We start from the raw sequence: 86,692 nt of genomic DNA on the forward strand, positions 1-86,692 counted from the left end.
TGATGAAGAGCTGGATCGGCGAGCGCGCCAGCCGTTTGAAATCGATACTCTCGGCCAGCACTGCGCGCAGCGGATTGTAACCGGTCGGATTGAGATCGTAGGGCGACAGCACCCGCGACATCAGGTCGGTGAAGATGTAGAAGGGCGAGGTATCGAGCGTCCAGCGTCCCATCAGCCTGTCGAACGGTGAGCGCTGCAATGGGCTGAAGGCAGCAGCCTTCGAGACACGGCGCCAATATCGTTCCAGCGCCTCGCGCGCGCCCTCTGCTCCACCAGCCGTCCATCCATCAGCCAGCACCGCCGCATTCATTGCGCCAGCCGATGTGCCGGAGATCGCGGCGATGGTGAGCCACTTCTCCTCCAGCAGGCGGTCGAGCACGCCCCAGGAGAAAGCGCCGTGCGAGCCGCCGCCTTGAAGTGCGAGATCGATCAGTACGGCGTCGCGTTCCATGGCGGACACTCACGCAACTGAGGCTCAAATTCGACGTGATTGGAACACGTCGAAGACGATACAGTTTAGAGAGTTTAAGCCGGACAATGCAACCGGAACGTGACGGCGCGCTAGTGCTCGAACACCAGCCGCGCGCCAACCGTGCCTTCGAGTGCACGAATCTGCGCCAGCAGCGCGCCTGAGTCCTGGCCACCGAGGTCGGCATCGAGCACGACGTAGCCGAGGTCGCCGGCGGTCTCCAGATATTGCGCGGCAATGTTGATGTCGCGCTGGAGGAAAACCTCGTTCAGCCGGCGCAGCATGCCCGGCACGTTGCGATGGACATGGCTGAAACGGGCGCCGGACGGGCGCAGATGCAGCTGCACCTCCGGGAAATTCACCGCGCCCATGGTCGAGCCGGTGATGAAAAAGTCGACCAGCTTGCGCGCGACCTCGCCGCCGATGCGCTCCTGCGCCTCCTCGGTCGAGCCTCCGATATGCGGAGTGAGGATGACGTTATTGAGGCCCTGCACCGGGCTCTTGAAGCGCTCCGAGTTCGACGACGGCTCGACCGGGAACACATCGATGGCCGCGCCCGCAATGTGGCCATCGCGCAAGGCGCCCGCGAGCGCGTCGAGATCGACCACCGTGCCGCGGCTGTTGTTGATCAGGAACGAGCCCGGCTTCATCGCCCGCAGCTCCTTCTCGCCGATCATGCCCGCGGTCTCCGGCGTCTCCGGCACGTGCAGGCTGACCACGTCGCTCTGCGCCAGCAGCTCTTCCAGCTTCTCCACCGGCTCGGTGTTGCCGTGGCGAAGCTTGTCGGTGCGGTCGTAATAGATCACCCGCATGCCCATGGCTTCGGCGAGCGTCGAGAGCTGCGAGCCGATATTGCCATAGCCGATGATGCCGAGCGTGCGGCCGCGGACTTCGCGGCTACCGGCCGCGGACTTGTCCCAGCCGCCCTCATGCGCCGACACCGAGCGCGGGAAGATCTGCCGCAGCAGCATCACGATCTCGCCGATCACGAGCTCGGCGACGCTACGCGTGTTGGAGAACGGCGCGTTGAACACGGGAATGCCGCGCTTGCGCGCCGCCAGGAGATCGACCTGGTTGGTGCCGACGCTGAAGCAGCCGACCGCGAGCAGCCCGTCGGCGGCTTCCAGCACCTCGTCGGTGATCTGGGTGCGGGAGCGGATGCCGAGCAGCGACACTCCCTTGAGCGCCTGGCGCAGGGCATCGCCATCCAGCGCCTTGGTCAGACGCTCGACATTGGTGAAGCCTGCGCCCTTGAACAGATCCACGGCGCTATCGTTGACACCTTCAAGCAGCAGCGCCTTCGCGCTCCGCTCAGGGCTTTGGCCTGGGGCTGGCATGGAATCTCCTGAAATGACGGCTTTGCCGCAGCTCTTAGACCGCGGACGAGGCCGAGCACAATAGGGTTTGGATACGGGGATATCCTGACCTGGCGGTAGTCAGATTTGGCGGTAGTCAGATCACGTAGAACCCGTGCGTGCCGTCGCGGCGGAGCTGCTCGACGAGGCCATATTCCCAGTCGAGATAGGCCTGCATTGCCTTCTCCGCAACATCAGTGCCCTCATAGGGGCGACGGTAGCGATGCGCGGGGTCTGGCTTCGGCAGGACGAGGGGCGGGCCGACCTCGAGTGGGCCGCCATAGCCGCCTTCGAGGACGTAGACCTCCCAGCCCATCTGCGCGAGCCAGGACGCCGTCATATCGGCGCGCACGCCCCTGTCGTCGGTCAAGAGGAGGCGCGCGCCACGCACCGGCGCTGCCATGTCGGTTTCCTGCACGAGCTGGCCGCCGGGATAGTGGCGAAAACCCGGGAGATGACCGGCGGCATATTCCTCGGCATCGCGCACGTCGAAGCGATAGAGCGTGCGACCGGTCGCTGCGACCAGCGCCGCCATCTCGTTCTCGCCGATATGACGGACGCCGGCGCGATAGGCGACATCGCGCGCATTGGCCGGGCCCCCTTCAAATGAGCCAATCGCGCCCCGCCGGTCAGCACCGCGATTGAGCGTGTGCCGCGCCAGCGTCCAGCCGATCGTGCCGTTGCGCAGCGCCCGCACCTTGTTGGGCACGCCGGCATTGATCAGCGACTGGGTGCCGATGATCGAGCGGGTGCGGCCGGCGCAATTGACGATGATGGTGGTGTCTGGATCGGGCGCGGCCTGGCCGGCGCGCAACACCAGCTCCGCACCGGGCACGCTCACCGAGCCCGGAATGTTCATGGTCGCATATTCGTCGAAGCGACGAACGTCGAGAATGGCAATGTTGGCCTTGTCCGCGATCAGTTTTGCCACCTCGTCGGCGCTGAACGAGGGTGTGTGGCGGCGCGCCTCAACCAGCTCGCCGAACGCCTTTGAATAGGAATTGACGTCCTCGAACAGCTCGTAGCCCGCCGCGCGCCAGGCTTTCAGCCCGCCATCGAGCGCGCGGACATTGCTGTAGCCGAGCGCGGCAAGACGTTCGGCGCCATCAGCGACCAGCCCCTCGCCATCATCATAGAGCACGATCCGCGCGTCCTTGCGCGGCAGCCTCACCGCGGCCTCAACCGCGATCCGGTCCACGGCCATGTTCGCCGCGAACAGCGGATGGCCGGTGGCGAAGGCCGACTCAAACCGGAGATCGAGCAGTGCGATCTCCTCACGCAGCAGCAGCGCGCGACGGACATCGGCGGGAGTGACGGTCGAAAGCTTCATGGCGTGGACCCTGAAAGGAAGACCAGAAGCTTTTGAACCATTGCCGTGATGTTGGCTAGTCAGATCAGAAAATCGGGCAATCGCCAGTTTGCCACACGTATCGCACTAGTCACATTCGTATGTGGCGGCGACGCCCGAAAAGTCGAGTTGCGTGAGTGCATCCCGGTCAATCCAAAAATGAAGCACACAGCCGATGTTGGAGTGCCAATCGAAGAAGGCAGCATCACCCTGCACTTGGAGCAACAGCATATCTTCCAGATGGACCTCCGTCGCATCTTGCGGACCGCTGCCGTATCCCAGCATCTGATGGAGCGCTGTTCCAAAATGACGGCGCTGCCCCTCTTCCACGGTCGGCGCTTTCCAATGATTCTGTCGCTCGAGGTTCGCGACATACTCGAAAGGAGCGTCGTCGCAAGCGTCATCGCCCTGGGTCGCCATACAACGGATCGTGTGGTTGATGGCGTAGCCCAGATCCTCCGCAATTTGCCCCGCATATGTGCGTACCTGCCTGTCTATCCTCTCGTAGGCCTGCACGACGTCGAGCCACCACGACCTGAAGGCCGTCTTCGTATCCGCATCGACCTCGTCCATTGGGGTCAGTGCCCGGCAACGTTCAAGCCATCCGATCGCGCCGACGCGTAGACGCTTGAGCTCTGTAGCCACCTCGTCGGTAATCGGCTTGTAGTAAGATCCAGGTGTCAGATCACGCTGGACACGCGACAAGATTGAGCGAACCACATAGTTGATCAGAAGCCAGTTGAAGGGCCAATCCTCGTCTTTCTCATAGTCGCGCGCCCTTCTAGACTGAAGGAGATCCGGCGCCCGCGGCTCACCCGGGCCTAACACCCTGCACAATTCCTCGATCATGAATTCGCCCCCAGCGGCATCCTGATCGGAATAGACGTCGCGAAACGGCAGGAACGAAAGCGGGTACTTGAATTCGACTTTGGAATGAAAATCGAGCGCCGGATCGAGCCATCTGACTTGAGCGTCTCCGTCAGTCCCTGCCAGCGGCATGAGATTGGGTGGTGGCGAGCGGCCAGGATGCGCGCCACCGCCGGTCGGACTATAGAGGACACGGCAAGGAGGATTCCCTTCACCGACGAATACCGAGCTGCAAAAGAAGAAGAGCGTGCCTCGCTTCGGAAGTGGCGACCAACCTGAACCAGGCACTTCAGCCAAGTCAATCTGAGCGACAAAGGTGAGAGCTACCGTCTCTGGCGTCTCATTCGCCGTGACTTCCGCCACAGGCCACTCGAACTGCGGCGGAAGCTTGGGAAGTCCGCCAAAGAAACTTCTCGCCGGATGTGCAAGCGGCACGGGCAAATCGTTCCGTCTGACGAGCACTGCCGGCAGCGCTGCCTCTTCAAGTTCATCTCGTTCGGATCGTGCCATTAAGCCACCACGACTTACGCGTGCAGAAGTCGGATCGAACCATGTCGCGAAGCCTTGGACAAGCGTTTCTTGTCCAAGACGTGGGACGACCTTGGCGACACCGGAGCGACCGATCATCGCGCGCTCGATGAGCCGTCAGCAGGGAGCGTTGCGATCACTCGCCCGGAACGAGCCGCCCGTGCAGCGGCTGCGCCGAACGCTGCAACTTGCGGCGCGAGGCGTACAAGAGCACGCCGGTGATCGCGAACAGCGGCATCAGCGCTGCGGCTATCATGAACGCAAGCTTGCCCGGCCAGCCCAGGATCGCGCCGCGATGGATGTCGAGCACGCTCGCAATGGCCTTTTCGCCCAGGGTTTTGTCGGCATAGCGCTCAGCAGAGATGAGCTGGCCGGTAACTGCATCGATGCGGAATTCGTTACGCTCGCTTTCGAGCGTGGCGTCCTTTGGCCACGACCGGATCCGCATCACTGTGCCAGGACCTGCAGGAAGCGTGAGTTGCACCCTGGCAAAGCCGCCGCTCTCCTCACGCAGGAGAGTCGACCACGCACGATCGAACCAGACCGGCTGAGCCGGCTCGGAACGACCGGATAGGCGCGGCTGCTTCAGCTGCATCTTCACGGCCGCCACATGAGGCCGAGCCAGCAACCAGACGACGCTGTCCTTGTACCAGTCGAACGAGTACCACAGCCCGGTGATCGCCATCACCAGATAGACCAGCAGCACCCAGGTGCCGACGACGGCATGCAGCGAACGATGCAGGCCGCGGCCGCTGAGGGTGAGGTTCGGCTTCAGCCACATCTTCACGCTGCTCGCCCGACGCGGCCAGCGCAGCACGAGGCCCGAGACCAGCATCGCGATGAGGCCGAGCGCGGCGATGCCGGTGATCTGGCGACCCCAGCCCCTGGCATCGCCAGATATCAGCAACCAGCGGTGCAGCCGACGCACCATCGCAAAAAAATCCTCGCCGCGCGGGACGCCGAGCACCCTGCCGTCATAAGGATCTACATAGAGCGATGACGGCCGCCCGCCCTGCTCGTCGCGTGCGAAGCGGATATGAACGGCCGCCGAAGGATTGCTCGACAACGTGATGCCCGCGACCTTGCCGGCGTCAGGTACGGCCTTCAGACGCGACACCAGCTCATCCGGCAACAGAGCCGGTGTCGTCCGCGGGACGACCTGCATGATGCCGGCATTCAGGTGGTCGACGATCTCGTCCTCGAAGCTCATGGTCACGCCGGTCAGCGCGATCAAGGAGAGCAGCAGTGCGAGCACGAGGCCGGCAATGGAGTGAAGCTGGAGCAGTGCCGCCCTGATCTTGCGCCCGACCTGATGTTGTATCGCCATGGCTAGAACTTCACCGTTGCCGACAGCGAGATGCGGCGGCCATCGCCCATCGCGACGTTCAACGCGTTTCCGGTGGTGGAGGTGTAGTAGACCTTGTCGAACAGGTTCTTGACGTTGAACTGATAAGTCACGGGCACGTTGTCGACCTTGGCGTCGTAGGTCACGAAGATGTCTGCGACGGTGTAGGCGGGCAGGAAGAACGTGTTGGCGGCGTCGCCCGGCCGGTCGCCGACATAGTGTGCGCCGCCACCGAGCCGCAGGCGTCCGGGCAACCGGTCGCCGAAATCGTAGACGAGATAGAGCGACGCCGTGTTCATCGCGGCGTTCAGCAATTTTGCGTTGCCGACGACGGGATCGTTGATCAGGCGCGCATCGGTATAGCCGTAGCTGCCGATCATGCTCCATTCGTCAGTCAGCCGGCCGGTGACGTCCAGTTCGACACCGCGCGACCGCGCCGCACCGGAGGCGCGCCCTGTCGACTTGCCGTTGCCGAGGTCATCCAGCACCAGCACATTCTTTTTCTGGATATCGTAGACCGCCAAAGTGCCCGACAGCCGCTTGTTGACGTCGAACTTCAAACCGGTCTCCCACTGCGTTCCCTCCTCAGGCGCAATGGTGGAGTCAACGACGAAGCCGCTGGTGAAAGCCGCGATGGTCGAGGTCGGCTTCAGCGATTGCGTGTAGCTCACATAATAGGAGAGCTGCTCATTCAGCTTGACGATGAGCCCGCCGAGCGGCAGGACCTTGTCGCCCGAAAGGTTCGTGTTGGTGATGAAGACAGGCCGGCCTTTTCCGGCGAGTTGCTCATATTGCATCCAGCGCACGCCGCCAACCATGGACAGCCAGTTGGTGAGATGGAACGTGTCCTGGGCGAAGAAGCCGCGCGTGCCGAGCTTGTCGGTCTGCTCGCTGTCGGTTGGCGAGATTGTCGTGCCCGGCGTGACGAGCCCGTAGACCGGGTTGTAGAAATTGAAGCTCGGCGTCGCCTGACGGATCAAATCGTGGCGATCGATCGTACGATACAGCGCCTCGCCGCCGAACAGGATCTCGTTGCGGAAGCCGCCGGCCCAGACATCACCCTGCATATAGGACGTGCCGTAACTGGCGTTGCTCAGTGAGTTCTGGGTGCCGTCATTGCTGCGGGTCTCGACGCCGGTCTTGGCGTTGACGCCGATGACGCGGAGCTGGTTGGCGCTGTACGTCTCGGTGTTATAGCTGTAGGCCGCCGTGACCTTCCAGGTGTCGTCGAGCTTCTGCTCGACCGAGCCCTGCACCAGATCGGGCGTGCCCCACATGTTGTTGAATGGCTCGTCGAGCCGCCGCGTCTTCGAGATCGCCAGCGGGGCGCCGTTGACGAAGGCAGTGCCGCGGTCGAATGGCGTGATGAATTCCCGGTGCTCATAGGTGAGCTGGACCGTCGTGGCCTCGCCGTACCAGGCGAGCGACGGGTTCACCAGCATCTCCCGGTGACGGCCGAAATTGCGCCAGTAGTCCTCGCTGACGCCGTAACCGATGAAGCGATAAGCGAGCCCGCCATCGCCGATTGGGCCGGTGACATCGAGTGTGCCGTCGGCACCGTTGCGATTGTTCGCGTAGGTCGAGCCCAGCAGCGAGACCGCGCCGTGCTGGTACAGTTCCGGACGCTTGCTGATGGTGTTGACGATGCCGCCGGGATCCATAATGCCATAGAGCAGCGAGGCCGGCCCCTTCAGCACCTCGACACTGTCGACCGCAGCGTTCAGGCTGCGTCCCTGCACCAGCGGCATGCCGTTGCGCATGATCGAGCCGTCGCGGTTGTCGCCGAAGCCGCGGCGGATCACCGCGTCCTGGGTGCCGGCGAGCGTATTGGTCTGGGTGATGCCGCTGATGTTGACCAGCGCATCGTCGATGTTGCGCGGCAGCTGGTCCTTCAGGACCTGCGCAGGCACGACATTGACGGACTGCGAGGTATCGAGCGGCGATGCGCCCGAGCGCAACGTGGTCGCGCTTGGCATCGCGCGATAGCCGAGCTTTGCGGCCTGTTGTGCGGCGGCGTCCGCCGCGGCGCGTTCGGAGAACATCAGAGATGCGGATGGAACGGCCGTTGGGCTACGGCGCAGGACCGCCTGTGTCCGCCGTTGAGACTGCTGCGACGCGCGCGACGGTTTCGGCCGCTGCGTCGGTGCTTCCACATTCACCGGCGGCAGCGCCGTTTGCGCCTTCGCGACGGTCGTGCTGGAGTTGTATTCGGCGAGCAACACGGCCGCACCGATGAGAAGACTTGCACGGCTCTTGCCGGCGCGATTTCGATGACCTCTGACGCGAGGGCCATCCACAGGGGCACGCACTTTCAATTCACTTCCAAGTCACGGCATTGACGCTGGCGCATCTAGCAGCGACTGCGAATGAAGAGAACTATAGGTGGACTTGAATAGCTCTAGTGTTGAAACGTTCTAACAACAGGAACGATCGCATGATAATGCAGGCAATCATCGCCGAATTGACCACACGGAGCGCGCAGAAATGAACTGGCTTCATCTCGTTTCCTATTTTTGGGGCGGCGCATTTCTGGCGAACGCCACTCCACATCTTGTCAGCGGCCTGCGCGGCGAACCGTTCCAGACGCCGTTTGCGACGCCGCGGGGAGAAGGTCTGTCTTCGTCGACGGTCAACGTGCTCTGGGGTTTCTTCAATGTGACCGTCGGATATCTCCTCGTCTGCCGAGTCGGGGAGTTCGCCCTGCTTGATACGGCCGATGTCGTCGCGCTCGGGCTCGGCGCGCTGATCCTCGGCCTTTTCCTCGCGCGGCGGTTCGGCCAATTCCACGGCGGCAACACGCCCACGGGGTCATGAGCGTGCCAGGCGCGGGCACATTTCGCTCACTGCGGAACTACAATTACCGTGTTTGGGCTGCGGGAGCGCTGGTGTCCAACACCGGGACGTGGATGCAGCGCGCCGCGCAGGACTGGCTCGTTCTCACCGAGCTGACACGACACAATGCGCAGGCCGTCGGCATCGTAATGGCGCTCCAGTTCGGACCGCAGCTCCTGCTGATGCCGTGGACCGGATTTGCCGCCGATCATTTCAATCAACGGCGGCTTCTGGTCGCGACCCAGGCGACGATGGGACTGCTGGCGCTGGTGCTTGGCCTTCTCACGGTCACCGGCCTTGTGCAGCTCTGGCACGTCTATGTGTTCGCCTTCCTGTTCGGCTGCGCCGCGGCCTTCGACGCTCCGGTGCGCCAGACTTTCGTGGCCGAGCTGGTCGGCGACGGGGAACTCTCCAACGCGATCGCGCTGAACTCGACGTCCTTCAATGCCGCGCGGATGGTCGGGCCCGCGATCGCGGGAATCGTCATCGCCTCGATCGGCACCGGCTGGGCCTTCCTGCTCAACGCTGCATCCTTCGTGGCGGTGCTCTGCTCGCTCGCACTGCTGCGCACGTCGGAGCTTCGCCCGAATGCACGAGCGCACCGAGCACCGGGCGGCATGACGGAAGGTTTTCGCTACGTGTGGTCGCGCAGGGATCCCAGGGCGATCATGATCATGCTGTTCCTGATCGGGACGTTCGGACTGAACTTCCCGATCTTCATCTCGACCATGGCGGTCAGCGTCTTCCACACCGACGCGCGCGGCTTTGGCCTGTTATCGTCGACGATGGCGGTCGGCACGATCTCGGGCGCGCTGCTGGCTGCCGGGCGAGCGCAGCCGAAATTCATCTCGCTGCTAATGGGAGCCGCAACGTTTGGCGCCGGATGCACGCTGGCCGCGCTTGCGCCGAGCTATTGGCTGTTCGGAGGCACGCTGGTTTTGATCGGCGTTGCCGCGCTCACGGTCACCAACACCTCGAACGCCATGATGCAGCTCTCCACAGAACCGCGGATGAGGGGGCGCGTCATGGCATTGCGGCTCGGCGTCGCGCTGGGCGGCACGCCGATCGGCGCACCGATTGTCGGATGGGTGGCGGATCATCTCGGCCCGCGCTGGGCGCTCGGCGTGGGAGCGGCGGCAGGTTTTGCCGCCGCGCTCGTCGCGGTGCGCGCCATGTCAGCGCGCGCCGCGGACGATCACAGCGATCAAACGCGCGCTTAGGCGATCGCCGGGTTGGTCAGCTCGTCGAGCTTCGCCTTGAGCGCGGCGCCGTCGGACAATGCGCGAAGCGGCGGGCGCACGCGGAGCCAGCCGGCATCGCCGGTCTGCGCAGCGAGGATGGCCTTCAGCGTCGTCAGGAAGGACGGCGACTTCACCACGATATCGACAGCGGCCTGCATGCGCGCCTCGACGTCCTTGTCATCGATCATCGCCTTGACCAGCTCCGGCGCGATATTGGCCATGCCGCAGATGGTGCCGGCACCGCCACCGGCGATCGCGCGCGCGATATCGGTTTCGTTGCCGACGGTGATGGCAAGCTCGGGTGCCGCTGCACGGAACGCCTGGAATTGCTTGAAGTCGCCGCTGGAGTCCTTCAGGCCCGCAACCGTTTTGCCGTAACGCTTGCGCAAATTCGCGGCGACACTGGTCGGGATCGCGACGCCTGAGATCTGCGGGATGTGATAGAGGTAGGCGCGCAGGCGATCATCGGCGACGCCGTCAATGACAGCGGCGAAGGCATCCTCGATGCCCTCAGGCGTGGCGCTGCGATCGAAATAAGGCGGCAGGATCAGAACGTGTCGCAGGCCGAGGCCGAGCACGGCGCGCGCCAGCGCTATGCTGTCGCTGATGGCGGGAAAGCCGCCGCCGATGCCGATGCGCTCCGCCGGCACGCCCGCCTTGAGGACGGCTTCGATGGTCGCGATGCGTTCGTTGACATTGAAAGAGGTGCCCTCGCCTGTGGTGCCGAACAACACGACGCCGTCGACGCCCTTGCCGAACAGCTGCTTGGCGTGAGCGGCGAGCTTGGTGGAATCCACGCTGCCGTCCGGCGCCAGCGGCGTCGCCGACGCCACCCAGAATCCGCGAATTGCCTCCGTCATAGCACCACCCATCGTTACGGCTCCGGAACAAACCCCTGATCGATAACGATCTTCGGGGGCGACCGGACCTTGTTTTTGCTTTACTTTTTATCTTGTACCTTACATACAAGACAGGCGCAAACGCTTTCCGCCGGCTCAACGCGCATGAGGCGCAGCCAAATTTAGAGGAGGTCTCGCATGAACATGGTGACCCCTGTCGGATATCCCGAGCCACTGCTCGCCGCCTTGCGCGATAAGCTCGGCGCTGCGGCCGTGCTCACCGGCAGCGACGTGCCCGCGCGCAATTGCAACGACTGGAGCGCGAGCCTGCCGCAAACGCCGCTGGCGGTGATCCGACCGCTTGATGCGCAGGGTGTTGCCGATGCGATTGCGGCCTGCCGACAGGCGCGCCTGCCCTTCGTGCCGCAGGGCGGCTTGACCGGGCTCTGCCGCGGCGCCGCGCCCGAAGCGGGCTGGATCGCGATCTCGCTGGAGCGCATGACCGGCATCGAGGAGATCGATCGCGCCTCGATGACGATGACGGTGAAGTCAGGAACGCCGCTGGAGACGATCCAGAAGGCCGCCGACGAGGCCGGCTTGTTCTTTCCGCTTGACCTCGGCTCGCGCGGCTCCTGCGCCATCGGCGGCAATCTCTCGACCAATGCCGGCGGCAACCGCGTCATCCGCTACGGCATGACGCGCGAGTTGGTGCTCGGCCTCGAAGTTGTGCTGCCCGACGGCACCATCATCACCAGCCTCAACAAGCTGATGAAGAACAACGCCGGCTACGATCTGAAGCACCTCTTCATCGGCTCGGAAGGCACGCTCGGCATCATCACCCGCGTGGTGCTGAGACTGTTCCCGAAACCGCGCTCGACCATGGCCGCGCTCTGCGCATTGAAGGACTATGCCGCTGTGATCGCGCTGCTCGATGCCGCCCGCAGCGGGCTCGGCCCGTTGCTGTCGGCCTTCGAAGTGATGTGGCCGGATTATTGGGACGTGATCACGAATCGCGCAGGCGTCAAGCCGCCGGTCGCCGCAGGTCAGGGTCTCTATGTGCTGGTCGAGGCGCAGGGCACCGACGAGAGCGTCGATGCGCCGCGTTTCCAGGCCTGGCTCGAGGAGCTGATGGAGCGGGGCCTGCTAGTCGACGCGGCCGTGGCGCAATCGCTGGCGCAGACGCAAGCGTTCTGGCGCGTGCGCGACATCTGCGCCGAGTTCGGCCAGGTGCTGGGGCCGCACATCTCCTACGACATCGGTCTTGCGGTGGCGCGGATGGACGCGTTCGCCACGCGCTGCAAGGCGGCGCTGGCTTCCGGCATCAAGGGCTGCGAAAGCGTCTATTACGGCCATGTCGGCGACGGCAATCTGCACCTCGTCTCCTGGGTCACGGGCCTTCCCGTCGAGCAGCAGCCCAAGGAGGAGATGGACACCATCATCTATGGCCTCGTGCGTGACATGGGCGGCAGCGTGTCCGCCGAGCACGGCATCGGCACGCTGAAGAAGAAGTGGCTGGGACATGCCCGTAGCGAGGCGGAGATCGCGCTGATGCGGACGCTGAAGGCCGCGCTCGATCCTGATCATCTGCTCAACCCCGGCAAGGTGATCTGAGGGGACAATGCGATCGCTCAAGCTCGATGCGCCGAAATCGCTGTCGCAGCGGGTGATGCTGCGGCTGCGGCAGGCCATTATCGACGGCGAGTTCGCGCTCGGTGCCGCCATCTCGGAGGAGATGGTGGCGAACTCATTCGGCGTCAGCCGCACGCCGGTGCGGGAGGCGATGGGCCAGTTGCAGGCTCAGGGGCTGGTGGTGATCCGGCCGCAGGTCGGCAGCTTCGTGTTCACGCCCAGCGCCGAGGACATCACCGCGCTCTGCACCTTCCGCATCGCGCTCGAGCCCAAAGCCGCCGAACTCGCCTTTCGCCACGACCGCGACGGCGCCATCGCGACCCTGAGCGAGGCGATCGCGGCGATGGAGCCGGCGGTTGAGGCCAAGGACAACATCGCCTATGGCCGCGCCGACGCCGCCTTTCACGAAGGCCTGTTCGCGCATTGCGGCAATCGCTATCTCGCCGAATCCTACCAACTCGTCTCGGGGCGCGTGGCGGCGCTCCGCACCAACCTGACCTCACCGATCGACGTGCGCACCCGCTCGTCGTTCGACGAGCATCGCAAGCTGCTCGATCTGTTCGCGCGCGGGGAGTTTGCGGCGTTCGAAGCGGCGATGACCACGCACATCACCAATTCGGGCGTAGTCTACGCCAAAGCCTTGAAGGTGGAGACGCCGGCGGCGAATTGAGCGGCTATTCCCCGCCCCGTGGTCCCGGCCTGTCGAGAAAATCCAGCGCCGTGTTGATCTGTTCGAGCTGGTGCTCAATTTTGTCGCGGTCCTCGACCGACGGCGCCTTCTCGAGCTGTTCGACAAGCTTCTGCTTCCGCGACAGCAAATTCTCTATGACTGTACTCACAGCTCCCCCATCGCCCGAGGCGAATATCGAGGCAATCCGGATCGTGGGCACGGGCGCGCGCAAGCCGGGCTCGCCACGGCCCCTAAGTCAGAATGTGGGCGGACCCGGATCGTTCCTGCAAATGAACCACTGCGCGGGTGGTGAGCCGGCCACGACGGCCGAGGTCCAGCCGGCGCTCGCGAAGGGCTAATGCGCCCGAACGAGGACGGAACCGGCATCTTTCACGCTCCCGTCGGTTGTATTCGCGCGTCCGGAGTCCTATGCGTAGGCCCCATGGACACCCAGATCATCACCGCCGACAAGCCCCTGATGGCACAGGCGCGCCCGCGCAAGCCGGCGCCGTTCCTCCCCATGAGCCGCGCCGAGATGGACGCGCTCGGCTGGGACGAATGCGACATCGTGCTGGTGACCGGGGACGCCTATGTCGACCATCCGAGCTTCGGCATGGCCATCATCGGCCGGCTGCTGGAGGCGCAAGGATTCCGCGTCGGCATCATCGCCCAGCCGGACTGGCACTCGGCCGAGCCGTTCAAGGCACTCGGCAAGCCAAAGGTGTTCTTCGGCGTTACCGGCGGCAACATGGACTCCATGGTGAATCGCTACACCGCGGACCGCCGCATCCGCAGCGACGACGCCTACACCGCCGGCGGCGAAGGCGGCAAGCGGCCGGACCGCTGCACCATCGTCTACGCCCAGCGTTGCCGCGAGGCGTTCAAGGACGTGCCGATCGTGCTCGGCGGCATCGAGGCCTCGCTGCGCCGGATCGCGCATTACGATTACTGGTCGGACAAGGTGCGCCGCTCGGTGCTGGCCGACGCCAAGGCTGACCTGCTGCTCTACGGCAATGCCGAGCGCGCCGTCGTCGAAGTGGCGCACCGTCTCGCCGCCGGCGATGCGCCGCGCGAGCTCGATGATATCAGGGGCGTCGCGCTGTTCCGCCGGGTGCCCGAAGACTATGCCGAGCTGCACGCCGACGATCTCGATTCCGCCGACGAAGGCGCCACGCGCCAGAAGGGCGCAACCGTGATCCGCCTGCCGGCGCTGGAGCAGGTCGAGCAGGACAAGGAAGCCTACGCCCGCGCCTCACGCGTGCTGCACCGGGAGAGCAATCCCGGCAATGCGCGGCCTCTGGTGCAGCGTCACGGCGACCGCGATCTCTGGCTCAACCCGCCGCCGATCCCGCTGACCTCAGAGGAGATGGACGCGGTCTACGATCTGCCCTACGCCCGCGCGCCGCATCCGTCATACGGCGAGGCGAAGATCCCGGCCTGGGACATGATCAAGTTCTCGGTGACGATCATGCGCGGCTGCTTCGGCGGCTGCACCTTCTGCTCGATCACCGAGCATGAGGGCCGCATCATCCAGAACCGCTCGGAAGGATCGATCCTGCGCGAGATCGAAAAGATCCGCGACAAGACGCCGGGCTTCACCGGCGTGATCTCCGACATCGGCGGCCCCACCGCCAACATGTACCGGATGGCCTGCAAGGACCCGAAGGTCGAGGCCGCGTGCCGGCGGCCGTCCTGCGTCTTCCCCGAGATCTGCCCGAACCTCAACACCTCGCATGACGATCTCATCCGCCTCTATCGCAAGGTGCGCGAGACCAAGGGCATCAAGAAGGTGATGGTTGCCTCGGGCGTGCGCTACGACCTCGCGGTCGAGAGCCCCGAATACATCAAGGAGCTCGTCACCCATCACGTCGGCGGCTATCTCAAGATCGCCCCTGAGCATACCGAGCGCGGCCCGCTCGACAAGATGATGAAGCCCGGCATCGGCGCCTACGACAAGTTCAAGCGGATGTTCGACGAAGCCGCAGAGCAGGCCGGCAAGAAATATTACCTGATCCCCTATTTCATCGCGGCGCATCCGGGCACGACCGACGAGGACATGATGAACCTCGCGCTGTGGCTGAAGAAGAACCGCTATCGCGCCGATCAAGTGCAGACCTTCCTGCCATCGCCGATGGCGACGGCCACCGCGATGTACCACACCGGCGTCAATCCCTTGCGCGGCGTGCGCCACGGCGGCAGCGACAGGGTCGAGGCGATCAAGGGCCTGCGCCAGCGCCGCCTGCACAAGGCGTTCCTGCGCTATCACGACCCTGATAACTGGCCGGTGCTGCGCGAGGCCCTGATCGAGATGGGCCGCCGCGACCTGATCGGCTCGCAGCCCCACCAGCTCGTCCCCGCGCACCAGCCGCCCGGCACCGGCAAGGCCGCCGGCACCAGGCGCCCCCTTCGCCCAGGCGGCAAGACGCAGAAGTTCACGACCAAGGGCATACGGCTGATGAAGTAGCGGGCGACGCTCGCCTGCTAGAGATCGAGCACCACCGCCCCCGACACGGCATCGGTGACGCCGCGCCCCTGGCCCTGGTCCTCGAGCACCGACCTGAAACTGTCGAGCGTCTTGATCATCGCCGATCGCGCCGCAACCATTGCGTCCTGACTGGACCATTGGCCGATCAGGCAAAAGGTCTGCTCGCCGGTCTTGATGATGACGCCATGTTCAAGGCCCGGCCATTTCGCCTTGCCGTTCCGGTGCGCGTCGAGGAAGGCGGCCTCCTCACCCTGCTTCACCTTGAACTTCACCACATTGTAAACCTGCATGGTGCGTCTCCTGAAAATGGATTGATGAAAGGCGAGCGCCGGACGGGTCGGGCTCGGACCGATAGTTTTGCACCCTGGAAGCAAAAAGTCGAAAACAACCCCATGCACAGTAGCCCGCGAGTGCGAAATCAAGGGCTTGAACTGCTACGAGGCCGAGTCGAGCGGTCATCGCGCTTGAGCGGGCGTTCGCGCGAAAAATTTCCGTAAAACCGAAAATCGCTTGAGGCGTCGGGCAAAACAGGTGTAGGATGGAATCATCGCGGCCTGTGGCAAGTGCCCGCTCCCGTCACAGCTCGACACGCATCTGCTCGCCAGATCCAATCGGCAAATGGGTGATGAGCCGCATGCCGCACGACACCATCTGAGAGACCTTCGACATGACGGCGAGTGAACTCAACCCGATCCGGTCAGAGCGCGACAAATTTTGGACAGCACCTCAGACCTCCGGGATTTGCGGATTGACGATCGGCGCGTGGTCGGGGTTGTGGATATGGATGTCCGGAAGAGGCTTCGCCGACGCCTTGCCAAACTGAGAGGCAATGTGACTAACGAGGCCCTGGCACACGGATTTATCTGCCGTCTCATTGTTCACACCGACCTCGAACGTCCCGCCGATGACGACGTGATCGGCACGCGGGAACATGTATCCATCCTGACCATACAAATATTGCAACGCGGGCTGCGGGGGCAACATCGCCAACTGGCCCTTGATCGGGACCATCTTCGGATCGCTCATCAACGTCATCGAGCCGAGCCCGGTGCAATTGACGACGATCGTTTCCGGCACCGACGCGATGATATCCGACCTGTTGACGAATTTCTTGTTCACGAACGTCGTGCCGCGCGCCCGCAGATCTGCTTCGAGCTTCGCAAGAAAGATCGGCGGTTCGATCAGCAAGGTCTGGTAGACGAAGCCAGGCTTGGTATGGCCCTCGAACGGCTCCCTTGGAAGCGATTCCCTCGGCTTGATGAGACCGGGCGCCAGCTGGATCACGACATCCAGATTATGCGACGGCGTGGCCGAATAGTTCGGCCGCTCGCTGACGCCAAAGCCCTGGCCGATGCTCGCCTTGAAGGTCGTGTATGCGAACCTGATGATGTCCGTGAGTTCCTGTTGCTTGCCCGCGAATTCCACCACCGACACGGCCCACTGGCCGCCGGCCTTGGATGACGTAGTCTGCAGCGGCGCGCGGTCCGAATAGATCGTGACCGTCAGACCGAGATCGGCAAGCAGCGTGGCGGCGGTCAAGCCCATCACCCCTGCACCCAGGACGGCCACTTTCCTATTGGGCGAGCCAACCAGATGGCTCCTGACGATATCCCGCACCTTGGAGGCGCAGCCCCAGCTCAACGTAATACCGGCACCGCCATGCCCGTAGTTGTGGACGAAGAATTTACTCGAGATCGTCTCGGCGTCGAGACGGTAGGATCCGTTGCGATACGGCCGTACGCCGGCGATACATGCGCCGGGCTGGTCGGCATCGAAGGTGAAATCGGGCGTCGGCAAATTGGGCGTTGCTGGCATGTCCGGTCCTCGCGAAACCCATGAACGTCTGCACCAAGCGGACTTGGTGTCAGATTGCAACTTTAGCCCAATCGCATTTTTCGGCCATGTGAAGTGGTTCACAACCTTCGGTCGCAGCCTGCTCTAACGTTGCAGACTAAAGCACGATGAGATTGGTTTGAATCGTCATCGCGCTTTAGCTCCTTGTTTGAGCATGATCTGTTCGGAAAACCGCTTCACACCTTTGCGGATCATGCTCTGACGGGATCTGCTCAACCGGCCGGGAGCGCTGGAGCCACCTCGCTCTTCTCGCTTTCAGGAGGCAAGCAAGGTCCGACGCGACATCAAGACTGACTATCTTCGGTGAGGAGACGCCATGTCCAAAATCCCTGGATTTTGTTCGGTTCTGCTTTTGGGACTGTCAGTTGCAGCGAGCGCTCTTGCGCAGCCTGCGGGAACCGACGACGCCGATATGAAGAAAGAGAAGCTCTTTCCAGTCGGCAACGGAACAGGACTCACGCATTTTCGAGTCGTCATGCCCGGGGTCCTGTATCGCGGCGGCACCGAAGGTTCTCGCGCTGGTGTCGACGGTCCACGCCGACCGCTGCAAAATCAATCTCTTCAGGCACTTTGCAAAGCCGGCTTCTCGCAGGCGGTGTACGCGTATCGAACCGGATGGAACGGAACCGAGAATGTCAGCTGCGCTGCTAATTCGCTCCAATATGACTATCACCAGTGGGACAACCGCGCGGCCTTGAGAACGGTGTTCGTCAAGCTCCATGACATCATCACTCAAGGCAAGGGGGCGATGTACGTCCATTGCTGGTATGGCCTGCACGCTTCCGGTTTTATCTCGGCCGCGGCCCTCGCTCAATTTTGCGCTCCAGCGGGATGGGATTCCCACAAAGCGGCCGACTATTGGGATAGCGTGATCCCGCCCAAGATCCGTTATCCAAAAGAGCACGACCAAGTCGCGAATTTCGTACGGTTCACCGATCCAGAGCTGCAAATTTCCGAGCAGGACGCGGCTCGCGTCTGTCCGCAATACCATTGAGGCAAGCGCTCTGCGCTGAACCGCAGCCAGTCGCCGCGGTCGGCGCGGCGGATGGAAGTAGCGAATGCAAACCAATCGGAGAACTCGCGCCAGCGGGTTTTCCTCCACGTGCCAAACGAGACTGGGAGGACACGCGATGAGACCAGTGCGTTTCACTCAGCTTCTACTGCTGCCGCTGCAGCTCCTGGGTTCGGCATACGCCCATGCCGGCTTGTCGGTCGACCCTGCGCGCGGCGAACAGACCATGCAGATTCCGGTGCCCGGCAGAAATGCCGAGATTTGCGTCGTCCCCAAGCACCTCGCCGCAGGGAGATATTTCGACAAGGACATCGAGATCGAGAGTCGGCTTTGCAATATCGACGAGCATCAGAATTCCGCTGTTTGTCCGAAACTCAACAGCACCAATCCGGGTCTTGACCTCTATTCACTCCCCCAAGGAGGCACTCCCCAACAGGTCGAGGCCGCTCGTTGCAACACTGCCGGCGCCCACAAGATAGCCAAATACAAGCTGAGCTCCAGCTGCAGCTACACGCCATCCATCCTCGGCTACTACCATCTGTCGCGCATGCTCGGTGGCATCGCTGACGTACCTCCGGCAGTTCTGCGCACGTTTGACCTGCAAAATCATATTGCCCTCGGTCGCGCGGCTCTGGCGGAGACCGCCTCGAACAGTCTTATTCATCAGACTTGGGCAAGCCTGATGGCGCAATTGACGGCAGGCGCGAATGGCAAGAGGCGGGATTCTCTGTTAACCACCGACTTCACCCAATCGTATGGCGCCCTTAGCGAAAATCCAAAGCACGAAAGCTTCTATAAGGAGTTCTTCAACGGCGGAGCCAACAACGTAGCCCGCGCGTCGAACTTCCGCGACAAGAACCCGATCGTGCAAATGCTGGCCCATAACGCGGACATCAGTACGTTGGTGGGACGAAGTTTCACAACCGAAAACGTTCAGAAGATGGTACAGCTCAAGGATGCCGCGGACTTGATCGTGATCGACACGCTGATGAACCAGCAGGATCGCTTCGGCAACATCCACTATCTTATGACCTATTACTACATCGACGCTGCCGATCTGGACGCGGATGGCAGCCCGAAGCTGAAGTCGAGCAAGAACTTGACGCCCGAAGAGGCTGCGAAACTGGGAGCCGTTCAACTCAAGAAGATGCTCCTGAAAGACAATGACTGCGGGGTCGCAAAGGAGAATGTTGCAAATCAAGTCGGCCTGTCCGGTCGTATTGCGCACATCGATCCAAGGACCTACCTCCTTCTTCAGCAACTTGACGCTGTTGCCGATTCCCCTGAAATGAAGGATTTCTTCGTCCGAGAACTGGTTTTTACTGCCGACGATTACGCCAACATCCGAAAGAATCTGAAGGACCTTGCGACCAAGCTGCATCAAGCATGTCTAAAAGGCGGCCTGAAGCTCGACTTGAATCTGCAGGCCCACTTCTCGAACCAAACAGTCAAAGTCACGAGTTGCGAGCCGTGAGAGCGATCACTCCGATGCCGCGGCAGCTGTATCCTGATCTGCTTGTCGTCAAGAGACGCATGAGCGAAGCCATTCCTGGATCGGCTGGGAATGCCCCAGGACTGCTCGGCCCGAAGTGAGTGAAACAGCATTCAACCGATGGCGGAGCACTTTGCTGCGGGCGAGTACGATAGCCGCGCCATTTCATTGCGTCTCGCAGACTCAGTCAAAGTAGGCTTTATCGCCGAACTTGGTTTCGGTAGCTCGGACATAGTCCAGCACAAGCCCTAAGTTCCTTCTGAGCCGCTGAACATTGATAGCCGCGCTGTTCTGGGAATAGAGACCGAGGTCGGTGACGAATACTTCAGGATCGGAATATCCGAGATAGCCGGTCGCGGGGGTGTCAAGGAATCGTTTCAGATCAGCCAGTTTCTGGATGACGCCGCGATCGAAGCGGCTGAACCAGGTCAGATTATGCGCGTTCCAACTGTCGCTGAGATCTGCACCGCCGTTATCAGTCATGTAGAAATGAGCGCGGCCTTGATCGTCTTTCCGGATCGCCACGTTGCCGCCGCTGTACCGGTCCCACTGCTGGGTGATGGCGTCGATCGTCATGATGACCGAATATTCCCGCGCGAGCTCGAGTTCGTCGCCGTCATAGCCGGTTTTCAAAGTCAGGCTCTTGCCTGCCATCGGTTTCTCATTCGCGGCCTGCAGGAACCGAATGATTGGATGACCGGCGTTCGGCGCGCCATTCGACGCGGCGTGGGTATTGGCGATCGCGTCGAACGCGACGCCCGTCTCATCCTTCTTGGCCTTGACACATCCCTTCAAGGGCGGCCCGGATTGTATGGCCTTCAATATCCGGGCCTTGTTGGCCAACCGTGCAGACCCGTGAATGCTGTACTTTCCGATAAGAGATCTGAACGCTTGGCTCGCGATCGGACCAAGCTCGTAGCGCGCGGCGGGGCGATATATCCGGTCGTATCCAAGGATGGTACTGAGATTGAAAGCCGCTATCTCGACGTCGGGATTGGCTGAGCTGTTCCGTGGGACGAAGGATCCGCGCGACTTATAGCCCTTCGGATCCGACGTATCGATCTTCTCGATCTTCATATTGATCGAGGTCGAACCGGACAACTCCTTGAATGTATAGCTGGAGCTATCCTCAAGGTTCATTCCCTTCCACTTCTTCATCCAATCCTTGCTGTCAGCTGAAAGCGATTGGCCCTGCGACTGGAGCGCTTCCGGCACTGGAAAACTCTGGATCTCGTAACCGGGCGGCGCGGCGCGCAAGGGAGCCGGCACAAATGCCGCAGCCAAAGCCGCCAGAAAAAACGTTCCTGTCACCAGAACGGATGTTCGCTCCTTCGGCAACCGATCCATTGTTTCCTCTCGAAATTGTTTCCTCTCGGAATTTTTCACCGCGACGGTCGATCGACCAGCGACCTTCAGACACGACGTCAGAACGGCTCCCGCACTTTCGTAACCTCGGGTGTTTCGCGATCCTTCGCAAACTTGACTTGAAGAATGAGATCGAAAACATCGCCTTTCCAAGGATCCGGATAATCGCCCGCCGATGCCTTCAGCGCATGCATCATTGGCGGAACATTTCCGTGATGCCAACAGACGACGACGAGCGCGCCATCAAAAGCATCGCTCTTGCGAAGGTGGTGAGCCAGCGCGCCGTAATCCTGATCGGCGTAGGTTTCATCGATTGTCAGGTGACATTGCCTGGCAAGAGGCTCCAGCGTCTGAATTGGACGCCGACTGTGCTTCGAAGCAGCGGTCGCAAATAGCCACTTCGGCTTTCCGAACGTCGCTGGAATGTATTGAGCCAGCCGTTGCGCGCGAGCTTTGCCGGCGGGAGTGAGGTCGGGATCAAGCGGATCGTCCGACTTTTCGCCGTGTCGCATTACCAAAATCACCTTAGCGGTCATGATAGAAATGCTCCCTATTGCCGTCTGCGGTCAAGCAACAGAATTTCTACACTGACGTTCCGCGATTTCGTTTCTTGCCTTTTCAGCTTGCGTGGCCGCTGATGACTGCCAAGCGCAGCCCAAGCTCGATGACCGGCACTGTTTTCCAGCAGGTCTTGTGTAGCAGGACTTCGCTCGACCAAATGTAAGCTAAATCACAGTGCCGATCGGGAGGTCGATCGTACACTCAAGCATACCGGGCGCTCATTTCCCGTCGCGGACTTCGGCTGCAATGAAATGGTTAGGCCGAATGCCACTTTATGGCGTATTCCCCGATTGGCCTGCTTCTCTGCGGTGGAATTGGATTGCACGACAGCTTAGACGAACCAAGAGGGTCAACAATGTCGAAAAGGCCATCCATTCAACATGAATACCATCCCAAACGCGATCGCCTGGAAATCACCATCAAGCATTACTCGCTCGAGAGGAAATCAGAGCGGGAGGATTTGGTGGAGCACCTTCTTAAAAGGCTTAAGAGGGGTGCAGGTCTCGCAAAGAAGCTCAAGCGCGCAAAAAATCCATGGAAGGAAACCAGAATACCTGAGGTAGGAGATTGATCGTGCGTAGATCGCTCATTTGCGATTGCCCGCGGCCTCATCTCTCCACCGGCACCCCCGCCCCGCGATGATACCGGCTGGAAAAGAACACCAGTGGCGTGGTGTCGCGATGGTCGCAGGCCGAGACTTCGGCGATGATCAGGGTGTGGTCGCTGACGTCGACGAGGCGGGTGACCTCGCAGGCGAACCAGGCGATGCATCCCTGCAGGCGCGGCAGGCCATCGACGATGTCGTAATCCGGAGCAGCGCCGGTGTTCGGCTGGCTGGCGAAATGCCGCGACAGGTCGCGGCCGTGGTCGGGCAGGACGTTGACGCAATAGCGGCCGGTGGCGGAGATCGCGCGGTGCATGCGGCCCGGCATGACGGAGACCAGCACGGTCGGCGGCGACAGGCTGACGGTGACAAAACTGTTCGCGGTCATGCCGCAAACGCTGCCGTGCTCGTCGAGCGCGGTCAGCACCGCGACGCCGGTCGCGAAGCGTGATGCGGCTTCGCGGAACGATGCGGGATTGGCGCGCTGCATCTTACTCTTCGCTCACGCGATCGCCCTGACGGGCTCTGACGGCGCCGACATGCGTTCGATCCAGGCCCGGATGCGCTGCGGCGTCGAGATGCGGTCCCACTGCCGGTCCGGATAGTTGAAATTCTCGGTGAACTCGTTGGCGAGCGCCGGGTTCTGGCTCATCGCGCCGATCAGCATGCCGAGCGCTTCCGTCGGCGGTTGCAGCATCACATTGGTCCAGCGCGAGGCCGCCAGCACGCGGTCCTGCCGCTTCAAATCGATCTTCTCGCAGAGGCGCGCATCGAGCGCGTCGGCGTTGACGATCTCCTCGCCGAGCACGAAGGCCGCGTAGGAGGCGACATTGGCGCCCTGCCCCATCATGGGGTCGACGATGGCGTGGACGTCGCCGAGCGCGATCGCGCATTTGCCGTCGTCGAACTCGACCATCGTGTTGCGCACGGTCGGGACCACGCCGCCTTGCAAGAGATCCTGCGGCTGCGCCAGATCGAACCTGAGGGTGTCGATGCGATCGTAGGTGGTGGGATGATGCTTCTCCAGCTTGCCCAGGAGCACCTGCAGGAAGTGCTTTGGATTGTCCTCGTAGCTGAGCGTCGCCAGCTCCTCCATGTCGCCGCCGGGCACGTTCTCCATCAACAGCGCGTTGGCGATGCCGCCGAAGGTGACGGTCGGGATCACGATCATCTCGCCATGGCCCGGCGACACCGAGAGCGTGACGTTCATGGGATCGGGCTGCCGCACGCCGGTGTAGAGCCCGACGCAGAGGCGCCGCTGCGGCTGCTGATAGGGCGAGTGCTCGGGACGATAGGTGAAGAGCTGGCCGAGCGGCCCCTTGCCTGTGGAGACGACGAGCAGGTCGAAGCGCGCGACCAGCGGAGCGATGTCGCGCTCCTCGATCCTGTTGTACTCGATCTTGCCGCCGCGCTTCATGAAGTCCTGCATCAGGGCAGGAAGATAGAGCCTGTAATCGACGGCGCGGCTCGCTTTCGAGAAGTCGCCGCGGAAGCTGAGCGGCTGCGGGAAGTTGAAGACGTGGTCGTGGTAGTAATAATGGTCCTTCGGGTCGGTCCAGTGATTGACGCCGAGATAGTCCTCGCGTGCGATCGTGACGTGGTGATGGGCGACGGTGTTGAGCAGCCTGAGGTCGCGATACTCCTCCGGCGGGCGGTCCGTGATTATCGTCGCATCCACGCCGTGCTTTTGCAGATACAGCGCGAGATGCAGGCCGGCGATGCCGGCGCCGACGATTCCGATATGGCGTCCCATGTTGATCCCTCCCCTGTGATTGCTTGTTTTGAGGAAGCCTAGCGATCCGCCGTATTGCCCGCTACGGAATAGATGGGATATAATTTATTCCAGACTGGAATGAATTATGGACCGGATCGATTGCCTGCGCGCCTTCGTTCGCACCCTCGAGGGGGGCAGCTTCTCGGCCGCGGCCAAGGAGCTCGGCATCGGTCAGCCCGCGATCAGCAAGCGCATCGCGATGCTGGAGAGCGAGTTCGGCACGCAGCTGTTTTCGCGCACGACACGTACGCTGAAGCCGACCGCCGAGGCGCACCGCATCTACGATCTCGCACGTCAGATTCTCGACAGCTTCGACATGGCGCGATCGAGTGTCGAGCACGCAGCGCCCCGCCCCACCGGGAGCTTGCGGATCGGCGTGCCGTCGTCGTTCGGGCGGCGCTACATGATGCCTGTCATCGCCGAATATGTGCGGAATTATCCGGAGGTGCGGGTCGATATCCGCTTCAGCGAGCGGCTCGTGAACCTGGTGGAAGAGGGCATCGAGCTGGCGTTGCGGATCGGAAATCTGGAGGCCAGTACATTGATCGCGCGCCGGCTCGGCACCGTGCAGCGCTATCTGGTCGCGACGCCGACCTATCTGCATGGCCGGCCGCTGCCGCGAACGCCCGACGATCTCAGCTCGCACCAGTGCATCGTCTATTCCAGGATGTCACCGGCGCAGCAATGGGCGTTCGAATCCGAGCACGGCCGTCACGTCGCATCGATCAACGGCCCCATTCACGTCGACGACGCCGATGCGATGCAGGAGGCGACGATGCACCATCTTGGCATCGCCATTTTGCCCGAATGGAATGCCGCGGAGGGTCTTCGCAGCGGCGAGCTCGAGCATGTGCTGCCGGACTACAGCATCGCCGCGCTGCCATTGCACGCGGTCTATCCCGAGACGCAGTGGATGTCGCTGCGTGCACGCAGCTTCCTGGATCTCCTGGTCGAGCGCGCCGGGCACTTTGTGCTACCGTCACCGCATACCCAACCCGCTAGCGGTTGACGCCGCTTCTTCCGGCATTAAATGACGCTCATGAAAAAGATCGGATTCCTGTCCTTCGGACATTGGACACCCTCGCCGCAATCGCAGACGCGCTCGGCGGCAGACACGCTGCTGCAATCGATCGAGCTTGCCGTTGCTGCCGAACAGCTCGGCGCCGATGGCGCCTATTATCGCGTGCACCATTTCGCGCGGCAGCTTGCCTCGCCCTTCCCGCTGCTCGCGGCCGTCGGCGCCAGGACCAGCACGATCGAGATCGGCACGGCCGTGATCGACATGCGCTACGAGAACCCGCTCTACATGGTGGAGGACGCAGGAAGCGCCGATCTGATCGCCGGCGGGCGGCTGCAGCTCGGCATCAGCCGCGGCTCGCCCGAGCAGGTGATCGACGGCTGGCGCTACTTCGGTTATCGCCCGGCCGAGGGCCAGAGCGATGCCGACATGGGCCGCCGCCACGCGGAAGTCTTTCTCGACCTGCTGCGCGGCCAAGGGTTCGCCGAGCCCAATCCGCAGCCGATGTTTCCGAACCCGCCGGGGCTGTTGCGCCTGGAGCCGCATTCGGCCGGCCTGCGCGAACGGATCTGGTGGGGCGCCGGCTCGAACGCCACCGCGGTGTGGGCCGCAAAGCTCGGCATGAATCTGCAGAGCTCGACTCTGAAGAACGACGAAACAGGCGAAGCCTTTCACGTGCAGCAGGCCGCGCAGATCCGCGCCTATCGCGCGGCATGGAAAGAGGCCGGCCACACCAGAGAGCCCCGTGTCTCCGTCAGCCGCAGCATCTTCGCGCTGATGGACGATCGCGACCGCGCCTATTTCGGCCGCGAGCGCGGCGGCGAGGACCAGATCGGCTTCATCGACCCACAGACGCGGGCGATCTTCGGCCGCTCCTACGCCGCCGAGCCTGACGCGCTGATCGAGCAACTCAGACAGGACGAGGCAATCGCCGCGGCCGACACGCTGCTGCTGACGATTCCGAATCAGCTCGGCGTCGACTATTGCGCGCATGCGCTCGAGGCGATCCTGAAGCATGTGGCGCCGGCGCTGGGGTGGCGATGAGGAGCCGCCGCGTAGGGCTCGAAGATCGAATGGATGATCTTCCGCGTCGATTTGATCGGGCAGCCCTTTTTGCTCAGCTCGGTCAGCCGCCATCCAGGCTGTGACTGATGCGCGTGACGACGCCGTCCCATTGCCGCTTCTCGGCCGCGGGATAATTGATCAGCACGCAATGCACGTAACGGCTCTTGAAGTTGCAGCGGTCGTACCAGATCTTGTCGCGCTTGATGCTGGAGACGACGAAGAAGTCCGGTGCGATCCGCTTGTAGACGATCCCCGACGGTGGCTGCTTCGTGGCGAGGAATGCGGCGGGCGAAATTCCGGGCTGGCGGGGAACGGCCTGCACGGTGAGGTCGGCGGCACCGTCGGATGTGCGAAATTGCTGGCCAAATCCGTCGGGCTTGCCGGCCTGCTCGGTAAAGATCGAGGTGGGAATCTCGACCGACGTTCCGGACTGGGGAATGCGATAGGTGGTCCAGTCGTCGGCCCGGGCGGCGGACGATGTGATCGCCAGCGCAACGACGATGGCAGCAGAAGTGTTCATGTCGACCTCTTCAGTTGCGCGTTGCCAGTTGCAGTTCCATCAAGGCAATCCTTTGCAGGTTCAGGATGTCGCGTTCGCCCGCGCCTGCGGTGCGCAGGATGGATTCGGCGAGCGCATTGACGTGCGAGGAATGCACGGGCTCCGGCAGGGTCGCGACCGCAGCTTCCAGGGCGATGGTCATGAGATCGATCACCTCCGGGGAAAATTCTGCGTTGGCAAAGTTCTTCATCTCGCGAAGCCGGCCGCTGGTGCGAGCCGCCGATCTAACGTCGGGAAAAACTGGAGGTTCCTGCGGCACCTGATCCAGTCCATCAAGCCGAGTTGACGCGCGTGAGGCCTTCGCGCCAATCACCAGGGCAATTGCGCCATCCTTCGACATTGCCGCAGGCGCGCTTCGCGCCACGATCTTCTCACATGAGATCGCGAAGCCCGCTCACCCCGCCTTCACGCTCGCATCGATCAGCAGCTTCGCGGCCGCGAGCGCCGACTGCGCGGGGCCGTCTTCGGATTGCTGGCCGGTGACGTAGATGCCTTCGATCAGGAGGAGAAGCGCATCACCCAGCACGTTCGGCTGGCGCGCGCCCATTTGGGCGGCGAGCTCGCGCAGGCGCTTGCGGAACACCTTCTTGTGCGCTTCGGCGACTTGCCGGGCCGGATTGTCCCGCGAGGGATACTCCACCGCGGCGTTGCTGAGGCCGCAGCCGCGATAGCCCCTGGCGACCGCGCGGGAGGCAAGCTGACCGATATAAGCGAGCACATGATCGCGCGCATTGCCGTAGGCCTTGCCGCCGGGCCGCTCGAAATTCTCCCAGAAGTTCAGATCGTAGTCGCGCAAATAGGCGGCGGCGAGATCGTCCTTGGAGGCGAAGCTGCGATAGAGGCTCGGCTTGGTGACGCCGGCGCGGTCCACGACCTCGTCGACGCCGACGGCGCGGATGCCCTCGCGGTAGAACAGCTCGCTGGCGGAGGCGCGGATGCGGTCGGCGGCGCGGAGCGGCGCCTCGGTGGGCTTTTCGGCTTTTTTCGTCATCTGGCTCCGAAGCCTCCAAGACAGGCTTGACAATGTTACTGACCGGTACGTACTAATACCGCAGCCCAATACGTACCGGTAAGTAACATGCCCTCATCCCCCGTTCAACCTGCCTCCCTTCAATCCTCCGCCATCTCCCGGCGGCCGTTCGGCCCAAACTACGCCTTCGTCGTCATTGCCGTGATCTTCCTGGCGCTGCTGGCCTCGGCCGGCCTGCGCGCGACGCCGGGCGTGCTGATGCTGCCGCTGCAGAAAGCCTTCGGCTGGGACGTCAGCGTGATCTCGTCGTCGGCCGCCGTCGGCATCTTCCTCTACGGCCTCGCCGGTCCCTTCGCCGCGGCCGTGATGCAGCGCTTCGGCATCCGCCGAACCGTGCTCGGCGCGCTCATGCTGATGTCGGTCTCGACGGCCATCAGCTATTTCATGACCGCGCCATGGCAACTGTTCATGAGCTGGGGACTGCTCTCCGGCATCGGCTCGGGCGCGGTCGCCAACGTGCTCGGCGCGACCATCGTCAATCGCTGGTTCACCACCAATCGCGGCCTCGTCATGGGACTTTTGACGGCGAGCACCGCGACCGGCACGCTGATCTTCATGCCGGGCCTGGCATCGCTGGTCGAATATGGCGGCTGGAAGCCCGTCGTGCTGACGGTGGCCGCATGCTGCGCGGCCCTGATCCCGCTGGTGTATTTTCTGGTGCCGGAGCGCCCCTCTGCGATCGGCCTGCGCTCCTATGGCAGCACGCATGAGGATCAACCCGCCGCGCCGGTGCAAGGCAATCCGTTCGTCGCGGCAATCGGCAACCTCATCCGCGCCGCGAAGACGCAGACCTTCTGGTTCCTGTTCGCGACCTTCTTCATCTGCGGCTTCACCACCAACGGCCTTGTCGGCACCCATCTGATCGCGTTCTGCGGCGATCACGGCATCTTCGAGGTGCAGGCCGCAAGCCTTCTGGCGCTGATGGGCTTCTTCGACCTGTTCGGCACCACGCTGTCGGGCTGGCTCACCGATCGCTTCGATCCGCGCAAGCTCTTGTTCTTCTATTACGGCCTGCGCGGGCTGTCGCTGATCTACCTGCCCTACTCGGATTTCTCCTTCGTCAGCCTCTCCGTGTTCGCCGTGTTCTACGGCCTCGACTGGATCGCGACCGTGCCGCCGACCGTGCGCATCGCCAACGAAGCCTTCGGCGACAAGAACGCGCCGCTGATCTTCGGCTGGGTGGTCGCCGGCCATCAACTCGGCGCGGCCTGCGCCGCGTTCTTCGCCGGCTTCATGCGCTCGTCGCAGGGCGATTATCTGCAGGCCTTCATGATCGCCGGCGCAACCGGCATCGTCGCGGCCGTGCTGTCGCTGATGATCGGCCGGCGGCCGGTGCAGCCGCAGCTGGCTGCGGCTTAGGCGACGGCAATCACCATTACGGCTGGTCGGCGCCAGGCGTCGACCAGCGATTTGAATATTGATTTTGTTAAGGAAATTTGAAATACATTGCCACGATGCGAGCCGCGCGCTGGCTCGCGCAGGAGCTGAGAGTTCGCGTTGCGTCCGGCTCCATCTCAATCAACCCTGACAATCTGTGGCGGTCCCGGCAGATGAGCGATTCCCTTCTTGCAACGGTTGGCGACCATTTCTTCATTGGCTTGAAGCCGACCAGCGTCCTCGATGACCGCGACCGCGCGCTGCTGCGCGATCTCCGGCCCGCCGGCGTCATCCTCTACAAGAGCAATTTCCGCCACGACCTGCCTTACCGGGACTGGCTCTCGGTCCACCGGGATCTGATCGATGCGATCCGCGATGCCTCGCAGCGCGACAAGCAGTTCATCGCGATCGATCACGAAGGCGGACGCGTCTGCCGCACGCCAGCCCCGATCACGCGCTTTTCCTACGCGGCGCGATGGGCCGGCACCGCGGAGCAGGTCGGCGACGCCATGGGCGCCGAGCTTGCGTCGCTCGGCTGCAACCTCAATTTCGCGCCGGTGCTGGACATTCACAGCAACCCCGCCAACCCCGTGATCGGCGAGCGCGCCCTCGGCCGCACGGCCGACGATGTCATCAAGGCGATGCTGCCGTTCGCCAGGGCGATGGAGCGCCAGGGCGTGCGGGCCTGTGGCAAGCATTTTCCCGGCCATGGCGACACGCAGGTGGATTCGCATCACGAATTGCCGGTGCTCGATCTCGATCTCGAGCAGATCAAGGCGCGCGAGCTCAAGCCGTTTGCCGCGGCGATCGCCGGCGGCATCGGGATGATGATGACGTCGCACATCCTGTACCGGAAGCTCGATCCCAACGATCCCGTGACGCTGTCGCGCACGATCACGCACGGGCTGTTGCGCGAGGCGATGAAGTTCGACGGCGTGATCGTGTCCGACGACGTCGGCATGCGCGCGATGGCGGGCCGGCTCGACGCGCCGGACTCCGGCGCCCGCTTCATGGCCGCCGGCAACGACATGCTGATGATCTGCTCGCACCTCACCGACACCGAACGCGCCCGCTTCCTCGCCCAATCGATCATCAACGGCGTCGACGCCGGCAAGCTCGATCCGGCGGTGCTGGCGGCTTCGAGCCAGCGCGTCCGCGCGATGCTCGACAGCACCGCGCAAAATCAGGTGTCGGAGTTGTCAGACGAGGTGCTCGCCCGCCATCGCGGAGCCGGCACTCAATTCGAGGCGGCGACCGTCGAAGTCGTCTAGCGCCCGCGCCCCCAGTCCATCCGCCAACCAACCGTTCATCGACGCCAGCGCCGTTGATCTCGATATGCTACGCGTGCTAATGTTACTGATGGTAGCACATGGATCCTGCCGATAGCAACTTCAGGTTGCTTCGTGCTAGGGAGATCCCGCCCCGGGCACGTCAGGCCTGGCGTCGGCGATCAGCTCAGGTGGTGGGTTTGAACGTGAAACGCGCAGCAAAACTCCTCATCGGCGCGCTGGTCGTGCTGCCGGCAGGCTATGCGGCCTATCATTTCAGAGATGATATCAAGAGCCTCAAGCTCCCGTTCGCGCTGCCCTTCATGCAGGCGGCGGAAGCCGAGCAAGGTCCCGCCGGGATGCCTCCACCGCGGCCGCCGGTCGCCGTGAAGGTCGCCGCCGCGAAGGCGGAGGACGTGCCGATCTACCTGACCGGCATCGGCACCATCCAGGCTTCCAACACCGTCAACGTGCAGAGCCGAGTCGACGGCGAGATCGTCCAGATCCTTTTCCAGGAAGGACAGGACGTCAAGCAGGGCGACATCCTCGCGGTGATCGATCCGCGCCCGTTCCAGGCCCAGTTCGATCAGCAGATCGCGGTCAGGCAGAAGGACCAGGCGCTGCTCGATGGCGCCCAGATCGACATGGAGCGCTATGACGCGCTGATCAAGACCGCCGCGATCTCGCGGCAGATCGTGGACCAGCAGCATGCACTGGTCGAGCAATACAAGGCGCAGATCCGCAACGACGACGCCCAGATCGAATATGCGCGCACGCAGCTCGGCTTCACCAACATCCGCGCGCCGATCGGCGGTCGGCTCGGCATCCGCCTGGTCGACCAGGGCAATTACGTGCGCGCGGTGTCGCCGACGACCATCGTCACCGTGACGCAATTGCAGCCGATCTCGGTGATCTACACGCTCGCGGCGGTCGCGGTCGGCCAGACCCGGCTCAGCCTCGGCCAGGCCGAGGCGCCAGTGGTCGCGCTCACCGCCGACAATTCGACCGAGCTCGACAAGGGCACGATCACGCTGGTCGACAACCAGGTCGACCAGGCCAGCGGCACGATCAAGCTGAAGGCGAGCTTTCCCAACAAGGCGCTGAAACTCTGGCCGGGCAATTTTGCCAACGGGCGGATCACGGTGGACACGCGCAAGAACGCGATCACCGCGCCGGCCATCGCCGTGCGGCACGGGCCGCGCGGGGATTTCGTCTGGGTCGCGAAGGCGGACGATACGGCCGCGTTCCGCCCCGTCACGGTCGGGCAGATTTTTGACGGACGCGCGCTGATCGACAAGGGCCTCGCCAAGGGCGAGCGCGTCGTCACCGACGGCTATTACCGGCTCGAGAATGGCGCCCGCATCACCATCGAGGGCCAGACGCCGACCGCCAAGGCGCAGTCCACCACTCAGCCGCGCTCCGAGTCCCGCGTTGACTGAGGCCCGCCATGTCCGCGCCCTTCATCCTCCGGCCGATCGCAACGACGCTGATGATCGTCGCGGTCGTGCTGCTGGGCATGCTCGGCTATCGTGAACTCCCGATCGCACCGCTGCCGAATGTCGACTTTCCCACCATCCAGGTGGTGACGCGCTATCCGGGCGCTTCGGCAACCGTCGTCGCAACCTCGATCACCGCGCCGCTGGAGCATTATTTCGGCACGATTTCGGGGCTGACCGACATGAGCTCGACCAGCTCGTACGGCAACAGCCAGATCACGCTGCAGTTCGACCTCTCGCGCAAGATCGATGCGGCCGCGCAGGACGTGCAGGCGCGGATCAATGCGGCCGCAGGGTGGATACCGGTCGAGCAGCTGCCGAGCCCGCCGACCTATCGCATGGTCAATCCGGCCGATACGCCGGTGCTGATCCTGGCGCTGACCTCGAAGACGATGCCGCTGCACGAGGCCAACGATCACGCTGCGACCATTCTGGTGCCGAAACTGTCGCAGATCCCTGGCGTCGGCGCCGTCAGCATCGAGGGCGGGCAGACCCGGGCGGTGCGGCTGCAAATGAACCCGACGCGGCTGGCCGGGCTCGGCCTCTCGCTCGACGACGTCCGCCGCGGCATCGCCGCCACCACCGCCGACAATCCGAAGGGCTCGCTCGATGGTCCGAGGCAGGCATTTCACGTCGACACCAATGACCAGCTATTCACCGCGGAGGCCTATCAGGACGCGGTGATCGCCTATCGCAATGGCGCGCCGGTGCTGCTGCGCGATGTCGGCACCGCCATCGACAGCGTCGAGGATTCCGAGCAGGCGGCCTGGTTCCAAGGCGAGCGCGCCGTGCTGCTGGACATCCAGCGGCAGCCCGGCGCCAACACCATCGAGGTCGTGGACGCCATCAAGAGCATTTTGCCGAAGCTGCAGGACTCTCTCCCCGCGGCGCTGAAGATTTCCGTGGTCAGCGACCGCACCACGACGATCCGCGCCGCGATCCACGACGTGCAGTTCACACTGGTGCTGACGGTGGCGCTGGTGGTGCTGGTGATCTTCATCTTCCTGCGCAAGCTGTGGGCGACGGTGATTCCGAGCGTCACGCTGCCGGTGTCGCTGATCGCGACCTTCGGCGTCATGGCGCTGTGCGGCTTCAGCCTCGACAATCTTTCGCTGATGGCGCTGACGATTGCTTCAGGCTTCGTCGTCGACGACGCCATCGTGATGATCGAGAACATCGCACGCTATGTCGAGGACGGCGAGGATCCGCTTCAAGCAGCCCTGAAGGGCGCGCGGCAGATCGGCTTCACCATCGTGTCGCTGACGGTGTCGCTGATCGCCGTGTTCATCCCGCTGCTGCTGATGGGTGGCGTGGTCGGCCGGCTGTTCCGGGAATTCGCCATCACGCTGTCCTTTGCCGTCGTCATCTCAGGCCTCGTTTCGCTGACACTGACGCCGATGATGTGCGCGCAGCTGTTGCGGCACGAGGATCCCAATGCGCCGCACGGCTTGCTGTACCGTATCAGCGAGCGCGGCTTCGACGCCTCCGCAGGCTTCTATCTGTGGGGGCTCGACTGGGTGCTGAAGCATCGCAACCTCACGCTGGTCTTCACCGTGCTCACGCTGATCGCCACCGGAATGCTTTATGTCGCGATCCCGAAGGGATTCCTGCCCCTGCAGGACACGGGTCTCTTGATCGGCACCACGGACGCGGCCCAGGATATCTCCTTTGCGGCGATGGCCGAGCGGCAGCAGCAGCTGGCGGCCGTGATCGCGCGCGATGGCGATGTCGTCACCGTCGGCAGTTTCGTCGGCATCGGCTCGGTCAACACCACCTTGAACAGCGGCCGGCTCTATATCGACATCGGCAGCCCCGACGCGCGGAAATCGTCGGCGGCAGCGGTGATGGCGCGGCTGCAACATGCGGTCGAGGGCGTTCATGGCATCACGCTGCATCTGCAGCCGGCGCAGGATCTGCAGATCGAAACGCGTGTCTCGCGCACGCAATACCAATATGCGCTGCAGGATCTCGACGAGGACGAGCTTCGGCTCTGGAGCCGCCGGCTGGTCGATGGCTTACGCAAGCGGCCGGAGCTCGCCGACGTCGCCGACGACCGCCAGGACGAAGGCCTGCAGATGTCCGTCACCATCGACCGCCCGCTGGCGGCGAGCTACGGCGTCAGCCTGAACACGATCGACCAGACGCTGTATGACGCATTCGGCCAGCGCCAGATCGCGACGGTATTCGGACCGCTGACGCAGTACCACGTGATCATCGAGGTCGACCCGGCGCTGCGCAACGATCCTGATATCCTCGGCAAGATCTATCTGACTGCGGCCGCGGCCCAGGCCAGCACGATCGATCAGCAGACCGGCGGCTTCAGCGCCGCCTTCAGCAAGGCGTCCGCGCCGGTGCCGCTGTCGGCCTTCGCGCGGATCGAGCGGCAGCACGCCCCGCTGCTGATCTCGCATCAGGGCCTGTTTCCGGCCACGACGATTTCGTTCAATCTGGCCGACGGCGTGTCGCTGAGCCAGGCGACGGCGGCACTGCGCCGGACCGAACGAGAGATCGGACTGCCGGACGCGGTCACGACCAAGCTGATCGGAACCGCCGCCGAGTTCGCCAATTCGCTCAGCGACGAGAAATGGCTGCTGCTGGCCGCGATCGTGACCGTCTATCTGATCCTCGGCATGCTCTATGAGAGCTACATCCACCCGATCACGATCCTGTCGACCTTGCCGTCGGCCGGCATCGGCGCGTTGCTGGCCTTGATGCTGTACCGGCAGGATCTCAACCTGATCTCGCTGATCGGCATCATCCTCCTGATCGGCATCGTCAAGAAGAACGCCATCATGATGGTGGACTTCGCGCTCGCAGCCGAGCGTGAGGACGGCGCATCCTCGTTCGACGCCATCAGGCAGGCCTGCATCCTGCGCTTCCGCCCGATCATGATGACGACGATGGCGGCGCTGTTCGGCGCGCTGCCGCTCGCGATCGGCTCGGGCACCGGCTCCGAATTGCGCCAGCCGCTCGGCATTTCCATCGTGGGCGGACTGATCGTCTCCCAGGTGCTCACGCTCTATACGACCCCGGTGGTCTATCTGGCGTTCGCTTCGCTGCGCACCCGGTTCGGATGGCGATCCGCACCCGCCGGTGATTCGGCGGCGCTGCCGCAGGCGGAGCGGCCGACGCCGTGAGCATCACCGCACAATTCGTGCTGCGGCCGGTGGCGACGACGCTGCTGATGATCGGCGTGTTTCTGCTCGGTTGCGTCGCTTATTTCCGCCTGCCGATCGCTTCGGTGCCGGCGGTCGAGCGGCCCACGATCGGGATCTACGCACCGTTTCCCGGAGCAAGCCCGGCAACGGTTGCGAACGCGCTGTCGCAGCCGCTCGAGACAACGCTCGCGCTGATCCCCGGAGTCAACGAAATCACCTCGTTCAGCGCCATGGGCGGCACCAGCATCACCGTGCAGTTCGAACTCTCGGTCGATCTCGACGCCGCCGCCGGCGCAGTCCAGGCCGCCATCAACGCGGCGGGCCCGAACCTGCCGAAGGGCCCGTGGCCGCCGACCTATTGGAAGGCGAACCCCGCAGGCGCCGCGGTCGTGGCGCTCGCATTGACGAGCGACGTGTTCACATCAGGCGAGGTCTACAGCCTCGCCGACGGCGTGATCTCGCCAAAGCTGTCGCAACTGCCGGGCGTGGCCCGGATCGTCGTCAGCGGCGCCGAGCGAAGCGCGGTCCGCATCCAGGTGTCGCCGACCCGGCTCGCGGCCATGAACCTGTCGCTGGAGGCGGCGCGCGTCGCCGTCCTCAACGCATCGCAGAACCTGCCGAAGGGCGCGGTCTCGGTCGACGGCCAGCGCCTGACCATCGAGGCCAACGACCAGTTGCTTCAGGCCTCCGACTATCGGGACATCGTGCTGGCCTGGCGCAACGGCGCCCCTGTTCGGCTCGGCGACGTCGCAGCCGTGACCGACAGCGTCATCAACAACCGCCTCGCTGGTTGGTATGGCACCGAGCGCGGCATCGTCCTGTTCGTCTACAAGCAGTCGGACGCCAACATCGTCGAGACCGTCGATGCGATCAAGGCCGAGCTGCCGGAAATCCAGCTCTGGCTGCCGCCCGGGATCAAGCTGCACACGGTCTATGACCGCACCACGCTGATCCGGGCCGCCGTGAACGACGTCAAGCTCACGCTCGTGGTCGCCTCGGCGCTGGTCGTGCTGGTCATCGCGCTATTCCTGAGGCGCTTCTGGGCGACCGTGATCCCGAGCGTGACCATTCCGGTCTCGCTCGCCGCGACCTTGTTCGTGATGAGCCTGTGCGGATTCAGCCTGGACAATCTGTCGCTGATGGCCCTGACCATCGCCGCCGGCTTCGTCGTCGACGACGCCATCGTCATGATCGAGAACATCATCCGCCGCATGTCCGAGGGCGAGCCGGCGCTGCAGGCCGCCATCAACGGTACCAGGCAGATGGTGTTCACGGTCGTCGCCATCACCGTCGCCTTGATCGCGGCGCTGATCCCGATCCTGTTCATGCCTGACGTGGTCGGGCGCTATTTCCGCGAGTTCGGCGTGACGCTGGTGGCCGCCATCGTGTCCTCGGCGGTGATCTCGCTGACACTGACACCGATGATGTGCGGTCATCTGCTCGATCGTGGCCGGCAGCGGCTGCACAATCCCGATGCGATCCCAGCGCGACGCACCTTCTATGCGCGCAGCCTCGACTGGACGCTACGTCATCGTATTCTCACCGTCCTTGTCATCACCGCCCTGACCGGGGCCAGCGTCTGGCTCTATCTGAAACTGCCGAAAGGTTTCATGCCGACCCAGGACACCGGCGTGATGTTCGTGCGGACCGTGGCCCCTTCCAACATCTCGTTCCTGTCCATGGAGGACCGACAGCGCGCCGTCGGCGAGGCGATCCTGCAGGATCCCGCGATATCAGGCCTGACGTCCTTCATCGGCGAGGGCAACGGCAACGCGCTCAGCATCGGGCAGATGCTGGTCGCGCTCAAGCCGCCCGATGTGCGCAAGCTGTCGATCCAGCAGGTGATCGCCCGGTTGCGCGAGCGCATGAACCAAATCGACGGCGTCAGGGTCTTCTTCGTGCCGCTGCAGGATCTCAATCTCGGCGTTCAGGCCAGCGGCTCGCGTTATCAATATACGCTGTGGGGCATCGACGAAAACGAGGTGATACGCGCCGCAGAAAACATGATCCGCCGTGTCCGCGGCATTCCTCAAATCATCGACATCATCCCGAGCTGGGAAACCGGCGGCTTGCAGGCCGGGCTGACGATCGACCGCATTCGCGCCGCGATGCTCGGCGTCACGCCGGTTGCGATCGACAACACGCTCAATGACGCCTTCGGCCAGCGACAGGTCAATCTGTTGTTTTTCCCGACCAATTATTCGCGCGTGATCTTCGAGGTCGAGCCGCAGGCGGCAACCGGCCCCGATTCCATCAGCCAGATCTATGTGCCGAGTGCCAGCGGCAAAGCGGTGCCGCTGACGGCCCTGACCCGGCCGCAGCGCGCGCACGCCGCGATGTGGGCCCGTCACAGCGCCCAGTTTCCGGCCGCGACGATCTTTTTCGACATCAAGCCCGGTACGTCGATCGGCGACGCCATCGCCTCGATCCGCAAGGAGGAGGCCACAGCCAAGCTGCCCGACGACATCAAGGCGGAGTTCCGCGGCGAGGCCAAGGAGGCGGACAAATCGATCGTCAAGCAGGCGGCGCTGTTCGCGGCGGCCCTGGTCGCGATCTACCTCGCGCTCGGCATGCTCTACGAGAGCTACGTCCATCCGCTGACGATTCTGTCGACCTTGCCGCCGACCGCCTTCGGGGCGCTGGTCGCGCTGTGGGCGACCGGAACACAGTTCACGCTGGTGACCACCATTGCCTGCATCCTGCTGGTCGGCATGGTGATGAAGAACGCCATCATGATGGTCGACTACGCGCTCGATGCCGAGCGGCACCGCGGCCTCGATGCCAGGCAGGCCATCCTGCTCGCCGCACGGCTGCGGGCCCGGCCCATCACCATGACGATGCTGGCCGCTTTCCTCAGCGCTGCCCCGATCGCCCTCGGCACCGGCCCCGGCTTCGAGATCCGCCAGCCGCTCGGCATCACCATCATGGGCGGGCTCGTCGTCGCGCAGCTCTTCACGCTGTACTCGACGCCGGCGATGTACCTGATCCTGGACGGGTTGAGGCGGCGGAAGAAAGCGACGGCAGGTCAGATGCTCGCTGCCGGCAGCGCGCCTCTTCCCGATCTCAACGGCTAAGACGGGCCACGCTTTGCGCCCATCGTTCGACCTCGCCGGTATCGGCCCGCAGCTCTGTTCCGAGACCGCCGGCGAAGCTGCGCCACGCCTGCAGATTGCCCTGGGGCACGCCGATCACCACGACGATGTTCCGCTCGATGGCCGAGGCAATCAGCTCGAGCAGCCCTCCTCCATCGCACTCGGCCTTGCCGAACTTGTTGAGGACGAGGACGTCAGGCAACGTTTCAAGGCTTTTTGCGATGTTCACCGCGACCTCAGCGAGAGCTCCCTCATCGAGCCGACAACCGGCAGCGCCAGCGCCGCGATCTTCGAAGATCGGCGTCCGGCGTCCGGTTGCGAGGTCCTCAAGCACCACATCGCAGCGCCGCTCCGGCGTGGCGTCAACGACGTGCTGCAGCACACCGGCAAGCATGAGGCCGCGCCCTCGACAGGCGGCCACGAGCGCCTCGAACACCGATGCAGGATAGCTGTTCTGGGGATAGACGAACGCGGTCAGCGGTGAAGCAGGCCGCGGCACCGGATCGGACTTGGGACTATCGGACTTGGGACTATCGAACTTGGGAATATCGAACTTGGGAACAGAGAGAGAAGCAGGCATCGTGAATTGATCCCAGCGTAGGGGTTACTCGATCAGGATCGGCGCAGCGATGTTGATGCGGTCGTCCTTCGTCATGTCGATGCCAAGCGCAAGCGACCATTTTCCGCTGGCCGCGGTCATCATGCTGACGCGCCATTTGTCGGCGGCAACCCGTGTCGCCGATGCAGTCGCGGGCGGGATGCCCTTATCGGGATTGGCCAGCGTCACCGAAAGCGCATCGACATTCAGCGGCCGTTCTTCGCCATCATAGAGCTGAACCAGCACTTCAACCGGTCCGCTGTGGCCAGGCGTAACAGTTATGTCGGCCATCACGCGGGTGCCGCAGAGATGCGTAAAGAACGGTTCGTTGGTGGCTGAGGTCGCATTCGCCTTCAGCGCCGGAGGTGCTGCCGGTGACGCGGCTTCGGTCGAGGCGATCTGGAGCCGAGGGCCTTTGGCGCCGACGCTACCGACGTCAAAGGTCGCTTCGATCGTGCCTGCACGCTGGAAGTTCAGTGACACCGGGATGCGCTGGCCCTCCTCGAGCGGCGCCGTCAGTCCGACGAACATGATGTGGTTGCCACCCGGCGCAAGGGTGACGATGCCATCCGGCGGAATCGCCAGCCCCTCCTCGAGCGGGCGCATCGTCATGATGCCGTCCTGCATCGTCATCTGATGGACTTCGACTTTGGCAGCGGCCGGACTGGAGGCTGAGAGCAGCCGGTCCGGCGAAGTGCCGCGATTCTCGATGGTGAGATAACCGCCTGCGACCTTTGCCCCCTTCGGGGTGGCCCGGCTCCAGGCCTGGCTGACGACGATGTCGGAATGATCGGCCAGCGTAGGTGCAGATCCGACGAATGTGAGGGCGGCCGCGAGGATCACGGCAACGGTTCCGAATTTCTCGAGCATGACGATCTCCAACCCTCGCAGAGGCGCAATGCGTCCGCATTGTTGCCATGGCTGTTGAGCTGGCCTCACCGTAGACCATGGCAGGCAACAGCTCTTTGTCGGGACACAAACTACCGGGTCATTTGCGGGCCTCCTTGATCTCCGACAAAGAGCGCCCGTCGTGCCGAAGTTTATTCGACGTGAGGCAGTCAGCGCTGACCGGATAGGCCGCAAGCCCCGCGCAAGCTCCCCTTGCTGAAATGGACGGACCGTTGCCGCCCCTGAGGTGGATGCTCACCATGAACGGGATCAGCAGCGATGAGCACAGCCGCCGCCTTCTGCGAAGCGGGCCTTGCGCATTTCCAGGCAGGGCGCCATCTCGACGCGAAAGCCTGCTACCAAAAGGCCCTCGGAATCGATGCGGAGCACACCGACGCCCAGCATCTCATGGGGCTGCTGCATCTTGAGGCCCGGCAATACAACGACGCCCTGGAATGGATCGTCCGCGCGATCCGGCGCGCACCCAAGCCGGAATATCTCGCGAGCTTCGCAACCGTGCTGCAGCAGCATGGACGCTGTGACGAGGCGCTCAATGTCCTGGACAAGGCGATCCAACTTCGGCGGGATGATTCCGGCTTGTGGTGCCAGCGCGGCGATATCCTGATTCAGCTGGCGCGGCTCGATCAAGCCCTGCCGAGCTTTCAGCAGGCGCTCAAGCTCAATCCCCATCATCACGACGCGCTCTACAAGAGCGGGATTCTCCTGCATAAGCTCGGACGCATCGAGGAGGCACTTGCGCGCCTTGATGAGAGCGACAGGCGGTTCCCTGACCATGCTCCCACGCTGCGGACGCGCGCGTGGGTTCTCTACGGCCTGAAGCGGTACGAGGAATCCGCAACCGAAGGCGCGCGGGCGCACCGGCTCGACCCTGGCAATGCCGACATCTGCAACAATCTCGGTCTTGCGCTGAGGCGGCTTCGCCGCAACGAAGAGGCGCTGGCCTGGTTCGAAAAGGCCATCGCTCTTCAGCCGCGCTTTGCCGATGCCTTCGACAACAGACTGGTCGCGCTTTTTCACCTCCATCGTTTTGACGAGCTGTTCGCATTGTCCGATCGCATGGCGTCGCTCGGGCTGAGCAACGAGGTGACCGCGTGGAATGTGTCCCTGGCCCAGCTTCTGACCGGCAATTTCGAAGCCGGTTGGCTTGGGCACCAGACGCGGTCGAAACTGCCGTCGTCAAAATATCCCCGGTTTCCGCAACCGATGTGGCTTGGTGGCGAGAGCGTTGAAGGCAGGACGATCCTGATCGCTGCGGACGAGGGGTTGGGCGACACGATTCACTTCGCCCGCTACATCCCCCTGCTTGCCGCGCGCGGTGCGCGCGTTCTCCTGGCCGTCCAGGACCCGCTGCATCGGCTGATGTCTGATCTCGACGGCGCATCCGTCTGTGTGCCGATGTCGGCGATGGGCACGCTGCCTGATTTCGATCTGCACTGCCCGATCTCCAGTCTTCCGCTCGCCTTCAAGACCCGTCTCGACACGATCCCGTCCGGACCATATCTGCCCTCCCCTCCCGACAGCCGCGTTCGGGCCTGGGACAGCAGACTTGGTCCTCGCACGCGACTCCGGGTGGGCCTGGTCTGGTCCGGCGATCCCTCGCACGTGAATGATGAGACGCGCTCGATTCCATTGCGAACGCTGACGCGCATCCTCGATGTCGACGCCACCTTCGTCAGCCTGCAAAAGGCGCCGCGCCCGAGCGATGCGGCGGTGCTGCGCGAAAGGAACGACATTGTCGATCTGACCGCCGACCTCACCGACTTCGCCGAGACCGCCGCCTTGATCCGCTGTCTTGATCTCGTGATCACCGTCGACACCAGCGTGGCCCATCTCGCCGGCGCCCTTGGGCGTCCGACCTGGATCCTGTTGCCATGGACGCCCGACTACCGCTGGCTGCTCGATCGCGCCGACAGCCCCTGGTATCCGAGCGTGCGGCTGTTCCGTCAGATCGAGACGCGTGACTATGAAAGCGTGCTTGATCGCGTCAGGGACGAATTGCGGGTCCTCGCCGCCGCATTCGGAGCTTGAGGCCGGCATAAGCAGCCAGCATCGCCGGCCGGCGAACGCTTGTGGTTCCCTACGCCTGCTCGCTTGGACGTACAGAATTCGTTAACGCACCAGCCCTAGCCTTTAAGCACTCTTTTAAGCTCTTGGGCGAAATCGCGACATGCTGCCGGACCGTCGATGACAGAAGACCATGCGACCTTGCCGGACGAGGTTCGCGTACGACTCTACGATCAGGCCCTGAACGCCGCGCGCATCGGAGCGTGGGAGTGCGTGCTCGAGACCGAGCGCCTGAGCTGGACCCAGGGCGTCTACGACATCTTCGGCTATCCCGAGAGCAACCCGTTGCGGCGCGCTGACATCGTTGACCTCTACATCGATGAATCCAGGCGCCACATGGAGCTTGCCCGAGCCGAGGTGATCCGGAGCGGCTCGCCTGTGACTCTCGATGCCGAGATCAGAACCTGGCGCGGCGAAAAGCGCTGGATGCGGCTCTCGATCAATGCGGTGCGAGAGGGCGGACGGCCGGTGCGGATCTTCGGCAGCAAACAGGACGTCACCTCCGACCGGCTGGCGATCGAGACCCTGCGGCAGCAAGCCGAAACCGATCCGCTGACCGGGCTCGCCAATCGTTCCGTTTTCCAGGCCCGCTATCGCGAGGTGGTCAATGACAGCCTGAATCATGGATCCGCTTCAGCGCTGGTGCTGATCGACCTCGATGGCTTCAAGCAGCTCAACGATAAATTCGGCCATCTGGCCGGAGACGCATGCCTGTGCGAGGTCGCGCAGCGTTTGCGGCGGGCCTTCCACAATGCCGGCCTGGTCGGCCGGCTCGGCGGCGACGAATTCGCGATCGTCCTGCGCGCGCCGACCGACCCTGCGCGGATCGCACGCGTGCTGCAGAAGACCGTCATGATGCTGAGCCGCCCGCTGTTCTGGAACGGCCTTCGCCTCGAAGTCGGCGCCTCGATCGGTGCAGCCCTGATCGGCCGCCCGCACCGCCGGCCGATCGCCGAATTGTTCGCCGAAGCCGACATCGCGCTCTATGACGCCAAGGCCGCCGGCCGCAACCGGGTCCATCTGGTCGGGGATGAGAAGCGGGGCCTGGCGGCTTAGCGCAGGCAGGTAGCTTAGGGACGCGCCCCTGCCGAACCCGTGGCGGCCGGCGCCTGCTCGATCACATGATTGGCCTGCAACAGGCCCAAGAGCCGCTCGGCGACGAGTTTGTGTCCTTCCGGCGTCCAGTGTCCGCCTATGCCCAGGCCCGGATAAGCCCCGGCCCCGTCGAAGGTCACGAACGGGACGTGCACGGCTTCCAGATGATGGACGAGGTCAGCGTCCGTGGTCTGCATGCCGACGAGGAATTTGGCCCCGTGCGATTCGACATAGTCGCGGATCATGTCGACCAGCCGATCCGTCGGATCGGGCACGGTGATCTTCGGATGCCGAAACTTCAGATAGACGGCATTCGCAAGCCGGACCAGCCAGGAATTGCGAACCCACCAATCCTCCTTGATGGCCTGCAGGCGGGACTTGGGGACCGGCTGCCCCCGCAATGCGAGCGAGCCGTCCGCCGTCGTCACGAAATAGGGCTTTTGGTAGCCCTCGTAGACGATGTTCGTGCTGTTGTCGTCGCGATCGTTGCCTGTGCAGACGATCAGGACGACGACTGCCGGCTTGACCTTCGGCCATAGCTTCTGCAGCAGCAGATATTCCTGGTCCGTGCCGAAGCCGGACACGCCTGCGGCAAGAATCTTGTCGTTCGCGATGCGTGGCTTCAGCAACTCGGTGAACCGCTCGTCCGCCTCGGCATCCAGGCCCCACACGAAGGAATCGCCGAGGAACATGATGGTCGGCTTGCCGTCGAGCACGAACTCGTCGTCGCGCAGGCCGAGGCTGTTGTGCTTGACGTGGACCGTGCGGGCGTTGGTCACGTCCGCGCTCAGGCCGGGGACCGGCATCCAACCGAGTTCGGCATCGTATCGGTAGCTCAGCGAGCGCTCGCTGACGCCGTCCCGCAACTCGCGGAAATCGGCCACGCGAAGAGCGATTTCGAGCAGGGCCAGGGTCACGATCGTCACGATCGCGACGGCGCCGAGCGACCGCAGACCATTCCGGACCTTCACTCCCATCATACGACGCTCCACCTCGTGGCTCGCTTCAGTCAAGCTCGAACCTGTTCTTGTGATCAAGCCGCAGCAAGGGCGACTGGTCGTCCTGCCTCGGGAAGCAGTTGCACGCACCCTCCGGTCAACGCCGATTGTTTCCTGCTGGCCGCTTCTTACTTGGTGAGCGCGCTGTCTAACAGACCCTGCCGGGCGGGGGACATTGTCCTTTCGCAGGCGACGGCGGCGGGAATCCGACTCACGACGCCAGAAGCAAGGCTGGAATTCCCAGGAGCGGACGTGCGGCAGCACAATAGCACCGCAATAACGTGCGCTCGGCCGTGGGCGCGAAAATCAATGCAATGGCGCAAAAAGCCATTCTGAACATTCTAGCGTCCTGGCCGGGGCAAAGCCTTCCGAATGATGTGGTTTTGAGATTCAGATCCGTCCTATCGACGAGATCTCCGCGATGATCTGCCGTAGCCGGGTAGCGCAAGCTCAGTGACTCGGCACCGCCTGGGGTCATGGACGTTCTAGCGGGGTCGAACACGATGGTTGATCCGTTATTGGATCATTTGATAACCTGGAATTATTTCAGCTTAGGCCGCTTCGGATTTCCATGCTGCCTGCGTATGTTGTTCATTCGAAGTCGTTGCCCGAGCGCGCCGGACATATTCGGCGCGAGCTCGACCGTGTTGGAATCCCATTCGAATGGATTTTGGACTTTGAGGTCGACGAGATCACACCCGCGGTCGACGCGCTCTATTTTGCGAAGGGAGCTCCGCTCTCGATCCGGCAGAAATCCTGCGCGCTAAAACACATTGTCGCAATGCAGCGGATATGTGCGCAGCAGCACGATCTCGCTGTGATCTTCGAAGATGATGCGCAGCTTGTCCCCGATTTCATCGCGCGCCTTCGGAGGGTGTTGGCGGAGGCCGAACGCTGGCCCCGGCCGCACATTCTTCACCTTGGTGCGGCCACCAATTTCTACACGCCCGCCGCACAGTTAAAACCAGACCAGAGCGTCTATGCCGGCAATCGCGTCCGCAACATGGAGGCTTACGTCCTGGGCGCGCCAGAGGCTGCCGCGCGTCTCGATTGGATCGCCCGGCACCCAATGCACGAGCCGATCGACATTGCCTTCAATCGCGGCGACCCCGCGATGGGTATTACGATTCTCTGGCCCGAACCGCCGCTGGCCGAGCAGGGCAGCCTCAACGGTGCCTTCAGAAGCTCGCTCGCGTGCAAGAATCACAGCCAGGCCCGGCTGCGGATCCAGTTCACGCTTCAGAAATTCTCGAGGCGTCACCTCAAGCGCTGGCTGCACCGATGGATTTCGTGACGACGCCATCGGTGGCGTGCTTCGCGGGGGAGACGGGCAGCCGCGCGCCCAGGATCAACGCGCCGACCAGGCCGACACCGAGGCAGTAGAGCGTGCCCTGCGTCACGGTTGAAAGATGGCTGTTGAACAGAGACCCCAGGACGTTCTGGACGACGATCGCCAATCCCATCGCCCGGAGTGGACCGCTTCCCCAGAACAGCGCGAGATGCGCCACCCACATTGCGATGAGGAGGGCGCCTCCGACGAGGCCGGTTTGCAACGTGGTGTGCAGAAACTGATTGTGCGGGTCCGGAATGTCGCCAAACGTCTTCGACTGGTCGAGGTTCCGGTACAGCCCCGCGATGCTGCCGGTGCCGTGGCCGAGAACGGGCGCGCTCGCAATGAGTTGTCTCGACTGCTTCCAGAAATAGAGCCGCGCCACGGTCGAGAAATTATCGTGGTCCTCGTGCAAAGGCTCTGCGCCGGCGAGGAATTGCTTGAACCGGAGTTGGGCGGAGGGAGAGAACGAAAGCGCGATCACGATGACGAGCGCCGCCGGAACGGCGAACAGTAGGCCGCGTCGCCACCCCTGGGTTTCCAGCAGCAGCAACGCGAGCAGCGCGGTGGCCATCAGGATGCCGGTCTTGGAGACGAAGATGATCATGACGTTGGTGAAGAACAACGCGGCAAGTGACAAGGCCAGGATGGCGCGCGTGCGATTTTCACCCCAAAGCAGCAGGCCCGCATAGGCGAGACCAAAGGCGCACAGCGCGAATTCGCCGCTCTGCACGGCGTTGTCCTTGACCGGTACGCCCTGCATCTTGAACCACCCCCATGGTCCGCTTGGCCAGATCACCGAAGCCCATGACAGTATCAGCAGGATCGTGCAGGCGGCGAGAAACCCGAAGGCGATCTGAATGCCATCCTTGCGGCTGAAGGCGGTCGCCATCACGATCGGAATGAGCAGCAGCTTGACGTAAGGGCCAACCCATTTGAATGCGACGGGGAGGGGTTCGCTCGACCAGGTCACGCCAATGAGGATCAACGCGAACAGCGCGGCCGGAAGCCATGCGGCCGGGCTACGTGCCGTTGCGGTGAAGCGCTGGAGGTCGAGGGTTGCGATCGCGAGCACCATGAAGGTCGATGCGGCGATCGCCTCGCCGGAGGTGGAGAGCGGCAGAAAGAAGGCCGTCGCAACGGCCACGACTTGCCGCGCAATCAAGAGATTGCGCGAAACCTTCTCCTTCGTCATAGGCCCAGCAGCTTTCTCGCGTTCGCCTTCAACACTTCGAATTACGGAATTACGGAATTACGGTGACAGTGCACTTAATTCGCGATCCGCCGCGGCGGTCGTTGGCAACGACATCCGGGAGAGCGAATTCGCGGTGAGCCGCGATAACAAACCCCGCCCCATGAAATCCCCTGATCTCAAATTGAAACCATGCAATCGCAGCGCGTGGGGAAGATCAATTGCTGCGACAGCGTTACGCGGTTGAGACACGGCTTATTTCGCTGCCTGTGGCGTCGGGGTGACAAGCCGAACCCGCGCCTGCTCAGAGATACGGCATCAATCCAGTATGTAGTCGGAAGCGAAAATTGCGAAATGGCGCGCCCGGAACGATTCGAACGTCCGACCCTCAGATTCGTAGTCTGATGCTCTATCCAGCTGAGCTACGGGCGCGTTTTTCGCAGGACGTGCGAGCCTAAGCCCGCACGCAGCCTCCGGACAGCGCCGGAAGGGGTGCGAAAGAGCGCTCTGACTAACCGCTCTTGCCGGCGTTGGCAAGGTCCGGGATGGGGAGATTTTTGCAGGGGGATGACAGCCTCCCCACCGTCATTCCGGGGCTCGCGACGCGAGAACCCGGAATCTCGCGCCAAGACCTCTGGATTCCGGGTTCGGCGCGCAGCGCCGCCCCGGAATCACGAGCGACTAGGGCCGCTGGCCGACCTACGCCCGCTGCCGCTCGTTGCGGATGGAGAGGAGTTCCACGGGGCGGTCGGGGATGACGATCCTGAAGGTGGCGCCGATGGTGCCTTCGACCAGATGGATGTCGCCGCCATGGGCGCGGACCAGCTCGGCGGCGATGGCGAGGCCCAGCCCACTGCCGCCGGGGCGGCCGGAGGTCTGGAACGCCTCGAACAGATGCTCCCGGGTCTTCTGGGGCACGCCGGGGCCGGTGTCTGAGACCTCCAGGATGGCGACTGCGCCCTCGCGTTTGCCCGTGATCCGGATCTGCTGCGGGCCGCCGTCGCCGGAGGCATGGCTCTCCAGCGCCTGCGCGGCGTTGCGCACGAGGTTGAGCAGCACGCGGAACAGCTGGTCGGGATCGGCATCGACCGAAAGGCCGCGCTCGATCGCGGAGACCCAGGCGATCGAAACGTCATTGGCAAGGCCCGCGGTCTCTCGCACCTCGAGCACGACAGGCTCGATCAGCATCATGCGGCGGTCGGGCGCGGCCTCCTGGGCGCGGCCGTAGGAGAGCGTCGACTGGCAGAAGGCGATGGCGCGCTCGAGCGAACGCACCAGCTTCGGCGCGAAGCGCTGCACCCTGGGATCTGGCACGCTGGCGAGCTGATCCGACAGCAGCTGTGCCGAGGCCAAGAGATTGCGCAGATCATGGTTGATCTTGGAGACGGCAAGGCCGAGCGCGGCGAGCCGGCTCTTCTGATGCAGCATCGACATCAGGTCGCGCTGCATGTCGGACAATTCGCGCTCGGCGACGCCGATCTCGTCGCTGCGCTGGCTCGGCACGATGATCCGCGCCGAGCTTTCCGGATTCTCGTGGAAACCGACCAGGCTCGCGGTCAGCCGCCGCATCGGCCGCACGAAGAGATAATGCAGGGCGAGATAGACGAGGCCCGCGGTCAACACGCCGATGATCAGCGCGACCACCACGACGTTGCGGGAGAAGCGGTACATCGACTGCCGCAGCGGCTGCTCGTCGGTGACGATCTCGACGAACTGAGCGTTGCCGACACCGGGACCAACGATGCGGATCGGCTGGTTGCCGGTCTCCAACATCATCTGGAACGAACCGGTGATCGCCTCCCACACGGTCATGTCGCGCAAATCGACGTCATGCTCGATCGCCGAGGGCAGATTGTCGCTGGCAAGCAGCCGGCGCTGCTGGCCCATCTTGATCGCGACGGCGCGCGCATTGATGCTTTTGAGGATTTCCCGCGACAGCGAATCCGGCACCATGCCGAGCGGCGCCGCGTCGAGCACCAGCGCCGCGGTATTGGCGGCGGCGACGCGATCGTTGAGGCGATTGACCCAGAAGTTGGCGATCGCGGGCACATAAAGCAGCACGGCCGCGATCATCACCAGCGGGACGGTCAGCAGCAGCAGCTTGCCTGACAGGCCGAGCCCTCCCGGGCCACGGGACCGCGTCGCCGGAGAATCCGGCTGGTCCTCTGGCCGATCCAGATCCGGATCAAGATTTTGATCCAGGCCTTGTGTCGGCTGCTGAAGGTCCGTCGCTGCCACGAAATTCGCCCCTGCTGGCCTTCTGAGAGAGCTTCGCTGATGGAAGATGCGACCGCCCCTGGGGGCGGTCAAATTACAGATCGCTAATCTGCCGAGGTGGGATGTAGGCGCTGATATCGCCATCCGCCACCTCAAGGGTTAAAAACCCCAAGGAAACAGCGATATTCACCGGAACTGTGCGGTCCTGCGGCGTTGACGAAAACAAGACGCTACCTTATAAGCCGCGCAAATTGTCCGCGATGACCCGGTGCGACACCGGGAGCGGCTCTTCTGGGGCCGGAAACGGCCCGTTTTGAGCCGCATCTTCCGGACTTTATCATCAATTCTACAGGCAAATTGCCCGGTCAGCGGAGAAAAACCCGTGAAGCGGACTTATCAACCCAGCAAACTGGTGCGCAAGCGCCGTCACGGTTTCCGTGCTCGTCTCGCCACTGCCGGCGGCCGCAAGGTTCTTGCCGCCCGCCGCGCCCGCGGCCGCAAGCGTCTGAGCGCCTGAGCCGGACCCCCTTTTCCGGGATTTCATTATGGATCGGCTGAGGCAGCGAGCGGATTTCCTCGCCGTTGCCAATGGCGCGCGGGTGAACAGTCCCGCGTTCGTCCTGCAAAGCCTTGACCGCCGAAGTCTTGGTCGCGACGACCTCGGTCCTGTCCGGATCGGCTTCACCGTTACCAAAAAGAACGGCAACGCCCCCGAACGCAATCGCATCCGGCGCCGGCTTCGCGAATTGGTGAAGCGGCTCGATCCGGTATCGATGCAACCCCATCATGATTACGTGCTGGTCGGCCGCAGAGACGCGCTCTCGCGCGACTTCACGACCATGCTCGACGATCTGCGCATAGCGTTCACGAAGCCCGCGCGGCATACGGCCAAGGAATCTCACAGGGGACGCGGGGCCAAGCCCAGCCCCGCCGCCAGCCGCAAACCGGATTGATGACGAGACCATAGTGATGACTGACAATCGCAATACCATCCTCGCCGTCATTCTGTCCGGCCTGGTGCTGATCGCCTGGCAGTACTTCTACAACGTGCCGGCGATGGAGAAGCAGCGCGCCCAGCAGCAGGCGCAGACCGAGCTGCAGAAGGCCAATCCGCAGCCGACGGCCTCCGCGACGCCGGGCGCCACGCCGCAGGCGGGCAGCACGACGCCGACCACCGCGCCGGGCGCGAACCAGCAGGCCCAGCCGACCGTCAGCCGCGACGCCGCCATTGCGGCCTCGCCGCGCGTCAAGATCGACACCCCGCGCCTCGCCGGCAGCATCTCGCTGAAGGGCGGCCGCATCGACGACCTCGCGCTGCTGCAATTCCGCGAGACCGTCGACCCGAAATCGCCGCCGATCATCCTCTATTCGCCCTCCGGCACCGCAGAGCCCTATTACGCCGAGTTCGGCTGGGTGGCGGCGACGGGCGTGACGTCGAAGATGCCTGATGCCCAGACCGTCTGGCAGCAGGACGGCAGCGGCAGCCTGACGCCGGCCACGCCCGTGGTGCTGAAATGGGACAATGGCGAAGGTCTCACCTTCCGCCGCACCATCTCGGTCGACGACCACTATCTCTTCACCATCAAGGACGACGTGAGCAATGTCGGCAACGCGCCTGTCACGCTGTATCCGTTCGCGCTGATCTCGCGCCACGGCACGCCGCAGGTCTCCGGCTATTACATCCTGCATGAAGGTCTAATCGGCTATCTCGATGGCTTGCAGGAATATGCCTACAAGAAGATCGACGAAGCCAAGTCGGTGAGCTTCAAGGCCACCAATGGCTGGCTCGGTATGACCGACAAATACTGGGCTTCGGCGCTGCTGCCCGACACCAGTGCGCAGCTACAGGCGCGGTTCTCCTCGAACCTCAACGGCAACGTCCACACCTACCAGACCGACTATCTGCTCGACCCCGTCACCGTCGCGATCGGCGGCACTGCGACCGCGAATGCGCGGCTGTTCGCCGGCGCCAAGGAAGCCGGCGTGGTCGGCGTGTTCCCGTTCGCCGGGCTCGGCGGCTACAACAAGGCACTCGGCCTCAACCATTTCGATCTGTTGATCGATTGGGGCTGGTTCTACTTCATCACCAAGCCGATGTTCCTCGGCCTCGACTTCTTCTACCGGTTCTTCGGCAATTTCGGCATCTCGATCCTGCTCGTGACCGTGATCGTGAAGCTGTTGTTCTTCCCGCTGGCGAACAAGTCCTACGCCTCGATGGCGAAGATGAAGTCGATCCAGCCGCAGCTTCAGGCGCTGAAGGAGCGCTATCCCGACGACAAGGTGAAGCAGCAGCAGGAGATGATGGAGATCTACCGCAAGGAGAAGATCAATCCGGTCGCCGGCTGTCTTCCCGTGGTGATCCAGATCCCGGTGTTCTTCTCGCTGTACAAGGTGCTGTTCGTCACCATCGAAATGCGGCACGCGCCGTTCTTCGGCTGGATCAAGGATCTCTCGTCGCCGGATCCGACCAATATCTTCACGCTGTTCGGCCTGATCCCGTTCGATCCGACCACCCTTCCCCTGTTCGGACACTATCTGCATCTCGGCATCTGGCCGCTCATCATGGGCATCACGATGTGGTTCCAGATGAAGCTGAACCCGACGCCGCCGGATCCGACGCAGCAGATCATCTTCAACTGGATGCCGCTGATCTTCACCTTCATGCTGGCGGGCTTCCCCGCGGGTCTCGTGATCTACTGGGCCTGGAACAACACGCTTTCGGTGCTCCAGCAGAGCTTCATCATGCGCCGCAACGGCGTGAAGGTGGAGTTGTTCGACAACATCAGAAACGTGTTCAAAAAAAAAGTGACGACTGAGGCGACGTAGCCTTCCCCCTCTGTCATTCCGGGGCGATGCGAGGCATCGAACCCGGAATCTCGAGATGCCCCGGTGCGCAAAATTGCGCACCTGTGGTCTGGTCCTTCCGACCATCCCGGAATGACGGTGCAACAAAGAGCTTCGCATGACCGACGACAAAGATGCGAAGCTGATCGAGGCCGGGCGAAAGCTGTTCGCGCGCGACTGGCAGTTCATCTGGGCGTCGCCCTCGATCCAGACGCTGCCGCCGATGGCGGGGCTGGAGATCGCCTTTGCCGGGCGCTCCAATGTCGGCAAGTCGAGCCTGATCAACGCGCTCACGGGGCGCAACGCGCTGGCGCGCACCTCGCATACGCCGGGCCGCACCCAGGAGCTGATCTTCTTCGAGGTCCCCGGGAAGAGCGACCTGCGGCTCGTCGATATGCCCGGCTATGGCTACGCCAAGGCGCCGAAGAGCCAGGTCGCATCCTGGACCGAGCTGATCCACACGTTCCTGCTGGGGCGGGCCTCGCTCGCGCGCGTCTATGTGCTGATCGACGCGCGGCACGGCTTGAAGGATGTCGATCTCGAAGTGCTCAAGACGCTGGACCGCTCCGCCGTCAGTTACCAGGTCGTGCTGACCAAAGCCGACCAGGTGAAGGCCTCTGAGCTGCAATCGCGCATCGCCGAGACGGAAGCCGCCCTTGCCAAGCATCCGGCCGCGTTCCCGAACGTGATCGCGACCTCGTCGCGCAACGCCTCGGGCATGGCTGAATTGCGTGCTGCCATGGCGAAACTGCTGGAAGAGCGGACCAAGTGATGCCCCGCCTGCTGATTGCCCTTGCCGGCCTGATGGGCGCCGCCGGCGTCGCGCTGGCCGCGGCCGCCGCCCACGGCAGCGACGCCAGCCGGCTTGCCTCTGCCAGCGCCATGCTGCTGTTTCATGCAACTGCCATATTGGCAGCGGTCGCCTTGCTCGCGCGCGGCCTTCTGCACGGCGGAATTGGCCTGATCGCAGCATTCGGTTTCGTGATCGGCGCGGTGTTGTTCGCGGGCGACCTCACCTTGCGGCAATATGCCGGCCATTCACTGTTTCCGATGGCCGCACCGACGGGTGGAACGACAATGATTTTGAGCTGGCTGGCGGTGACGCTGGCGGCCGTGATGGCGGGAAAAGAGTGACCTCTTCTTCCTTCTCCCCTTGTGGGAGAGGGGAAGAACGCCACTTTGCGCCTCGCCCGCCAATCAGATAGAACGCAGGCCGCGTTAGTCCCGCCAGCGAGATCCGCCTCATGACCGAAATCTCCCCGCTCGACCAGGCCCGCATCCTGTCCGAAGCGCTGCCGCATATGCAGCAGTACGACGAGGAAACCATCGTCATCAAATATGGCGGCCACGCCATGGGCGACGAGGAGACCGCGAAGAATTTTGCCCGCGACATCGTGCTGCTCGAACAGACCGCGATCAATCCTGTCGTGGTGCATGGCGGCGGGCCGCAGATCGCGACCATGCTCAAGCGCCTCGGCATCGTCTCGGAATTCGCAGCCGGCCTGCGCATCACTGACGCTGCCACCATCGAGATCGTCGAGATGGTGCTCGCGGGCTCCGTCAACAAGCAGATCGTCGGCTACATCAACGAAGCCGGCGGCAAGGCCGTGGGCCTCTCAGGCAAGGACGGCAACATGGTGAAGGCGTCGAAGACGACGCGCACCATCATCGATCCGGGCTCGAACATCGAGAAGGCGATCGATCTCGGCTTCGTCGGCGACCCTGAAAAGGTCGACCTGACTCTGCTCAACCAGTTGATCGGTTACGAGCTGATCCCGGTGCTGGCGCCGCTGGCGACCTCCAAGGAAGGCCAGACACTGAACGTCAACGCCGACACCTTTGCGGGCGCTGTCGCCGGCGCGCTAAAAGCAAAACGCCTGCTGCTGCTCACCGACGTGCCCGGCGTGCTCGACAAGTCGAAGAAGCTGATTCCGCAGCTCTCGGTGAAGGACGCGCGAAAACTGATCGCCGACGGCACCATTTCCGGCGGCATGATCCCGAAGGTCGAGACCTGCATCTACGCGCTCGAGCAAGGCGTCGAGGGCGTCGTCATCATCGACGGCAAGATGCAGCATGCCGTGCTGCTCGAACTCTTTACCAACCAGGGCACGGGAACGCTGATCCACAAGTGAGGAAAGAACTGGAGCAGTCATTCCGGGGCGCCCGAAGGGCGAACCCGGAATCTCGAGATTCCGGGTTCGATGCTTCGCATCGCCCCGGAATGACGGGACTGACGCTGCGCCACCGCTCCCCCTTCACCCGCTTCCTGATGACATTGCCGGCCGCCGCCGTCTCGTTGTTCTTCTCCTCCGCGCCTGCTTTCGCCGATCTGAAGATCTGCAACCGCATGTCCTATGTCGTCGAGGCCGCGATCGGCATCGACGACAAGGCGGCGACGGCGACGCGCGGCTGGTTCAGGATCGATCCCGCCACCTGCCGTGTGGTGGTGCAGGGCACGCTCACTGCCGACCGCATCCTGCTCAACGCCCGCGCGCTCGGCGTTTACGGCGCCTCGCCGATCCCGCAGAACGGCAATGACATGCTGTGCGTGGCGCAGGACAATTTCGTCATCGCCGCTGCGCGGCAATGCCGCAGCGGCCAGACGCAGGCGGCGTTCACGCAAGTGACGCCAACGCAGGCCGACGACGGCAATCTCGTCGCCTATCTCGCTGAGGATTCCGAATATGACGACGAGCAGGCGCGGCTTGCCGGCATCCAGCGCCTCCTGGTGATCGCAGGCTACGACATCGGTGCCATCGACGGCGTCGACGGGCCGAAGACGCAAGCCGCCCTCGCTGCGTTTCTGAAGAGCCGCGGGCTGTCGTCCGAATTGGTCTCCTCGCCAAACTTCTTCAAGACCATGGTCGATGCGGCGCAGACGCCGTCCACCAGCGGCCTCACCTGGTGCAACGACACCCCGCACAAGGTGATGGCTGCAATCGCGACCGACGACGGCAAGTCCGTGACCAGCCGCGGCTGGTATCGCATCGATCCCAAGACCTGCCTGCACCCTGACGTGACCGGCCAGCCCAAGCAGATCTTCAGCTTCGCGGAAGCCGTGGATAGCGACAACCGTGCTATCAAGCTGAAGGACAAGCCACTGAACTGGGGCGGCGACAAGCAGCTCTGCACCCGCGAGACCAAGTTCGAAACCAACGAGCAGACCGATTGCGGCGCGCGCGGGTTTGCGGCGACGGGGTTTGGCGTGGTGGACATGAGCAGTGGCGGCAGGACGCTGCGGTTTGCGGTGCCGTGATGGTGGCGACCACAAACACCGGTGTCGGCCCGGCGACGGCGGAGAGTGGAGCAGCGCTTGCACTTACCGGATAGAGAGTTGAAATGACCCAACCCCGCGACTTCAGCCATGTCGACACCTGGGTGTTCGACCTCGACAACACGCTCTACCCGCATCACGTCAATCTGTGGCAGCAGGTCGACGCGCGGATCGGCGAGTTCGTCTGCAACTGGCTGAATGTCGGCCCGGAGGAAGCGCGCAATATCCAGAAGGATTATTACCGACGCTTCGGCACCACCATGCGCGGCATGATGACCCTGCATGGCGTGCGCGCCGACGATTATCTGGCTTACGTGCACAAGATCGACCATTCGCCGCTGGAGCCGAACCCACAGCTGGGCGCGGCGATCGCAAAGCTGCCGGGACGGAAACTGATCCTGACCAACGGGTCGGTCGACCATGTCGATGCGGTGCTGGCGCGGCTCGGCCTTGCCACGCATTTCGACGGCGTGTTCGACATCATCGCCGCCGAGTTCGAGCCGAAACCGGCAGCACAGACCTATCGGAAATTCCTCGATCTGCACGCGGTCGATCCGACCAAATCGGCCATGTTCGAGGACCTCGCCCGCAACCTCACCGTCCCGCATCAGCTCGGCATGACCACGGTGCTGGTGGTGCCTGACGGCACCAAGGACGTGGTGCGCGAGGATTGGGAACTGGAGGGCCGCGATGCGGATCATGTCGATCACGTCACGGATGACCTGGCGGGTTTTTTGGGCAAGCTGTCCCATACCAAGTAGCCGTCATACCCCGCGAAGGCGGGGTATCCAGTAATCACCGCCATCCCGATTTATCACGACTGCCCGGCGTACTGGATCACCCGCTTTCGCGGGTGATGACAGCGAACCAAGCTTGACTCCACCTCTCCAAATCCCGAAAAAGCCTCCCAATCCATCAAAATCCCCGTCTGCCTCTGAGGAAATCCCGATGTCCCTGTCCGCCCTGGAATCCACCATCAACAGCGCTTTCGAGGCGCGCGACGGCATCTCGACCTCGACCAAGGGTGAAGTCCGCGAGGCCGTGAACCAGGCACTGGAGACCTTGGACAAGGGCGAGGCGCGCGTTGCCGAACGCGGGGCCGACGGCAAGTGGAAGGTCAACCAGTGGCTGAAGAAGGCCGTGCTGCTCTCCTTCCGCCTCAACGACATGGACGTCATTCCCGGCGGCCCGGGCCAGGCCAACTGGTGGGACAAAGTGCCCTCGAAGTTCGAAGGCTGGGGCCCGAACCGTTTTCGCGATGCCGGCTTTCGCGCGGTGCCGGGCGCCGTGGTGCGCCGCTCGGCCTTCATCGCCAAGAACGTCGTACTGATGCCCTCCTTCGTCAATCTCGGTGCTTACGTCGATGAGAGCACCATGGTCGACACCTGGGCCACCGTCGGCTCCTGCGCGCAGATCGGCAAGCGCGTGCACATCTCCGGCGGCGCCGGCATCGGCGGCGTGCTCGAGCCGCTGCAGGCCGAGCCTGTGATCATCGAGGACGATTGCTTCATCGGCGCGCGCAGCGAGGTCGCCGAGGGCGTGATCGTGCGCAAGGGCGCGGTGCTGTCGATGGGCGTGTTCCTGGGCGCCTCGACCAAGATCGTCGATCGCGAGACCGGCGAGATCTTCATGGGCGAGGTGCCTGAGTATTCCGTCGTGGTGCCCGGCGCGCTGCCCGGCAAGCCGATGAAGAACGGCCAGATCGGCCCGAGCACGGCCTGCGCCGTGATCGTCAAGCGCGTCGACGAGCGTACGCGCTCGAAGACCAGCATCAACGAGCTGCTGCGGGATTGATCGACGCACACCGCCTCTCCATTTTCGTCCCGGCGAAGGCCGGGACAACGCCGAGGAGCGATCGAACCCCCTCCCCCTCCATCGCGACCAATTTCCGGGCGGCTCCTCCCGCCCGGAGCCTCTCGCATGGACTGGACCTGGTACCTCTTCCGCTTCGACGGCCGCACTGGCCGCGCCGGCTTCTGGTGCAGCCTGATCTTTGTCTTTTGCGGCATGATCCTGCTGCTCTTCCTCTGCGCGGGCATCATGGTCGCCTTCAGCGGCAAGATTGCATCGTTCAGCCTGGATGCCGACGACATTTTCAAGATCGTCGATCCCACAGCCTATCGATGGTCGCTGCTGGACCATCTGCCGCTGCTGCTGCTCAAGCTGGTCGCGACCGGACTGTTGCTCTGGATCTATCTCGCGATCGTGGTGAAGCGCCTGCACGACCGCGACAAGAGCGCGTGGTGGCTGCTCGCGTATTTCGTGCTGCCGGGCCTCTACAAGCAGTTCGAGGAGCGACTTCCGGACAGCTACTGGGTGCTGCCGCTCGCATTGGCGAGCGCCCTCCTCACGCTCTGCGTCTTTGTCGAGACCGGCTTTCTGCGCGGCACCATCGGGCCCAACAGGTTCGGTCCGGACCCGGAGGCTGAGGCCGCTGACGATTCCGCCTCCCCTGCGAAAAGCTAGGACCAGAGCCGCGAGCTCGAATTCGTGCCTCCCAGCGCTAGCCCACCCGGCGGCATGCATGTTAAGCGGGGCTCATGACCGATGCTCTCTCCATTGCCCGCGACCTCATCCGCTGCCCCTCGGTAACCCCTGAAGACGCCGGCGCGCTTGGCGTGCTTGAGAAGGCACTGAACGCAGCCGGCTTCACCTGCCACCGCGTGACGTTCAGCGAGGACGGCACCGCCGACGTCGACAATCTCTATGCGCGGATCGGCACTGAAGGCCCGCACATTACCTTCGCCGGCCACACCGACGTGGTGCCGCCCGGCGACGAGAGCGCCTGGAGCGTCGGCGCGTTCTCCGGCGAGGTGAAGGACGGTTTCCTGCACGGTCGCGGCGCGGTCGACATGAAGGGCGGCATCGCCTGCTCGGTCGCAGCGGTGCTGGAGCATCTCGCCGCCAACAGCGGCAAGGCGCGCTCCGACGGAAAAGGTTCGATCTCGTTCCTGATCACCGGCGACGAGGAAGACGTCTCCATCAACGGCACCATCAAGCTGCTCAAATGGGCGGCGGAGCGCGGGGAGAAGTTCGATCATTGCGTGCTCGGCGAGCCCTCCAATGTCGAGACGCTCGGCGATACCATCAAGGTCGGCCGCCGCGGCTCGCAATCCGGCACGCTCGTCGTCGACGGCGTGCAGGGCCACGTCGCCTATCCGCATCGCGCCTCCAATCCGGTGCCCGATATTTCGCGGCTGATCGTCGCCATCAGCGACGAGCCGCTCGATCATGGCAGCGCGCAATTCCAGGCCTCCAATCTCGAATTCGTCTCGGTCGACGTCGGCAACAAGGCCTTCAACGTCATCCCCGGCGAGGCCCGCGCCAAGTTCAACATCCGCTACAACGACAACCACACGCAGGCATCCTTGCGCGAGCTGGTCGAGACGCGGCTGACAAAGGCCTGCGGCAACCGCATCAAGGCCCGCATCGTCTGGGAGCCGTCGAACTCGAATGTGTTCGTGACCAAGCCGGGCCCGTTCACCGATCTCGCCGTCTCGGCAATCGAAGAGGTGACGGGCCGCAAGCCGGAGCTGTCGACCTCAGGCGGCACCTCGGACGCGCGCTTCATCTCGAGCTATTGCCCAGTGATCGAATTCGGCCTGGTCGGGCAGACCATGCACCAGGTCAACGAGCGCGTGCCGGTGGTGGATCTGGAGAAGCTGACGAAGGTCTATCGCGGGATTTTGACGCGGTATTTCGCCTAGCCTAATAATCCACCTTCATCAGATACAGCCCCTCCGGCGGCGCGACGATGCCGCAGGCGGCACGGTTGCGGGCCTCTAGCGCTGCGGAAAGATCGTCGGCGGTCCAGCGGCCTTCGCCGACCCAGACCAGCGAACCGACCATCGAACGCACCTGGCTGTGCAGGAACGAGCGCGCCGAGGTGACGATGATGATCTCACGGCCGTCGCGCGTGACGTCGAGCTGGTCGAGCGTTTTCTCCGGCGATTTGGCCTGGCACTCGGTATCGCGAAACGTCGTGAAATCGTGCTTGCCGAGCAGGCGCTGGGCTGCCGCATGCATGGCGTCGGCGTCGAGCCGGCGCGGCACGCGCCAGGCATGGCCGACATCGAGCGCGAGATTGGCGCGGGTGTTGATGACGCGGTAGCGATAGTGGCGCTTGATGGCCGAGAAGCGTGCCTCGAACGTATCAGCCACGATCTCGGCCTCGAGCACCGCGATCGGATGCGGGCGCAGATGCGCATTCAACCCGTCGCGAAAACGGCCCGGCGGAAACTGTTTCTCGACATCGACATGCGCGACCTGGCCGCGCGCGTGCACACCGGCATCGGTGCGGCCGGCCCCATGCACGCGCAAATCGGCGCCGGTCATCGCCTTCACCGCCGCTTCCAGCGCGCCCTGCACCGAGGGCAGCGTATCCTGGATCTGCCACCCAAAGAACGGCGCGCCGTCATATTCGATGGTGAGCTTGTAGCGGGGCATCAGGCGAGCCGCATCGGCGGCTCGACCTTCACGCCGCGCAAGAAGTCCGCCGCTGGCATCCGCGCCTTGCCTTCGCGCTGCAGCTCGAGGATGCGAATTGCGCCCTCGCCGCAGGCAATGGTGAGTTGATCGTCGAGCACCGCACCCGGCGCGCCGGAGCCTTTGGCAAGCTCGCAACGCAGGATTTTCACGCGCGCGTTCTCGCTGACGTCGGCAAGCTCGGCCCAGGCACCGGGAAACGGCGACAGGCCGTGGATGTGGCGTAACACCGCGTGTGCGGGCTTGCTCCAGTCGATCCGCGCCTCGGCCTTGTCGATCTTGGCGGCGTAGGTGACGCCTTCCTCGCTCTGCTTCTTGAGCTGGAGCCCGCCGCGGTCGAGCGCCGCCATCGCGCGCACCATCAGATCGGCGCCGAGGCGGGAGAGGCGATCATGCAGATCGACCGCGGTCATGTTGTCTGATATCGGCAGACGCTCGGCCATGGCGACGTCGCCGGTATCGAGGCCGACATCCATCTTCATCACCATGACGCCGCTCTCGGCATCGCCTGCCATGATCGCGCGGTTGATCGGCGCTGCACCGCGCCAGCGCGGCAGCAGAGAGGCGTGAAGGTTGTAACAGCCGAGCTTTGGCGCATCGAGGATCGCCTGCGGCAGGATCATCCCATAGGCGACGACGACGGCGGCATCGGCATCGAACGCGCGAAACTCCTCCAGCGCCTCCGGCGTCTTCAGCGTCTTCGGCGTCAGCACCGGCACGCCGAGCTTTCGCGCAGCCTCTTCCACGGGCGTCGGCTGCAATTGCAGCCCGCGCCGCCCGCCCGGCTTCGGCGCGCGGGTGTAGACGGCCACGATCTCGTGGCCATGCGCGACGAGCTCAAGCAGCGTCGGCACGGAGAAATCGGGCGTGCCCATGAAGATCAGGCGGAGGGGCATCGGACCTTACTCCGCGCGCTTGGCGGCTTTCTCGAACTTCTTGATGACGCGGTCGCGCTTGAGCTTCGACAGATAGTCGACGAACAGCACGCCGTTGAGATGGTCGATCTCGTGCTGGATGCAGGTGGCGTAGAGGCCTTCGGCGTCCTCTTCATGCACCTTGCCGTCGAGATCGATGAAGCGCACGCGCACCTTCGCCGGGCGTTCGACCTCCTCGTAATATTCGGGGATCGACAGGCAGCCTTCCTCGTAAGTGGACAGCTCCTCGGAGGAGGCGAGGATCTCCGGATTGATGAAGACGCGCGGCTCCGGCTTGGTCTCGCCGTCCTGGTTGGGCTTGGCGAGGTCCATGGTGATCAGCCGCAGCGGCTGCGCGATCTGGATCGCGGCGAGGCCAATGCCGGGCGCGTCGTACATGGTTTCGAACATGTCGTCGGCTAGCCTGCGGATCTCCGGCGTGACCTTCTCGATCGGCTTGGAGACGAGGCGCAGCTGCTTGTCGGGCAGGATGATGATTTCTCTGAGGGCCATGGCGGGCGATTTAAGCTGCGCGCGACAAGCGGTCAATGCGGCCGGGAACGCGTTAACGGTCCGCTAACCATAAAACTTCGGGTTTCGTTAACCATAAAAATTAGGGATGGATTAACTATAAATGTTCGCTATTCGTTCGTGCACCCTGGCGAATCGGATAGAAGGGCAGCATGAACGAGATCATTTTCATGCTGGGCGACTGGCCGGTGCGCGGAATCGATGCGCTGATCGGCTTCGGCGCGCTGGTTCTCATCCTACTGATCGTCATTGCGGTCGTGATCGCGCGCTCCGGGCGGCGCGGGGCGGAACTGGCGATGGCGCACGCGATCCGGGCCGACGAGCTCGAGGAGCGCCTCAGCCAGGTCCTGCACGCCCAGAGCGAGGCCGCCGGCCGCGCCGACGCCATGACCCAGGCGCTGGCCGGCCGCCAGGCCGAGATGGCGCGCGCGGTCAACGAACGGCTGGATTCGGTGACCCATCGGGTCGGCCAGTCCATGGAACACTCCACCCGCAACACCATGGAGAGCCTGCGCGCGCTGCACGAGCGGCTCGGTATCATCGACAACGCGCACAAGAACCTCACCGACCTCACCACGCAAGTGACCACCCTGCGCGACGTGCTCGCCAACAAGCAGTCGCGCGGCGCGTTTGGCCAGGCGCGGATGGAGGCGATCGTCCAGGACGGCCTGCCGAAGGGTGCTTACGAATTCCAGTTCACGCTCTCGACCGGAAAACGGCCCGACTGCGTGGTGTTCCTGCCCGACCAGCGCCCGCTCTGCATCGACGCGAAATTCCCGCTGGAGGCGATGACCGCGCTGCACGATGCCCGCACGGACGAGGAGAAGCGCCTCGCCACGCAGCGGCTGCGCGGCGACGTGATGAAGCATGTCAGCGACATCGCGGAAAAATACCTCGTCACCGGCGAGACCCAGGAGATGGCGCTGATGTTCGTGCCGTCGGAATCGGTCTACGCCGAGATCCACGACGGTTTCGACGACGTGATCCAGAAGGCCTATCGCGCCCGCGTGGTGCTGGTGTCGCCGTCGCTCTTGATGCTTGCGATCCAGGTCATGCAGCAGATCATGAAGGACGCGCGCATGCGCGATGCCGCCGACCAGATCCAGACCGAGGTGATCAAGCTCGGCGACGATCTGGGCCGCCTGCGCGACCGCGTGCTTAAATTGCAGAAGCACTTTGCCGATGCCAACGAAGACGTCCGCCAGATCCTGATCTCCGCCGACAAGATCGAGAAGCGGGCCGGAAGGATCGAGGAGCTGGATTTCAGCAAGACGGACGCGCCCGAAGGCCCGCGGCTGGTGGCGACAGGGACGCCGGAGCTGTTCCCGAGGAAGCTCCAGGCGGGGGAGTAGATTTACGGCACACTGTCATGCCCCGCGAAGGCGGGGCATCCAGTACGCCGCGTCGGTTGCGATTGAACCGAGACGCTGGTGGGTACTGGATCGTCCGCCTTCGCGGACGAAGACAGGAGAGACGGCAGATGGGCGCACGCTCCTACTACGTCTACATTCTCGCCAGCAAGATCGGCGGCACGCTCTACATTGGCGTAACGAATGATCTCATCCGCCGCGTGGCTGAGCACAAGTCAAAACTCATCGAGAGCTTCACGGAAAAGTACGACGTAGCAAGGCTCGTCTATTTCGAGCAGTTCGACGATCCAGAGAACGCGATCAAACGAGAGAAGCGGCTCAAGAAATGGAATCGGGCCTGGAAGGTCCGATTGATCGAGAAAGACAACCCGAATTGGGATGATCTTTATCCCGCTATAGCCGGGCCACCATGATGGCGTCATACCGCGCGAAGGCCGGGTATCGAGTACGCCGCGACGGTGGCGATTGAACCGAAACGCTGGTGATTACTGGATCGTCCGCCTTCGCGGACGATGACACTGAGGGTGCGTTGAGGACTTCCGCCTCACTACTGCCGTGGGAGTTTTTTCGCCCAGAATCTGCTAACACCTCCACATGACCGCACCCGACGCGACCTCCTCCGCCGGCACCGATGCTCCCGCGACCTCATGGCGCGACAGCCTGGCTGTTTATCTGCAACCGCGGGTGCTGATTGTGCTGTTCCTCGGTTTCTCCTCAGGGCTACCGCTGGCGCTATCGGGCTCGACGCTGCTGGTGTGGATGCGCGAAGCCGGCGTCGACCTCAAGACCATCGGGCTGTTCGCGCTGGTCGGCACGCCCTATACGCTGAAGTTCCTGTGGGCGCCGCTGGTGGATGCGTTGCATGTGCCGCTGTTCACCCGAGCCTTCGGCCGGCGCCGCGGCTGGCTGCTGTTTTCGCAGATACTGCTGATCGTCGCGATCCTGCTGCTGGCGATGACCGATCCGGCACGCTCGCCGTTCTACGTCGCGCTCGGCGCGCTGCTGGTGGCGACGACGTCGTCGACGCAGGACATCGTGGTCGACGCCTTTCGCGTCGAGAGCCTGCCCGAGAGCGAGCAGGCCGCCGGCATGGCGGCCTATGTCGCGGCCTATCGCATCGGCATGCTGGTCTCGACCGCGGGGGCGCTGTTCATCGTCTCCGGTTTCGAGAGCACCGGTATCACCCGCAGCGCGGCCTGGATGTGGGGCTATGTAGTGATGGCGTCGATGGTGCTGATCGGGACGATCACGGCGCTCGTTGCCACCGAGCCCGAGCAATCGGAAAGGGCCGAAGCCGCGACGCACGAAGAGACCGCGTTCACGCGCGTGCTGCATGCGGCGATCGGTGCCTTCTCGGAGTTCCTGTCGCGCAAGGATGCGATCGCAGCGCTCGCCTTCGTGGTGCTGTTCAAGTTCACCGACGCATTCTCCGGCACCATGACGGCGCCGTTCGTGATCGACCTCGGCTTCACCCGCAACGACTATGCGGCGATCGTGAAAGGCGTCGGCCTCGCCGCGACGCTGATCGGCGGCTTTGCCGGCGGTTTCGTTGCGCGACGCTATTCGCTGGCAACTTCGCTCTGCATCGGCGGCGTGGTGCAGGCGCTGGCCAACCTCACCTTCTCCTGGCTCGCTGTGGTCGGCACCAGTCAATGGGCGCTGGCGCTCGCCATCTGCGCCGAGAATTTCACCAGCGCCATCGGCACCGTGATCTTCGTCGCCTATCTCTCCGCGCTCTGCCAGAACCCGCTGCACACGGCGACGCAATATGCGCTGCTCACCGCGCTCGCGGCGGTGGGGCGAACCTATCTCTCGTCAGGCGCCGGCTTCGTGGCTGCCGCAACCGGCTGGCCGCTGTTCTTCGTGATCTGCGTGCTGGTGGCTATCCCGAGCCTGGTGCTGCTGGTCTGGCTACAGAGGCGCGGACATTTCGATGCGCTGGGGCCGGTGAGGGTATAATCACCACTCATTGTCATGCCCCGCGAAGGCGGGGCATCCAGTACTCCGAGACAGTTGTGATTGACCGAGAAGCCGCGGCGTACTGGATCGCCCGCCCTCGCGGGCGATGACACCGAAAACGTGGCGAAAGCGTCTCGCCGCCCTTACTTCTTCACCAAACTCCACTTCGTCACCACGGCTTCACTCATCTGGCCGGGATCGCTGGCGCAGGCGACCTCATCCACCTTCACCGAGATCTCCTTGCCGACGAAGGATTTCAGCTGCGAGGCCTGCGCGTCGCTGGAGGTGACGAGCTGGAACGTCTCAGGTCCGGTCTCCAGATCGCACAGCCCGTTCGGCGCCGGCAGGCGGCGCGGCTCTGAGGTGATCTGGTACATCGCAACACGCTTGCCGGCGTTCTTGACGTCGCGAATCTTCATGGCGTTGAGCTCGCCCGACAGCACCTCGCCGGCACTGATCGGCTTGCCGGGCTTCGAGGGCGGCGGCGCACCATCGTCCTCCTGCGCGGCGCCGATGGCCGGTGTCACGAGCAGCAGCATCGTCGCGGCCAAAGCCGATCGTGTGGCGAATCGTTTCGTCATGTCGTCCGTTCCGTAGGTCTGTGGCTAGAACAGGGTCCGCTGCCGCATCGCGGCCGATAGCGTGCCCTCATCGAGATAATCAAGCTCGCCGCCGACGGGCACCCCATGGGCCAGCCGGGTGACCTTGACGTTGGCGTCCTGAAGCAGGTCGGTGATGTAGTGCGCGGTGGTCTGGCCGTCGACAGTTGCATTCAGCGCCAGAATGATCTCGTGCACCTCGGCCGCATGCGCGCGCGCCACCAGCGCGTCGATGGTGAGATCCTGCGGACCGACGCCATCGAGCGGTGACAGCGTCGCGCCGAGCACGTGATAGCGCCCTTGCGTCGCATTGGCACGCTCCAGCGCCCAGAGATCGGCGACATCGGCGACGACGACGATGATGGCGGGATCGCGCTTCGGATCGGTGCAGACCGTGCAGGGATTTTGCGTGTCGATATTGCCGCAGGTCTTGCAGACCTGGACCTTGTCCAGCGCAACCTGCAAGGCCGACGACAGCGGCATCATCAGCGCTTCGCGCTTCTTGATCAGATGCAGCGCCGCGCGCCGCGCGGAGCGCGGACCCAAACCCGGCAGCCGTGCGAGAAGCTGAACCAGCCGCTCGATTTCAGGACCTGCAACCGCGCCCATGTTACTGGCCGAACAGCCCCGGCGGCAGGCCGAGCCCGCCGGTCAGCGACTGCATCTTCTCCTGCATCGCGGCCTCCGCCTTGCGGCGAGCATCACTGAGGGCAGTCACGAGCAGATCTTCCAGAACCTCGCGTTCTTCCGCCTTCATCAGCGAGGGATCGATCTTGACGCCCTTGACGTCCATCTTGGCGGTCATGCGCACGGCGACGAGACCGCCGCCGGAAATGCCCTCGACCTCCACATTGCCGAGCTGCTCCTGCATCTCCTGCATCTTGGATTGCAGCTGCGCCGCCTGCTTCATCATGCCGAGAAAATCAGCCATGGGTTTTCGTCCTCAAAGATTGGCTCAGAGATCGTCGGCGTCGGAACCGTCGGGCAGATCGTCAGAGCCGTAGTCGGCGTTATCATTGGATTCCGGCGCCTCGGGGGCAAGCCTGCGGACCTCGACGACCTTGGTACCGGGGAAGCGCGACAGCACCTCCTGCACGCGCGGGTCAGCCTCGGCATTGCGCGCATGTTCCTGCTTGGCGGCCTGGCTCACCGAACGCAGCGTCGCCTGGCCTTGCTCATTGGAAACAATGATGGTCCAGCGCCGACCGGTCCACAGCTCGAACTTGCGCGCGAGCTCGGAGATCATGGTCTTGGAGGCGTTCGGCTCGAGCGCGACCTCCAGTCGGCCTTCCTCGAAACGAACGAGGCGCATGTCGCCTTCGAGCGCGCTCTTGGTCATGAGGTCGCGCTTCTGACCCGCGAGTGCGACGAGCTGGGTGAAGCTGGTGACACGCAGCTGAGGTGTTGCGCCTTGCGGATCCGGCGCGGGCGCCGCCATCTGCGGCCGGGCCCCGCCGCCGAACGTTGATGGCGATGACATCGGCATGCGAACCGGCGCGGCTGGCGGGGCGGGCGCGGCGGAGGCCGTCGGCGCAGCCGGCGCGCTGCTGCGCGCGGCACTGCCGCTCACAATCTGCGAGCCGCCGCCGTTCTGCTCCAGCATCCGGATCGCTTCGTCCGGCGTCGGCAAATCGGCGACATAGGCGATGCGCACCAGCACCATCTCGGCAGCAGCAGCCGGACGCGTCGCGCCCTGCACCTCGGTGATGCCCTTGAGCAGCATCTGCCACATCCGCGACAGCACGCGCATCGAGATCTTGGAGGCGAAGTCCTTCGCACGCACGCGCTCGGTCTCGCCATAGGCGACGTTGTCGGCGGTCGCCGGAATGATTTTCACGCGAGTGACGAAATTGACGAACTCGGCGAGGTCGGAGAGCACGACGATCGGATCGGCGCCGACGTCGTACTGATCGCGGAACTCCTTGAACGCAGCGGCGATATCGCCGCGCGCCAGCGACTCGAAGAGATCGATGACGCGGGTGCGGTCCGCAAGGCCCAGCATCTGCCTGACCGCGTCCGCCTTCACGGCGCCGGCCGCATGCGCGATCGCCTGGTCGAGCAGCGACAGCGAATCGCGCACCGAGCCTTCGGCCGCGCGCGCGATGATGCCGAGTGCCTCGGGCTCGATCTCGACATTTTCCTTGGCGGCAATGTTGGCGAGGTGCTTCATCAGCACGTCGGCCTCGACACGGCGCAGGTCGAAGCGCTGGCAGCGCGACAGCACCGTGACCGGGACCTTGCGGATCTCGGTCGTCGCGAACACGAATTTGGCGTGTTCCGGCGGCTCCTCCAGCGTCTTCAGGAAGGCGTTGAACGCCGCCGTCGACAGCATGTGGACTTCGTCGATGATGTAGACTTTGTAGCGGGCACTGGCCGGCGCGTAGCGCACGCTGTCATTGATCTGACGGACGTCGTCGACGCCGGTATGCGAGGCGGCGTCCATCTCCAGCACGTCCATGTGCCGGCTTTCCATGATCGCCTGGCAATGCACGCCTAGCGTCGGCATGTGGATGGTCGGGCCTTTCACCGAGCCATCCGGCATCTCGTAGTTGAGTGCACGGGCAAGGATGCGCGCAGTGGTGGTCTTGCCGACACCGCGGACGCCGGTGAGGATCCAGGCCTGCGGAATCCGCCCGGTCTCGAAGGCATTGGAGACGGTGCGGACCACGGCCTCCTGGCCGATCAGATCGTCGAAGCTTGAGGGGCGGTATTTCCGCGCCAGCACCCGATAAGGCGCGTTGCCGGCCGGGCCGGCGCGATCAGGAGGTGGAGGGGCGCCAGCGTCGGTCATCGGTCAATCCGCAATGGAATGTCTCTCGGCTGGCTTTTGCGGACATGAGCGCGCCAGCGGGAGGCCCCGCCAGCGCAATTCGCTCGAAAAAACAGGTAGGAGACTGACGAGCGACCCGATCCGGACCTCGTTAGGGCTGCTTCCTTCCGGACCTGACCCGGTTGGCGAGTGGCTCGTCCACCGCCAATCTCCCGGCCCCTATTTGGGGCCAAAGGGAGCGGAAAGCAAGCGGGTATCACATTGGCCCACTTGATCTTGCCTAGCATCCGGGCAATTCCGGGTCTGCCCAGCCGATAGGCTGTGCTTCCGCTACCAAGGCCGCCTTGGTAAGAACGCTGCCGGAATTCCACCTAACCAGAAAAGCGATTGATCCCAATGGTTACACGTCGTGATGTTGCATCGATTGTCGGACTTGGCGCCATCGGCGCGGCGACCGCGAGCGCGCTGGCCTCTCCGGCCGTGGCCCAGGCGGCTGATCCCAACGAATCGACCTTCGCCCGCATCCGCCGCACCAAGAAGATGCGGATCGGTGCGGTCGGCGGCGGCGCGCCCTATTATATGAAGGATCTTTCCAGCGGCCAGTGGAAGGGCTTCTACATCGACATCGCCAAGGGGCTGGCCGACGACATGGAGGCGGAGCTCGAGATCACCGAGACCACCTGGGGCAATTCGGTGCTCGATCTGCAGTCCAACAAGATCGACATCTTCTTCGGCCTCAATCCGACCCCGAAGCGCGCGCTGGTGATCGACTTCTCGGTGCCTGTTTTCAACAACGCCTTCGGCATCCTCTGCAAGAAGGACTTCAAGCCGAAGAGCTGGGCCGAGCTGAACTCGCCCGATATCAAGATCGCGGTCGACCAGGGCTCCTCGCACGACCAGGTCGTCAGCCGCCTGACGCCGAAGGCGCAGATCTCGCGCCTGAAGACCGCCGACGATGCCACCGCCGCGCTGCAGACCGGCCGTGTCGACGCGCAGTGCCTCATCACCATGCTGTCGCTGACCGTGCTGAAGAAGAACCCCTCGCTCGGCCAGTTCGTGCTGCCGACGCCGATCTTCGCGACGACGTCGAATGCCGGCTTCCGGCGCGAGAACGACAAGACCTGGCGCGACTACGTCAACACCTGGATCGACTTCAACAAGGGCCTCGGCTTCATCCGCAACGCCATCATCACCAACATGGAGCTGGTGGGCGTGACCGAGGCGGACATTCCGCCGGGCGTTTCGTTGTAAGCTTTCCACCGTCATTCCGGGGCGATGCGAAGCATCGAACCCGGAATCTCGAGGTTCCGGGTTCTCGCGACGCGAGCCCCGGAACGACAATGCCAGCGACTAGGCGTACGACGAGTTAAACACGCATGTATCAGTGGGACTTCGGCATCCTCTGGAGCTATCGCTGGCTCTTTCTCAACGGGCTTGGCGTCACCGTCGGCTTCACCGTGGTGATCGTGGTGCTTGGCCTCGTCTTCGGCCTGTTCGGGGCGTTCGGCAGCCTGTCGCGCTTCAAGGCGGTACGCCTCACCGCCCTCACCTTCATCGAGGCGTTCCGCTGCACGCCGATCCTGGTGCAGCTGATCTGGTTCTACTACGCACTGCCGATCCTGGCCGGCGTCGAGATGACGCCGATCACCGCGTCGGCGCTGGCGCTGTCGCTCTATGGCGGCTCGTTCTATTCGGAGATCATCCGCGGCGGCATCATCTCGATCGACAAGGGCCAGTCGGAAGCCGGCGCCGCGCTCGGCATGACACCGGGCCAGAGCATGCGACGCATCGTGCTGCCGCAGGCGATCAAGCGCATGATCCCGGCGCTGATGAACCAGTCGATCATCCAGTTCAAGAACACCTCGCTGGTCTCGGTGCTGGCCGTGCCGGATCTGGTTTATCAAAGCCAGGTTGCAGCGCATGACAGCTACCGGCCGCTGGAGACCTACACGGCGGTTGCGGTCGCCTATGCGGCGATCCTGATCCCGCTCACCATCATCGTCCGCCGCGGCGAGAAGCGACTGGCGGTCAGCGAATGAGCGACACGTCCAAGACCATTTCGAAAATCGAGATTCGTGGCCTTCGCAAAAGCTTTGGCAGCAACGAAGTCCTGAAGAACATTAGTCTCGACGTCGCCAAGGGTGGCGTCGTGGCGTTGATCGGGCCATCAGGCTCGGGCAAATCGACTCTGCTCCGCTGCATCAATCTCCTGGTCGTGCCCGACGGCGGCAGCGTCCGCGTCGGCGACACGCGCTTCGCGTTCGGCGACGGTTCGAAGCTTCCCGATGTGAGGACGCTCGCAAAATTCCGCGCCACCACCGGCATGGTATTCCAGCACTTCAATCTGTTCCCGCACATGACGACGCTTCAGAACGTGATGGAGGGGCCCGTCACGGTCCGGCGCATGGCCAAGGCCGACGCCGAAAAGCTCGCACGCGCGCAGCTTGCCAAAGTTGGCCTTGCGGAGAAGGCGGACCAATATCCGGCAACGCTGTCCGGCGGCCAGAAGCAGCGCGTCGCGATCGCGCGCGCGCTTGCGATGGAGCCTGATGTGATGCTGTTCGACGAGGCGACGTCGGCGCTCGATCCGGAGCTCGTCGGCGAGGTGCTAAGCGTGATCCAGCAGCTGGCTTCCGAAGGCATGACCATGGTGATCGTGACCCACGAGATTGCCTTTGCCCGCGAGGTCGCCGACCGCCTCATCTTCATGCGCGACGGTGTCGTGGTCGAGGAAGGCCCAGCGCGGCAGGTGATCGACAATCCCAGCGAAGCCGCGACGCGCGCCTTCCTCAGCCATTTCCACCGCACCGGCGCGCTGCCGCCGGCGAACGCGACACTGTGATGTCCGAGATCACTCGCGTCTATCTCGTCACCGGTGCCGCCAGCGGCATCGGCCGCGCCACCGCAAAGCTGCTTGCCGCACCCGGCACGGCGCTGCTGCTGCACACGCGCTCGAACGCCACGGGACTCGATGCCACCGCAGCGGAAGCCGAAGCAAAGGGCGCCGCGGTCGCCAAATGCCTTGGCGATCTTGCCGAGGAAACAGCCGCGACCGATGCCATCGCCGCCACGCAAACCGCCTTCGGCCGGCTCGATGGACTGGTTCTCATCGGCGGCCACGCCCGCCGCGGCAGCGCCATCGGCACGCCCGCGGACCATTTCCGGAAAGCGATGGACGAATCGGCGCTCGCGTTCACGCGGATGGTCGGAGCCGCACTTCCTCTGTTACGCGCCGGCCAAGATGCACGGATCGTGGCGGTATCGTCCTTCGTGGCACACGCCATCCGGCCTGAATTCGCGCCGTTTGCGGCAACGGCCGCGAGCCGCTCCGCGCTCGAAGCGCTGGTGCGGCTCGCCGCAGTCGAGCTCGCGACGGACGGCATCACCGTCAATGCGGTGGCCCCCGGCCTGATCGTCAAGGACAAGCCGAGCGAGAGCCGGCTGTCGCCCGAGCAGATTGCCGCAACGGAAGCGCTGATCCCGATGCGCCGCCGCGGGCGGCCGGACGAGGTCGCCGAGATCGTCGCCTTCCTGGCATCCCCGAAAGCATCCTACGTCACCGGCCAGGTCTGGCACGTCAATGGAGGCCTGACTTGACCGAAGCAACCATCCAACACCTCCGCCTGTTCCTGATCGAAAGCCCGATCAAGATGGCGCGCCTGCAGGGCGTCGGCAACGTCAAGGGCACGGTGAAGCGCGTGTTGATCGAGCTGACCTCCAGCGACGGCGTGGTCGGCTGGGGCGAGGCGGCGCCGTGGGAGGTCTTTACGGGAACGCCTGAAGCGGCGTTCTCGGCGCTCGACATTTATCTGCGGCCGATCCTGCTCGGCAAACCCGTACGGCGCGTCCGCGCGCTGATGGCGGAGCTCGATCGCGCACTGGTCGGCCATGCCGAAGCAAAAGTCGCGATCGAGATGGCGCTGCTCGACATCGTCGGCAAATCGTCGGGGCTGTCGGTCGCCGATCTCCTTGGCGGCCGGGTGCGCGATACCATCCCCCTTTCCTTTTCGATCGCCGATCCGGATTTCGCCGCCGATCTCGAACGCATGCGAAAGATGGTTCCTGAAGGCAATGTCATCTACAAGGTCAAGACCGGCGTGAAGCCGCATCGCGAGGACCTCGGTCATCTCGAGGCGATCCGGAAGGAATTTGGTGACAAGGTCGATCTGCGCGTCGACTACAACCAGGCGCTGGCGCCGTTCGGCGCGATCAAGATCCTGCGCGATGTCGAGGAATTCGCGCCGACCTTCATCGAGCAGCCGGTGCCGCGCAAATTCCTCGACGTGATGGCGCAGCTTACCGCGGCGCTGGAAACGCCCGTGCTCGCAGATGAAAGCTGCTTCGACCGCCGCGACATGATGGAGGTGGCGCGCCGCGAGGCGGCCGATGCCGTCTCCATCAAGCTGATGAAGGCCGGTGGCCTGTTCGAGGCGCAGGCGATCATGGCGATCGCCGACATCGCCGGCCTGCCCGGCTATGGCGGCACGCTATGGGAAGGCGGCATTGGTCTTGCCGCTGGGACACAGCTGATCGCGGCAACACCGGGCATCTCGCTCGGCTGCGAATTCTACATGCCGCACCACGTGTTGACCGAGGACGTGCTGGAAGAGCGCGTGGCCAACCGCGGAGGTCACGTCGTCGTGCCCGATGGGCCGGGTCTCGGGATTCGCGTGAGCGAGGCCTCGATTCGAGGCAACGCGCGGGTTCTGGCGGAGGCGTAAGGCAGCCACCGGCACGGCAAAAACTCGGTCGTCGTCCCGGCGCGCTCTTTGGGCGCGCTTGTCCGGGACGACGAGCGTGTATGCAGCAAGAGCGGAGCCCAATCCTTCCCCTCGCCAACTCCCTATCGTATGGTCCGACCCAGCACGCCCGACCCCATCGGGCCATCCGGAAACCTCCATGCCCGAACCTGCCTGGTCGCTGCACTCCCGCCTGAAAGAGGACACCATCGACATTGGCGATCTGCCGCTGTCGAAGGTGCTGGTCATCAAGGACGCGCATTATCCCTGGCTGCTGCTGGTGCCGCGACGCGCCGATGCGGTCGAGATCATCGATCTCGACGAGGTACAGCAGGCACAGCTGATGACGGAGATCTCCCGCGTCTCGCGCGCGCTGAAGGAGATCACCAAATGCGACAAGCTCAATGTCGCGGCGCTCGGCAATCTCGTGCCGCAGCTTCACATTCACATCATCGCACGCCGCACCAGCGATGCCGCCTGGCCGCGGCCGGTCTGGGGCGTGATGAAGCCGCTGGCGCACGATGCCACCGAGGTACAGAATTTCATCAGCGCGCTTCGCAAGAAAATCTGGTTGGGTTGAAAGAACAAGAAATGTCAGCATTTGACTCGTTTCCGCTGGGGCAGCCGGCCTTCGTCACCAACATCCTCGATCGCGCCGCGCATCTGCGCCGCGACGACGAAAAGCTGTTCGCGATGGAGCAGAAGTCGTCGTCGCGCGCCTATGTCGTCTACCGCGACTCGCTGCTGGTGAAGCGCGAGGGCGACAAGGCGCGTGCGCTGCTGTCGATCGACGAAGCGCTGAAATGCGGCGCCAACCCGGGCACGATCTTTCTGGGCTTGCGCGACGGCGCGGCGATCTTCGGCATGGGCCTGGCACAGGCCGCTGCCGAGAAACTCATCGGCCGCGAGGACTACACCGTCACCGAGCTGCGCGGCATGGCGATGCAGGGCGCGATCCCGCCCGACGAGCTGTCGGCGATTGCGATGGCAAAGTCGATGGTCGGCTGGCACCAGCGCCACGGCTATTGCGCCAATTGCGGCACCCGCAGCGCGATGAAAGAAGGCGGCTGGAAGCGCGAATGCCCGGCGTGCAAGGCCGAGCATTTTCCCCGCACCGACCCGGTCGTGATCATGCACGTCGCCTCGGGCGACAAATGCCTGCTCGGCCGCCAGAAGCAGTTTCCGCCGGGCATGTTTTCGTGCCTCGCCGGCTTCGTCGAGGCCGCCGAAACCATCGAGGATGCGGTGCGTCGCGAAATCCTGGAGGAGTCAGGCATTCGCTGCACGGACGTGCAGTATTACATGACGCAGCCCTGGCCCTATCCGTCGTCGCTGATGATCGGCTGCAGCGCGCGGGCGCTGAACGAGGACATCGTGGTCGACCATTCCGAGCTGGAGGACGCACGCTGGTTCACGCGCGAAGAGGCGGCGCTGATGCTGAAACGGACGCATCCGGACGGACTTGCCGGACCGCATCCGTTTGCGATCGCGCATCACCTGCTCGGTCGCTGGGTGCACGACAAGATCTGAGGCGGCCGATGGCGCACTCTGCGATCGCGCCGCGCATCCTGTGCATCGGCATTCCCGTGCGCGACCTCACCTTCCGGGTGGAGGCCGTGCCGGAGCGCGGCAGCAAGGCGAACGCGACGCATCTTGCTGAGATCTGCGGCGGCAACGCGCTCAACGCCGCGATCGCGATGGCGCGGCTCGGCGGCCGCGTCGCGTTTGCGGGGCCGATGGGCGATGCGCTGGAGACGTCGAGCGGCTTCATTCTCGAGCGGATGGCTGCCGAGGGGATCGAGACCGGGCACATCGTGCGCATCCCTGGCGCGACCACGCCCGTCTCGGCGATCATCATCGACGCGTCTGGCGAACGAACGCTGACGATCTACCGCGATCCCGCGCTGTGGAGCGTAAAGCTATCCGATGCCGACGAACTGCTCGCGGGTTGCCAGGCAGTGCTCGTCGAGAGCCGCTGCGGCGCCTTCTGCATCGATCTCTGCACCGAGGCGCGCCGTCGCGGCATTCCTGTCGTCGTCGGCGTCGATCGCGCGATGGAGCTGACGGACGGCTTGCTTACGGTCGCCTCACATCTGCTGTTTGCCAGCGAGCAGGCGCAGGAGACCGCCAGCGTCGAAGACGACAGCGAAGCGCTGAGGCGGCTCGCCAAACTCACGCCAGCTTTCCTCGCCGCCACCCGCGGCCCGCGTGGCACGATCTGGCTGGACGAGGTCGGCCAGCTGGAGGAGACGCCAGCTTTTCCGGTCGAGGCAGTGGACACGCTCGGCGCCGGCGATGTCTTCCATGGCGCCTTCACGCTTCGCCTCGCCGAGCGTGGCAGCGTGCGCGAGGCGCTGCGATTCGCCGCGGCCGCTGCGGCGCTGAAATGCACGCGCCATGGTGGTGGCATGGCCGCACCGCAACGTATTGAAGTTGAAGCGTTTTTGCAGGATAGGCGTTAGCCCTATTGCGGGGACACGCTACGATTATGGACTTGCTATAGAAAGATTTTCTCTATATCAGGGAAATCGGCCCTTAAATTGGAACAAAGTTCTTCAAATGACTGATGTTGCTGTCCAGATCCCCGAGACCAGCCGCCGGCTCGACGCCATCGATCGAAAGATCCTGATGGTCCTCCAGGAGGACGCCTCACTGTCCGTTGCCGAAATCGGCGACCGTGTCGGACTGTCCTCGACCCCCTGCTGGAAGCGCATCCAGCGCCTCGAGGCCGACGGCGTGATCCTGAAGCGCGTGGCGCTGGTCGACCAGAACAAGATCGGGCTCGGCATCTCCGTATTCGTCTCGGTTGAGAGCTCCGATCATTCCGACGCCTGGCTGAAGAAATTCGCCGAAGCCGTCAGCGCCATGCCCGAAGTGATGGAATTCTACCGCATGGCCGGTGACGTCGATTACATGCTGCGCGTCGTGGTCGCGGACATGCAGGCCTATGACATCTTCTACAAGAAGCTGATCAGCGCCGTGCCGCTCAAGAACGTCACCTCGCGATTCGCGATGGAGAAGATCAAGTCGGTGACGGCGCTGCCGATCCCGGCGGTGGTCGCGGCCTGACACTTAATTCTTATTTTGACGCGTTTTCTTCGCGCGAACCGGTATCCACTTCGCTTGAAAACGCTTTAGGCTGGCTGAAACATCGGCAGCGCGACAGTTACCCGCGTGCCCCCGCTCGGAGCCGCGGCGATATCGATCGTGCCGCCATGCGCCTCGACGAGGCTGCGCGCCACGGCAAGGCCAAGGCCGGCGCCGCCGGTCGCGCGATTGCGCGACTTTTCCAGCCGGTGGAACGGCTCCAGCACCGCCTGCCGCTGATCGGCCGGAATGCCCGGCCCCTCGTCGTCGATCGACACGACAATGGCGCCGTCCTTCAGCGCCGCGCGAACCTGTGCGGCATGACCGTAGGCGAGTGCGTTGTCGATAATGTTGGCGAGGATCCGCCGCAGCGCCAGTCGATCCCCGAGCACGATCGTATCCCGCGCATGCGCGTCCGTCACCAAATCGACCGGGGCTCCCTGCGCGCGGCGATCGTGCACTTCGGCGGCGATCAGCGCAACGAACTCGACCATCTCCTGCGACAGGCCACCGGCGCCGGCCCGCGTCGACAGCAGCGCGTCGTCGAGCAGCCGGATCATGTCGTCGATATCGGCAACCGCCCGCTGCCGCTCGGCATCATCGGGGATGTGCTCGACGCGCAACCGCAGCCTGGTCGCGAACGTCCTGACATCATGGGCGATGCCGCCAACCAGCGTCATGCGCGCGCGCAGCATCTCCGCGAGCCGCCCCTGCAAGCGGTTGAACGCGGCAATGACGGCGCGTATTTCGGGCGCGCTGCGGCGCGCATCCGGCAGCGGTGGCGGATCGGCCGACAGATCGACGCGATCGACGGCGGCGGCGAGTTGCGCCAATGGCCGCGTCTCGCGCTGCATGACCAGCAGCGCCAGCAGGGCCACGATCGAGCCGAACAGACCCGCGCCGAAACCGACGGGCAGGCCGAGCGGGGTGACCGGCAGGCGGGTATAGGCATCGATGATCAGGAGCTCGCCGCTGTGCAGGCCGATCCGGAATTCGATGGCATTGGCCATCAGCCGCGCGATGCGGGGAAACATGCGCGCGACACGGTGGTCGGGTGGCGACACGATCTCGACCGAGCGTCCCGACAGGCCGGCGGCATAGGTCTCGCGCAGCTTTTGCTGCTGCTCCGGCGTCTCGCCATCGACCGGTGTAGCCGACGGCATGACCCGCACCATGAATTGTGGTGAGGACACGGCATCCAGCACGGACTGCCGCGAGGCAATGGCCGTGCGCTCGAGCAGCGAAGCCAGCGCATCGAGGCGTTCGGGCGTCGGCCGGGTCAGCTCGTTCTCATGAACGGTGGTGCGATAGAAGATCGCCACGACGACGGTGACCACTACGCTAAAGCCGATCAAGCCGATCAGGGCCAGCCGCGCCGCCAGCGTGACGCGCAGCATCACGACACCTGCCTGACGGTCGCGGTGAACAGATAGCCGCCGTTTCGCACCGTCGTGATGAGATTGGAGCCGGGGCTGGCACCGTCGAGCTTCCTGCGAAGCCGCGAGATCAGCATGTCGACGGTGTGGTCGAACGGCTCGGCCGAACGTCCCCGCGTCCAGTCGAGGATCTGGTCGCGGGTCAGTACCCGGCGCGGCCGCTGCACGAAGCAGCCGAGCAGGTCGAATTCGGCGCTGGTCAATTGCAGCGCCTCGGCCTCAATCGCCTCGACGCTGCGCGCATCGAGATCAATCACGAAGCGGTCGAACGCAAATCGCCGGACCAGCGGCTTTGCGATGATGCCATTGCTGCGGCGGAGGATGGCTCGGACCCGCGCCAGCAACTCGCGCGGACCGAACGGCTTTGCGAGATAATCGTCGGCACCCATCTCCAGGCCGACCACGCGATCGATCTCGTCGCTCTTGGCGGTCAGCATCAGGATCGGGACGGAATCGTCTGCGCGCAAGCGGCGACAGATCGAAAGCCCGTCCTCGCCCGGCAGCATCAGGTCGAGGATCACGATGTCAGGCCGCAACCGCTGAAGCATCGCATCCATCGCCTTGCCGTCGCCGACACAGGCGACCTCGAACCCCTCGCGCCGCATGAAATCGGCGACGAGACGGCTGATCTCGGGATCGTCCTCCACCATGAGAATCGTGGCTGGATGCGCATTCATCGCCGCATTGTGGATGACATCACGGCTCGCGCAAGGGCGCGGGCAGCGTTGTTACATAGTGTTACACGCGCCCGACATTGCCATAACAATCGTTTCGTCCCGGCAATGCGGCGCAGACATCGCCCGCTCAGTCTCCCCTGCACGGCTCCCGCTTACGGCAGCCCCACAAGGAGACGACGAGCATGACCAAGCTCTTCCTCACCACCCTCGTCATCGGCACCCTGTCGGTTGCGGCCGCTGCGGACGCCAATGCCTGGACGCGATCGGCGACCGGCACCGGTCCGCGCGGTACCTCCAGCGTCACCGCGACTGGAAGCTGCGCCAATGGAAGCTGCAGCCGCAACGTCACCCGCACCGGCCCCGCCGGCAACACCTACACCCGCACCGGCACGATCTCGCGCTGAGCGAGGCCGGGCCGGGCCGTCGTCGCGCCTGCCCCGCGCGGCGGCGGCTCGCACCCTCGAAAGCCCAGGAGAACGACATGTCCACCTACTCTCACCTCATCTCGCCAGCACGCATCGCAATCATATCTGCACTGATGGTCGCAATGGCCACGCCCGGTTTCGCGCAGACCCAGGTGCCCGCCGATATGCGGAGCGAGGCAATGTTGTTGCTGCGCGCATGTAGCGCCGACTATGACCGCCTGTGCAGCAGCGTCACGCCGGGTGGCGGACGCATCCTCGCCTGCCTGAAGTCTCATGCCGACCAGCTCAGCGCCGCTTGCGCGCAAGTGATGCCACGCGCGCAATCGCTGCGAGAGCGCGCGATCACCGCGGGCGTCGCCCCGAAATAGGAGGACACGATGAGTACGGCATCACTCCTGCTCGATCCCACGCTCCGTCGCTTGATCCTGGCGACCGCGCTTGGCCTGATGCTGCTCGAATACGGCATTGGCCGATTGGCTCACCGCGAGACCCACGATTGGCGCGAAAGCGTTGCGTCATTCGGCGTCGCGCTGGGGCAGAACGTACTGCGCGCGGTTGAGGCGGGAATACTCGCCGTGCCGTTCGCCTTCCTCTACAAGCACCGCCTGTTCGACTTCGAGCAATCCGGTCCGCTCGCGCTCGCGGGATTGTTCGTCGGCAGCGAGTTTATGTACTATTGGCAGCACCGCGCCTCGCACCGTATCCGCTGGATGTGGGCGACGCATGCGGTGCATCACTCGACCACACGGCTGAACCTGACGGCGGCGATTCGACTCGGCTGGACCGGCAACATTTCGGGCAATTTCCTTTTCTTCCTGCCGCTCGCCTGGATTGGATTCCATCCCTTCGCCATCGTGACGATGCTCGGGATCAACCTGCTCTACCAGTTCTTCATCCACAGCGACTTTGCACCGAAGCTCGGTGCGCTCGAATGGATACTCAACACACCGAGCCATCATCGCGTGCACCACGCCTGCAACGAGGCGTGCCTCGACAAGAACTATGGCGGCATCCTCATCGTCTTCGACCGCCTGTTCGGCACCTTCGCCGAGCGGCCCACGGACCAGCCGCTCCGCTTCGGCCTCGTCGGCGGTGCGCCCTCCTTCAACCCGATCCGGATCGCGCTCGGCGAATGGATCGCGATGCTCGCCGATGCCTGGGAGGCGCACGGTGCGGGCGCAAAGCTGCGCGCACTGTTCGGCCCGCCGGGCGGCTAGAACCGCCCACCCACAGTTGAATTTCTGCGACCATCGCGCGAGCGGCGGCAATCGTGCAGCGGAACCGACCCTAACCGGGCATTTACCGAGAGTTAGTTTCGTTCGCCTATCTTCGCGCCATGGAGGGGAGAACGGCGATTCCGTCCCGGCGGTGGCCTGCCTGGGCGAATGCGACTGCATTGCTGCTCGCAGGCTGGATCGCATTGGCCATCCTCACCTTACAGGTTCGTCCGGGCGCGACGGTCGTCGCGGTTGCGTTTCCACCCTGGTGGAGCACGCAGCAGGTCTTTCAGGCTGCGGGATCGGCGCAAGCGTCGATCGTGAGGGCGACCGCCCTTCCCACTCTTCTCGTCGTCCGCCCGGATGACCATGACGGACTGACTCGCCTGCATGATGCCGGCGCATGGTTCGTGATGGACGCGCAAGCGGTCTCAGCATGTTTTGGTGGATTGCCAGATGGCGGGTAGCCATTTGGCACGTAGTCCTGGAGAGGATGAAATGGTTGTCGAGAACGACGGACTGGAATCGCTGCGGCAAACCACCAGCAAGATTCTCGTCGCGATGCTCTGGCTGCACGTGCCGATCAGCATGACCATAGGGCTTGCGCTCGGCAAGGCCTGGCTCACCCCTGCAATCTTCATGACGATCTTCGCACTCGCCGCGACCCTGTCCTGGCGCATGTCCGGCAATGGCCTCTCCACCCGCCTCGTGTTCGCGGTTGCTCTCATGAGCGGCGTGTCGATGTTCACCTGGCAGTTCGAGGGACATCCCTGGCAGATCGACATGCACATGTACTTCTTCGCGGCGCTGGCCTGCACGGTCGCCTATTGCGACTACCGGCCGATCGTCGCGGCGACGGTCGCGGTCGCGCTGCATCATATCGCGCTGAACTTCCTGCTCCCCGCGGCGATCTATACCGGCGGCTCCGATTTCGGTCGCGTCGTGCTGCATGCGGTCATCCTGCTGATCGAGGCCGGTGTTCTGATCGCGCTCGCGCATAAGCTCCAGGAGCTGTTCGAGACGACGGCAGTGAAGACTGCCGAGGCCCAGACGGCGATGGCGGCCGAAGCGCGCGCCAACAGCGAGCGTCATGAGGTCGAGCAGCGCGCCGAGCAGGACCGAGAGGCGGCCAAACAGCGGCTTGCGAGCAATTTCGAACGCAGCATCGGCGGTATCGTCGAGGCGGTAGCGATTGCCGCCGGCGAGGTGCAGCAGCTGTCGTCCGCGATGAGCAACAACAGCGCCGATACCGCGCGTCAGACTGCGGCCGCGGCTGCGGCCTCGAACCGGGCCTCCGGCAATGTCGAGACGGTGGCCGCCGCGACCGAGGAGCTCACCGCATCGGTCACCAGCATCACGCAGCAGGTCGCACGCTCCGCCGAGATCGCCGCCCGTGCCGCGGACGAAGCCCGCCGCACCAATCAGGTGGTCGAAGGCCTTGCCAGCGGCACGCAGAAGATCGGCGAGGTCGTCACGCTGATCCAGAACATCGCAAGCCAGACCAATCTCCTGGCCTTGAACGCCACCATCGAGGCTGCCCGCGCCGGTGAGCACGGCAAGGGTTTTGCCGTGGTCGCGAGTGAAGTGAAGGCGCTGGCAAACCAGACCGCCAAGGCCACCGAGGAAATCTCGGCCCAGGTGCAGACCATCCAGAGCGCCACGGGCGACGCCGTCAACGCCATCCAGGCGATCGGCGCGACCATCGCCGAGATCGACGAAATCTCCGGCCAGATCTCGACTGCGGTCGATCAGCAGGGTCTCGCAACCCGCGAGATCGCCGGCAGCCTCCAGCAGGCTGCCACCGGCACCCGTGAAGTGAACGACAACATCGCCAGCGTCAGCAAGGCGTCCGATGAGGCAGGTACCGCCGCCTCGAAGATGCATCAGGCCGCCGCGGGACTGTCCTCGCAGTCCGACCGTCTCAAGGCCGAAGTGGATGGCTTCCTGGGATCGCTGCGGACGGCGTAGGGCCCCGCGGGGAAGCTGTCATCGCCCGGCTTGACCGGGCGCTCCAGTACGCCGCGGCGTCTCCGTATCTCACTAGCTTCTCTGGAATACTGGATCACCCGCTTTCGCGGGTGATGACAGCGATGAATGCGGTGGGCGTAAGTGCACCGCGGCAGCCAGATCAGATCTTCTGATTGTACTCGCCGACCTCGGGATGGTTACGCAGCACGCTGTTCACCATCTCGAACATGTCGTGCATGCGCTGCTCGGAGACCGGGCTCTCGACCACGACGACCAGTTCGGGCTTGTTTGACGAAGCACGCACCAAGCCCCAGCTGCCGTCCTCGACCGTGACGCGCACGCCGTTGACGGTGACGAGATCGCGGATCGACTGGCCGCCGATCTTGGCGCCCTGCGCCTGCAAGCCTTCGAAATGCTTCACGACCTGGTCGATGACACCGTACTTCACCTCGTCGGCACAATGCGGCGACATGGTCGGCGACGACCAGGTCTTCGGCAGCGCATTCTTCAGATCGGCCATCGACTTGCCGGGCGCACGGTCGAGCATGTCGCAGATCGCGATCGCCGAAACGAGGCCGTCGTCATAGCCGCGGCCATACGGCTTGTTGAAGAAGAAGTGGCCGGACTTCTCGAAGCCCGCGAGCGCACCGGTCTCGTTGGTGCGGCGCTTCATGTAGGAATGGCCGGTCTTCCAATAGGCGGTCCTGGCGCCCTGCTTCTGCAAGACGGGATCGGTGATGAACAGACCGGTCGACTTCACGTCGACGATGAACTGCGCGTCCTTGTGGATCGCCGACATGTCGCGCGCCAGCATCACGCCGACCTTGTCGGCAAAGATCTCCTCGCCGGTGTTGTCGACGACGCCGCAGCGGTCGCCATCGCCGTCGAAGCCGAGACCGACATCGGCCTTGTGATGCAGCACCGCGTCGCGGATCGCGTGCAGCATCTCCATGTCCTCAGGATTCGGATTGTATTTCGGGAAGGTGTGGTCGAGCTCGGTGTCGAGTGGGATCACCTCGCAGCCGATCGCCTCCAGCACCTGGGGCGAGAACGCACCAGCCGTGCCGTTGCCGCAGGCCGCGACGACCTTGAGCTTGCGCTTGAGCTTTGGGCGATTGGTGAGGTCGGCGATGTAGCGCGCCGGATAGTTCTCGTGGAACTGGTAGGAGCCGCCGGCCTTGTTCTTGAACTCGGCGCCCAGCACGATCTCCTTCAGCCGTGTCATCTCGTCAGGGCCGAAGGTCAGCGGACGGTTGGCGCCCATCTTCACGCCGGTCCAGCCATTGTCGTTATGCGAGGCCGTGACCATGGCGACAGCGGGCACGTCGAGGTCGAATTGCGCGAAATAGGCCATCGGCGTCACCGCAAGGCCGATGTCGTGGACCTTGCAGCCCGCCGCCATCAAGCCGGAGATCAGCGCATATTTGATCGAGGCCGAATAGCCGCGGAAATCGTGGCCGGTGACGATCTCTTGCTTGACGCCGAGCTCGGCGATCAGCGCGCCGAGGCCCATGCCGAGCGCCTGTATCCCCATCAGGTTGATTTCCTTCTGGAACAACCACCGCGCGTCGTATTCGCGGAAACCCGTGGGCTTCACCATCGGCTCGGATTCGAAGGCGTAGGTGTTGGGCAACAAGACGGATTTCGGCTTGGGGAACATTGAGGCGGTCTCGTGAAAATGGCGGGATTGATGCAGCCTTAGCGAATGCCAGGGCGCAGCGGAAGGCGGGAATGAAGGCTTATGGCGGATAATTGCGGCAGTTTGGTAACGGAAAAGCGTTACCGGCCGCAGGCTCGCTCAGGGCAGTTTCGAAATCATGAGGCTGAAATGCGGCCCCTTTTACTGCTCCAGCACCATCTGGCCGTTGGCGTACTCAAAGCGCTTCAGGCGGGACAGGAAGGAGAGGCCGAGCAGGTTCTCGGACAGCGCGGCGTCCGGCAGCACCATGGCATCGACGTCGCGCACGACGAGGCCGCCGACATCCAGCATGGCAATGCGGGTGCGCGCGGCCTTGATGGTGCCGTTCGCGGTGGTGACCGTGGCGTTGTACTCGCTGCGCGAGGGACGCAATCCGAAGCGGGCGGCCGAGGTCTCGTTCAGCGCCACCACGGAGGCGCCGGTGTCGACCATGAAACCGATGCGCTGGCCGTCGATGCGGCCCTCTGTCTGGAAATGACCGCGGATGTCGCGGGGGATGTTGAGGCTGCGGCTGCCGGCCGGCGCGGCGGTCGCAACTGCGACCGTCGTGTGCGGCGCCGACGTGGCGGAGGCGGAGCTCATCCTGTCCGCCATCTGCGCCATGAATGTACCGAGACCGATCATCACGGCCGCGAAGATCATAATGTTACGCATCACACCACTTCCGAGCCGAACGCGCGATTTCACCACGCGACGCGCCCTGCTGCGAGCGAGGTCGCAGCAACGCCGGTGCTATTTTGACGAAAAGGATGAGCGGACGGTTAATAATACGGCTTCACGTCCCGCGCGGCTTGGCCCGGCGGGTCGGCAGTGCGGTCGCCGGATCGTCCGGCCAGGGATGGCGCGGGTAGCGGCCGCGCAGGTCGGAGCGGACGGCGGCGTAGCTGCCGCGCCAGAAGCCGGGGAGATCGCGCGTCACCTGCACCGGGCGCTGCGCCGGCGACAGCAGCTCAAGCACCAAGGGCACCTTGCCGGCGGCGATCGACGGATGGGTGTTGAGACCGAACAATTCCTGCAGCCGCACGGCGATGGTCGGCCCCTGCTCGGCCTCGTAATCGATTGCCAGCACGCTTCCCGTCGGCGCCTCGAAATGGGTCGGCGCCTCGCGATCGAGCCGCGCGCGCATCTCCCATGGCAACAGCGCCATCAGCGCATCGGAGAGATCGCCGGCGGAAATGTCCTTGAACGCGATTTTGTCGTAGAGCGCCGGCACCAGCCAATCGTCGCGCCGCGCGATCAATCCGTCGTCCGACAGATCAGGCCAGCTCTCGCCCTCGGCCTTGCGCAAAAACATCACGCGGTCGCGCCATTGCTTGGCGGCCTTCGACCAGGGCAACCGGTCGAGGCCCACAGCGATCAGTCCGTCAGCGAAGATGCGCGCAGTGTCTTCCGAGGGTGACACCGAAAGCGTGACCTCGGACAGCGTGATCGCTTGCAGCACGCGCTTGCGCCGTGCGCGCAGCGACATCGCGCCGCGGTCGAAGGAGATCTCGTCGACGCTCTCGATGTGCTCGGCAAAGTGCCGCTCGATGTCAGCTTCGGCGATTGGCGCGGCGAGCAGGATGCGGCCGCTCGCAGCTGTGCCGGTCATCTCGCCGATCGCGATGTAGGGTGCGCGAGCGAGCGACGAGGTTTGCTCCACTGCGGCGCCACGACCGTTGGCGAGCACGAAGCTGCCATTGCCGCGGTTGCGCGCGACACGGTCCGGGAAAGCATAAGCGAGCATCAGGCCGGTCGAGAGATCCTCCTGCTGACCCGGCTTCTCGGAGGCTGCCACCTGCGAGGCCCAGCGTCGCGCCATATCGCGCGCGCTCGCGGCCCGCGGCGAACGGTCGCGGCGGAACTGGTCGCGCCGGAGCTCGAGATCCGCGCTGTCGCCGCCGAGCCCGCGCTCGGTGATAACAGCTGCGATCTCGGCCGCTTCCTCGCCGCACCCCGCGCGATGCGAATCCACGATCATGCGCGCCAGCCGCGGCGGCAGCGCCAGCGCGCGCAGGCTCTTGCCCTCAGCGGTGATGCGGCCGTCGCTGTCGAGCGCGTTGAGCTCGGTGAGCAGGCTTTTGGCTTCCTTCCAGGCCGGCTGCGGCGGCGGATCGAGGAACGACAGCGCGGCCGGATCGGCGACGCCCCATTGTGCAAGATCGAGCACCAGCGAGGAGAGATCGGCGCTGAGAATTTCCGGCTGCGTATAGGGCGCCAGCGACGCCGTCTGCGGTTCGTCCCAGAGCCTGTAGCAGATGCCAGGCTCGGTACGGCCGGCGCGACCGCGGCGCTGGTCGACCGCAGCGCGCGAAGCACGCACGGTCTCGAGCCGCGTCAGGCCGATATCGGGCTCGTAGCGTGGCACGCGGGCAAGACCGGAATCGACGACGATGCGCACGCCTTCGATGGTGAGCGAGGTCTCCGCGATCGAGGTCGCGAGCACGACCTTGCGCATGCCCCTGGGTGCGGGAGAAATGGCGCGATCCTGCACGGCGGCATCGAGCGCGCCGAACAGCGGCACGATCTCGGTGGAAGCGTCTTGCACGCGCTCGGCCAGGAAATTCTGCGTACGACGGATTTCGGCGGCGCCCGGCAGGAACGCCAGCACCGAGCCACTGTCGGCTCGGAGCGCCGAGGCAATCGCATCCGCCATTTGCCGCTCGACCGGTGCATCCGCCTTGCGGCCGAGATAGCGGGTCTCGACCGGAAACGCCCGCCCCTCGCTCTCGACGACCGGCGCTTCGCCGAGCAACCTTGCGACACGTGCGCCATCGAGCGTCGCCGACATCACCAGGATCCGCAGATCCTCACGCAAGCCCAGTTGCGCGTCGCGCGCCAGCGCAAGGCCGAGATCGGCATCGAGCGAGCGCTCGTGGAATTCGTCGAACAGGATGGCGGCAACGCCTGACAGTTCAGGGTCGTCGAGGATCTGGCGGGTAAAAATGCCTTCGGTCACGACCTCGATGCGCGTTGCACGGGAGATTTTCGAGCCGAAGCGAACGCGGTAGCCGACGGTCTCACCCGCGCGCTCGCCGAGCGACTTGGCCATGCGGTCGGCGCTGGCCCGTGCCGCGATGCGCCGGGGCTCCAGCACGATGATCTTCTTGCCCTTGGCCCAGGGCGCATCGAGCAGCGCCAGCGGCACGCGCGTGGTCTTGCCGGCCCCGGGCGGCGCCACCAGTACGGCTGCGTTGTGCGCCTCCATGGTGCGCGACAAATCGCCGAGCACGGCATCGATCGGGAGGGGCGTATCGAAAGTGCGGGGCAAGGCCTATCCACTCGTCATGCCCAGGGCTCGTCCCGGCCATGACGGAATTATGCGCAGTGGTCAATGGTCAACCCTGCACAGGCGGGCGGCCGACGCTCTCATAGGTGAAGCCGGCGGCAGCCATGTCCTCGGGGCGGAAGATGTTGCGGAGGTCGATGACGACGGGTTGGGCCATGGTCGCCTTCAGCCGGTCGAGATCGAGGCCGCGAAACTGCGTCCATTCGGTGACGACGACGACCGCATCGGCACCTTGCGCGCAGGAATAGGCATCTTCGCAATAGGTGATGCCGGGCAGCTCGCCCTTGGCCTGCTCCATGCCGACGGGATCGAAGGCCTTCACCTTCGCGCCCATGTCGAGCAGACCGGTGACGAGCGGAATCGACGGCGCATCGCGCATGTCGTCGGTGTCGGGCTTGAAAGTCAGGCCGAGCACCGCGATGGTCTTGCCGCGCAAGGAGCCGCCGAGCGCCTGGCTCACTTTACGTGCCATCGCGCGCTTGCGGTTCTCGTTGACCGCGAGCACGGATTCAACGATGCGCAAGTTGACGTCGTAGTCCTGCGCGATCTTGATCAGCGCCTTGGTGTCCTTCGGGAAGCAGGAGCCGCCGAAGCCGGGACCGGCGTGCAGGAATTTTGTGCCGATGCGGTTGTCGAGGCCAATGCCGCGGGCAACCTCCTGCACATTGGCGCCAACTTTCTCGGAAAGATCCGC

80 protein-coding genes, 1 tRNA gene and 1 other RNA gene (1 of these 82 cut by a window edge) are annotated in these 86,692 nt (G+C 64.0%); 45 read left to right on the plus strand and 37 right to left on the minus strand.

The window, feature by feature from the left end; translation table 11 throughout:
• From L6637_RS18995 to L6637_RS19020, 6 genes are all read right to left on the minus strand, one after another.
• Positions 1-451, minus strand: the start of a protein-coding gene (locus L6637_RS18995) for a patatin-like phospholipase family protein (protein WP_237859664.1). Its footprint begins 569 nt before the window's first position; 451 of the gene's 1,020 nt are visible here — the first part of the coding sequence; its start codon is at positions 449-451; its stop codon lies off the left edge, out of view.
• Between the two features lie 110 nt (positions 452-561).
• Positions 562-1,806, minus strand: a complete 1,245-nt coding sequence (serA, locus tag L6637_RS19000; protein WP_237859667.1) for a phosphoglycerate dehydrogenase — start codon at positions 1,804-1,806, stop codon at positions 562-564.
• Between the two features lie 115 nt (positions 1,807-1,921).
• Positions 1,922-3,154 carry a rhodanese-like domain-containing protein gene (locus L6637_RS19005; RefSeq protein ID WP_237859669.1) on the minus strand — a complete coding sequence of 411 codons (1,233 nt, stop codon included), beginning with the start codon at positions 3,152-3,154 and terminating at the stop codon, positions 1,922-1,924.
• A gap of 105 nt (positions 3,155-3,259) precedes the next feature.
• Entirely contained in the window at positions 3,260-4,666 is a 1,407-nt protein-coding gene (locus L6637_RS19010) for a DUF1963 domain-containing protein (protein WP_237859671.1), read from the minus strand.
• 37 nt (positions 4,667-4,703) lie between these two features.
• The gene (locus L6637_RS19015) at positions 4,704-5,894 is read right to left on the minus strand and encodes a PepSY-associated TM helix domain-containing protein (RefSeq protein WP_237859673.1); all 1,191 of its coding nucleotides are present in this window, start codon (positions 5,892-5,894) and stop codon (positions 4,704-4,706) included.
• Between the two features lie 2 nt (positions 5,895-5,896).
• Positions 5,897-8,221: a TonB-dependent siderophore receptor gene (locus L6637_RS19020; protein ID WP_237859674.1), complete on the minus strand. Its 2,325-nt coding sequence runs from the start codon at positions 8,219-8,221 to the stop codon at positions 5,897-5,899.
• Positions 8,222-8,396: 175 nt separating this feature from the next.
• On the opposite strand from L6637_RS19020, the gene L6637_RS19025 reads away from it, so the two are divergent.
• Complete coding sequence (locus L6637_RS19025; protein WP_237859676.1) at positions 8,397-8,726, plus strand: hypothetical protein; 330 nt, start codon at positions 8,397-8,399, stop codon at positions 8,724-8,726.
• Positions 8,723-9,964, plus strand: a complete 1,242-nt coding sequence (locus L6637_RS19030) for an MFS transporter (protein WP_237871680.1) — start codon at positions 8,723-8,725, stop codon at positions 9,962-9,964. The genes L6637_RS19025 and L6637_RS19030 overlap by 4 nt, the downstream gene beginning before the upstream one ends.
• On the opposite strand, the gene L6637_RS19035 is transcribed toward L6637_RS19030, so the two are convergent.
• Positions 9,961-10,845 (minus strand): dihydrodipicolinate synthase family protein, encoded by an 885-nt coding sequence (locus tag L6637_RS19035; protein WP_237859680.1) that lies wholly within the window; start codon positions 10,843-10,845, stop codon positions 9,961-9,963. The genes L6637_RS19030 and L6637_RS19035 overlap by 4 nt on opposite strands.
• A gap of 177 nt (positions 10,846-11,022) precedes the next feature.
• Between L6637_RS19035 and L6637_RS19040 the strand changes: the two genes are divergently transcribed.
• Both L6637_RS19040 and L6637_RS19045 read left to right on the plus strand, forming a co-directional pair.
• Entirely contained in the window at positions 11,023-12,435 is a 1,413-nt protein-coding gene (locus tag L6637_RS19040) for an FAD-binding oxidoreductase (RefSeq protein ID WP_237859682.1), read from the plus strand.
• Positions 12,436-12,442: 7 nt separating this feature from the next.
• Positions 12,443-13,123: a GntR family transcriptional regulator gene (locus L6637_RS19045; protein ID WP_237859684.1), complete on the plus strand. Its 681-nt coding sequence runs from the start codon at positions 12,443-12,445 to the stop codon at positions 13,121-13,123.
• A 4-nt stretch (positions 13,124-13,127) separates the two neighbouring features.
• Here the strand turns inward: L6637_RS19045 and L6637_RS19050 are convergent, their stop codons facing one another.
• Entirely contained in the window at positions 13,128-13,355 is a 228-nt protein-coding gene (locus L6637_RS19050; RefSeq protein WP_237859686.1) for a hypothetical protein, read from the minus strand.
• A 210-nt stretch (positions 13,356-13,565) separates the two neighbouring features.
• Between L6637_RS19050 and L6637_RS19055 the strand changes: the two genes are divergently transcribed.
• A complete protein-coding gene (locus L6637_RS19055) occupies positions 13,566-15,587 on the plus strand; it encodes a YgiQ family radical SAM protein (RefSeq protein WP_237859690.1) in 2,022 nt (673 codons plus the stop codon).
• 17 nt (positions 15,588-15,604) lie between these two features.
• Here the strand turns inward: L6637_RS19055 and L6637_RS19060 are convergent, their stop codons facing one another.
• Both L6637_RS19060 and L6637_RS19065 read right to left on the minus strand, forming a co-directional pair.
• Positions 15,605-15,898, minus strand: coding sequence for a DUF718 domain-containing protein (locus L6637_RS19060; protein ID WP_237859693.1), 294 nt, complete (start codon positions 15,896-15,898; stop codon positions 15,605-15,607).
• 436 nt (positions 15,899-16,334) lie between these two features.
• Positions 16,335-17,423, minus strand: a complete 1,089-nt coding sequence (locus tag L6637_RS19065; RefSeq protein ID WP_237859697.1) for an FAD-dependent oxidoreductase — start codon at positions 17,421-17,423, stop codon at positions 16,335-16,337.
• Between the two features lie 355 nt (positions 17,424-17,778).
• Here L6637_RS19065 and L6637_RS19070 point away from each other — a divergent pair, with 355 nt between their 5' ends.
• Together L6637_RS19070 and L6637_RS19075 are read left to right on the plus strand one after the other, a co-directional pair.
• Positions 17,779-18,456 carry a hypothetical protein gene (locus L6637_RS19070; protein WP_237859699.1) on the plus strand — a complete coding sequence of 226 codons (678 nt, stop codon included), beginning with the start codon at positions 17,779-17,781 and terminating at the stop codon, positions 18,454-18,456.
• Between the two features lie 136 nt (positions 18,457-18,592).
• The gene (locus tag L6637_RS19075; RefSeq protein ID WP_237871682.1) at positions 18,593-19,948 is read left to right on the plus strand and encodes a hypothetical protein; all 1,356 of its coding nucleotides are present in this window, start codon (positions 18,593-18,595) and stop codon (positions 19,946-19,948) included.
• A 201-nt stretch (positions 19,949-20,149) separates the two neighbouring features.
• Here L6637_RS19075 and L6637_RS19080 read toward each other — a convergent pair whose 3' ends face one another.
• The 4 genes from L6637_RS19080 to styA all read right to left on the minus strand — a co-directional run bounded on the left by L6637_RS19080 (position 20,150) and on the right by styA (position 24,249).
• The gene (locus tag L6637_RS19080; protein WP_237859704.1) at positions 20,150-21,313 is read right to left on the minus strand and encodes a hypothetical protein; all 1,164 of its coding nucleotides are present in this window, start codon (positions 21,311-21,313) and stop codon (positions 20,150-20,152) included.
• Positions 21,314-21,390: 77 nt separating this feature from the next.
• Positions 21,391-21,867, minus strand: a complete 477-nt coding sequence (locus tag L6637_RS19085; protein WP_237859706.1) for a histidine phosphatase family protein — start codon at positions 21,865-21,867, stop codon at positions 21,391-21,393.
• A gap of 633 nt (positions 21,868-22,500) precedes the next feature.
• Entirely contained in the window at positions 22,501-22,986 is a 486-nt protein-coding gene (gene styB / locus L6637_RS19090; protein WP_237859708.1) for a styrene monooxygenase NADH-dependent flavin reductase subunit StyB, read from the minus strand.
• 12 nt (positions 22,987-22,998) lie between these two features.
• A complete protein-coding gene (gene styA, locus L6637_RS19095; protein ID WP_237859710.1) occupies positions 22,999-24,249 on the minus strand; it encodes a styrene monooxygenase subunit StyA in 1,251 nt (416 codons plus the stop codon).
• Positions 24,250-24,355: 106 nt separating this feature from the next.
• Here styA and L6637_RS19100 point away from each other — a divergent pair, with 106 nt between their 5' ends.
• Both L6637_RS19100 and L6637_RS19105 read left to right on the plus strand, forming a co-directional pair.
• Positions 24,356-25,279 carry a LysR family transcriptional regulator gene (locus tag L6637_RS19100; protein ID WP_237859711.1) on the plus strand — a complete coding sequence of 308 codons (924 nt, stop codon included), beginning with the start codon at positions 24,356-24,358 and terminating at the stop codon, positions 25,277-25,279.
• A gap of 30 nt (positions 25,280-25,309) precedes the next feature.
• Positions 25,310-26,332, plus strand: coding sequence for an LLM class flavin-dependent oxidoreductase (locus L6637_RS19105; RefSeq protein WP_237859714.1), 1,023 nt, complete (start codon positions 25,310-25,312; stop codon positions 26,330-26,332).
• 82 nt (positions 26,333-26,414) lie between these two features.
• Here L6637_RS19105 and L6637_RS19110 read toward each other — a convergent pair whose 3' ends face one another.
• From L6637_RS19110 to L6637_RS19120, 3 genes are all read right to left on the minus strand, one after another.
• Positions 26,415-26,873, minus strand: coding sequence for a hypothetical protein (locus L6637_RS19110; RefSeq protein ID WP_237859716.1), 459 nt, complete (start codon positions 26,871-26,873; stop codon positions 26,415-26,417).
• Positions 26,874-26,883: 10 nt separating this feature from the next.
• Entirely contained in the window at positions 26,884-27,102 is a 219-nt protein-coding gene (locus L6637_RS19115; protein WP_237861285.1) for a hypothetical protein, read from the minus strand.
• Positions 27,103-27,306: 204 nt separating this feature from the next.
• Positions 27,307-27,903: a TetR/AcrR family transcriptional regulator gene (locus tag L6637_RS19120; protein ID WP_237859718.1), complete on the minus strand. Its 597-nt coding sequence runs from the start codon at positions 27,901-27,903 to the stop codon at positions 27,307-27,309.
• An 87-nt stretch (positions 27,904-27,990) separates the two neighbouring features.
• On the opposite strand from L6637_RS19120, the gene L6637_RS19125 reads away from it, so the two are divergent.
• The 5 genes from L6637_RS19125 to L6637_RS19145 all read left to right on the plus strand — a co-directional run bounded on the left by L6637_RS19125 (position 27,991) and on the right by L6637_RS19145 (position 38,315).
• On the plus strand, positions 27,991-29,301 hold the full coding sequence (locus L6637_RS19125) for an MFS transporter (RefSeq protein ID WP_237859720.1): 1,311 nt from the start codon (positions 27,991-27,993) through the stop codon (positions 29,299-29,301).
• 191 nt (positions 29,302-29,492) lie between these two features.
• Positions 29,493-30,590 carry a glycoside hydrolase family 3 N-terminal domain-containing protein gene (locus tag L6637_RS19130; protein ID WP_237859722.1) on the plus strand — a complete coding sequence of 366 codons (1,098 nt, stop codon included), beginning with the start codon at positions 29,493-29,495 and terminating at the stop codon, positions 30,588-30,590.
• 203 nt (positions 30,591-30,793) lie between these two features.
• A complete protein-coding gene (locus L6637_RS19135; protein WP_237861286.1) occupies positions 30,794-32,026 on the plus strand; it encodes an efflux RND transporter periplasmic adaptor subunit in 1,233 nt (410 codons plus the stop codon).
• A gap of 8 nt (positions 32,027-32,034) precedes the next feature.
• Entirely contained in the window at positions 32,035-35,220 is a 3,186-nt protein-coding gene (locus L6637_RS19140; protein ID WP_237859724.1) for an efflux RND transporter permease subunit, read from the plus strand.
• Positions 35,217-38,315, plus strand: coding sequence for an efflux RND transporter permease subunit (locus tag L6637_RS19145; RefSeq protein WP_237859726.1), 3,099 nt, complete (start codon positions 35,217-35,219; stop codon positions 38,313-38,315). The genes L6637_RS19140 and L6637_RS19145 overlap by 4 nt, the downstream gene beginning before the upstream one ends.
• Here the strand turns inward: L6637_RS19145 and L6637_RS19150 are convergent.
• Together L6637_RS19150 and L6637_RS19155 are read right to left on the minus strand one after the other, a co-directional pair.
• The gene (locus L6637_RS19150; RefSeq protein WP_237859728.1) at positions 38,305-38,913 is read right to left on the minus strand and encodes a DUF2478 domain-containing protein; all 609 of its coding nucleotides are present in this window, start codon (positions 38,911-38,913) and stop codon (positions 38,305-38,307) included. The two genes, L6637_RS19145 and L6637_RS19150, sit on opposite strands and share 11 nt — an antisense overlap.
• A gap of 24 nt (positions 38,914-38,937) precedes the next feature.
• Positions 38,938-39,801, minus strand: a complete 864-nt coding sequence (locus L6637_RS19155; RefSeq protein ID WP_237859731.1) for a copper chaperone PCu(A)C — start codon at positions 39,799-39,801, stop codon at positions 38,938-38,940.
• A gap of 297 nt (positions 39,802-40,098) precedes the next feature.
• On the opposite strand from L6637_RS19155, the gene L6637_RS19160 reads away from it, so the two are divergent.
• Positions 40,099-41,868, plus strand: a complete 1,770-nt coding sequence (locus L6637_RS19160) for a tetratricopeptide repeat protein (RefSeq protein WP_237859734.1) — start codon at positions 40,099-40,101, stop codon at positions 41,866-41,868.
• A gap of 156 nt (positions 41,869-42,024) precedes the next feature.
• Positions 42,025-42,960: a sensor domain-containing diguanylate cyclase gene (locus L6637_RS19165; protein WP_237859736.1), complete on the plus strand. Its 936-nt coding sequence runs from the start codon at positions 42,025-42,027 to the stop codon at positions 42,958-42,960.
• 14 nt (positions 42,961-42,974) lie between these two features.
• On the opposite strand, the gene L6637_RS19170 is transcribed toward L6637_RS19165, so the two are convergent.
• Complete coding sequence (locus L6637_RS19170; protein WP_237859738.1) at positions 42,975-43,979, minus strand: SGNH/GDSL hydrolase family protein; 1,005 nt, start codon at positions 43,977-43,979, stop codon at positions 42,975-42,977.
• Between the two features lie 589 nt (positions 43,980-44,568).
• Here L6637_RS19170 and L6637_RS19175 point away from each other — a divergent pair.
• Entirely contained in the window at positions 44,569-45,291 is a 723-nt protein-coding gene (locus L6637_RS19175; protein ID WP_237859741.1) for a glycosyltransferase family 25 protein, read from the plus strand.
• Here the strand turns inward: L6637_RS19175 and L6637_RS19180 are convergent.
• From L6637_RS19180 to L6637_RS19190, 3 genes are all read right to left on the minus strand, one after another.
• A complete protein-coding gene (locus L6637_RS19180; protein ID WP_237859743.1) occupies positions 45,260-46,522 on the minus strand; it encodes an O-antigen ligase family protein in 1,263 nt (420 codons plus the stop codon). The two genes, L6637_RS19175 and L6637_RS19180, sit on opposite strands and share 32 nt — an antisense overlap.
• Before the next feature lie 352 nt (positions 46,523-46,874).
• Positions 46,875-46,951: transfer RNA gene (locus L6637_RS19185), tRNA-Arg, on the minus strand.
• A gap of 267 nt (positions 46,952-47,218) precedes the next feature.
• Entirely contained in the window at positions 47,219-48,757 is a 1,539-nt protein-coding gene (locus L6637_RS19190; RefSeq protein WP_377802985.1) for a sensor histidine kinase, read from the minus strand.
• 361 nt (positions 48,758-49,118) lie between these two features.
• On the opposite strand from L6637_RS19190, the gene rpmH reads away from it, so the two are divergent.
• The 11 genes from rpmH (at position 49,119) to dapE (ending at position 58,561) form a co-directional block, all read left to right on the plus strand.
• Positions 49,119-49,253, plus strand: a complete 135-nt coding sequence (rpmH, locus tag L6637_RS19195; RefSeq protein ID WP_008542748.1) for a 50S ribosomal protein L34 — start codon at positions 49,119-49,121, stop codon at positions 49,251-49,253.
• A gap of 28 nt (positions 49,254-49,281) precedes the next feature.
• A complete protein-coding gene (gene rnpA, locus L6637_RS19200) occupies positions 49,282-49,689 on the plus strand; it encodes a ribonuclease P protein component (RefSeq protein ID WP_237859745.1) in 408 nt (135 codons plus the stop codon).
• A 16-nt stretch (positions 49,690-49,705) separates the two neighbouring features.
• The gene (yidC, locus tag L6637_RS19205; protein ID WP_237859747.1) at positions 49,706-51,562 is read left to right on the plus strand and encodes a membrane protein insertase YidC; all 1,857 of its coding nucleotides are present in this window, start codon (positions 49,706-49,708) and stop codon (positions 51,560-51,562) included.
• A gap of 136 nt (positions 51,563-51,698) precedes the next feature.
• Entirely contained in the window at positions 51,699-52,352 is a 654-nt protein-coding gene (gene yihA / locus L6637_RS19210; protein WP_237859748.1) for a ribosome biogenesis GTP-binding protein YihA/YsxC, read from the plus strand.
• On the plus strand, positions 52,352-52,714 hold the full coding sequence (locus L6637_RS19215) for a DUF423 domain-containing protein (protein ID WP_237859750.1): 363 nt from the start codon (positions 52,352-52,354) through the stop codon (positions 52,712-52,714). The genes yihA and L6637_RS19215 overlap by 1 nt, the downstream gene beginning before the upstream one ends.
• 110 nt (positions 52,715-52,824) lie before the next feature.
• Positions 52,825-53,712: an acetylglutamate kinase gene (gene argB / locus L6637_RS19220; RefSeq protein WP_237859752.1), complete on the plus strand. Its 888-nt coding sequence runs from the start codon at positions 52,825-52,827 to the stop codon at positions 53,710-53,712.
• Between the two features lie 137 nt (positions 53,713-53,849).
• Positions 53,850-54,836: a DUF1036 domain-containing protein gene (locus L6637_RS19225; protein ID WP_237861288.1), complete on the plus strand. Its 987-nt coding sequence runs from the start codon at positions 53,850-53,852 to the stop codon at positions 54,834-54,836.
• Positions 54,837-54,919: 83 nt separating this feature from the next.
• On the plus strand, positions 54,920-55,615 hold the full coding sequence (locus L6637_RS19230) for a pyrimidine 5'-nucleotidase (protein WP_237859754.1): 696 nt from the start codon (positions 54,920-54,922) through the stop codon (positions 55,613-55,615).
• Between the two features lie 187 nt (positions 55,616-55,802).
• The gene (gene dapD, locus L6637_RS19235) at positions 55,803-56,648 is read left to right on the plus strand and encodes a 2,3,4,5-tetrahydropyridine-2,6-dicarboxylate N-succinyltransferase (protein WP_237859756.1); all 846 of its coding nucleotides are present in this window, start codon (positions 55,803-55,805) and stop codon (positions 56,646-56,648) included.
• Between the two features lie 126 nt (positions 56,649-56,774).
• Positions 56,775-57,320 (plus strand): DUF805 domain-containing protein, encoded by a 546-nt coding sequence (locus L6637_RS19240; RefSeq protein WP_237871684.1) that lies wholly within the window; start codon positions 56,775-56,777, stop codon positions 57,318-57,320.
• 74 nt (positions 57,321-57,394) lie between these two features.
• Positions 57,395-58,561, plus strand: coding sequence for a succinyl-diaminopimelate desuccinylase (dapE, locus tag L6637_RS19245; protein ID WP_237859761.1), 1,167 nt, complete (start codon positions 57,395-57,397; stop codon positions 58,559-58,561).
• Between the two features lies 1 nt (position 58,562).
• Here dapE and truA read toward each other — a convergent pair whose 3' ends face one another.
• From truA to def, 3 genes are read right to left on the minus strand one after another with little or no spacing between them, the layout of a single operon-like run.
• Positions 58,563-59,300 carry a tRNA pseudouridine(38-40) synthase TruA gene (truA, locus tag L6637_RS19250; RefSeq protein WP_237859763.1) on the minus strand — a complete coding sequence of 246 codons (738 nt, stop codon included), beginning with the start codon at positions 59,298-59,300 and terminating at the stop codon, positions 58,563-58,565.
• On the minus strand, positions 59,300-60,235 hold the full coding sequence (gene fmt / locus L6637_RS19255; RefSeq protein WP_237859765.1) for a methionyl-tRNA formyltransferase: 936 nt from the start codon (positions 60,233-60,235) through the stop codon (positions 59,300-59,302). The genes truA and fmt overlap by 1 nt, the downstream gene beginning before the upstream one ends.
• Positions 60,236-60,241: 6 nt before the next feature.
• A complete protein-coding gene (gene def / locus L6637_RS19260; protein ID WP_237859767.1) occupies positions 60,242-60,766 on the minus strand; it encodes a peptide deformylase in 525 nt (174 codons plus the stop codon).
• Positions 60,767-60,936: 170 nt separating this feature from the next.
• On the opposite strand from def, the gene L6637_RS19265 reads away from it, so the two are divergent.
• The 3 genes from L6637_RS19265 (at position 60,937) to L6637_RS19275 (ending at position 64,113) form a co-directional block, all read left to right on the plus strand.
• Positions 60,937-62,136 carry a DNA recombination protein RmuC gene (locus L6637_RS19265; protein ID WP_237859769.1) on the plus strand — a complete coding sequence of 400 codons (1,200 nt, stop codon included), beginning with the start codon at positions 60,937-60,939 and terminating at the stop codon, positions 62,134-62,136.
• A 128-nt stretch (positions 62,137-62,264) separates the two neighbouring features.
• Entirely contained in the window at positions 62,265-62,567 is a 303-nt protein-coding gene (locus L6637_RS19270; RefSeq protein WP_237859771.1) for a GIY-YIG nuclease family protein, read from the plus strand.
• A gap of 181 nt (positions 62,568-62,748) precedes the next feature.
• Entirely contained in the window at positions 62,749-64,113 is a 1,365-nt protein-coding gene (locus L6637_RS19275) for an AmpG family muropeptide MFS transporter (protein WP_237859773.1), read from the plus strand.
• 143 nt (positions 64,114-64,256) lie between these two features.
• On the opposite strand, the gene L6637_RS19280 is transcribed toward L6637_RS19275, so the two are convergent.
• The 5 genes from L6637_RS19280 to ffs all read right to left on the minus strand — a co-directional run bounded on the left by L6637_RS19280 (position 64,257) and on the right by ffs (position 67,695).
• The gene (locus tag L6637_RS19280) at positions 64,257-64,694 is read right to left on the minus strand and encodes a hypothetical protein (RefSeq protein ID WP_237859775.1); all 438 of its coding nucleotides are present in this window, start codon (positions 64,692-64,694) and stop codon (positions 64,257-64,259) included.
• Positions 64,695-64,718: 24 nt separating this feature from the next.
• Positions 64,719-65,321 (minus strand): recombination mediator RecR, encoded by a 603-nt coding sequence (recR, locus tag L6637_RS19285; protein WP_027561562.1) that lies wholly within the window; start codon positions 65,319-65,321, stop codon positions 64,719-64,721.
• A gap of 1 nt (position 65,322) precedes the next feature.
• Positions 65,323-65,643, minus strand: coding sequence for a YbaB/EbfC family nucleoid-associated protein (locus L6637_RS19290; protein WP_194465837.1), 321 nt, complete (start codon positions 65,641-65,643; stop codon positions 65,323-65,325).
• Between the two features lie 24 nt (positions 65,644-65,667).
• Complete coding sequence (locus tag L6637_RS19295; RefSeq protein WP_237859778.1) at positions 65,668-67,503, minus strand: DNA polymerase III subunit gamma/tau; 1,836 nt, start codon at positions 67,501-67,503, stop codon at positions 65,668-65,670.
• Between the two features lie 95 nt (positions 67,504-67,598).
• Positions 67,599-67,695: signal recognition particle sRNA small type (ffs, locus tag L6637_RS19300), an RNA gene on the minus strand.
• Between the two features lie 183 nt (positions 67,696-67,878).
• Here ffs and L6637_RS19305 point away from each other — a divergent pair.
• From L6637_RS19305 to L6637_RS19345, 9 genes are all read left to right on the plus strand, one after another.
• Positions 67,879-68,733, plus strand: coding sequence for a transporter substrate-binding domain-containing protein (locus L6637_RS19305; protein ID WP_237859780.1), 855 nt, complete (start codon positions 67,879-67,881; stop codon positions 68,731-68,733).
• Positions 68,734-68,858: 125 nt separating this feature from the next.
• A complete protein-coding gene (locus L6637_RS19310) occupies positions 68,859-69,521 on the plus strand; it encodes an amino acid ABC transporter permease (protein ID WP_129275997.1) in 663 nt (220 codons plus the stop codon).
• Positions 69,518-70,324 (plus strand): amino acid ABC transporter ATP-binding protein, encoded by an 807-nt coding sequence (locus tag L6637_RS19315; RefSeq protein WP_237859783.1) that lies wholly within the window; start codon positions 69,518-69,520, stop codon positions 70,322-70,324. Before L6637_RS19310 ends, L6637_RS19315 begins: the two co-directional genes overlap by 4 nt.
• On the plus strand, positions 70,324-71,079 hold the full coding sequence (locus L6637_RS19320; RefSeq protein WP_237859785.1) for an SDR family NAD(P)-dependent oxidoreductase: 756 nt from the start codon (positions 70,324-70,326) through the stop codon (positions 71,077-71,079). The genes L6637_RS19315 and L6637_RS19320 overlap by 1 nt, the downstream gene beginning before the upstream one ends.
• Positions 71,076-72,203, plus strand: a complete 1,128-nt coding sequence (locus tag L6637_RS19325; protein WP_237859788.1) for a muconate cycloisomerase family protein — start codon at positions 71,076-71,078, stop codon at positions 72,201-72,203. Before L6637_RS19320 ends, L6637_RS19325 begins: the two co-directional genes overlap by 4 nt.
• A 178-nt stretch (positions 72,204-72,381) precedes the next feature.
• A complete protein-coding gene (locus tag L6637_RS19330; protein WP_237859789.1) occupies positions 72,382-72,801 on the plus strand; it encodes an HIT domain-containing protein in 420 nt (139 codons plus the stop codon).
• 11 nt (positions 72,802-72,812) lie between these two features.
• The gene (gene nudC / locus L6637_RS19335) at positions 72,813-73,751 is read left to right on the plus strand and encodes an NAD(+) diphosphatase (protein WP_237859791.1); all 939 of its coding nucleotides are present in this window, start codon (positions 72,813-72,815) and stop codon (positions 73,749-73,751) included.
• Between the two features lie 8 nt (positions 73,752-73,759).
• Positions 73,760-74,683, plus strand: coding sequence for a sugar kinase (locus L6637_RS19340; protein WP_237859793.1), 924 nt, complete (start codon positions 73,760-73,762; stop codon positions 74,681-74,683).
• Positions 74,684-74,780: 97 nt separating this feature from the next.
• Entirely contained in the window at positions 74,781-75,290 is a 510-nt protein-coding gene (locus tag L6637_RS19345; protein ID WP_063693182.1) for an Lrp/AsnC family transcriptional regulator, read from the plus strand.
• 65 nt (positions 75,291-75,355) lie between these two features.
• Here the strand turns inward: L6637_RS19345 and L6637_RS19350 are convergent, their stop codons facing one another.
• A complete protein-coding gene (locus L6637_RS19350) occupies positions 75,356-76,705 on the minus strand; it encodes a sensor histidine kinase (protein ID WP_237859795.1) in 1,350 nt (449 codons plus the stop codon).
• Positions 76,705-77,421, minus strand: coding sequence for a response regulator (locus L6637_RS19355; protein WP_237859797.1), 717 nt, complete (start codon positions 77,419-77,421; stop codon positions 76,705-76,707). Before L6637_RS19355 ends, L6637_RS19350 begins: the two co-directional genes overlap by 1 nt.
• A gap of 182 nt (positions 77,422-77,603) precedes the next feature.
• On the opposite strand from L6637_RS19355, the gene L6637_RS19360 reads away from it, so the two are divergent.
• From L6637_RS19360 to L6637_RS19380, 5 genes are all read left to right on the plus strand, one after another.
• Positions 77,604-77,825, plus strand: a complete 222-nt coding sequence (locus L6637_RS19360; protein ID WP_237859799.1) for a hypothetical protein — start codon at positions 77,604-77,606, stop codon at positions 77,823-77,825.
• A 77-nt stretch (positions 77,826-77,902) separates the two neighbouring features.
• Entirely contained in the window at positions 77,903-78,214 is a 312-nt protein-coding gene (locus L6637_RS19365) for a cysteine rich repeat-containing protein (RefSeq protein ID WP_237859801.1), read from the plus strand.
• A gap of 9 nt (positions 78,215-78,223) precedes the next feature.
• Entirely contained in the window at positions 78,224-79,063 is an 840-nt protein-coding gene (locus L6637_RS19370; RefSeq protein ID WP_237859802.1) for a sterol desaturase family protein, read from the plus strand.
• A 179-nt stretch (positions 79,064-79,242) separates the two neighbouring features.
• The gene (locus L6637_RS19375; protein WP_333909391.1) at positions 79,243-79,530 is read left to right on the plus strand and encodes a hypothetical protein; all 288 of its coding nucleotides are present in this window, start codon (positions 79,243-79,245) and stop codon (positions 79,528-79,530) included.
• A 31-nt stretch (positions 79,531-79,561) separates the two neighbouring features.
• Entirely contained in the window at positions 79,562-81,031 is a 1,470-nt protein-coding gene (locus L6637_RS19380) for a methyl-accepting chemotaxis protein (RefSeq protein WP_237859804.1), read from the plus strand.
• A 160-nt stretch (positions 81,032-81,191) separates the two neighbouring features.
• Here the strand turns inward: L6637_RS19380 and L6637_RS19385 are convergent, their stop codons facing one another.
• The 4 genes from L6637_RS19385 to L6637_RS19400 form a co-directional block, all read right to left on the minus strand.
• Positions 81,192-82,691 carry a phosphomannomutase/phosphoglucomutase gene (locus L6637_RS19385; RefSeq protein WP_237859805.1) on the minus strand — a complete coding sequence of 500 codons (1,500 nt, stop codon included), beginning with the start codon at positions 82,689-82,691 and terminating at the stop codon, positions 81,192-81,194.
• 180 nt (positions 82,692-82,871) lie between these two features.
• Complete coding sequence (locus tag L6637_RS19390; RefSeq protein WP_237859806.1) at positions 82,872-83,384, minus strand: TIGR02281 family clan AA aspartic protease; 513 nt, start codon at positions 83,382-83,384, stop codon at positions 82,872-82,874.
• Positions 83,385-83,505: 121 nt separating this feature from the next.
• Entirely contained in the window at positions 83,506-85,980 is a 2,475-nt protein-coding gene (hrpB, locus tag L6637_RS19395; RefSeq protein ID WP_237859809.1) for an ATP-dependent helicase HrpB, read from the minus strand.
• A gap of 67 nt (positions 85,981-86,047) precedes the next feature.
• Positions 86,048-86,692, minus strand: a 645-nt coding sequence (locus tag L6637_RS19400) for a nucleotide sugar dehydrogenase (protein WP_237871687.1), incomplete at its 5' end; no start/stop codon positions are given.

The sequence above is a fragment of the Bradyrhizobium zhengyangense genome (genome assembly GCF_022012435.1).
Classification (GTDB): Bacteria; Pseudomonadota; Alphaproteobacteria; order Rhizobiales; family Xanthobacteraceae; genus Bradyrhizobium; species Bradyrhizobium zhengyangense.

Excerpts from the sequence above, each read along its gene's own strand:
- serA (WP_237859667.1), bottom strand. The coding sequence starts at position 1,806 with ATGCCAGCCCCAGGCCAAAGCCCTGAGCGGAGCGCGAAGGCGCTGCTG.
- L6637_RS19005 (WP_237859669.1), bottom strand. The coding sequence starts at position 3,154 with ATGAAGCTTTCGACCGTCACTCCCGCCGATGTCCGTCGCGCGCTGCTG.
- L6637_RS19010 (WP_237859671.1), bottom strand. The coding sequence starts at position 4,666 with ATGATCGGTCGCTCCGGTGTCGCCAAGGTCGTCCCACGTCTTGGACAA.
- L6637_RS19015 (WP_237859673.1), bottom strand. The coding sequence starts at position 5,894 with ATGGCGATACAACATCAGGTCGGGCGCAAGATCAGGGCGGCACTGCTC.
- L6637_RS19025 (WP_237859676.1), top strand. The coding sequence starts at position 8,397 with ATGAACTGGCTTCATCTCGTTTCCTATTTTTGGGGCGGCGCATTTCTG.
- L6637_RS19030 (WP_237871680.1), top strand. The coding sequence starts at position 8,723 with ATGAGCGTGCCAGGCGCGGGCACATTTCGCTCACTGCGGAACTACAAT.
- L6637_RS19035 (WP_237859680.1), bottom strand. The coding sequence starts at position 10,845 with ATGACGGAGGCAATTCGCGGATTCTGGGTGGCGTCGGCGACGCCGCTG.
- L6637_RS19040 (WP_237859682.1), top strand. The coding sequence starts at position 11,023 with ATGAACATGGTGACCCCTGTCGGATATCCCGAGCCACTGCTCGCCGCC.
- L6637_RS19045 (WP_237859684.1), top strand. The coding sequence starts at position 12,443 with ATGCGATCGCTCAAGCTCGATGCGCCGAAATCGCTGTCGCAGCGGGTG.
- L6637_RS19055 (WP_237859690.1), top strand. The coding sequence starts at position 13,566 with ATGGACACCCAGATCATCACCGCCGACAAGCCCCTGATGGCACAGGCG.
- L6637_RS19060 (WP_237859693.1), bottom strand. The coding sequence starts at position 15,898 with ATGCAGGTTTACAATGTGGTGAAGTTCAAGGTGAAGCAGGGTGAGGAG.
- L6637_RS19065 (WP_237859697.1), bottom strand. The coding sequence starts at position 17,423 with ATGCCAGCAACGCCCAATTTGCCGACGCCCGATTTCACCTTCGATGCC.
- L6637_RS19070 (WP_237859699.1), top strand. The coding sequence starts at position 17,779 with ATGTCCAAAATCCCTGGATTTTGTTCGGTTCTGCTTTTGGGACTGTCA.
- L6637_RS19075 (WP_237871682.1), top strand. The coding sequence starts at position 18,593 with ATGAGACCAGTGCGTTTCACTCAGCTTCTACTGCTGCCGCTGCAGCTC.
- L6637_RS19080 (WP_237859704.1), bottom strand. The coding sequence starts at position 21,313 with ATGGATCGGTTGCCGAAGGAGCGAACATCCGTTCTGGTGACAGGAACG.
- L6637_RS19085 (WP_237859706.1), bottom strand. The coding sequence starts at position 21,867 with ATGACCGCTAAGGTGATTTTGGTAATGCGACACGGCGAAAAGTCGGAC.
- styB (WP_237859708.1), bottom strand. The coding sequence starts at position 22,986 with ATGCAGCGCGCCAATCCCGCATCGTTCCGCGAAGCCGCATCACGCTTC.
- styA (WP_237859710.1), bottom strand. The coding sequence starts at position 24,249 with ATGGGACGCCATATCGGAATCGTCGGCGCCGGCATCGCCGGCCTGCAT.
- L6637_RS19100 (WP_237859711.1), top strand. The coding sequence starts at position 24,356 with ATGGACCGGATCGATTGCCTGCGCGCCTTCGTTCGCACCCTCGAGGGG.
- L6637_RS19105 (WP_237859714.1), top strand. The coding sequence starts at position 25,310 with ATGAAAAAGATCGGATTCCTGTCCTTCGGACATTGGACACCCTCGCCG.
- L6637_RS19110 (WP_237859716.1), bottom strand. The coding sequence starts at position 26,873 with ATGAACACTTCTGCTGCCATCGTCGTTGCGCTGGCGATCACATCGTCC.
- L6637_RS19115 (WP_237861285.1), bottom strand. The coding sequence starts at position 27,102 with ATGAAGAACTTTGCCAACGCAGAATTTTCCCCGGAGGTGATCGATCTC.
- L6637_RS19120 (WP_237859718.1), bottom strand. The coding sequence starts at position 27,903 with ATGACGAAAAAAGCCGAAAAGCCCACCGAGGCGCCGCTCCGCGCCGCC.
- L6637_RS19125 (WP_237859720.1), top strand. The coding sequence starts at position 27,991 with ATGCCCTCATCCCCCGTTCAACCTGCCTCCCTTCAATCCTCCGCCATC.
- L6637_RS19130 (WP_237859722.1), top strand. The coding sequence starts at position 29,493 with ATGAGCGATTCCCTTCTTGCAACGGTTGGCGACCATTTCTTCATTGGC.
- L6637_RS19140 (WP_237859724.1), top strand. The coding sequence starts at position 32,035 with ATGTCCGCGCCCTTCATCCTCCGGCCGATCGCAACGACGCTGATGATC.
- L6637_RS19150 (WP_237859728.1), bottom strand. The coding sequence starts at position 38,913 with ATGCCTGCTTCTCTCTCTGTTCCCAAGTTCGATATTCCCAAGTTCGAT.
- L6637_RS19155 (WP_237859731.1), bottom strand. The coding sequence starts at position 39,801 with ATGCTCGAGAAATTCGGAACCGTTGCCGTGATCCTCGCGGCCGCCCTC.
- L6637_RS19160 (WP_237859734.1), top strand. The coding sequence starts at position 40,099 with ATGAGCACAGCCGCCGCCTTCTGCGAAGCGGGCCTTGCGCATTTCCAG.
- L6637_RS19165 (WP_237859736.1), top strand. The coding sequence starts at position 42,025 with ATGACAGAAGACCATGCGACCTTGCCGGACGAGGTTCGCGTACGACTC.
- L6637_RS19170 (WP_237859738.1), bottom strand. The coding sequence starts at position 43,979 with ATGATGGGAGTGAAGGTCCGGAATGGTCTGCGGTCGCTCGGCGCCGTC.
- L6637_RS19175 (WP_237859741.1), top strand. The coding sequence starts at position 44,569 with ATGCTGCCTGCGTATGTTGTTCATTCGAAGTCGTTGCCCGAGCGCGCC.
- L6637_RS19180 (WP_237859743.1), bottom strand. The coding sequence starts at position 46,522 with ATGACGAAGGAGAAGGTTTCGCGCAATCTCTTGATTGCGCGGCAAGTC.
- rnpA (WP_237859745.1), top strand. The coding sequence starts at position 49,282 with ATGGATCGGCTGAGGCAGCGAGCGGATTTCCTCGCCGTTGCCAATGGC.
- yidC (WP_237859747.1), top strand. The coding sequence starts at position 49,706 with ATGACTGACAATCGCAATACCATCCTCGCCGTCATTCTGTCCGGCCTG.
- yihA (WP_237859748.1), top strand. The coding sequence starts at position 51,699 with ATGACCGACGACAAAGATGCGAAGCTGATCGAGGCCGGGCGAAAGCTG.
- L6637_RS19215 (WP_237859750.1), top strand. The coding sequence starts at position 52,352 with ATGCCCCGCCTGCTGATTGCCCTTGCCGGCCTGATGGGCGCCGCCGGC.
- argB (WP_237859752.1), top strand. The coding sequence starts at position 52,825 with ATGACCGAAATCTCCCCGCTCGACCAGGCCCGCATCCTGTCCGAAGCG.
- L6637_RS19225 (WP_237861288.1), top strand. The coding sequence starts at position 53,850 with ATGACATTGCCGGCCGCCGCCGTCTCGTTGTTCTTCTCCTCCGCGCCT.
- L6637_RS19230 (WP_237859754.1), top strand. The coding sequence starts at position 54,920 with ATGACCCAACCCCGCGACTTCAGCCATGTCGACACCTGGGTGTTCGAC.
- dapD (WP_237859756.1), top strand. The coding sequence starts at position 55,803 with ATGTCCCTGTCCGCCCTGGAATCCACCATCAACAGCGCTTTCGAGGCG.
- L6637_RS19240 (WP_237871684.1), top strand. The coding sequence starts at position 56,775 with ATGGACTGGACCTGGTACCTCTTCCGCTTCGACGGCCGCACTGGCCGC.
- dapE (WP_237859761.1), top strand. The coding sequence starts at position 57,395 with ATGACCGATGCTCTCTCCATTGCCCGCGACCTCATCCGCTGCCCCTCG.
- truA (WP_237859763.1), bottom strand. The coding sequence starts at position 59,300 with ATGCCCCGCTACAAGCTCACCATCGAATATGACGGCGCGCCGTTCTTT.
- fmt (WP_237859765.1), bottom strand. The coding sequence starts at position 60,235 with ATGCCCCTCCGCCTGATCTTCATGGGCACGCCCGATTTCTCCGTGCCG.
- def (WP_237859767.1), bottom strand. The coding sequence starts at position 60,766 with ATGGCCCTCAGAGAAATCATCATCCTGCCCGACAAGCAGCTGCGCCTC.
- L6637_RS19265 (WP_237859769.1), top strand. The coding sequence starts at position 60,937 with ATGAACGAGATCATTTTCATGCTGGGCGACTGGCCGGTGCGCGGAATC.
- L6637_RS19270 (WP_237859771.1), top strand. The coding sequence starts at position 62,265 with ATGGGCGCACGCTCCTACTACGTCTACATTCTCGCCAGCAAGATCGGC.
- L6637_RS19275 (WP_237859773.1), top strand. The coding sequence starts at position 62,749 with ATGACCGCACCCGACGCGACCTCCTCCGCCGGCACCGATGCTCCCGCG.
- L6637_RS19280 (WP_237859775.1), bottom strand. The coding sequence starts at position 64,694 with ATGACGAAACGATTCGCCACACGATCGGCTTTGGCCGCGACGATGCTG.
- recR (WP_027561562.1), bottom strand. The coding sequence starts at position 65,321 with ATGGGCGCGGTTGCAGGTCCTGAAATCGAGCGGCTGGTTCAGCTTCTC.
- L6637_RS19290 (WP_194465837.1), bottom strand. The coding sequence starts at position 65,643 with ATGGCTGATTTTCTCGGCATGATGAAGCAGGCGGCGCAGCTGCAATCC.
- L6637_RS19295 (WP_237859778.1), bottom strand. The coding sequence starts at position 67,503 with ATGACCGACGCTGGCGCCCCTCCACCTCCTGATCGCGCCGGCCCGGCC.
- L6637_RS19305 (WP_237859780.1), top strand. The coding sequence starts at position 67,879 with ATGGTTACACGTCGTGATGTTGCATCGATTGTCGGACTTGGCGCCATC.
- L6637_RS19310 (WP_129275997.1), top strand. The coding sequence starts at position 68,859 with ATGTATCAGTGGGACTTCGGCATCCTCTGGAGCTATCGCTGGCTCTTT.
- L6637_RS19315 (WP_237859783.1), top strand. The coding sequence starts at position 69,518 with ATGAGCGACACGTCCAAGACCATTTCGAAAATCGAGATTCGTGGCCTT.
- L6637_RS19320 (WP_237859785.1), top strand. The coding sequence starts at position 70,324 with ATGTCCGAGATCACTCGCGTCTATCTCGTCACCGGTGCCGCCAGCGGC.
- L6637_RS19330 (WP_237859789.1), top strand. The coding sequence starts at position 72,382 with ATGCCCGAACCTGCCTGGTCGCTGCACTCCCGCCTGAAAGAGGACACC.
- nudC (WP_237859791.1), top strand. The coding sequence starts at position 72,813 with ATGTCAGCATTTGACTCGTTTCCGCTGGGGCAGCCGGCCTTCGTCACC.
- L6637_RS19340 (WP_237859793.1), top strand. The coding sequence starts at position 73,760 with ATGGCGCACTCTGCGATCGCGCCGCGCATCCTGTGCATCGGCATTCCC.
- L6637_RS19345 (WP_063693182.1), top strand. The coding sequence starts at position 74,781 with ATGACTGATGTTGCTGTCCAGATCCCCGAGACCAGCCGCCGGCTCGAC.
- L6637_RS19350 (WP_237859795.1), bottom strand. The coding sequence starts at position 76,705 with ATGCTGCGCGTCACGCTGGCGGCGCGGCTGGCCCTGATCGGCTTGATC.
- L6637_RS19355 (WP_237859797.1), bottom strand. The coding sequence starts at position 77,421 with ATGAATGCGCATCCAGCCACGATTCTCATGGTGGAGGACGATCCCGAG.
- L6637_RS19360 (WP_237859799.1), top strand. The coding sequence starts at position 77,604 with ATGACCAAGCTCTTCCTCACCACCCTCGTCATCGGCACCCTGTCGGTT.
- L6637_RS19365 (WP_237859801.1), top strand. The coding sequence starts at position 77,903 with ATGTCCACCTACTCTCACCTCATCTCGCCAGCACGCATCGCAATCATA.
- L6637_RS19370 (WP_237859802.1), top strand. The coding sequence starts at position 78,224 with ATGAGTACGGCATCACTCCTGCTCGATCCCACGCTCCGTCGCTTGATC.
- L6637_RS19380 (WP_237859804.1), top strand. The coding sequence starts at position 79,562 with ATGGTTGTCGAGAACGACGGACTGGAATCGCTGCGGCAAACCACCAGC.
- L6637_RS19385 (WP_237859805.1), bottom strand. The coding sequence starts at position 82,691 with ATGTTCCCCAAGCCGAAATCCGTCTTGTTGCCCAACACCTACGCCTTC.
- L6637_RS19390 (WP_237859806.1), bottom strand. The coding sequence starts at position 83,384 with ATGCGTAACATTATGATCTTCGCGGCCGTGATGATCGGTCTCGGTACA.